Below are 114,280 nucleotides of genomic sequence, written 5' to 3' on the forward strand. Positions count from 1 at the left end.
TCTTCCAGAAACGCTTTGCGTTTGCGGTAGTTGTCGATCAGCTTCTTGCTCAGGTAAACGTTCACCGAGTAAGGCTTCTTCTTCGCCTCGTCCGGTTGCTTGAACCAGACCTTTGCTTCGAAGTCGATGCGAAAGCTCTGGGTGTAATCCTTGATCTGCTTGATCTTGCCCCAGTAAATCAGCCCCTTGTTGTCCAGCAGGTATTCGATCTTCTTGAAGAACGATCCATAGGGCGCCGTGTGCTCGCCAATCTTCAGCGGCATGCGCTTGAGCAGTTCCCTGTCCGCGAAGTTCGACACAAAACACTCCACCGGATGGGCGAAGACGCTGGTCTTGTCCGGCGCTGAATCACGGCTCGGGTGCTCGACATGACTGGCGGCTGAAGGCTCTCGCTCATCGCGCAGAACGTCCGCCACCACCGTCGGGCTGGATGGCTTGCGCACATACTCACGCCGAGTCAGCAATAATTCCGACGGAAAATGCTCCTCCGGACCGTCATCCGTTTCCCCGCCCTCCGTCTCCAGGCCTGATGCCGGAGTCTTCAGGCTGACATAAGGACAACCCTCGATATGCCGCGTGCTGGGGATGTTCTTGAAGTGCGGCGTGCGCACGTAATTCACGTTCTTGGCGTTGAACGTCCCCAACACATTCGCCGCATCAAACGCCGCCCGACAGGCATCGTTGGGGCATTGAAACTGTTCCTTCGCGGAATCGAATGCCACCGTCTCGTCAAAATTCAAATCGCGCACGTCATAGATCGACAGCTTGTCGTCGAGGCTGAGGCAGTAGGCGAGGTCGAATTTCATCGGGGCTCGGGTCCATGAGGGGGAAATGTATTAATAGCGAAGGGCAGGGCCGGTTGCACTCAAAGTTTCAGCACACCACCAAAAAACTGTGGGAGCGAGCCTGCTCGCGATTCCCAAAATTCCCCGGCCATCAAGCTTGCCGCTAACCTGTGGTTTGACACCCCGTGGCGAGGGAGCTTGCTCCCGCTGGCTGCGTAGCAGCCCCAATTCCATATCACCAACAAAAAACCGCCGCCTGAACAACGGACGACGGCTTCTGATGGAATCTCAAAACCCTCGCAAAATCCGAGAAGCTTTCCGCCACCAATGCGCAACGATTCTGAGTTTTTCGTAGGGCAAAGGTTGCTTGGCTGCCCTGAAGTTAAACGCGATATCGGCTCTTATAGAAAACAAAAAACCCCGTTTTCACGGGGTTTTTATTTAAGCGTGCAGCCTAAGATTTTTCTTTCGAATCAATCCCAGCTAAGCGCCCCACCCGTCTGATACTCAATCACCCGAGTCTCAAAGAAGTTCTTCTCTTTCTTCAAGTCCATGATCTCGCTCATCCAAGGGAACGGGTTCGTCGTCCCTGGATACTCTTCCTTCAGACCAATCTGCGACAGGCGACGGTTAGCGATGAACTTGAGGTAGTCCTCCATCATCGCCGCGTTCATGCCCAGCACGCCGCGAGGCATGGTGTCGCGCGCGTATTCGATCTCCAACTGAGTCCCTTGCAGGATCATCTGGGTCGCTTCTTCCTTCATCTCGGCATCCCACAAGTGCGGGTTTTCGATTTTGATCTGGTTGATCACGTCGATGCCGAAGTTCAGGTGCATGGATTCGTCGCGCAGGATGTATTGGAACTGCTCGGCGACGCCGGTCATTTTGTTGCGGCGGCCCATGGAGAGGATCTGGGTGAAGCCGCAGTAGAAGAAGATGCCTTCCAGAACGCAGTAGTAGGCGATCAGGTTGCGCAGCAATTCCTTGTCGGTGTCCGGGGTGCCGGTTTCGAACTTCGGATCGGAGATCGAACGGGTGTATTTCAGGCCCCAGGCGGCTTTTTTCGCGACCGATGGGATCTCGTGGTACATGTTGAAGATTTCGCCTTCATCCATGGCCAGCGATTCGATGCAGTACTGGTAGGCGTGGGTGTGGATCGCCTCTTCGAACGCCTGGCGCAGGATGTACTGGCGGCATTCGGGGTTGGTGATCAGGCGGTACACGGCCAAGACCAGGTTGTTGGCAACCAGGGAGTCGGCGGTGGAGAAGAAGCCCAGGTTGCGCATCACGATGCGGCGCTCGTCGTCGGTCAGGCCTTCCGGGGTTTTCCAGAGGGCGATGTCGGCGGTCATGTTGACTTCTTGCGGCATCCAGTGGTTTGCGCAGCCGTCCAGGTACTTCTGCCAGGCCCAGTCGTATTTGAATGGCACGAGCTGGTTGAGGTCGGCGCGGCAGTTGATCATGCGCTTTTCATCGACGGCGACACGGGCGGAGGCGCCTTCGAGTTCGGCGAGGCCTTCGGCGACGTCGAGTTTGTCGAGGGCGGCCTTGGCGCGAATGATCGCGGCCGAGTCGCTGGCCGTCACGGCCCGGGCTTCGAGGGCGGCGGCACCGCCGGCGCTGTCGAGGCGGTCCATGTTGGCTTCAGAAGCGTGGCCGGCGTTGGCGCCTTTTACAGCGACTTCGCCGTCTTCTTTGTCGAATTCGTCCCAGCTCAGCATGACGTGTTGTCTCCTGCGTGAGGGCCAGATGCCCGTTGAAGGCCTACTGGCCGCGGTGGATCTTGGAAAATCGTTTGTTGCAGCAGCTGACGCAGGCAATAAACAGAAAAATGTACGGGTCGTTCTGAAGCGGCTGTGAGCGCGAGGAGGCAATGGGCCTCTGCGTGGGCTTCAGGCTGGTTTGACTCCCTGTAAGGGAATATTGCAGGCCCGTTTAAGGCGGCATTATAAGGACTTTTTTGCCTACGTGCTGCGGCGAAATAGCCCACGGAGGAGGTCGCGGGCGGTATATCCGCGTGGGAGCAAGGGTTTACAAGGCTTTGGCCGCTGAAGATTTTTTTTGCATGGGTCGGGTGACGGTATTTTTTGATCAAAAAACGAGCATTTTTTGAGGTTTTGCACTACATGTTGTGTTTGCAAGGGCTTTTTGATGGTTACAGACACAACCAAGCCCGATCAAAATCGGGCTATGGAAAATGCCATTTATGATCAACCGATATGTGCCGAACCGGTGTGGTCATAGCCATCTTCAGCGACAGTAGCGGAGCCGGTGCGGTCGTAGCCATCCTCGGCAACGGTGGCCGAACCGGTTCGGTCGTAACCGTCTTCAGCGACAGCGGAGCCGGTGCGGTCATAACCGTCGGCGGCAAAGGTCTGGGCGGCCAGGACGGACAGGGTCAAGGCAAGGATCAGTTTGGTTTTCATGGAGGTTGCTCCTGGTTCGTTTAAGTTGATCAGCCGTTGGAGCAGCCGGTGCCCATGACGCTGTAGCGCAGGATGTGGCGCTGGCCTTTGGAGTCGTCGTATTCCATCTTGGCCGGGACCACTTCGCAGACGTTCGGGATGTCGCTCATGGAGATGACTTTGGCGATGTCCAGGTGGGTGGAGTAGGTGTACTCCTCAATGGCTGGTTTTTGCTGTGCAACGTCGGTCGGGGCCTCATCTGCCATCGCGGTGACGCTAAGGCCAGCGAGGACCAGAACCCATAAAGCTTTCATCTGTTTCACCTTTTTTGAGGTCGAGTGGGGTCACGCAACCTTTTTGGGGCTGCGTGTGGAACAGGTTTTGGGAGTTGGATTAACGGCCTTCGTGGGGGCTGTGTTGCGTTAATCGTGTTTGCCGGTTGGCGAGGTGGATTTTAGGGGGTGGGGTTAATCGCAAAAAGACCGGGTTTTGATAAACACTGTTGGTTGATCTGGTAATAATCGTTGCAGAGTCCGGTGGCTGTCTGTGCCATCGATGTTGGATGTGCCGCCGCTATCGCGAGCAGGCTCGCTCCCACAGGGGAGCGGCGTTGGACACAAAGCAAGCGTTCAGTGGAGATCAATTGTGGGAGCGAGCCTGCTCGCGATGGCGGTGTGTCAGTCAATATCAATGCAAACTGATCCACCACCCTCAGGAGCAAGCCCACTCCCACACAGGAAAAGGCCTGCTGGCAGGGGTTTGCACGTTAGTACCGACATTTTGTAGGGACTTGTTACTACCATCGTCGAATGGTTCTATAGGCTCGCCCCGGCTACAACGGGTACATACAAAAACAACTATGTCACCGAGGTAAGAAAGATGAGTGCGGCTTCTCTGTATCCCGTTCGTCCCGAGGTAGCGGCTAACACGCTGACTGACGAGGCGACCTACAAGGCCATGTACCAGCAGTCGGTGGTCAACCCGGATGGTTTCTGGCGCGAGCAGGCCAAGCGCCTCGACTGGATCAAGCCTTTCACCACGGTGAAGCAGACGTCCTTCGACGATCACCATGTCGACATCAAGTGGTTTGCCGATGGCACCTTGAACGTTTCCTACAACTGCCTCGACCGTCATCTGGCCGAGCGCGGCGATCAGATTGCGATCATCTGGGAGGGCGATGACCCTGCCGAGAGCCGCAATATCACCTATCGCGAGCTGCATGAAGAAGTCTGCAAGTTCGCCAACGCCCTGCGCGGCCAGGACGTGCATCGCGGCGACGTGGTGACGATCTATATGCCGATGATCCCCGAAGCCGTGGTCGCCATGCTGGCCTGCACCCGGATCGGCGCGATTCACTCGGTAGTGTTTGGCGGTTTCTCGCCGGAAGCACTGGCCGGTCGGATTATCGACTGCAAATCCAAAGTGGTGATCACTGCTGACGAAGGTATTCGTGCAGGCAAGAAGATCCCGCTCAAGGCCAACGTCGATGATGCGTTGACCAACCCGGAAACCAGCAGCATCCAGAAAGTCATCGTGTGCAAGCGCACGGCTGGCAACATCAAGTGGAACCAGCACCGTGACATCTGGTACGAAGACCTGATGAAAGTGGCCGGTACCGTTTGTGCGCCGAAGGAAATGGGCGCTGAAGAGGCGCTGTTCATCCTCTACACCTCCGGTTCCACCGGTAAGCCAAAGGGCGTGCAGCACACCACCGCCGGTTACCTGCTCTATGCGGCCCTGACCCATGAGCGCGTGTTCGACTACAAGCCGGGCGAAGTCTACTGGTGCACCGCCGACGTCGGCTGGGTCACCGGCCACAGCTACATCGTCTACGGCCCGTTGGCCAATGGCGCGACCACGCTGTTGTTCGAAGGCGTGCCGAACTACCCGGACATCACCCGGGTGGCCCAGGTCATCGACAAGCACAAGGTCAATATTCTCTACACCGCGCCGACCGCCATCCGCGCGATGATGGCCTCGGGCACCGCCGCTGTCGAAGGTGCCGATGGCAGCAGCCTGCGCCTGCTGGGTTCGGTGGGCGAGCCGATCAACCCGGAAGCCTGGGACTGGTACTACAAGAATGTCGGCAAGGAGCGTTGCCCGATCGTCGACACCTGGTGGCAGACCGAAACCGGTGGCGTGCTGATCAGCCCATTGCCGGGTGCCACGGCGTTGAAGCCGGGTTCGGCCACGCGTCCGTTCTTCGGCGTGGTGCCAGCGCTGGTGGATAACCTTGGCAACCTGGTGGAAGGCGCGGCCGAAGGCAATCTGGTGATCCTCGATTCGTGGCCAGGCCAGGCGCGCACGCTGTACGGCGACCACGACCGCTTTGTCGACACCTACTTCAAGACCTTCAGCGGCATGTACTTCACCGGCGACGGTGCGCGTCGTGACGAGGACGGCTACTACTGGATCACCGGTCGGGTGGATGACGTGCTCAACGTGTCCGGCCACCGCATGGGCACGGCCGAAATCGAAAGCGCCATGGTTGCCCACCCGAAAGTCGCCGAAGCGGCGGTGGTGGGTGTGCCGCACGACATCAAGGGGCAGGGCATTTATGTCTACGTGACCCTCAATGCCGGCGAAGAAACCAGCGAGGCCTTGCGTCTGGAACTGAAGAACTGGGTGCGCAAGGAGATCGGTCCGATTGCCTCGCCAGACGTGATCCAGTGGGCCCCGGGCCTGCCGAAGACCCGTTCCGGCAAGATCATGCGCCGCATCCTGCGCAAGATCGCCACGGCGGAATACGATGGGCTGGGTGATATCTCCACCTTGGCTGATCCGGGTGTGGTGGCGCATCTGATCGAGACGCACAAGACCATGAACGTCGCCTGACGGTAACCCGTAACACCGAAAAGCCCCGCCCGGTTTTGCCGAGCGGGGTTTTTTTATGGTCGCTAACGCCAGGAGAGTTTGACGTGTGGTGCCTTTGTGGCGAGGGAGCTTGCTCCCGCTCGGCTGCGCAGCAGTCGTAAACCGGCCAATGCGGTATGACTGAACGACCGCTGTGCCTGGCTTTGGGGCTGCTGCGCAGCCCAGCGGGAGCAAGCTCCCTCGCCACGGGTTCGATGGATGAATAAATATCGGCGTTTAAAGTAGGAGGGGGCTGAACGTTACCGGTGTTTCGGAATGTGTAACCAAAGGCGCCACAACGGGGCGATGTGAAACGCGAAGCCCCGTTATAGGGCGGATCCAGGCGTCTTGGAAAACAAGGCGACACGCTGTGCTTGCCGGATTAGAAGGGTTTGCGAATAATGGGCCCGCAATTTGCAGCATAGATCGGTTTCCTTTCTTTTGCTCTTGCATGAATTTGCGGGGCTGTCAATGCGCTCAGGTCGCGTTTTCTGTGCTTCTGTAATTTGTTGTCGCATTGAAGAAATATCGGCTTCGGGCCTGTCGTTAGAATGCCGATCACTCGCTCGTCGTGAGCTGCGTTGAATTGACGCACGCTTTCTTAGGACGCAGCACTAAAGTTCGTTCCACCCATTCGCATATTGGGCTGTTGCTCACTCTGCCGTTTTTGCCCTTTCCCGATGGAGTCCCAAGATGAAGAAACTTGTGCTGCTTGGCGCCCTGGCACTGTCCGTGCTGTCCCTGTCGACATTCGCCGCAGAAAAGCCCCTGAAAATCGGTATCGAAGCGGCTTACCCTCCGTTCGCCTCGAAGGCCCCGGACGGCAGTATCGTCGGTTTCGACTACGACATCGGCAATGCACTGTGCGAAGAGATGAAGGTCAAGTGCGTGTGGGTCGAGCAGGAATTCGACGGCCTGATCCCGGCGCTCAAGGTGCGCAAGATCGACGCGATCCTGTCTTCCATGTCCATCACTGAAGATCGCAAGAAGTCTGTTGATTTCACCAACAAGTATTACAACACCCCGGCTCGTCTGGTGATGAAGGCCGGCACTCAGATCAGCGAGGGCCTGACCGAGCTCAAGGGCAAGAACGTCGGCGTGCAGCGCGGTTCGATCCACGAGCGCTTCGCCCGTGAAGTCCTGGCCCCGCTGGGTGCCGAGATCAAGCCGTACGGTTCGCAGAATGAAATCTACCTGGACCTGTCCGCCGGCCGCCTCGACGGCACCGTGGCAGACGCTACCCTGTTGGATGACGGTTTCCTCAAGACCGACGCCGGCAAGGGCTTTGCGTTCGTGGGCCCGGCCTTCACCGACGTCAAATACTTCGGTGACGGCGTAGGCATCGCGGTTCGCAAGGGTGATGCCCTCAAGGACAAGATCAACGGCGCGATTGCCGCCATTCGCGAGAACGGCAAATACAAGCAAATCCAGGACAAGTACTTCGCCTTCGATATCTACGGCCAGTAACAACGTCCCGCCACTCGTGCGAAATGGCGCAAGCAACAGGATCTCTGCGGTTTGCGCCATTTTTTCATCCCACTCTCGAGGACCTGAATCATGTTGAAAGGCTACGGGGCTGTCATCCTCGATGGCGCATGGTTGACGCTTGAGCTCGCCTTGTCGTCCATGGCCCTGGCCATTGTCCTGGGGCTGATCGGCGTCGCGTTGCGCCTCTCGCCAGTGCGCTGGCTGGCGTGGCTGGGTGACCTGTATTCCACGGTCATTCGCGGCATTCCCGACCTTGTGCTGATCCTGCTGATTTTCTATGGCGGCCAGGACCTGCTCAATCGCGTGGCGCCGATGCTCGGTTATGACGATTACATCGACCTGAACCCGCTGGCGGCCGGCATCGGTACCCTGGGGTTTATTTTCGGTGCGTACCTGTCGGAAACCTTTCGCGGCGCGTTCATGGCCATCCCCAAGGGGCAGGCCGAGGCGGGCATGGCGTATGGCATGAGTGGGTTCCAGGTGTTTTTCCGGGTGATGGTGCCGCAGATGATTCGCCTGGCGATTCCGGGGTTCACCAACAACTGGCTGGTGTTGACCAAGGCCACGGCGCTGATTTCGGTGGTGGGCCTGCAAGACATGATGTTCAAGGCCAAGCAGGCGGCGGATGCCACCCGCGAGCCTTTCACCTTCTTCCTGGCAGTGGCGGCAATGTACCTGGTGATTACCAGTGTCTCGTTGCTGGCATTGCGTCAACTCGAGAAGCGCTACTCGGTAGGCATAAGGGCGGCTGATCTATGATCTTCGACTACAACGTCATCTACGAAGCCTTGCCGCTGTACTTCAGCGGCCTGCTGACCACCTTGAAGCTGCTGGCCCTGTCGCTGTTCTTCGGTCTGCTGGCGGCGTTGCCCCTGGGGCTGATGCGGGTGTCCAAGCAGCCGGTCATCAACATGACCGCCTGGCTCTATACCTATGTGATTCGCGGCACGCCAATGCTGGTGCAGCTGTTTTTGATCTACTACGGATTGGCGCAGTTCGAAGCCGTACGCGAGAGCTTCCTCTGGCCGTGGCTGTCCAGCGCGACCTTCTGTGCCTGCCTGGCCTTTGCCATCAATACCAGCGCCTACACCGCCGAAATCATCGCCGGCAGCCTGCGCGCCACGCCTAACGGTGAGATCGAGGCGGCCAAGGCCATGGGCATGTCACGCTACAAGTTGTATCGCCGGATCCTGCTGCCATCGGCCCTGCGCCGGGCACTGCCGCAGTACAGCAACGAAGTGATCATGATGTTGCAGACCACCAGCCTGGCCTCCATCGTGACCCTGATCGACATCACCGGTGCCGCGCGCACGGTGAATGCGCAGTACTACTTGCCGTTCGAGGCTTACATCACGGCCGGCGTTTTCTACCTGTGCCTGACTTTTATCCTGGTGCGCCTGTTCAAGCTGGCCGAGCGCCGCTGGCTGGGTTACCTGGCCCCGCGCAAGCACTGATAACGCATCGATCCGATCGACTGCTCAACGACTGACGTTTTGTGAGAACCGACCGCATGTACAAGCTCGAAGTCCAAGACCTGCATAAACGCTATGGCAGTCACGAGGTGCTCAAGGGTGTGTCCCTCAAGGCCGCCGCCGGCGATGTGATCAGCATCATCGGCTCCAGTGGCTCGGGCAAAAGTACCTTCCTGCGTTGCATCAACCTGCTTGAGCAACCCCATGCCGGCAAGATTCTGCTCAACAACGAAGAGCTGAAACTGGTGGCTGGCAAGGACGGCGCCTTGAAGGCCGCCGACCCCAAGCAACTGCAGCGCATGCGTTCGCGGCTGTCGATGGTGTTCCAGCATTTCAACCTGTGGTCCCACATGACCGCGCTGGAAAACATCATGGAAGCGCCGGTGCATGTGCTGGGCGTAGCCAAGGCCGAGGCGCGCGAAAAGGCCGAGCACTACCTGAACAAGGTCGGCGTGGCGCATCGCAAGGACGCCTACCCGGGCCATATGTCCGGCGGTGAACAGCAGCGCGTGGCGATTGCCCGGGCGCTGGCGATGGAGCCGGAAGTCATGCTGTTCGACGAGCCGACTTCGGCCCTTGATCCGGAACTGGTGGGCGATGTGCTCAAAGTGATGCAGGCCCTGGCGCTGGAAGGCCGGACCATGGTGGTGGTGACCCACGAAATGGGCTTTGCCCGGGAAGTGTCGAACCAACTGATCTTCCTGCACAAAGGCATCGTTGAAGAAAGCGGCAACCCGCGCGAAGTGCTGGTCAATCCGCAATCGGAGCGGCTGCAACAATTTCTTTCGGGCAGCCTCAAGTAATCGTTCCCGTTACGCACCTGATTCAGGTCATGCTGCGCATCGCGCGCCAGATGGTCTAATTTGGTTGCAGCCGCTTTTGGCTTTAACACTGTTTTCGCTTCGGATTGCCCACCATGACTGCCCATCGAATTGGTTTCCTGATTTGGCCCAGCACTAAAGCCTTGACGCTGGCGCTGGCCGAGGAGGCCTTGCGTGTTGCTCAGCGGGTGCATCCGGATGTCGTCTACGAATTGTCGTTTTTGCAGGCCGAGCCGCAGACCGAAGGCGCCTGGCAGCTACCGGGCGAACCCTGGGCCGGCAAGCTTGAAGGTTTCCAGAAGCTGTTTCTGCTGGCTGATGAACCCCCGACCGCTCTTGCGCCACCCCTGAGCAGCGCGCTCAAACAGCTGGTGCGTGCCGGTTGTGTGATTGGCGGTTTGTCCGCCGGTGTCTACCCGTTGGCCCAACTGGGTCTTCTCGATGGTTTCCGCGCCGCCGTGCATTGGCGCTGGCAGGACGACTTTTCCGAGCGTTTCCCCAAGGTCATTGCCACCAGCCATCTGTTTGACTGGGACCGCGATCGCCTGACCGCTTGCGGTGGCATGTCGGTGCTCGATCTGCTGCTGGCTGTGTTGGCGCGCGATCACGGCGCGGAACTGGCCGGCGCGGTCTCTGAAGAGCTGGTGGTCGAGCGCATCCGCGAGGGGGGTGAGCGCCAGCGCATCCCGTTGCAGAACCGTCTGGGCTCCAGCCATCCGAAGCTCACCCAGGCCGTGCTGTTGATGGAAGCCAACATCGAAGAACCGCTGACCACCGACGAAATTGCCCAGCATGTGTGCGTGTCCCGTCGCCAGTTGGAGCGGATTTTCAAGCAATACCTCAATCGCGTGCCGAGCCAGTACTACCTGGAACTGCGTCTGAACAAGGCGCGGCAGATGCTGATGCAGACCAGCAAGTCGATCATTCAGATCGGCCTGTCCTGCGGCTTCTCCTCGGGGCCGCATTTTTCCAGCGCCTATCGCAACTTCTTCGGCGCCACGCCCCGGGAAGACCGCAACCAGCGGCGCAGCAGCAGCCCATTCGAATTGTCATCGGTGCCGTCCGAACGCGGCTAGGGCCGGCGCCTCCTCTGTAAGGGCGGGGGTATGTAACCCTGTGGCGAGGGGATTTATCCCCGTTGGGTTGCGAAGCAACCCCAAGACAGTCAACCCAATCTATCTGGCACACCGAATTGCCTGCTTTAGGGTTGCTTCGCAACCCAGCGGGGATAAATCCCCTCGCCACAAGGTTTTGCATGGCCAGGGAAATGTAGAAGCCAACGCCTAAAATCCCGCGACAACGTTTAAACTGCGCCTTTGCGACGCTATTTGTCGCATTGCCATAAACCCGCTAAAAACGGGGGTTGGCGCTATAAGAAGTTGTCGCTTGGCGACAAGGCCGGGCTGAAAACTGTCCTTACAATCCCCTCATCGCTCGCCAGTTCCAGGCGGGTGTTCCTCTTCAGGAGACTCCGATGTCCGTTGAGCAAGCCGCCGTACAACGCGCCGATTTCGATCAGGTTATGGTCCCCAACTATGCGCCTGCTGCTTTCATACCTGTGCGTGGCGCCGGTTCCCACGTGTGGGACCAGTCCGGTCGCGAACTGATCGACTTCGCCGGCGGTATCGCGGTCAACGTATTGGGACACGCCCATCCGAAACTGGTCGCCGCCCTGACTGAGCAAGCGAACAAGCTGTGGCATGTGTCCAACGTCTTTACCAATGAGCCGGCCCTGCGCCTGGCCCATAAACTGGTCAATGCAACCTTTGCCGAGCGGGCTTTCTTCTGCAACTCCGGCGCCGAAGCCAACGAGGCCGCCTTCAAGCTGGCCCGTCGCGTCGCGTTCGATCGTTTCGGGAGCGAGAAGTACGAAATCATTGCCGCGCTCAACAGCTTCCACGGCCGTACGCTGTTCACCGTGAACGTGGGCGGGCAATCGAAGTATTCTGACGGTTTCGGTCCTAAAATCACCGGTATTACCCACGTCCCTTACAACGACCTGGCGGCTTTGAAAGCGGCCATTTCGGACAAGACGTGCGCCGTGGTGCTGGAGCCGATCCAGGGCGAGGGCGGCGTATTGCCGGCCGAGCTGGGTTACCTGCAAGGTGCCCGTGACTTGTGCGATGCCCACGACGCGCTGCTGGTATTCGACGAAGTGCAGACCGGCATGGGCCGTAGCGGCCACCTGTTCGCCTACATGCATTACGGAGTGGTCCCGGACATCCTCACCAGCGCCAAGAGCCTGGGCGGTGGTTTCCCGATCGCGGCAATGCTCACCACTGAAGCGTTGGCCAAGCATCTGGTAGTCGGCACCCACGGCACCACTTACGGCGGCAACCCGCTGGCGTGTGCGGTGGCCGAAGCGGTGATCGATACCGTCAATACGCCTGAAGTGCTCGAAGGCGTGAAAGCCAAGCACCGCAAGTTCAAGACTCGCTTGGAGCAGATCGGCGAGAAATACGGCCTGTTCACCCAGGTGCGTGGTTTGGGGCTGCTGATCGGCTGTGTGCTGAACGACGCCTGGAAAGGCAAGGCCAAGGACATTTTCAACGCCGCCGAACAGGAAGGCCTGATGATCCTGCAGGCAGGTCCGGACGTGATTCGTTTCGCGCCGAGCCTGGTGGTCGAAGATGCCGACATCGATGCCGGCCTGGACCGCTTCGAGCGGGCCGCGGCGAAGCTGACGCAAGCCTGATTTTTAAAGGCCGGACCTGATCCATTGTGGGAGCGAGCCTGCTCGCGATGCAGGCGACTCGATCTGCCTGATGGGCCGAGGCGATCCTGATCGCGAGCAGGCTCGCTCCCACAGCAAGACCGTTTTACACGTGCGTTGAAGCGCTTGCCGGTCCGGTATTTTTTCTTTGTGTCGACCAATGGGTCGAACCATTTATTTCAAGTAAAGGAGTGACACCATGCTGGTGATGCGCCCCGCACAAATGGCGGATCTGGGCGAGGTACAGCGTCTGGCTGCGGACAGTCCGATCGGTGTCACTTCCTTGCCGGATGACGTGGAACGCCTGAGCGACAAGATCGCCGCGAGTGAAGCCTCGTTTGCCGCCGAAGTCAGCTTCAACGGCGAAGAAAGCTATTTCTTCGTCCTTGAAGATACCGCGACCGGCAAGCTGGCGGGCTGTTCGGCCATCGTTGCCTCGGCCGGTTATTCCGAGCCGTTCTACAGCTTTCGCAACGAGACGTTTGTTCATGCCTCCCGTGAGCTGAAGATCCACAACAAGATCCACGTGCTTTCCCAGTGCCACGACCTGACCGGCAACAGCTTGCTGACCAGCTTCTATGTGGTGCCGGAATTGGTCGGTTCGCCTTGGTCGGAACTCAATTCGCGTGGGCGCCTGCTGTTCGTCGCCAGCCATCCGGAGCGCTTTGCCGATTCGGTGGTGACCGAGATCGTCGGCTACAGCGATGAAAATGGCGACTCGCCGTTCTGGGACGCCATCGGTCGCAACTTCTTCGACCTCAACTACGCTGCCGCCGAGCGCCTGTGCGGGCTGAAGAGCCGCACCTTCCTCGCCGAGCTGATGCCGCATTACCCGATCTACGTGCCGCTGTTGCCGGACGCCGCCCAGGAAGCCATGGGCCAGGTCCATCCGCGTGCGCAGATCACTTTCGACATCCTCATGCGCGAGGGTTTCGAGACCGATCATTACATCGACATCTTTGACGGTGGCCCGACTCTGCATGCCCGTGTCTCGGGGATCCGCTCGATTGCCCAGAGCCGTGTGGTGCCGGTCAAGCTCGGCGAGCCCGTCAAGGGCGCCGGCCGGCAATACCTGGTGGCCAACGCCCAGTTGCAGGATTACCGCGCCGTTCTGTTGGAGCTTGACTACGCGCCCGGCAAACCGGTGACCCTGGATATGGAAGCGGCCGAAGCCTTGGGCGTCGGTGAGGGTGCCAGCGTGCGCCTGGTGGCGGTTTAACGCCTTACAGCGAAGTTTCGCGGGTGGCGCAAGCGGCCCGTTTGAGGAGATAGCATGATCGTTCGTCCCGTACGCAGCAGCGATTTACCCGCTCTGATTGCCCTGGCCCGCAGCACCGGCACCGGCCTGACCACCTTGCCGGCCAACGAGGAGCGCCTGGCTCATCGGGTCGGCTGGGCCGAGAAGACTTTTCGCGGCGAAGCCGGACGTGGCGATGCTGACTACCTGTTCGTGCTCGAAGACGACGACGGCCGTGTGGTGGGCATCTCAGCCATCGCCGGGGCCGTTGGGCTGCGCGAGCCCTGGTACAACTTCCGGGTCGGCCTGACGGTCAGCGCCTCCCAGGAGCTGAACATCTATCGGGAAATCCCGACGCTGTTTTTGGCCAACGACCTGACCGGCAACTCCGAGCTGTGTTCGCTGTTCCTGCATGCCGACTACCGCACTGGCCTCAATGGCCGCATGTTGGCCAAGGCGCGGCTGCTGTTCATCGCCGAATTCCCGAACCTGTTTGGCAACAAGATCATCGCCGAGATGCGTGGCATGTCCGATGACCGAGGCCGCTCGCCGTTCTGGGAAAGCCTGGGGCGACACTTTTTCAAGATGGAGTTCAGCCAGGCCGACTACCTGACCGGCGTGGGCAACAAGGCCTTCATCGCTGAGCTGATGCCCAAGTTCCCGCTGTACACCTGTTTCCTGTCGGAGGATGCCCGGGCGGTGATCGGCCAGGTTCATCCCGACACGGAGCCGGCGCTGTCGATGCTCAAGAGCGAAGGTTTCAGTTACCAGGGTTACGTCGACATCTTCGACGCCGGCCCGGCCGTTGAATGTGAAACCGGCAAGATCCGCGCGATCCGCGACAGCCAGGCACTGGTATTGGCCATCGGCACGCCGGGCGACGACGCCACGCCGTTCATCATGCATAACCGCAAACGCGAAGACTGCCGCATCACTGCTGCACCGGCGCGCTTGGCCGCGGGCACCTTGGTGGTTGATCCGCTGACTGCCAAACGTCTTCAACTCAACGCCGGCGATCAGGTGCGCGCCGTTGCGTTGTCCGCTGCTCGGGAGTCGAAATAATGAAGTCGCTGTACATCGCTGGAAGCTGGCTGGAAGGTCAGGGTGATCTCTTTGAGTCGTTGAACCCGGTGACCCAGCAAGTGCTGTGGTCTGGCAATGGCGCCACGGCGGCGCAGGTGGAGTCGGCGGTGCAGGCCGCGCGTCAGGCCTTCCCGGACTGGGCCCGCCGTTCGCTGGATGAGCGTATCCAGGTGCTGGAAGCGTTTGCCGCTGCCTTGAAGAGCCACGCCGATGAACTGGCCCACTGCATCGGTGAAGAAACCGGCAAGCCGTTGTGGGAAGCGACCACCGAAGTCACCAGCATGGTCAACAAGGTCGCCATTTCGATTCAGAGCTACCGTGAGCGGACCGGCGAAAAAAGCGGCCCCCTGGGTGACGCCATCGCTGTGCTGCGGCACAAGCCCCACGGTGTGGTGGCAGTGTTCGGCCCTTACAACTTCCCCGGCCATTTGCCCAACGGTCACATCGTACCGGCCTTGTTGGCGGGCAACACCGTGTTGTTCAAACCCAGCGAACTGACCCCGAAGGTCGCTGAGCTGACGGTCAAGTGCTGGGTCGAGGCCGGCCTGCCGGCGGGCGTGCTGAACCTGCTGCAAGGTGCGCGGGAAACCGGTATCGCCCTGGCGGCCAATCCGGGCATCGACGGGTTGTTTTTCACCGGCTCCAGCCGCACCGGCAACCTTTTGCATCAACAGTTTTCCGGGCGCCCGGATAAGATCCTGGCGCTGGAAATGGGCGGTAATAATCCGCTGGTGGTGGATGAGGTGGCGGACGTCGACGCGGCGGTCTACACCATCATTCAGTCGGCCTTCATTTCTGCCGGGCAGCGCTGTACCTGCGCGCGCCGCCTGTTGGTGCCCGAAGGGGCGTGGGGCGATGCCTTGCTGGCGCGCCTGGTGGCGGTCAGCTCGACGCTGGAAGTCGGCGCCTTTGATCAGCAACCGGCGCCATTCATGGGCTCGGTGATTTCCCTGGCCGCAGCGAAGGCGCTGATGGATGCGCAGAACCATTTGCTGGGCCTGGGCGCCGTGCCGCTGTTGACCATGACCCAACCGCAAGCCCAGGCGGCGTTGCTGACACCGGGCATCCTGGATGTGACGACGGTAGCCGAGCGTCCTGATGAAGAACTGTTCGGGCCGTTGTTGCAGGTGATTCGCTACGCGGATTTCGCTGCGGCAATCACCGAGGCCAACAACACCCAATATGGCTTGGCTGCGGGTCTGCTGTCGGATTCCCAGGAGCGCTACCAGCAGTTTTGGCTGCAGAGCCGTGCCGGCATCGTCAACTGGAACAAACAACTGACGGGAGCGGCCAGCAGCGCGCCGTTCGGCGGTGTTGGGGCCTCGGGCAACCACCGCGCCAGTGCCTACTACGCGGCCGACTATTGTGCGTATCCGGTGGCGTCTCTGGAAACCCCAAGCCTTGTCATGCCGGCTGCCCTTACTCCCGGCGTGAGAATGGCGTAGCCCCAATCGCGAGCAGGCTCGCTCCCACAAGGACCATGCAAGACCCTGTGGGAGCGAGTCTGCTCGCGAAGGCCGCGCTGCGGTCTTTACTGATGCCTATAAAAAACAGATTCTCGTGGAGCCTCGCTGATGAAATCCTATGAAGTCAACTTTGACGGTCTAGTGGGGCCGACCCACAACTACGGCGGGCTCTCGTACGGCAACGTCGCGTCCCAGAGCAATAGCCAGCAGTCTTCCAACCCCAAGGAAGCGGCGTTGCAGGGCTTGGCGAAAATGAAAGCGCTGATGGACATGGGCTTCCAGCAAGGTGTGCTGGCGCCACAGGAACGTCCCGACGTGGCGGCCCTGCGTCGGTTGGGTTTTGCCGGCAGCGATGCCCAGGTCATCCAGCAGGCTGCCAAAGAAGCGATGCCGCTGCTGGTCGCCAGTTGCTCGGCCTCCAGCATGTGGGTGGCCAACGCCGCCACTGTCAGCCCAAGCGCCGACACGGCTGACGGCCGCGTGCATTTCACTGCCGCCAACCTGAACTGCAAATACCACCGCAGCATTGAACACCCGACCACCAGTCGCGTACTGGGGGCGATGTTTGCCGATCAGCAGCACTTCGCCCACCACGCCGCGCTGCCGGCGGTGGCGCAGTTCGGCGACGAAGGCGCGGCCAACCACACGCGTTTCTGCCGGACCTACGGCGAGGCCGGTGTTGAATTCTTCGTGTTCGGCCGCAGCGCCTTCGATACCCGTTTTCCCGCGCCGCAGAAGTACCCGGCGCGCCAGACCCTGGAAGCTTCTCAAGCGGTCGCTCGTCTGCATGGTCTGAGGGAGGAGGGCGTGGTCTACGCCCAACAGAACCCATCGGTGATCGACCAGGGCGTGTTCCACAATGATGTGATCGCGGTGGGCAACGGCGAAGTGTTGTTCTATCACGAGGATGCGTTTCTCGAGACCGACCGGATGCTGGCCGAGCTGAGCAGCAAACTCGCCAAGGTCGGTGGGAAATTTCAGTCGGTATGCGTGCCGCGTTCGGCGGTTACCGTCGATGACGCGGTACGTTCCTACCTGTTCAATAGCCAGTTGCTGTCGCGTCCCGACGGCTCGATGCTGTTGATCGTGCCGGAGGAGTGCCGCGGCAACGAACGCGTCTGGCAGTACCTGCAAGGCCTGACGGGCTCTGGCGGGGTGATCGGCGAAGTGAAGGTCTTCGACCTCAAGCAAAGCATGCAGAACGGCGGTGGCCCGGCTTGCCTGAGGCTGCGCGTGGCACTCAATGAAACCGAACTGGCCGCCGTCAACCCAGGGGTTATCATGACCGCGCCGTTGTACGATTCGCTGACCCAATGGGTCGAGCGTCACTACCGCGATCGCATGACCGAAAACGACCTGGCAGACCCGCAGTTGCTGCTCGAATGCCGGGCGGCACTGGATGAGCTGACACAAATCCTTAAACTTGGCGCGGTTTATCCTTTCCAGATCAATTGAAAGCGCGCGCGACCTGACTACAGTCAAAGCAGGGCGCGATGCCTTTTTCCCCCGACGAGAACGTAAAAACATGAGCGATACCTTGCAACTGATCCTTGAAGACACCGACGGCACCCAACTGGAAACCTCCTGCACCCGCGTTGCGGTCATGTGGCAGGGCAAAGAGCTGTGGATCCAGCAGGACGGCCGCGGTCAGTTGCTGATCGGCGTCGATGTCGAAGAAGGCGATGAGGAATACGCCAACCTGTTGTTGCGCCCATTGGCGACCAACCTGGTGAGCCTGCAACTGGAAATGGAACCGGCCGACATGGGCGACGATGATCATGTCCATGGCCCGGATTGCGGCCACGACCATTAAGGAGCCGCGCTATGCTCGCCCTCGGCAAATTGCTTGAACTGACCCTCGCCGGCCGTGAACCGGCGGAGAAGACTCAACTGACTGTCGAGGGCGTACGGATGCGCTGGCTGAGCGAGGGCGCGCTGGAGGTCAAGCCGCCCCAGGCCCGGGACAATGGCCAGGACCTGTTGCTGTCAGCCGGTATCCACGGCAACGAAACCGCACCGATCGAATTGCTTGATCGGTTGCTGCACGACATCGCCCGTGGGGATCTCAAGCCACGGGCACGCATTCTGTTTCTGTTCGGCAATCCCGAGGCCATTCGTCGCGGAGAGCGTTTTGTCGAGCAGGACGTCAATCGGTTGTTCAATGGTCGCCATGAGTTGAGCGGCGGCGCCGAGGCGTTGCGGGCGTGCGAATTGGAGCGGTTGGCCGCCAGTTTCTTCAGCGTGCCGGACCGCAGTCGCTTGCATTACGACCTGCACACCGCCATCCGGGGTTCGAAGATCGAGCAATTTGCCTTGTATCCGTGGAAGGAAGGTCGCCAGCATTCACGCCGTGAACTGGCGCGGCTGCGCGCCGCCGGCATGGAAGCGGTGCTGCTGCAGAACAAACCGTCCATTGTGTTCAGCGCCTACACCTATGACCAGTTGGGTGCCGAGTCTTTCACCCTGGAACTGGGCAAGGCCCGGCCGTTCGGGGAAAACGACGGTGTCAACGTCAGCCTGCTGGAAACCCGTCTGCAACAGATCATCGAAGGCACCGAACCCGAATCGGACGAAAGTCTGGACGGCCTGCAACTGTTCAGCGTCGCGCGGGAAATCATCAAGCACAGCGACAGTTTCCGCCTGAACCTACCGGCGGACATCGAGAACTTCTCGGAACTTGGAAAAGGTTATGTGCTGGCCGAAGACATTGCCCAGACCCGCTGGGTGATCGAAGAAGAGGGCGCCCGGATCATCTTCCCCAACCCCAAGGTGAAGAATGGTTTGCGGGCCGGGATCCTGATTGTGCCGGCGACGGACGAAAACCTGGCCTGACCTGAATCCCAAACTGATACAAGCCTTTTGTGGGAGCGAGCTTGCTCGCGATGACGGAGTGCCAGTCGCCATTGCTGTCGACTGCTACATTGCTATCGCGAGCAGGCTCGCTCCCACATTTGGATCTGTGTCTGGATTTAGACCGCTACCGCCCGCTGCTCACTGCGCCGCAACGCCCGGGTCTTGTGCAGGGTATCGGCACAGGTCTTCGCCGCTTCCTGGCCCTTGTGCACGAAATGCTCAAAGAAGAACTTCTGATGTTCTTCCCCAGCGTGGAAGTGATGGGGAGTGAGTACGACCGAGAACACCGGCACCTCGGTTTCCAGCTGAACCTGCATCAGGCCGCTGATCACCGATTGGGCGACGAATTCGTGACGGTAGATGCCGCCGTCCACCACCAGGCCAGCGGCGACGATGCCGGCGTAGCGGCCAGATTTGGCCAGCAGCTTGGCATGCAGCGGGATCTCGAAGGCGCCGCCGACTTCGAAGAAGTCGATATCGCTTTCCTGATAACCCTGATTGATCATTTCGGCGACGAAACCTTTACGACTCTGGTCGACGATTTCCTTGTGCCAGCAGGCCTGGATGAACGCGACGCGCTCGCCCGGATGATGTTTGCTTTTGCTGTCGATTGCGGTGGGTTGCATGTTCTGGTTCCTGTTTGTGTAAAAAACAGGGCGTCATGAATCGAAGGGGATTCGAGGGTGCGTCGCGCGCAGACAGTCGCAGACGGCCCCTGGGTGCCGATCCCGTTCTCTCTTCATCCGGACTATGACCGTCGGCCCCGGAATCACACCGGGTCTGCTGACCTTGACGCTACACCGCAAAAGCCGTGTATCGCCAAGCGCTCGCGGGCTATGCACCTTGCGTGCAATTACCGCCGGTGGGGAATTGCACCCCGCCCTGAGAACGTTTCGCCGCCATGGTTTTTGGCGGCGCAGGATTTTTAACACATAACCCCTGTGGGAGCGAGCTTGCTCGCGATAGCGGTGGTTCAGATTGCATTGATGTTGGATGCGCTGGCGCCATCGCGAGCAAGCTCGCTCCCACAGGTGTTCTGAGTGATCTTCAGGTGCAGGTGATCTTTTCCTTCGACTGGTCTTGATTAATCGTCGCCATGACCGCAGTAATTGACCTTCGAAAGGGAATTCCCCCCACCCGCACCCGAGGCCAGATTCATGAGCGTTATCGATCTTCGCAGCGACACCGTCACCCAACCTTCCGCCGCCATGCTGGATGCGATGGCCAGCGCGCCGACCGGCGACGATGTGTATGGCGAAGATCCGACCATCAATCGCCTCGAGGCCGAACTGGCCGGGCGCCTGGGCTTTGCCGCGGCGCTGTTCGTACCCACCGGCACCATGAGCAACTTGCTGGGGCTTATGGCCCATTGCGAGCGTGGTGATGAATACATCGTTGGCCAGCAGGCTCACACCTATAAATACGAAGGCGGCGGGGCGGCGGTACTGGGTTCAATCCAGCCGCAACCCCTTGACGTGCAAGCGGACGGCTCTCTGGACCTGGAGCAGGTTGCTGCCGCGATCAAAGCCGATGACTTCCACTTTGCCCGTACTCGCCTGCTGGCGCTGGAAAACACCATGCAAGGCAAGGTCCTGCCGCTGGAGTATCTGGCCCGGGCCCGGCGTTTCACGCGCGAGCACGGCCTGGCGTTGCACCTTGACGGCGCGCGGCTGTACAACGCCGCGGTCAAGTTGAACGTCGATGCCCGGGAGATCACCCAACATTTCGATTCGGTGTCGGTGTGCCTGTCCAAGGGCCTTGGCGCTCCCGTTGGCTCGGTCCTCTGCGGCAGCGTCGAACTGATCGGCAAGGCGCGCCGGCTGCGCAAGATGGTGGGCGGGGGTATGCGCCAGGCCGGGATCCTGGCTGCGGCGGGGTTGTATGCCCTGGATCATCAGGTCCAGCGCCTGGCCGATGACCACGCCAATGCCCAGCGGCTTGCCGAGGGCTTGCGTGGGGCAGGTTACGAGGTCGAGCCGGTGCAGACCAACATGGTCTACGTGCAGATGGGCGAGCGGGCCGAGGCCATCAGGGCGTTTGCCGCCGAGCGTGGTATCAAGCTCAGCGCCGCGCCGCGCCTGCGAATGGTGACCCACATGGATGTCAGCGGCGCGCAAATCGACGAAGTGATCCGCTCTTTCGTCGACTTTTCCCGTAACTGACCCGCCAAGCGGCCCAATTGACAGTTTCTATCGCATAAACACGCTGTACCCCACGCGAAGGGCCGATATAATGCGGCCCTTTGCCGTTGCTTCGTCTGTTGACGTTTTGCACAGGCCTTTGGCCGCAGCCTCCGTGGAAGAACCTAATGAAAAGCGCAGAAATCCGTGAAGCCTTCCTTCGCTTCTTCGAAGAGCAAGGCCACACCCGAGTAGCCTCCAGCTCTTTGATTCCGGGCAACGACCCGACCCTGCTGTTCACCAACGCGGGGATGAACCAGTTCAAGGACTGCTTCCTGGGCCAGGAAAAACGTGCCTACACCCGTGCCGTCAGCAGCCAGAAATGCGTGCGCGCCGGCGGCAAGCACAACGACCTGGAAAACGTCGGCTATACCGCTCGTCACCACACCTTCTTCGAAATGCTGGGTAACTTCAGCTTCGGTGATTATTTCAAGCGCGACGCCATCACCTTTGCCTGGACCTTCCTGACCTCCGACAAGTGGCTGAACCTGCCCAAGGAGAAGCTCTGGGTAACGGTCTACGCCAGCGATGACGAGGCTTATGACATCTGGACCAAAGAGGTCGGTGTCCCGGCTGAACGCATGGTGCGCATTGGCGACAACAAGGGCGCGCCATACGCTTCCGATAACTTCTGGACCATGGGCGACACCGGCCCGTGCGGCCCTTGCACCGAGATTTTCTACGATCACGGCGCCGACATCTGGGGCGGCCCACCCGGCTCGCCGGAAGAAGATGGCGACCGCTACATCGAGATCTGGAACAACGTCTTCATGCAGTTCAACCGCACCGCCGATGGCGTGTTGCATCCGTTGCCAGCGCCGTCGGTCGACACCGGCATGGGCCTGGAGCGGATCAGTGCGGTGTTGCAGCACGTTCACTCCAACTACGAAATCGACCTGTTCCAGAGCCTGTTGAGTGCTTCGGCCAAGGCCATCGGTTGCAGTAACGACAACCAGGCTTCGCTCAAAGTGGTGGCCGACCATATCCGTTCCTGCGGCTTCCTGATTGCCGATGGTGTGTTGCCGTCCAACGAAGGCCGCGGCTATGTGTTGCGTCGGATCATTCGTCGCGCCTGCCGTCACGGCAACAAGCTGGGCGCCAAGGGCAGCTTCTTCTATCAGATCGTCGCGGCCCTGGTGGCCGAAATGGGCGAGGCCTTCCCGGAACTCAAATCCCAGCAGGCCCACATCGAGCGCGTGCTCAAGGGTGAGGAAGAGCAGTTCGCCAAAACCCTGGAGCAGGGGTTGAAGATCCTCGAGCAGGATTTGGCCGAGCTCAAGGGCAACGTGGTACCGGGCGATGTCGTGTTCAAGTTGTACGACACATACGGTTTCCCGATGGACCTGACGGGCGACATCGCCCGCGAACGCAACCTGACCCTCGACGAGGAAGGTTTCGAGCGCGAGATGGAAGCCCAGCGAGTGCGCGCGCGTTCCGCCAGCTCCTTCGGCATGGACTACAACAGCCTGGTCAAGGTTGACGTGGCCACCGAATTCACCGGCTACGCCGCCACGACCGGTTCGGCCAAGATCGTGGCTATCTATAAGGACGGGCAGTCGGTCGACATCCTGAGCGAAGGCCAGGAAGGGGTGATCGTGCTGGACCAGACGCCGTTCTACGCCGAATCCGGCGGACAGATCGGTGACAGCGGTTACCTGCAGGCCGGTAACTCGCGTTTCGATGTGCGAGACACCACCAAGACCGGCGGCGCATTCCTGCACCACGGCGTATTGGCCTCGGGCAGCCTGATGATTGCCGCTCCGGTAGCCGCGCATGTCGACGCCGAGGTTCGTCACGCCACCTCGCTGAACCACTCGGCTACGCACTTGCTGCATGCCGCGTTGCGTCAGGTACTGGGCGAGCATGTTCAGCAGAAAGGCTCTTTGGTGGACAGTCAGCGCTTGCGCTTTGACTTCAGCCATTTCGAGGCTATCAAGCCTGAGCAACTCAAGGCGCTGGAAGACATCGTCAACGCCGAGATCCGCAAGAATTCGCCGGTCGAGACCGAAGAAACCGACATCGAGACCGCCAAGCGCAAGGGCGCCATGGCGCTGTTTGGCGAGAAGTACGGCGACAGCGTCCGTGTGCTGAGCATGGGCGGCGATTTCTCCGTGGAGCTGTGCGGTGGTATCCATGCCAACCGGACCGGTGACATCGGCCTACTGAAGATCATCAGCGAAGGCGGTGTGGCTTCTGGTGTGCGTCGCATCGAAGCGGTCACCGGCGCGGCGGCCCTGGCGTACCTCAACGCCGCCGAAGAACAACTCAAGGAAGCGGCGAGCCTGATCAAGGGCAGCCGTGACAACCTGATCGACAAGCTCTCGGCTGTGCTGGAGCGCAACCGTCTGCTGGAAAAGCAACTCGAGCAGTTGCAGGCCAAGGCTGCCAGCGCCGCGGGCGACGATCTGTCGGCCCAGGCCGTGGACGTCAAGGGCGTGAAAGTGTTGGCCGCGCGCCTGGATGGCCAGGACGGCAAGGCACTGTTGGCGCTGGTCGATCAACTGAAAAACAAACTCGGCCGCGCAGTGATCCTGCTCGGCAGTGTCCATGAGGAAAAGGTCGTTCTCGTCGCAGGCGTGACCAAAGACCTGACTGGCCAACTCAAAGCCGGTGATTTGATGAAGCAGGCCGCTGCGGCAGTGGGCGGCAAGGGTGGTGGTCGTCCGGACATGGCGCAAGGCGGCGGCACCGACGCCGGCGCGCTGGACGCAGCACTGGCCCAAACCGTTGCATTTGTAGAGCAGGGTATTTAAGGCAGTGCTCCGGGGTCGTCGTCTAGTGACGACTCCGGTCGCTGTTGAGTGATTATTGGGCGCCCTTCATGGGCAGAGGCGGCTTTGAAATGGCTTTGATCGTACAGAAATTTGGAGGCACCTCGGTCGGTACTGTCGAGAGAATCGAACAAGTCGCCGACAAGGTTAAGAAATTCCGTGAAGCGGGCGATGACCTGGTGGTTGTGCTGTCGGCAATGAGCGGCGAGACCAACCGTCTGATCGATCTGGCCAAGCAAATCAGCGGCGACCAACAGCCGGTTCCGCGCGAACTGGATGTGATCGTTTCCACTGGCGAGCAGGTGACCATCGCCTTGCTGGCCATGGCGCTGATCAAGCGGGGTGTGCCGGCGGTGTCCTACACCGGCAACCAGGTTCGTATCCTGACGGACAGCGCGCACAATAAAGCGCGTATTCTGCAGATCGACGATCAGAAAATTCGCGGCGACCTGAAGGCCGGTCGCGTCGTGGTGGTCGCCGGTTTCCAGGGTGTGGACGAGCACGGCAATATCACCACTCTCGGCCGTGGCGGTTCCGATACCACGGGCGTGGCGCTGGCGGCGGCACTCAAGGCTGACGAATGCCAGATCTACACCGATGTGGATGGTGTCTACACCACCGACCCACGGGTGGTGCCTGTGGCTCAGCGCCTGGACAAGATCACCTTCGAAGAGATGCTGGAAATGGCCAGCCTCGGTTCCAAGGTGCTGCAGATCCGGGCCGTCGAATTCGCTGGCAAGTACAACGTTCCGCTGCGCGTTCTGCACAGCTTCAAAGAGGGTCCGGGCACCCTCATTACTATTGATGAAGAGGAATCCATGGAACAGCCGATCATTTCCGGCATCGCTTTCAACCGCGATGAAGCCAAGCTGACCATCCGTGGCGTGCCAGACACCCCCGGCGTGGCGTTCAAGATTCTCGGCCCGATCAGTGCCGCGAACATCGAAGTCGACATGATCGTGCAGAACGTCGCGCACGATAACACCACCGACTTCACCTTCACCGTGCACCGCAACGACTACCAGGCCGCTGAAGCGGTGCTGAAAAAGACTGCTGACGAGATTGGTGCCCGGGAAGTGGTGGGTGATACCAAGATCGCCAAGGTCTCGATCGTCGGTGTCGGCATGCGCTCTCACGCAGGCGTGGCCAGCCGTATGTTCGAATCCCTGGCCAAGGAAAGCATCAACATCCAGATGATCTCTACTTCGGAAATCAAGGTTTCCGTGGTCATCGAAGAGAAGTACCTGGAGCTGGCCGTGCGCGCCCTGCACACGGCTTTCGAACTCGACGCTGCTGCCCGACAGGGCGAGTAAGGCGTTGTCTTGGGGCGCGGTTTACCGCGCCCTTTGTTTTTCTGAAAGGCGCGCTCCAAAACTGTTCTTTTGCTCGCGCTGGTCAATACTAGGCTTGTAGGCTGCGACCGTTTCGGTTCGTAGGGCCTACGCCTTTTTTTGCAGACTGTTGTCCCTGAACTGAATTGCGTGAGGAGAAAGGTATGCTGATTCTGACTCGTCGGTGCGCAGAGAGCCTGATTATTGGCGATGGCGAAATCACCGTGACCGTGCTCGGCGTCAAAGGAAATCAAGTGCGTATTGGCGTCAACGCCCCGAAAGAGGTCGCGGTGCACCGAGAGGAAATTTACCTGCGTATCAAGAAAGAGAAGGACGACGAACCAAGCCATTAATTTTTATCGTTTTTTATGTTTGCAAACGGGGATGAAGGTGGTTAATATACGCCCCGTGTTGCGGAGAGCTGGCCGAGTGGCCGAAGGCGCTCCCCTGCTAAGGGAGTACACCTCAAAAGGGTGTCGGGGGTTCGAATCCCCCGTTCTCCGCCATTATTTATTTAGTGCGACGTAATCTGGCTTTATCGGTAAGTTATTGAAATTACTGAAAAAAAGCGCTTTACAAAAAGATTCGGCGACCTATAATGCGCGGCAACAAATGCACTCGTAGCTCAGCTGGATAGAGTACTCGGCTACGAACCGAGCGGTCACAGGTTCGAATCCTGTCGAGTGCACCATTTAAGAGTTTTTTGCAGTGATGCAAATAACTTGGCTTCAACCAGTTGTGATCTGGTATAAAACCACAACTTGCACTCGTAGCTCAGCTGGATAGAGTACTCGGCTACGAACCGAGCGGTCACAGGTTCGAATCCTGTCGAGTGCACCAAACACCAAAAAGCCCGCGTTTAACGCGGGCTTTTTGCTGTCTACGATTTGCCTTTCACGCACCCTTTCTCATCGAACACGATCTCTGCGCTGCGACCTTTTTTCGCTTTGTAGGTATATCGCGTGCTCGAATTCCTGATTTTGACCGAGTCGGGTCTGCCCAGGGCGCTTTCCACGTCCTGCTGGCTCATGCCACTGACGACTCGCTGGTTCATGATCGCTTCGCGGCGTTGTCTGGCATTGAGCAGGTTGCCACAGCGGTCTTCGAGTTGGCCGACAACAGTCGGTTCCTTGCGGTTGGCTTTGTTGCCGAATGTTTGCCGAAACTCTGCTTCGGGCAGCATGGCCTCTGTCATTGGCTCGGCCCTGCCCGGGCTGGTCGGATGGATCTGCTGAAGTGACAGGGTTTCTTCCGGTCGGCAACTCAGAGTGGTAAAGGTCACGTGCCCGGCGGTATTTTCGCAGCGATGCACGCTTTGCCCGGCAGCCCCCAAAGGCAGGCAGGGCAGGGCAGCGAGTAAAAACAGGTAGCGACTGACGAGCATCCTGACGTCCTCCTTGACGGTGAAGAAAAGAAGGTTAGCCGCTACATTTTTACCGGGGCGTGTGTTTTCTTTTCAGGATAAGTCGTCGTAGGCATAGAGGTTCAATCTGCGTTCAGGTATGTCTCGCAAGCGCTTGTTCTTGCCATGATTTTTTAACGTTTTAAAGCGTCAAGCGGTGTATGATTGCGCCCGTCAGCCCCGCCGGGGCTTGTGGAATATCCCATGGACTTACCCAGTAGTTACTCAATATCTCGTTTTACCAATCATGAACTGACTGATTGATCCTTCCGGCGTGCTCCACTGCTGGGAGTGGAGTTCGCCTATGACCGAAATAGAAGTAAAGAAAACGCAGGAAAGCCTTCAGGATCGCCTTGCTCAAGTCGTTGAGCTGCTGCATCGCCAGCGGGTGGTCGAAGACCTGACGCATCGCCAAGAAGGCCCGCATCACGACCTGGTCGAGAACCTGGTCCACCGGCAGAATCTCGTCGAGCTGCAACGCAAGCTCGATGACCTGCACTCCGCCGACGTCGCCTACATCCTTGAAGCCTTGCCGCTGGAAGAGCGTCTGACGGTCTGGCAGTTGGTCCAGGCGGATCGTGACGGTGACATCCTGCTTGAAGTGTCCGACTCGGTTCGTGAAACCCTGATCGCTGACATGGATGATCACGAGCTGCTGGCGGCGGCCAAGGAAATGGACGCCGACGAACTTGCCGACCTTGCGCCCGAACTGCCACGGGACGTTATCCACGAACTGATGGAAACCCTCGACGGCCAACAGCGCGAGCGCGTGCGTTCGGCGTTGTCCTATGACGAGGAGCAGGTCGGTGCGCTGATGGACTTCGAGATGGTGACCATCCGTGAGGATGTCAGTCTTGAAGTGGTATTGCGTTATCTGCGCCGTCTCAAGGAGTTGCCGGGGCATACCGACAAGCTCTTTGTGGTGGACTACGACGGTGTGCTTAAGGGCGTGCTGCCTATCAAGCGATTGCTCGTCAATGATCCGGAAAAGCAGGTAGCCGAGGTCATGGCCAGTGATCCGGTGAGTTTTCATCCGGACGAAGATGCCTACGATGCGGCCCAGGCGTTCGAACGTTACGATTTGATTTCTGCGCCCGTTGTCGACAAGAACGGCAAGTTGATCGGCCGTCTGACCATCGACGAAATGGTCGACCTGATTCGTGAGGAGAGCGAAAGCGAAGTCCTCAACATGGCCGGTCTGCGCGAAGAGGAAGACATCTTCGCCTCGGTCTGGAAGTCCCTGCGTAACCGTTGGGCCTGGCTGGCGGTCAATTTGATCACGGCTTTCATCGCGTCCCGGGTGATCGGCTTGTTCGAAGGCTCCATCGAAAAACTGGTGGCCCTTGCGGCGCTGATGCCTATCGTTGCGGGGATTGGCGGCAACTCCGGCAACCAGACCATTACCATGATCGTCCGCGCCATGGCGCTGGACCAGGTCAGTACCGGCAATACATCGCGATTGATGCGCAAGGAACTGGCCGTGGGCTTGATCAACGGTCTGGTTTGGGGTGGTGTGATCGGCGTGGTGGCATACCTGCTGTATGGCAGTTGGTCGCTGGGAGTGGTGATGACCGCCGCGATGACGCTCAACTTGTTGTTGGCGGCCTTGATGGGGGTATTGATTCCCATGACCCTGGCTCGAATGGGGCGTGACCCCGCCATGGGGGCAAGCGTGATGATTACCGCCATGACCGACAGCGGCGGGTTCTTCATTTTCCTGGGATTGGCGACGATTTTCCTGCTCTGATTCGCGCTTCAAGAAAGCCCGCCAATTTGGCGGGCTTTTTCGTGGGCGCCGGAAATCTCTGTCACCAAATTCCAGGCAAAAAAAAGCCAGCACAAGGCTGGCTTCAATATCTTGGATGCTATCAGGACGCGTCTGCGGTCATTTCTACGTCATGGGCAATCAGCGAAACGAGAGCGTTTTGCTGGCGATGAGAGAGTTGTCGGAATCGTTGAAGCAGCTCGCGTTCATGCAGTGACAGCTCTGGGCTGTCCAGTCGCATGCTGAGCTCTTCACCCAACGCACCTTCCTGAATAAGGCTTTGCTCAAGGCGCGCGATGATTTCGGAGTTCATGCTGCGGTGATGATTGCGAGCCACCTCGGCAATGCGTTCCCGCATTCCGTCTGGCAGACGTACGACGAACTTGTCAGCCGTACGGCTGGAATAAATTGCCTGTTTCATTGGGCGCATATATTTAACCGGTTAGTTCAGGGGAGCGGTTCTCGGGATTGGCCGCAGGATGTCGATAGGACAAGCCCCTTAGCCAAATGTTCAACCTGAATTGTTAAGAGGCCCGCATCATGCCTCAAAATTGCCAGATCATTGGCGCCAATTCTGTGACAAATATTGATCCGCGTAAAGGCGTTATGCCAGTACCCTTCGTCAAAAATGCGGACTGGTTGGAAAAATTTCCAGGTCCGCATCTTGTGACCACTGCATCGTGTCGATGTGCCATACCGTCTGGCGGATAACCATGACGCAGGCGGCGGCGCGATGCTGTCCTTGTATTGTATAGGATAGTGGCGATTTGCCGATTTACTAGAATGAGCAGGGTGGGGCCAGATGAGCGGCGGTCCGGTCCAGGCTCTTCGATGGGAGACTTGGCGAACGGTACATTTGCCTACACTTAAAAAGCCATGGGCGACATGACAAACGCCAGGCTGACCGTTAACATGCACGCCGTCCAACGCACCGCGTTTCTCGTGGTCGACTTGTGTCTCAGTAGCTCAATTGGATAGAGCATCCCCCTCCTAAGGGGAAGGTTGGCAGTTCGAACCTGCCCTGGGACACCATCATTCTCCAGCCCTCCAGTGGTTTGCCTCTCTTGCGCCAAATCCCCTTGGTCGGTACGGGCGTCGATTCCTTCATCGCGAAAAAATCCACCCCGTACAGGTCCGACCAGACGATTTCTGTCGGTGCTTTCTAATGCGTCCTGTGAGACACGTCTCTTTTTTGAGCAGAAAGTTTCCCCTCCTTTGAACCGAAGGCGATATGCCGGGTCTGGTGTGCGCGTAGTTTTGCGCATTAGTAGCGTGAGTATTTTCGGAGTCAGCCTGGACTTTCCGGCGTTCCCCGAAATGAGAAGACCGATTTCCGGTGCTTTGTCTGCTCGCCAGTTTGCTGCCATTTCCGTATCGAGGGATCGAACATGTTCTCACCCGCCCATTGGGCGAGGTCGTGCCTGGCTTTGCTGTGCCTTTCTCCGCTAACACTTGCCTACGCTGCGCCGACACCCGGCGACACGGACCTGATCCGCGAACGCCAGGATCGCTTGCTCGAAGAGCAGCGTCGACGCCTGGAAGAACTCAAGGAATTGCCTGGCAAGGCGGCGAAGCCGACTCAGCCAACTGCGCCTGTGGACACCCGTTGCTTCCCCATCAAGACCATCGAAATCAAGGGCGCCGACAGTCTTTCGGCCAGTGAGCGCGAACAACTGCTCAAGCCCTATATCAACCAATGCCTGGGCGTGCCACAGCTTAACGAGCTGCTCAAGGTCATCACCGATTACTACCTGGAAAAAGGCCTGGTCACCAGTCGTGCCTATTTGCCGCAACAGGACCTGTCCAGCGGTCACCTGCAAGTGCTGGTCGTTGAGGGCCGGCTGGAAGGGCTGAAGGGTGCCGAGGGCAGTGGCCTGTCCGAGCGGGAACTGGCCATGAGCTTTCCCGGCAAGGCGGGCGATTTGCTCAATCTGCGGGACATCGAACAGATGGTCGACCAACTGAACCGTTTGCCATCCAATCGCGTGCAGATGGAGTTGGCGCCGGGACAGGATCTCGGTGGCAGTGATGTGCTGGTCAAAAACACCCCGCAAAAGCCTTGGCGCGTTGGCCTGGCGCGGCATAACGATGGCCAGAAGAGCACCGGCGAACAGCAATGGGGCACCTCCTTCGACTGGGACAGCCCGCTGGGCCTGGCCGATCAACTGGCCTTGCGCGGCGGCCACGATGCCGTCAGCGATCACCAGAAAACCTCGCGCAATGCCATGCTCTATTACAACCTGCCATTTGGCTGGTGGAACCTGAACTACAGCTACAGTCAGAGCGAGTACCGCGCCCTGGGCCAGGCCAACGGCTTCAATTTCAAGCAGAGCGGTGACAGTCAGAGCCATCAGGTGCGCCTGGAGCGGGTGGTCCATCGCGACGCGGTGAGCAAGACTTCGCTCAACACCGGCTTGGCGTACCTGCGCACTAACAACTTCGTCAACGACAGCAAGCTCGGTAACAGCAGCAATCGCATCAGCGAGGCGCAGTTCGGCATCAACCATGGACGACGGGTCGGCAATGCATTCGTCAACCTGGACCTGGGTGTACAGCAAGGCATCGGCGCTTTCGATGCCCAGGGCGACGACGATCCGGGCCCCGGGCAGGCCGACGCCCGCTATCGCAAATACACCGCCACCGTCAGTTACCTGCAGCCCTTCATGCTGGGCGGTGAATCCTTCAGTTTCAGCAGCTTGATGACCGGTCAGCGCAGTGAAGATGCGCTGTTCAGTCCGCAGCGCATGAGCCTGGGCGGACTGGCGTCGGTCCGAGGCTACAAGGACCAGACGCTGTCCGGCGACAGTGGTGGTTACTGGCGCAACGACCTGCGCTGGAGCCGCCCGGTGACGCTGGAGTGGCTGCGCCCGGTGTTCGCCGAGTACGGCACCAGCCTTGGTTATGACGTGGGGGTGATTCGCGGTAATCGCTACAACGGCGACCAGCACGGGCGCATGTCGAGCAATTCGGTGGAGTTGTTCGCCCGCGGTGAGCACCTGACGGCCAGCGTGACCTTTGCCCACTCCTTGGAACGCCCGGATGCCCTGACCGAGCGCGAAGCGCCGATCTATTTCCGCGTGGATTCCTTTTTCTAAATACAGCCTTTTTAAAAACTGCTGCAACGAGACTTGATCATGGACGACCGTCAATACGCCTTCCTGGCCCGCCAGCCTTCTGCTGCCGTGCAAACCCGCGAGCACTTCTGGGGCATGCCCAAGCGCGGCCTGGCGTTCCTGTTGGCCAACGTCATGTTCTGGCAGCCGATGTGGGCCCAGGCGGGCGGCATCGTGGTCAGCGCCCCGGGCACCAGCCTCGGCCAGGCCGGCAATGGCGTGCCGGTGGTCAACATCGCCAAGCCCAACGGCAGCGGCCTGTCCCACAACCAGTTCAAGGATTACAGCGTCGGCAGCAACGGCGTGATCCTCAACAACGCCACCAACGCCGCCCAGTCCACGCAACTGGGCGGGATCATCCTCGGCAACCCGAACCTCAAGGGCACGGCCGCCAAAGTCATCCTCAACGAAGTCAACGGCGGCAACCCGAGCCAGCTGCGTGGCTACACCGAAGTGGCGGGGCAGTCGGCCCATGTCATTGTCGCCAACCCTTATGGCATCACCTGTAATGGTTGCGGGTTTATCAATACCCCGAAGGCGACCCTGACCACCGGCAAACCGATTATCGAAAACGGTCAGTTGAGTCGCTATCAGGTCGACCAGGGCAGCGTTGCGATCGAAGGCGCAGGCCTCAACGCCAACAACGTCGACCGTTTCGAAATCATCACCCGCAGCGCGAAGATCAATGCCGAGATCCAGGCAAAGAATCTGACAATTATTGCCGGTCGTAACGACGTCAACGCCGATACCCTCAATGCCACCGTCCGTGCCGACGACGGCAGCGCCAAACCGCAACTGGCCATCGACTCCTCGGCCTTGGGTGGCATGTACGCTGGCACCATCAAACTGGTGGGCACCGAGGCCGGGGTCGGGGTCAAGCTCGACGGCAAGATGGTCGCCAGTGGCGGTGATATCCAGCTTGATGCCAATGGTCATTTGAGCTTGGCGCAAACCACGGCGGCAGGCGCCGTCGAGATCAAGGCTCAAAGCCTGGACGCCCAAGGGACGATGTATGCCGGCAGCCATGTTCAGGTGACAACCAAGGGCGCTCTCAGCAACCAGCGCGCTATCGCGGCGCGCGAGAAGGTCACGCTGACCACCGACGGCCAGCTCAACAACCTTGGCATCATCGAAGCAGGCGTCAACGTCGATAACACCCGCAACCAGATTGGCGATGTCGTGCTGACCGCGGCGAACATCGACAATCGCGGGCAGAACGTGATCGCCAGTCGCGACTTGAAAGCCACGACCACGCAGACCCTCGACAATCGCGGCGGCACTTTTTCCGCCGGCAAGAGCCTGACGCTCGACAGCAAAGACATCGACAACCGCGCCGGCACGCTGGTCAGCCAAGACAACATTCAAGCAGTGGCCACTGGAGCCTTGGATAACCGCGATAAAGGGATCATCGTCAGCGACGGCGAGCAGACTCTGATCGCCGGGACGCTAAAGAACAGCGCAGGCGTTATCAGCAGCCACAACTTCCTGAAGCTCGAAGCGAAAACCCTGGATAACAGCGGCGGCAAAATTGCGTCCGACGCCGCACTGACCCTTGGGGGTGGTAGCGCTGAAAATAGCGCAGGACAAATCACCAGCCAGGGTGATCTCGTTGCCACGCTGAAAAGCTTCAACCAGCAGGACGGCAAGGTGGTCAGCCAGGGGAAACTTACCCTGACCGCAGACCGCATCAACAACAGCGACGATGGCTATATCGCCTCGGTCAAGGCCATGAGCCTGACCGCTCACCAGCAACTGTTCAATAACAATGAGGCGATCATCAGCACCGAACAGGGGCTGACGATCAACGGCGGTGGTCTCGATAACACCAAAGGTAGCCTGCTCAGCCAGGGTGACCTGAAGGTCGATATCACCGGGGATTTCGTCAACCGGGATGGCAGCGCCATTACCCAGGCCGGGAACGTGGATGTCGAGGCGAACAGTCTCGATAACCGTGGCGGTGTTCTTGCCAGTGTTGGCGGTTGGCTGAAAGCTGAGTTGAACAAGGTGTTGGATAACGGCGAGTCGCTCACCTCCGCTGGCGAGGCCGGGTTGATCCAGGCGCAGTCCGTCAATCTCGATGCGAAACAAGCGGTGCTCAACAATGGTGGGCAAATCTCGGCCTTGTCCGGGAGCGCCGAGCTCACTACCGCTACGTTCGAGAACCGCAACGGTGCAGTGCTCGCCAAACAGGCCCTGACGGTGCGTGCCCAGGATCTGGACAACAGCGACGGACGCGCCGCGGCAAACACCGTTGATTTCGGGTTGACCGGGGCGCTGAACAACCAGCTCGGTCTGGTCGAAGGTTCCAACGGCCTGCTGATCACGGCCGTATCGATTGATAACCAGGGCGGTAAGTTGCGCTCAGTGGGCAAGCTGGGGACCGCGACGCTAACGGTTGATCAACTGCTGGACAACCAGGGCGGCGTCATTGAAGCGGCTACCCAGGACCTGTCCTTGCAGATGGCAGGCTTCAAGAATGCTGACGGCAATGTTCGTCATGTGGGCACCGGCATGTTAGGCGTGGACCTGGCCAGGTTCAGTAACATCGGCGGCAGCCTGATGACCTCAGGCACCCTGACCGTCGACGCGGCGCGTTGGGACAACAGCTCGGATATCCAGGCCAATGTCCTGAACCTGAAGGTGGACCAGCTCAATCAGACCAGCAGCGGCAAGTTGGTCGCGGTGCAAAGCCTGCTGGCCACGGGCGGCACCTGGAATAACGCGGGCACCATCAGCAGCGACGTTGATTTGGATCTGAAGCTGACCGGCGCTTATGTCGGTACCGAAAACAGCCGCCTCAGCAGTGTCGATCAATTCGATCTGAGCGCCGCCAGTATCGATCTCTCCAGCGGCTCGCGCCTGGCTGGCGGTGGCACCACCACCGTCACCAGTCTCGGTGCATTGAACAATGCCGGACGGATCACCGGCGGCGGCAAATTCTCCCTGGCCGCCACGAGCCTGGTCAATACAGGCACACTGGGCGGCGCCGACACCGTCGAACTGGTTGCCAACGAGGCGCTCAACGATCGCGGTCTGATCTTCAGTGGCGCGGACATGGCCCTGCGTTTCAACCGCTTCACCAACTATCGTGCGGACGTCTACAGCCTGGGGGCGTTGAATGTCGCGGCACGAGATGGCGTCGCTCGCAGCACGTTGCTGGAGAACATCTCCGGCACCCTTGAATCGGCCAAGGACATGTCGCTGCGCAGCGACACCTTGATCAATCGCAAGGACGTTTTCTCCACCACCGATGAGCTGGTGTCGGGCTCCATCAGTGTCCAATGTTATGACTGCGGTGGTGACCACCACAACGTCGACTATATAGCCCGGGAGACCTACCAAAGCGCAGTGCTTGAAGACTCGGCCAGTGCCACCCTGATGAGTGGGGCGAAACTGACCGTTGATGGCTCTGCGGTGACCAACCAATACAGCGTGATGGCCTCGGCCGCCGACCTGCTGATTACCGCAGACAACTTCGCCAACGTTGGCGCCGTTTCCGGGACCAGCGTCAGAACGCGGACCTGGAATACCGGCCGGGTCACCGATGGCACCGATGAGCGTTTCCGCGCCAGGATCATCGTCCCTTACAACGCCCAGGCCAATCCGAAACAAGTGCCGGTAGATGCGCTCAACTCCTTCCGTCAGATAGGCGACATCACCACCGTGACGCCTGGGGAGTCGCTGGCGCCCGCGGTTGTTCAATCGGGCGGCGACATCAGCATCCAGGCTACCCAGCGGCTGGAGAACAGCAGCATCGTGCAGTTCCAGGCGCCGCAGGCCGGAGCGACCAAGTCAGCGGCCACCGATGTGGCCGACGCCGCACAGCCAGCAGTCGTAGTGCTCAACCCGCAGCTACCGCCTGATCTGGCCCAACAACAAGTCAACCCGACCACCATGCCCGGGTTCACCTTGCCGACTGGCGAGAATGGCTTGTTTCGTGTCGTCGACAGCGCGGCCGCAGCGCAAAACAGTCATGACCAAAGCCAGGCCACTGTCCAGGGTTCGGCCGCCAGCCGGGTCATCATCGGCCCGAAATACCTGATTGAAACCAACCCCGCGCTGACCGACCTCAAGCAGTTCATGAGCTCGGACTACCTGTTGGGCAACCTGGGTTATGACCCCGACACCAGTTGGAAGCGCCTGGGCGATGGCTTGTACGAGCAACGCCTGATCCAGCAAGCCGTGATCGCCCGCACCGGCCAACGCTTTCTCGATGGCCAGACCTCCGACGAAGGCATGTTCAAGTACCTGATGAACAACGCCATCGCCAGCAAGGAACAACTGAACCTGGCCGTTGGCGTGACCCTGACTTCGCAACAAGTCGCCGCGCTGACCCACGACATCGTCTGGATGGAAGACCAGGTCGTCAATGGTCAACATGTCCTGGTGCCGGTGCTTTACCTGGCCCAGGCCAACAACCGGCTGATGGCCGATGGCGCGTTGATCCAAGGCAAGAACCTCACCCTGATTGCAGGCACCGACCTGAAGAACGCCGGGACGCTGCGTGCCAGCGAGAACCTCTCGGCGGCGGCCGGGAACAATCTGGTCAACACGCGCCTGGCCGAGGCTGGTGAGCGGCTCAAGTTGGTCGCGGGCAAAGACCTGGTCAACATGCAAGGCGGCATCCTCAAGGGCAAGGACGTCGAGCTGTCGACCTTGACCGGCGACATCCGCAACGACCGGACCATTAGCACCATCGAAAACAGCGGCAAGGGCTTCAGTTCGAAGACCTCCGTTGTCGACAATGCTGCGCGTATCGAGGCCGGTAACAATCTCACCATGCGTGCAGCGGGCGATTTGCTCAACGTGGGCGGCGCGATTACCGCGGGCAACAACGCGGACTTGAGCGCGGGCAACGACGTTGTCATCTCCGCGGCTCGCGAAGAAAGCGGCTCGATGCGCCAGGACAAACGCCACTTCTGGGAGCAAAGCCAGACCGTTCAGCACGCCAGTGAGGTCAAGGCGGGTGGCAACCTGAACGTCACCGCCGGCAACAACCTCACTGTTGTCGCCAGCCATCTCCAAGCCAAAGGCGATATCAACCTGAGCGGCAACGATGTCGCCCTGATCTCGGCGGCGAACGAGGAGTCCAGCGAATACCGCTACAAGCGCAGCGGCAAGAAGATCAACAAGGAAGAGGACCATGTCTCGCAGCAGGCGACCACCCTCGATGCTGGGGGGGATGTAAGGGTTGCTGCGCACAATGATCTGTTGATGGTCGCGAGCAAGATTGCGGCGGGTAACGCGGCCTATTTGGTGGCGGGGAAGCAGCTGAGTCTGTTGGCTGAGCAGAATCGTGATTACTCGCTGTATGACATGAAGAAAAAAGGCGGTTGGGGCAGCTTGAAGATGCGGCGCGATGAGGTGACACAAATCACCCATATCGGCAGCCAGATCCAGACGGGAGGCGACCTGACGCTCAAGAGTGGCGATGACCAGCGCTACCAAGTCGCCAAGCTGCAAAGCGGGAAGGACCTGATACTGGAAAGTGGCGGCGCCATCGTCTTCGAAGGCGTGAAGGATCTGCACGACGAAAGCCATACGAAGACCAATAACAATGCGTTCTGGAACTCCGCTAAGGGCAAGGGTAATACTGACGAAACCCTGCGCCAGACGCAGATGGCGGCGGCGGGCAATATCACCATCAAGGCAGTCGAAGGTCTGAAGATCGACATCAAGCATGTCGATCAGAAAACGGTCAGCCAGACCATTGATGCGATGATAAAAGCCGATCCGCAACTGGCCTGGATCAAGGAAGCCGAGCAGCGCGGTGACGTGGACTGGCGGCAAGTAAAGGAGATCCATGAGTCCTTCAAATACAACACGTCGGGCTTGGGGCCGGCTTCACAACTGATCATCGCCATTGCCCTCGCGGCCGTTATGGGGCCGATGATGGCTGGCATGAATACCATGGTTCAGGCCGGAGCAATCAGCGTCGCGACCAAGGCGACGGTCAGTACCATCGACAACCGAGGAAACCTCGGCGCGATTGCCAAGGACGTTACTTCCAAGGAGAGCCTGAAAGGGTATGCCGTCTCGATAGCTACGGCAGGGGTTGCCCAAGGGCTTGGCTATGACGCTAGCACGGTTGGCTTCAATGCCGAGAGCGTAAAGACAGTCGCTATGAAAGTGGCTGCGGATGCTGCGATTAAAACAGCGGTGTACGGAGGCAGTTACCAAGACAACTTAGCAACTTCGTTGGCTGGAACGGCGGCCAGCATTGGTGGAGCGTATGGCGCCGGAAAAATCGGCGACTTCGGTCTGGCCGAAGGCAGCTTGGAAGCGATTCTGCTTCATTCGGCCTTGGGCGGATTGATGGCGGAAGTCATGGGAGGAGACTTCCGTACAGGAGCAATAGCGGGCGGGGCAAACGAGGTTCTTATCGGTTTGCTGGGGGATACGCTCCTGCCCTCGCATCTGGAGCCCGGTACACCTGAATACACTCGGGCCCAAGAGAATCTGGTCGCACTTTCAAAAGTTGTCGGCGTACTAGGCGCTGCGGCATCCAATGGAGATCTGGACGTTGCCGCGCAAGTGGCGGAAAACGGCACGCGTTACAACTTCCTCGGAGACCACTCCCAAGCGGAGCGAGACAGAGCTCTCAAGGAGTATGAAGAAACCAAGAGCCTGGACGCCGCCAAAAAGATGATGGTGCTCCAAGGCTCGGACCAGCGTAGCGATGCGTTGTTGGAGCGTTTTCACACCGATCCCGCGTCGCTTTCTCCGGCAGAGAAAACAGAGCTGGGCGCTTATCTTCAGGTCTACGGCTACGAGCAAAGCCAGGAACACGGGGTGGAGGCTGCTCGCACGAGCATCAATAATCTGCTTAAAAACGGACCGGATCCATACCGAGACTACCCGTATGCGGGCGGTACTACCCAGGAGCGAATTGCCTACGCCGACGACCTGAGAGCTCGGGACGGCGTGTCGGTGGCCAACATCTTTTGGTCCAGGGACCAGAGCGCTAGCGAAATGCTGTACCGCGATGCTGAGGGTTACCTGCGCATCAATCGTGAAATGCAGGCGATGAGTGACGTGGGGTCACCTGCTCTGTATTTCCTGACCGGAAATCTCGGCACTACGATTCGGGTCGCAGCTGCGGCGAATGGTGCACTCCAAGCAGGACACGGTGCGGGCCAGGTCTACGATGGTGATACGTGGAATGGCATCGGCAACATTGTGGTCGGCGCTATGAATGCGGCGAGTCTTGGGGTGCCGAGGATTGGGGCATCTGGACGGGGTAGTGCGAGTCAAGGTGCTAAAGACTCTGGCAGTTCCAGTGTGCCTAAAGTTCCAGCCGACCCTGTAGTAGTGCGCAGCGACAATGATTTTTCTTTATCTGTGGGGGGAAATGGAAAGCCAAAGGCCTACATTAAAGAGAATGGCGATTTGGTACCCCCTAATCTTGAGGGGACAGGCAGCATTCAGACACATGTGCGCGGAGGCGGTTCTGAAAATTCTCCGTACATTTCTGTGACCGACCCGAGAGTGTCATCCAATCCTAAAGATTACGGCTCTCAAAAAATAGAAATCGACGTCAAGCGATTGCAGCAGGATATAGATTCTGGTGTATTACCAGACACAAAGTTTTTGAGCAATCGTGAGGTCGTTGCTGAGCTTCAGGCTAGGGTAAATGCCGCGCGGAATAAATACACAAGCAACCCCAGCCCAAAAAATGAGACTTCATTGAGCAGGGCGGAGTCAGACCTGGTGAACGTGATGCGTGATGGTGAGTGCTTGATCAAGGGTTGTGTACCGGCCGGCTATATTAAATTCATTCAGAAATAGGGTTCATTGTGGATCGGAAAACCTACGACCTACTCCACGGCATACCGGATCATGCTGATTATGCCGCCGAGGCAGGTGAGCTGGATGCCGAAGATATACCGCAGGAAAGAATGACTGCAGTGTTGGATTTGCTTCGCAATTCAGATGATGATGTTGTGCGCTTCGAAGCTGCAAAATTGTTGACTAGCTGGGGGATTTTCGAGGGGTTGGTTGCATTAAGCGAAAGCATGGAAAAGCCGGAACTTATCAAAAATACCTACCCCCACAGGTTGCATGGATACGATGATACTTATCGCCAGATCCTCATGGCTGTAACCATGTACTTCGCAAATATGGTCGACAGGGGACAAAGGGAAGTCGCTAGGGCTCAAGTTTTTTTACCACTGTCTACTATCATCGAGTTGGCAGGAACGGAACCCTTTGAAATATCTGACGCTTTCGCCTTCTTAAAGCGTGAGCGGTATCCGGAGTACATCCCGTTTGTTAAACAGCACCTCAGCTCGATAATAGATCGCCCCGAAATACATCAATGGAAAATCTACGACGCTATGGAGTTTCTGATGGGGGTCGAGCCAGAATTCGTTATGTCTCTGCTGCAACTGAGAAACAAGAGCATCGAAGATTTTATGCCGCGGCAACGTAGCTGATTTAAGCGAGGCGTTGATGGCAGTAGAGGGGGCAGCTTGTTTGATAAGCGAAGGGGGGCGTGACATACCTATAGCGGCGCGAGGACTGCTTGCGCAGCCCTGCGGGAGCAAGCTCCCTTGCCACGAGAGCCAGTTGATTAATCAATTGGTGGAGGTTATAGCGGGCACCACGGGTCTTCCCCGTTTGCGCTTTCCAGGATCTTCGGAAAGTTTCGCGCGAATCCCCAGCCTGAAGCCACGGCGGTCATGGTGGTTTTGCAGGCGGGGTTCTTTTCCGAGACGATCAGGTTCATATAGAACTGGCTTCCGTAAATTGTTGGCGCCCACAGCACCATGTCACTTCTTTCGGCGTTCCGGTCGACTTTCAATTGAATGGTGTTGACGAGTCTTGCGCCGGTGTTGAGCTCGGTTACTTGGGGGTGGAAGCAGTGGTTCAGGTAGCCTTGCACGCGTTCTTCCACCACCGCCCGCTCTTGCGTCAGGCAATACTCGGGGCTGGTTGTGCCGGTGTTCAACAGCTCATCCTTGGAATATGGATGCAGCGAGCAGCCGCCCAGTAACAGAAAAACGACTCCTGTAAATCCCTTGTACAAATTCAAGCTCCTTCTAGAAACGGCGGTTTACCAAAGCGGATTGCGGCAAGGCGGCGGGCGGGACTATACGCAATTTTTTCGGCCTGGAACGACTAAACCAGCTCGCCGTAGGAACCGACGGAAAGAATATTCCCCATTGACTTGTAGGACATTTCCTAGAAAATTCCAGTCCCTTGCGCCTGCTGATTCCGGTGCCTAGTCTTTGTCCACCGCTGCCAATTAGCGGTCGGGTTTAGCAGCTCGGAATCACGTTAGGCGCATGGCAACTGCCTTCAATGCGGGCATTTTTGTTGCCCGAATTCTTATGGCAGCTATGCGCAGGGCATCCTCGGGTGCGCCGGTTTCCTAACGTACCGGTCTGCTAACCTGCGCACGGCTGCCACCCACTCGTTTAGCAGCGGACGTGGCGGCTCCCACTTACGTTAGGGGTATTCCATGGACAAACTCATACCAGACCCTCCCGTTCCCCCGCTGCATCTGGACATCGCAGCCGACGCCAACGCCGAGCGTGTCATCGATTCCTATCTGAACCCCAAGCCCGCCCAGCCTGACAAGAAGCCATCCCCCGACCAGCTATTCACTGTCGTGGAGGGCATTGATGCTGAGAGCCTACAGTCCCTAACCCAAGAGCTGGCCTTTTGTTAAGGGCTGAACCGCCCAACCAAGCTGTTCAAGGTCACGGCCAGGCAGAGGTTAACCATGTCCCCGGTCCACCTGTTCCATGCCCGGCAGGTAGCCGATGGGTCCCGGAACCACCTCACACAATCTCTTAACGGAACGCCATTTCCTGCCGATACCCTGATGAGCCCTGTTTTCTATCGCGTTTCGGCGCGCGAAAACGGCTAGCAATGCGCGCCACACCGGGCGGTGACACGGCGTTTCGTTGTTTTGCCATTGGGTGCATCTTTTTACTTGCCTGGACATCCTCGATGCTGGCGTACCACCAAAAAAGTTTTCTGATCGTCGATGATTTCTCGGATTTCCGCAGTTCCGTCCGGTCCATGTTGCGTGAGCTGGGCGTCAAGGACGTGGACACCGCTGACACCGGTGAAGTGGCGCTGCGCATGTGCTCGCAGAAGCGCTATGACTTTATTTTGCAGGATTATCACCTGGGCGACGGCCGCAAGAACGGTCAGCAGGTGCTGGAAGACCTGATGGTCGAGAAGCTGATCAGCCATGAAAGTGTGTTTCTCATGGTGACGGCTGAAAGCAGTCAGGCGATGGTGCTCAGTGCGCTGGAGCATGAGCCGGATGCGTACCTGACCAAACCGTTCAATCGCTCGGGGCTGGCTCAGCGGCTGGAACGGCTGGAGCAGCGCAAGACCCTGCTCAAGCCGATCCTGCAAGCCTTGGATCGTGGCAAGCCGATGGAGGTGCTCAATGCCTGTATCGCCCTGTGCAAGCAGGATCCGCGCTACGGGCCGTTGTGTCTGCGTTATCGGGCTGATGCGCTGCGGGACCTGAACCAGAACGAAGCCCTTGAGCGGTTGTACAACACCATCCTGGCTGACCGTCCTTTGCCGTGGGCTTATGCGGGGCTGGGGAAGTTGTTGTTCAAGCGTGGCCAGGTGGGGCAGGCCAAGGATGTTTATGAGAAGGCCTTGAAAGTATTCCCGATGATGCCGGCGTTGTATGACGGGATGGCTGAAGTGTTGGTGGCCGAAGGCGATACGAAGCAGGCGCAACACGTGCTGGAAGAGGCGGTTCGTCTATCGCCACTGGCGGTGCGACGGCAGTCGCTGCTGGGCAAGCTGGCAATGACCAACGAAGATTTCGAGACCGCGTCCAAGGCCTATCGCCAAGCGGTGGGGCAGGGCGCGCAGTCGCGCTTCAAGGACCCGGAAAGCAACCTGGGCCTGGCCCATGCACTGATCAGCAAGGGCAGCGAAAAAGGCCTGGATACCCGCACTCGGCTGGAAATCAACACCACCCTCAGCGCCGTGGCCAAGGAAAATCTCAACGATCCTGGGTTGCAGGTGCGTGCGCGGTTGATGAAGGCCACGAGCCTGTTGCTCAACGATGCCGAAACCGCCGAAAAGCTCACCGAGCAGGCCTTGCAGCGCCTCGACGGCATGGAGCAGTTCATGAGCGCCGAGGCCGCGTTGCTGGTGGCCAAGCAGTTGCAGATGCTCGGCCAAACCAGCGCCGGCGAGTCGATGCTCAAGAACTGCGCGGAGATCTATGGCGATGATCCGACGGTGATGCAAGGCATCGCCAAGCTGACCGACGATCCGAATATCCTCAATCAAGGCAATGCCGCCGCCGAGCTGAACCGTGAAGGTGTGCGCGTCTACAAGACCGGCGCGTTGCCCGAGGCGCGAGAGCTGTTCCGTCGAGCCCTGAAGATGCAACCGAAGAACATCAGTATTGCTTTGAACATGGCGCAGTCACTGTTGCATGGCACCGATACCAGCGTGGAATCGGAGCTGCTGCAGGAGTGCCGCGCCTGCCTGAAACTGGTGGGCATGATGCCCGACACCGATGCGCGTTTTGCGCGTTATCAGAAACTGCGAAGCAAGGCATTTGGCGATGAATGACAGCGAACAGGCTCTCGATTTTTCCACGGTGATCGCGTCTACCGTGCACGACATGAAAAACTCCCTGACCTTGCTCATGCAGGCTCATACCCAGTGGCTTGAGCGTTTGCCCGAATCCGAGCGGCAGACCTCGGAGCAGGGCGTCATGGAGTTCGAGTTCGCCCACCTCAATGGCCTGCTGGTGCAGTTGCTGGGGTTGTACAAGCTGGGGGTCAACCAGTTGCCGCTGCATCCGGCCTATCACGAGCTGGATGACTTTATCGAGGCGCAACTGGCCGGTCATCAGGATGTGTTCCGCAGTCGCGGGATCATGGTCACCTACGAGGTCGACCCGCTGAGCCCCCTGGGTTTTTTCGATCGTGAGCTGATTGCGTCGGTGCTCGATAACAGCATCAACAATGCCATCCGCCACGCGCGCCAGGCGTTGCTGATCAGTGCGAGCGACGAGGCCGGGCAACTGGTGCTGACCATCAATGACGACGGCGAAGGCTACCCGGCCGAGATGATCGAGCGTCAGGCCGAGTATGTGCAGGGCATCAATCACAGCAGCGGCAGCACCGGACTGGGCTTGTACTTCGCCGCGCGGATCGCCGGGTTGCATCAGCGTGGCGGCCTGTGCGGGCGTACCGAGATTGCCAATGGCGGCGCGTTGGGCGGGGGCGTGTTCCGGATTTATCTGCCCTGAGCCTGCCCGGCACTCATAAATCAGTCGACACAACCCCCTGTGGGAGCGAGCCTGCTCGCGATAGTGGTGTATCAGTCAACTCAGCATTGGCTGACCCGACGCTATCGCGAGCAGGCTCGCTCCCACCCAGTATTCCAGGGCTTATTGTTTATTGTCTTGGGCCGCTTGATATTCCGAACACCCGAAGCCTATTTTGTACGGGTTGCCGTTAGCGGCTCGCACATAACAAGGATTGCGTCATGACGACCGATGGCCAGTGTTCACTCGCGCAGCGACTGACGGGCATTGATGAGATTGAGTGTGTCACCCCGGATTTGAATGGCGTGCCACGAGGCAAGGTGATGACTGCCGAGGGCTTCCTCGAGGGTCGACGGTTGCAGATGGCGCGGGGTGTGCTGTTGCAGTGCATCATGGGCGGTTATCCGCCGTCGCGTTTTTATGGCAGCGACGACGGCGACCTGGCGCTGGTGGCCGACCCGAAACACATTCACCGCTTGCCCTGGAGCGAACAGCCGCGAGCCTTGGCGATTTGCGACGCTGATGAGCTGACTGGTGAAAGCTCCCGGCTCTCCACGCGCGGTCAGCTCAAACAGGTTATTGCTCGTTATGCCGCCCTCGGCTTGGCGCCCGTGGTGGCGACCGAGCTGGAATTTTTCGTGTTCGCCCCCAACCCGGACCCGACCCAGCCGTTCCAGCCGCCTGTGGGCCTGGACGGACGGCGTGAAGACGGTCACTCGGCGTTCAGCATCAGTTCCAATAACGGCCTGCGACCGTTCTTTAAAGAGGTCTATGCATGCATGGCGGCGCTGGGCTTGCCCCGCGACACCTTCATGCATGAAATGGGCGTGAGCCAGTTCGAGATCAATCTGCTTCACGGCGATCCTCTGTTGCTGGCCGACCAGACGTTCCTGTTCAAGCACCTGCTCAAGGAAGTTGCCCTCAAACACGGCCTGACCGTGGTCTGCATGGCCAAGCCCCTGGCCCATACGCCGGGCAGTTCGATGCATATTCATCAGAGCGTCGTCGAGCTGGACAGCGACCGCAATGTGTTCAGCGACGAAGCGGGCGAGCCGACGGCGGCGTTCCGGCATTTCATCGGCGGGCAACAGGCTGGCATGGCGGATTTCACTGCGCTGTTCGCGCCGAACGTGAATTCCTACCAGCGCCTGTGTCACCCTTTTGCGTCACCGAACAATGCCTGTTGGTCCCATGACAATCGTTCGGCCGGGTTGCGGATTCCCGCCAGTTCGCCGGCGGCCCGTCGGGTCGAGAATCGCTTGCCGGGTGCCGATGCCAACCCCTATCTGGCGATTGCCGCCAGTCTGGCTGCGGGGCTTTATGGCATCGAAAATCGCCTGGAGCCGAGCGCCGCGATCCAGGGCGAATTCCAAGTGCCGGACAATCTTTCGCTGCCATGTACCTTGCATGCAGCCCTGGAACGTCTGAAGCGTAGTCATCTGGCGAAGGAACTGTTCGGTACGGAGTTCATCGAAGGCTACATCGCTTCGAAGACCATGGAGCTGACCAGCTTCTTTGATGAAATTACTCCCTGGGAGCGGCGTGTTCTAGCGGCCCAGGCATAACCAAACGTCGCATTCGGGCTATCTTCTAAATAGCCCGTACTCATCTCAAGGAGCCGCTCGGAACGCCGATGCGCCAAATCTGGAAACCTTTTCGAGCGCTGTATTTCGCCTCGCTGATGATGTTGATCGGCTCGGGCCTGCTGAGTACCTACCTGGCCTTGCGCCTGGCTGCCGACAATGTCGACAGCCTGTGGGTCGGTGCGCTTATGGCCGCCAACTATTTCGGCCTGGTGCTGGGGGGCAAGATCGGCCACCGGCTGATCGCCCGCGTCGGGCACATCCGGGCTTATTCGGCCTGCGCCGGGATTGTCGGTGCGGCGGTGCTGGGCCATGGCCTGGTGGATTGGCTGCCGGCCTGGATCGTGCTGCGGGTAATTGTCGGCCTGGGCATGATGTGCCAGTACATGGTGATCGAGAGCTGGCTCAACGAGCAGGCCGATGCCAAGCAGCGTGGCGTGGTATTCAGTGGTTACATGATCGCTTCCTACCTGGGCCTGGTGCTGGGTCAGTTGATTCTGGTCATGCACCCGGCCTTGGGGCTTGAGTTGCTGATGCTGGTGGCGCTGTGCTTCGCCTTGTGTCTGGTGCCGGTGACACTCACCCGGCGGATTCACCCGGCGGCGCTGCACCCGGCGCCCATGGAGCCGCGCTTTTTCATCAAGCGAGTGCCGCAGTCATTGAGTACGGTGCTGGGCTCGGGGCTGATCGTCGGTTCGTTCTATGGCCTGGCGCCGCTGTACGCTTCTCAGCAGGGGCTGTCGACCGAGCAGGTTGGTCTGTTCATGGGTAGCTGCATCTTTGCCGGATTGCTGGTTCAGTGGCCCCTGGGCTGGCTCTCCGATCGATATGACCGGGCGCTGCTGATCCGCTGCTTTGCACTGGTGCTGACGGTCTGTGCGCTGCCCTTGGCGATATTGCCGACGGTGCCGTTGGAGGTGCTGTTCGTCGCGGGGTTCTTCTGTTCGCTGGTGCAGTTCTGCCTGTATCCGTTGGCGGTGGCGTTTTCCAACGACCACGTCGAAGCTGATCGAAGGGTATCCCTGACGGCCATGCTGCTGGTGACCTATGGGGTTGGCGCCAGTATCGGGCCGCTGGTAGCGGGGGTGCTGATGAAGATGTTCGGCAGCCAGATGCTCTATGCCTTTTTTGCCTTCTTCGCCCTGGTGCTGGTGTGGCGAATCCGGCCGAAGGCGGTGACCAACCTGCATCAGGTCGACGACGCACCGCTGCATCACGTGGCGATGCCGGACAGCATGTCGAGTTCGCCTCTGGTGGCGTGCCTCGATCCCCGGGTGGACGAACAAGTGGTGCAGGAGCAGATGCACGTCGATCCTGTGCCGACGGAAGAACCGGCCGACGAAGAACCCGTCATGGAGGAAGTTGCCGCCGAAGAGGCGAACGACGAGCCGTCGAGCCCCGATTTCACTCAGGCCAGGCCTTGAGCCAGTCATAAAAAAACGGGCAGTCACCGCAAGGGACTGCCCGTTTTTTTACGTGTCGAAAATCAGAGGTCGTCTTTGTCGAAACGACGGGCTTCGCGCTGTAGCTGATACACGAAACGCTCAACCTGCCGTTGCACCAGGCCGCTGATGTTGTGGAAACGTACGCCGGCGAAGGTGGTGTTGATCCTTTCTTCGAAATGCAGATAGCGCAGTTCGACCGGTGCGGTCATGTTGCCGAAGGGCAATGCCGCGATAAAGCGCTCGTAGACCTGGCCCAATTGCAGGCGTGCGGTAATGTCACCTTCGAAGCGCAACTTGCAGCCTGTGGCGGAAATATCCAGCAGCTTGCCGTCAACCGGTGACTTGAGTTTGTCACCGCCCAGCTCGACGCTTACCAGTTGCGCCAGCTTGAGGGCGGCGCGGAAGGCGTTGCGGCGTTGGTGGTAAACCACTTCGTCAGGCAAGGCGCCGCGATAGCAGCGGCCGTCGCTGGACTCATCGATGGTCAAAGGGCCGTTGCTTTCCCACGCGATGCGCACGCCATCATGGAAACCCTCGACACGAAACGGCTCGCCCGCCAACAGGAAGCGTTCGCCGTCCCGGGGGATCATTTCATCCAGGGCTAGGGCGTTACGCTCCCGGTCGACATCGACCAGATAGCTCTGGAAGCGCTGGCTGCGTTCGTGGAAGGTGATGATCAGCGGGTCATGGCTATCTTGCAGCATCCGCAGGTTGCCGGAAATTTCCAGGGGCGTGGCGAGGACCTTGGGCGGCTGCGGAGCATCATCCGCGTTTGAGGCATTGAACACGGTGGGTCAATCTCCAGGCAAAATACGACGAGTAGCCAGCATTTTGCCAGCATGTGTCGCGCGTTGATAGAGCGCCGGCACTGTTCGTTTCATGCCTGGCTGAGCGGGCGGTGCTTGACCATCTTGGCGGTCGAACCGCGAGCGTCATAGAGCGTCGGGATTTCACCGCCGTTGAGAATGCGCAACTGGTTGGCGGTGGCGGCTTGCTGAACCTGGATCGACTGTCCGTTGCGAATGTTGGCGGCCTGGCATTGAGCGAGCAGGTCGTTGAGCACTTCACTTTGGGACAACAGTTGATCGCCCACCGACGACTGGCTGGCCAGCTGCTCAAGGCCATCGCGATTGGCGGGCAGGTTGAGGCTGGCGAGGATCTCGCTGCGCTTGCGGCCATGCTGATCGAGCAGAATGATCAATGCCTGTTTCTGCGCCAGGATATTCTCCAGCGACGGCATGTCGCGACCGTGCAATGCCAGGGACTCGGCCTGCAATAGCTCCAGCAATTGTTGCGCCGGGGCAAAGTCGTCGGTGATCAGTTGCAACAAATTAGTGTCGTGCATGGCTGGCCTTAGGTCTTAAGCGTCCAAAAGCCTGGCGCAGGCGTTGGCCTAGCGCTGGGCTTCGAAGTTGAGCAGTTTGCTGGCTACACGGTTGCTGTCGACTTTATAGCTGCCATCGGCGATTGCTGCTTTCAACTCGGCCACACGGGCGTTGTCGACGACAGGTTGATCGCGCAGCTTGTCAGTGACCTTCTGCAACTGCTGAGCCTCATTGCTGAGGTGTACCGACTCCCCGTTGCTGACAGTGGCGGCTTGTTCGGCCGGCACGGATTTGTCGGTTTCGACGGTTTCCTTGCTGGCGTTAGGGCGCGTAGTGCCTGTTAGCGGTGAAGAGCTGTTTAAACGATTGAAATCGATGACCATGGTAAAAAACCTCTGGGTATTTGGACGCTTGCCATGTTTTCGGCCATCCCCAAAAAAACTTTAGGCTCATTTATTCAATGAACGTGCGCACGTCTGCGCTTGCCTTTGCGTAAGGCACAGTCTAGGGAACACCGTGGGCAAGCGCCAGCTCTCTACCCATTTCCACCCGATCTCTACATAGCCACTTCCACATGGCCTGGGGCCATTACCTGCGCCTTGATAACACGTTGGGAATTAAGGTTTTTTACCCGAATCTGTTCTCGCATGCCGCCGTTGGACAAAGCCTCGCCCGGCATCCGCACGGCCAGGGTCCCGCTGCGGGCGGTGATGACCACCTGATCGCCCTTGCGCACCACTTCGGCTTGTTCCAGGTGGACCAGGGTAATGACCTGGTCGGCGACCATTGGTCGGACAAGTTTCTGACCGATGGCCTGATCGACGGAGGTGAGGAAACCCTGGTTGATCTGGCTGACATCCCGTTCACGCAGTGTCACGTCCTGAGGCTCGACGATCCCGGCCCGCTTGAGCGGACGGGTGGTGGTGACGATTTCGCGAAACAGGCGCACTTGAGCGGGCACGAACACCGTCCAGGGCGCGGCGCTGTCGCACCGCAGCTTTACCGTGACCCGGCCCAGTGGTCTGGCCGGGCTCTCCAGAGACGCAGTCAATTCCTTGTCACACATGGGCATGCGCAGGCGCGGGTCGAGCTGGTTGACTTCGATTTCGTAGCGACCTTCGGTTTGACTGGTTGCCAGGTAGTCTTCTACGGTGAATTCAAGAAAGCCCTGAGTGACGCCGATAAGGAGATCAGGCAAGGTAACCGGAACAGCACCAAAGGCAGGGCCGCCCAAAGCGAGCAGGCAGGCAGCCAACAGTGCACCGAGCCAGTGGCGGCAGTGAGTGGTCAGGCGTCGAAAAAATGTCGTTTGTGCGTTCATGCCGGTTCAATAGCAAGCCCCGTGCCGTTTAGTGATGAATGCGCGTCGGACACATTAGCGTTAGGTAGGAGTCAGGGCATGGCGGGAGTAATGGATTCGGTAAACCAGCGCACTCAGCTGGTCGGTCAGAATCGCCTGGAGCTGTTGTTGTTCCGTCTCGACGGCCAACAGATGTACGGGATCAACGTATTCAAGGTCCGCGAGGTGCTCCAGTGCCCGAAGCTGACCCTGATGCCCAAGTCCTGCCCCGTCGTGTGCGGTGTGGCCAATATCCGCGGAGCGACCATCCCGATTCTCGATCTGGCGATGGCGACCGGTTCGGGGCGGCTTCTGGATCAGAGCAATCCGTTCGTGATCATCACCGAGTACAACACCAAGACCCAGGGCTTCCTGGTGCGCTCGGTGGAGCGCATCGTCAACATGAACTGGGAAGAGATCCATCCGCCGCCCAAGGGCACCGGTCGCGATCACTACCTCACGGCGGTGACCCGGGTCGATAACCAGTTGGTGGAAATCATCGACGTGGAGAAAATCCTCGCCGAAGTGGCACCGACCCCGGAAACGATTTCCGTGGGGGTGGTCGACGCCGAAACCCAGCACAAGGCGATTTCGCTGCGGGTCCTGACGGTTGATGATTCTTCGGTGGCACGTAAGCAGGTGACCCGTTGTCTACAAACGGTCGGTGTCGAAGTGGTAGCGTTGAACGACGGACGCCAGGCCCTGGATTACCTGCGCAAGCTGGTGGAAGAGGGCAAGAAGCCGGAAGAGGAGTTTCTGATGATGATCTCCGACATTGAAATGCCGGAGATGGACGGGTACACCCTGACGTCGGAAATCCGCAACGACCCGCGCATGCAAAAGCTGCATATTGTCTTGCACACCTCGTTGTCCGGTGTTTTCAACCAGGCGATGGTCAAGAAGGTGGGGGCCGATGATTTCCTGGCCAAGTTCCGGCCCGATGACCTGGCTTCCCGGGTAGTCGAGCGCATCAAGGCTGCAGAATAAAGGTCGGGCGCGTTGTGCGCCCGGCAAGTCAATACGATGAAAGAGGCGGTATTTTGTCTACGGGTAATTTGGATTTCGAACAGTTCCGGGTCTTCCTGGAAAAAGCCTGTGGCATTTTGCTTGGTGAAAACAAGCAATACCTGGTGTCGAGCCGTCTCAATAAGTTGATGGAGCAACAGGGCCTGAAATCGTTGGGCGAACTGGTCCAGCGCATCCAGACCCAGCCGCGCAGTGGGTTGCGCGAGATGGTGGTGGATGCCATGACCACCAACGAAACCCTGTGGTTTCGCGACACCTATCCGTTCGAGGTGTTGAAGAACAGGGTGCTGCCGGCGGCCATCAAGGCCAGTCCGGGGCAACGCTTGCGGATCTGGTCGGCGGCCTGTTCGTCGGGACAGGAACCCTATTCGCTGTCGATGTCCATCGATGAGTTCGAGCGGACCAATATCGGCCAGCTGAAAATGGGCGTGCAAATCGTCGCCACCGATTTGTCCGGGACGATGCTCAATAACTGCAAGACCGGCGAATACGACAGCCTGGCCATCGGCCGCGGCCTGTCGCCTGATCGCCTGCAACGCTACTTCGACCCCAAAGGGCCGGGTAAATGGGTGGTCAAGGCGCCGATCAAGAGCCGCGTGGAGTTCCGTTCGTTCAACCTGCTGGACAGCTACGCCAGCCTGGGCAAGTTCGACATCGTGTTCTGCCGCAACGTGCTGATCTACTTCTCTGCCGAAGTGAAAAAAGACATCCTGCTGCGCATCCATAGCACGCTCAAACCGGGCGGCTACCTGTTCCTCGGCGCCTCCGAGGCATTGAACGGTTTGCCGGACCACTACCAGATGGTGCAGTGCAGTCCAGGGATCATCTATCAGGCGAAGTGATTTGCTTGGGTTGGCAAAAAAACGGGAGTCCGCAAAGGCTCCCGTTTTTTTTGCCTGCTGATTTTTCCCTGTCACCCCTATCCCCTTGTGGGAGCGAGCCTGCTCGCGATAGCGGTATCACAGGCGATATCCATGGTGACTGACCCACCGTTATCGCGAGCAGGCTCGCTCCCACAAGGTCGTCGGTGTCGCAGAAGCGGCAGAAAAGCGGCAGCCAGCGGAAACCGATTGCCGCTTTTCTGGCATTGCCGCTTTGCCGATGCCCGCAAAGCCCCGGTTTATGGGCTTTTTGAAAGTGGCACGACGCTTGCTATGTCCATCGTACGTAAATTCTGGTCACCCGAAGGTTTCCAACATGAGCATCAGTTTCGATAAAGCGCTCGGCATCCACGAAAAGGCCCTGAGCTTCCGCGCCCAGCGTGCCGAAGTCCTGGCCAACAACATCGCCAACGCCGACACCCCGAACTTCAAGGCTCGGGACCTGGACTTCTCCAAAGTGCTCGCCGAGCAGAACGAGAAGGCCAAGAACGGCCACTTCGCCCTGAACATGACCAACAGCCGTCACATCGAAGCCGAAGGCCTGGGCAATGCCGATGAGTCGCTGATGTACCGCACGCCGATGCAGCCTTCGATCGACCAGAACACCGTGGACGCTCAACTGGAACAGTCCAACTACACGGAAAACTCCGTGAACTTCCAGGCCAGCTTCACCCTGCTCAATAGCAAATTCAAAGGGCTGGTATCGGCCCTGCGCGGAGAGTAAGTCATGTCGATTGCGAGCGTATTCAACATTGCCGGCAGCGCCATGAGTGCCCAGACCACGCGTCTGAACACCGTCGCCAGTAACATCGCCAACGCCGAGACCGTGTCGTCGAGCATCGACCAGACCTACCGTGCCCGTCACCCGGTGTTCGCCACCATGTTCCAGGGCGGCCAATCCGGCGGCAGCGACTCGCTGTTCCAGGAGCAGGACGCCGCAGGGCAGGGTGTGCAGGTGCTCGGCGTGGTCGAAGACCAGAGCAACCTCGACGCACGCTACGAGCCGAACCACCCGGCCGCCGACGCCAAGGGCTACGTCTATTACCCGAACGTGAACGTCGTTGAAGAAATGGCCGACATGATTTCCGCCAGTCGTTCGTTCCAGACCAACGTCGAAATGATGAACACCGCCAAAACCATGATGCAGAAGGTCCTGACCCTCGGTCAGTGATAAGGGGCGAGTCACATGAGCGTCACCAACACCACCAGTGGTTTGAGCCTCAACGAGATTCTGGCCAACTCCTCGGTCAAGACCAACACCACCACCGATGGCCTGGCCTCGGCGACGAATGCGGCTACCGGTTCCAAGGAACTGGGCAAGGATGCGTTCCTGCAACTGCTGGTCACCCAGCTGAAAAACCAGAACCCGCTGGAGCCGCAGGATAACGGCGAGTTCGTTGCCCAGTTGGCGCAATTCAGCAGCCTGGAAGGCATCACCACACTCAACGAAACCGTGAGCGGTATTGCCGGCAACTACAACTCGTCCCAGGCCCTGCAAGCCTCGTCACTGGTGGGCCGTTCGGTCATAGCCCCGGGTAACAAGGCTGTGGTCGATACCTCCAAGAGCCTCAACGGCACGGTGGTGGTACCAGCCTCGGTGTCCTCGCTCGCGATCAAGATCGCGGACAAGGACGGCAAGACCGTTCGTACGATCGAGCTGGGTAGCCAGAATGCCGGTAATTCGGCCTTCATCTGGGATGGCAAGAACGATGCGGGCACCACCCTTGAGTCGGGTACTTACACCTTCACCGCTTCGACCACTATCGACGACAAGCCCGTGTCGCTGATCACCAACCTGCCGGCGACCGTCAGCAGCGTGACGATCAGCCAGACGGGCGGTGAGCTGATGCTCAACCTGGCCGGGCTGGGCAGCATCGCCCTGTCCAAAGTACAAACTATTGGTATGTAGAGCCGACTAAACCGGCAAAAGGAGTGCAACATGTCTTTCAACATCGGCCTTAGCGGTCTCTATGCAGCCAACAAGCACCTGGACGTGACCGGCAACAACATCGCCAACGTGGCGACCACCGGTTTCAAATCGTCCCGTGCGGAATTCGAAGACGTCTACTCGGCCACCAGGCTGGGCAGCGGCACCAAGACCGTCGGTAACGGCGTGCGCCTGGCCAACGTCTCCCAGCAGTTCAGCCAGGGTGACGTCAACAACACCGGCAACGTGCTGGACATGGGCATCCAGGGTTCGGGCTTCTTTGTCCTGAGCAACGACGGTTCCCTGAGCTACACCCGTGCCGGTACGTTCAAGACCGACAAGGAAGGTTTCATCACCAACAGCGATGGCACTGCGCGTTTGCAGGGCTATGGCGTGGATGCCAATGGCAACATCCTCAACGGTATTCTGACCGACCTGCGCATCGACACTTCCAACCTGCCGCCGCAAGCGACCAGCCTGGTTTCGTCGACGATTAACCTGAATTCGACGGCAACGCCGATTTCCCAGGCGGCTCCCTACGTATTCGATCCAACCGATACCGCCACGTTCACCAAGCAATTCACCACCCCTGTCTACGATACCCAGGGCAACCAGCACTCGATGGACCAGTACATGGTCAAGACTGGCGCCAACACGTGGGATGTCTACACCCTGATCGATGGCCGTAACCTCAATGGCAGTGCGCCGGTTGCGCCGAACGCCCCCGTTCCTTCGACGATGACCTTTGACTCGAATGGCAAGTTGGTCCAGGTCAGCACCCCGCCTGCGACCATCAACAACGATCTGGTACTCACTGGCTGGGTGCCTGGCACCGTGACCAACGGTGTGTGGACCGCCAACGGCGCCGGTTCGTCGACTATCACCGTCTCCATGGCCAACACCACCCAGTTCAACGCCGACACCGCGCGTTCGATTCCTGCCCAGAACGGCTACGCCACTGGCCAGATCACCAACCTGACCATCGACGGTAGCGGTGTACTGCTGGCCAACTTCAGCAACAACCAGACCAAGCCGATCGGTCAGCTCGCCCTTGCCAGCTTCACCAACGAGCAAGGCCTGCAACCGGTAGGCGGCAGCGGCTGGAAAGAAACCTTCGCCTCGGGTATCCCGGGCTACGATGCTCCGGAAACCGGCACCCTGGGTTCGATCGTCTCCAACTCCCTGGAAGAGTCCAACGTCAACCTGACCAATGAACTGGTCGAGCTGATCAAGGCCCAGAGCAACTACCAGGCGAACGCCAAGACCATCTCCACCCAGAGCACCATCATGCAGACCATCATTCAGATGGCCTGATATCGATGGTTGCCTGAACGCTGCACAAGAAGCCCCTCGCAAGAGGGGCTTTTTTGTGGGTGGGTGTTTTCGGGGTGGCTGTCCCGGCCTCATCGCGAGCAGGCTCGCTCCCACAGGTGGACGCATTCCAATGTGGTCACTGGCTGAACCAAAGCCGCTCCCACAGGGATTTTCAGTGAGCGCAAATCTTGCGAACGAACCGGAACATATGTGGGAGCGAGCCTGCTCGCGATGGGGTCAGCCCAGTCGCTACTTTTCTCAAGGCAAAAGAAAACCCCCAATAAACCAGCGGTCTATCGGGGGCTTCTTTAGCAAGCGCCTTGCAGCGCCCACCCACTCAGCTTATTGGCAAGCTTCGCAATCCGGCTCATCGATCGCGCAGGCCTTTGGCACGGGTGCCGGGCCGGCTGGAGCCGCCAGGACCGAATCGTCACCGTGGTTGCCGCCGCTGGAAACAGCGTTCAGCTTGCCGGTGTTGATGGTCGACTTCTCGGTGCTGGTGGCGGCCAGGGCACGGAGGTAGTAGGTGGTTTTCAGACCACGGTACCAGGCCATGCGGTAGGTCACGTCCAGCTTCTTGCCCGAGGCACCGGCGATGTACAGGTTCAGCGACTGAGCCTGGTCGATCCACTTCTGGCGACGGCTGGCCGCGTCGACGATCCACTTGGTGTCCACTTCGAACGCGGTGGCGTAGAGCTCCTTGAGCTCCTGCGGGATGCGCTCGATCTGCTGTACCGAACCATCGTAGTACTTCAGGTCGTTGATCATGACCGAGTCCCACAGGCCGCGGGCCTTGAGGTCGCGAACCAGGTACGGGTTGATCACGGTGAACTCGCCCGACAGGTTCGATTTCACATACAGGTTCTGGTAGGTCGGTTCGATCGACTGCGACACGCCAGTGATGTTGGCGATGGTGGCGGTCGGAGCGATGGCCATGATGTTGGAGTTACGGATGCCTTTCTGTACACGGGCGCGAACCGGTGCCCAGTCCAGGGATTCGTTCAGGTCAACGTCGATGTACTTCTGGCCACGCTGTTCGATCAGGATCTGTTGCGAGTCCAGCGGCAACACGCCCTTGGACCACAGCGAACCCTGGAACGTCTCGTACGAGCCGCGCTCGTCGGCCAGGTCGCAGGAAGCCTGGATCGCGTAGTAGCTGACCGCTTCCATGGACTTGTCGGCGAACTCGACCGCAGCGTCCGAACCGTACGGGATGTGCTGCAGGTACAAGGCGTCTTGGAAGCCCATGATGCCCAGGCCGACCGGACGGTGCTTGAAGTTGGAGTTCTTCGCCTGCGGCACCGAGTAGTAATTGATGTCGATCACGTTGTCGAGCATGCGCACGGCGGTGTTCACGGTGCGTTGCAGCTTGGCGGTGTCCAGCTTGCCATCGACGATGTGGTTCGGCAGGTTGATCGAGCCCAGGTTGCAGACGGCGATCTCGTCCTTGTTGGTGTTCAAGGTGATCTCGGTGCACAGGTTCGAGCTGTGGACCACGCCCACGTGCTGCTGCGGGCTGCGCAGGTTGCACGGGTCCTTGAAGGTCAGCCATGGGTGGCCGGTTTCGAACAGCATCGACAGCATCTTGCGCCACAGGTCTTTGGCCTGGACGACTTTGAACAGCTTGATCTTGTTGTACTCGGTGAGGGCTTCGTAGTACTCGTAGCGCTCTTCGAAAGCCTTGCCGGTCAGGTCATGCAGGTCTGGAACTTCGGATGGCGAGAACAGGGTCCACTTGCCGTCGTCGAAGACGCGCTTCATGAACAGGTCAGGGATCCAGTTGGCGGTGTTCATGTCGTGGGTACGACGACGGTCATCACCGGTGTTCTTGCGCAGCTCGATGAACTCTTCGATGTCCATGTGCCAGGTTTCCAGGTAGGCACACACCGCGCCCTTGCGCTTGCCACCCTGGTTGACCGCGACTGCGGTGTCGTTGACTACCTTGAGGAACGGTACGACGCCCTGGGATTTGCCGTTGGTGCCCTTGATGTACGAGCCCAATGCGCGAACCGGGGTCCAGTCGTTGCCCAGGCCGCCGGCAAATTTGGACAGCATGGCGTTGTCGTGGATGGCGCCGTAGATGCCCGACAGGTCGTCCGGTACGGTGGTCAGGTAGCAGCTCGACAGTTGTGGACGCAGGGTGCCGGCGTTGAACAGCGTCGGGGTCGAGGCCATGTAGTCGAAGGACGACAACAGGTTGTAGAACTCGATGGCACGGTCTTCACGCTGCTTCTCTTCGATCGCCAGGCCCATGGCCACGCGCATGAAGAAAATCTGCGGCAGTTCGAAGCGGATACCGTCCTTGTGGATGAAGTAACGGTCGTACAGGGTTTGCAGACCCAGGTAAGTGAACTGCTGGTCGCGCTCGTGGTTGATCGCCTTGCCGAGCTTTTCCAGGTCGAACTCGGCCAGTACCGGGTTCAGCAATTCGAATTCGATACCCTTGGCGACGTAGGCCGGCAAGGCCTTGGCGTACAGGTCGACCATTTCGTGGTGGGTCGCGCTCTCGGCGACTTCCAGGAAGCTCAGGCCTTCGGCACGCAGGGTGTCCATCAGCAGGCGGGCGGTCACGAAGGAGTAGTTCGGCTCGCGTTCCACCAGGGTCCGCGCGGTCATCACCAGTGCAGTGTTGACGTCCTTGAGTGCGACGCCGTCATAGAGGTTTTTCAGGGTTTCGCGCTGGATCAGGTCGCCGTCGACTTCTTCCAGGCCTTCGCAGGCTTCGGTGACGATGGTGTTCAAGCGACCCATGTCCAGCGGCGCGAGGCTGCCGTCGGCGCGTGCGATGCGGATCGAAGGGTGGGCCTGGACCGGTGCGTCGGCCGGGGAGCGGGTGGCACGTTCCTTGGCGCGCGAATCACGGTAGATCACATAGTCACGCGCCACTTTCTGCTCGCCGGCACGCATCAGGGCCAGTTCGACCTGGTCCTGGATTTCTTCGATGTGGATGGTGCCACCCGACGGCATGCGACGCTTGAAGGTTGCGGTGACTTGCTCGGTCAGGCGGGCCACGGTGTCGTGGATGCGCGACGAAGCGGCGGCGGTGCCGCCCTCAACTGCGAGAAACGCTTTGGTGATGGCGACGGTGATCTTGTCATCGGTGTAAGGAACGACAGTGCCGTTACGCTTGATCACACGCAGCTGGCCAGGCGCGGTAGCGGCCAGATCCGAGTTCGAATCAGCGGCCAGCGGCGCGGTGCCCTGCGGGTTCTCGCGAGTTGTGTCGGTGTGCATGGGTGTCTCCACATTCTCTATGTTTGTTTGGGCACCATCACGGTGCCCACCGTTCCGTCCTGAAGCACTACAACCGACTGGCGCCGGGTATAACAACTTCGGGACAGTAGGAAGCAGGCCTGAATACCGCTTCCTTCCGAAGTTCTGGGCTTCGAGCCTGGGCTCGAAACCGGATTGCAGAGGTGCCTGCAATGGACTGCAACACCCGTACCGTTCTGGTCGTTTTGACCTTGAAACGATGGCCATCCGCAAGGGGCGGTCTGGTCTTGGGGGAATGCGGTGTTTCAGTCGGACAAAGGCAAGAAAAGCGCTTGAATTATCTGTCCGACTTGTGTTTGGTTTTTGGTCGAAAACCCTACATGTAGGGTTTTTTACGCGACGGGCTACAAGATAATGCGTTTTGGGGGATGAATGCAACGTGCTACCTGTGGATAAGCCTGTGCGTAATTTGTGTGCGAAACGTGGAACAGCTCTGTAGGCCGCGACCTTGCTGGAGTGGACCTTTTTTCATCGTTTTAACGATCCGAAAACAGCCCGATGGTTTTTGCGGGCGCGGACGTTACCATACAAGTCCCGCGCGACCGAACGCATTTGTCCGCTTGTTTTATGCAGGGCCGGCGTTTATACAATCGGCCCGTGCATGGGCATGCTTATCCTCCTTTAACATGACAAAAAGACGGGGGATCTGGATTCTATATTTGGAGCGGACGTCTTGTGGCAAGGGAGCAAGCTCCCTCGCCACAAGTCAGGTGCCTATCCTTTCTTCTATATACACAACAAGACGAGGCCCCCCCGTGGAACAAGAAGCCTGGCAGGTATTGATCGTCGAGGATGACCAGCGGCTGGCCGAGCTGACTCGCGAGTACCTGGAAAGCAACGGCCTGCGCGTGGCTATTGAAGGCAACGGTGCGGTGGCGGCGGCGCGGATCATTGCCGAGCAACCGGACCTGGTGATCCTCGACCTGATGCTGCCCGGCGAGGACGGCCTGAGCATCTGCCGCAAGGTGCGCGAGCATTACGACGGGCCGATCCTGATGCTCACCGCCCGCACCGACGACACCGATCAGATCCAGGGCCTGGACCTGGGCGCCGACGATTACGTCTGCAAGCCGGTGCGGCCACGCTTGCTCTTGGCCCGCGTCCAGGCTCTGTTGCGACGCAGCGAACCGGAACCGGCCACGTCGCAAAAGCCACGGCGTCTGCAATTCGGCCCGCTGGTAGTGGACAACGCCTTGCGCGAAGCCTGGCTGCAAGACCACGGCATTGAGCTGACCAGTGCCGAGTTCGATCTGTTGTGGCTGCTGGTGTCCAACGCCGGGCGCATCCTGTCCCGGGAAGAGATCTTCACCGCCCTGCGTGGCATCGGTTATGACGGCCAGGACCGCTCCATCGACGTGCGCATCTCGCGCATCCGTCCCAAGATCGGCGACGACCCGGACCATCCACGGCTGATCAAGACCATCCGCAGCAAGGGTTATCTGTTCGTTCCTGAAGCTTGCGTAGACCCGACGTCGTGAACTCGATCTTCCTGCGCATTTACGGCGGCATGTGCGCGGCCCTGGTGCTGGTGGCGGTGCTCGGCGTGCTGGCCCTGCATTTGCTCAACCAGACTCGCAGTGAGCAGTACCGCGAGCGTCTGGCCCACGGCACGTTTTCCTTGATGGCCGATAATCTGCGGCCCATGAACGACACCGAGCGACGCCGGGCCCTGGCGGTGTGGGAACGCCTGCTGGGCATTCCCCTGGCGTTGCAGACTTACGCCCAGACCGATCTGGATCTCGGCCAGCGCACCCGTGTCATGCGCGGCCAGGCCCTGGTGGAGCAGACCGGGCCCCATGCGGCGAAAGTTTATCGGCTGGTCAGCGACGCTGAAAAACTGATGCTGGTCGGGGAGGTCCGTCAGATCAGCGAGCAACTGGCCCGGGCAACTATCTACCTGCTGGCCGATGAGTTGGTGCGTTACCCGGTGGCCGAGCAGCCTGAACGCCTGGCGCAACTCAAGCAGGAAAAAGGCTTCGGGTTTGACCTGCGGCTGATGCCCATTACGCAGGCGGACATGGACGAAGACCAGCGTCGGCGCGTGGCCGAGGGCGACACGGTCATGGCGCTGGGCAAGGGCGGTGACTCGATCCGGGTGTTCGCCGGCATGGTCGGTACGCCGTGGGTGCTGGAAATCGGCCCGTTGTACCAGATGAACCCTTATCCGCCTGAGTGGCTGGTGCTGATCGCGGCGCTGGGGTTGAGCCTGATCGGGCTGATCGTTTACCTGTTGGTGCGCCAGTTGGAGCGACGCCTGCGTGGTCTGGAATCGGCCGCCACCCAGATCGCCCAGGGCAGCCTGGAAACCCGGGTGCCGGCTCGCGGTGCTGACTCGGTAGGGCGATTGGCCGCCGCGTTCAACGGCATGGCCGAACACTTGCAGCAGTTGTTGGCGATTCAGCGGGAGCTGGTGCGTGCGGTGTCCCATGAGTTGCGCACCCCGGTGGCGCGCCTGCGTTTTGGCCTGGAGATGATCGGCAGCGCTACCACGCCCCAGGCCCGGGACAAATACCTGGCGGGCATGGATCACGACATCGAAGACCTGGATCGGCTGGTGGACGAGATGCTGACCTATGCGCGACTGGAGCAGGGATCGCCGGCCCTGAACTTCCAGCGCGTGGATCTGGATGCGCTGGTCAATCAGGTCATTGAAGAGTTGGGACCGCTTCGGGCCGGGATTACGGTCGAGCGCGGCCTGTGCCTGTCTGCCGCTGATTGCGATGGCGCCTGGGTCGAGGCCGAGCCGCGCTTCCTGCATCGGGCCCTGCAGAACCTGGTGAGCAATGCGATGCGTCACGCCAGCTCCCGGGTGACGGTCAGTTACCAGGTGGGTCAGTTGCGTTGTCGGGTGGACGTCGAGGACGACGGGCCCGGCGTGCCGGAGGCGGCGTGGGAGCGGATCTTCAAGCCCTTCCTGCGCCTGGACGACAGCCGTGCCCGTGCTTCAGGTGGTCATGGGTTGGGGTTGTCGATCGTGCGGCGGATCATCCACTGGCACGATGGCCGGGCGTTGATCGGCAAGAGCAAGAGTCTGGGTGGGGCCTGCTTCAGCTTGAGCTGGCCGCGGCATCAGGACAGGTCTTGAAGGTGTGGCGCCTGTGCGGGCCTTATCGCGAGCAGGCTCGCTCCCACATTGAAATGCAGTCTCCTGTGGGAGCGAGCCTGCTCGCGATAAGGGGCTGAAAAACGCGACAAATCTCAGGCCTTGATCCCCACCAGACTCAACAACTGCCCATCCTTCACACCAAACTGCGCCGACAGTTCACTGCCATGACGCCACTCGGCCGACAGGTCGGTGAGCAACTGCAGCCGAACCTGTCCGCTGTGGGTCCATTCCAGCACTTGGGCATGTTCGAAATAAAAGCGCTGCCTGACGATCGGGTACAGCGCCTTGAACAGGCTTTCCTTCACGGAAAAGGTCAGGGTCACCAGCAATGCTCGGTCATCTTGCGCGGTCGCGGCCATGCGCAGCAGTTCCGGCGGGGTGAGGATTTCACCGGCCAGGCGCTCGGCCCGCTCGGGATCGAGCAGGTTTTCCAGGTCCATGCCCAGCCCTTGCCAGTGCTGTTTTCTGGCGACGATGGCCGCGGCCCGGCCGGTGCTGTGGGTGATTGAGCCACTGACATGGGCCGGCCATACCGGGGCGCGGTCGTCACCGATGGCCGGCACGCACGTCTGGCCGTCCAACTGATGAAGGGCCGCTCGGGCGCAGATCCGCCCGGCAAGAAATTCCGCCTGACGCTTGGCCACCGAACGCTGGATGCTCGCGGGCGGCTCGATGGCACTGTTCGGAAAATCATCAGCGCTTAGCAACAACGGATCGAAGCGGGTGCTCAGCAGCAGGGTATCGGGCAGGACTTGAGGCAACAGCCATTGATCGTCCAGGGGCGTGCAGCAGGCGGGCAGGGCGGGGAGAGCATTCATGCCCGGCATTTTGCCGGGTTGGCTTGAGGCTGGGTAGTGGGGCATAAAGATTGTGAGCGGGTGAAGCTTTGTGGCGAGGGAGCTTGCTCCCTCGCCACAGGGGGGTGTTTCAGCTGAAGGATGGGGTTCAGCCAAAAATCTTCTTGAAGAACTTCTGCATGTCCGCCCAGGACTTTTCATCGGCTTGCTTGTTGTAGCCAATATCCGGCCCGCCATGTTCGCCGTGACCCAGGCGGTCGGCGTCGGGGTTGCTGAAGCCGTGCTTGGCGCCTTCAAGGTTGACGAAGGTGTAGTCGGCACCGGCCTTGTCCATTTCGCTCTTGAACGCGGTGACGTTGTCCGGGGTGACCATGCTGTCCAGCGCGCCATGTTCGACCAGGACCTTGGCCTTGACGCTGCCCGGTGTTGCCGGGGTATTGGTGACCAGCGCGCCGTGGAAACTCACCACGCCGGCCAGTGGAACACCCTGGCGCGCCGCATCCAGCACCACTTTGCCGCCGAAGCAGTAACCGATGGCGGCGATTTTGTCCGGGTCGGTATGGGGTTGTTTCTTCAACAGGTCGAGGCCGGCCTGGAACCGCGCACTGGCCGCCTTGCCGTCCTTGAGAGCCGCCTGCATGAACGCCATGGCGTCCTTGGGGTGCTCGGTGTTCTTGCCGTCGCCGTACATGTCGATGGCCAGCGCGCTGTAGCCCAGGCCCGCGAGGTCACGGGCGCGGCGCTTGGAATAATCGTTCAGCCCCCACCATTCATGTACCACCACCACGCCCGGGCGCGGGCCTTTGACCGCGTCGTCGTAAGCGTAGTAACCCATCAGTTTGGTGCCGTCGGCACTGGTGTAGGGAATCTCCTGGGTCTGGATGGCGGCGTGGCTCGCGGCGCTAAAGGCCAGAAGTACAACAGCAAGCAACCTGTGCATGACGGATCTCCTTGATAAGTGCAGGGGGTGAGACAGAACACTTTAGCCGATTCATTCAGCGCAGGTTCAGAGAACGTTCAAGGGCCATTCAGGGACGGTTGGTTAACGTGGCTGTGACTTCACAAACCACCCACGTTGCACAGGAGCTTGAACATGACTCACATGAAAACTCTGCTGTTGGCTTTCACGGTGCTGGGCGCCAGCGCCATGGCCCACGCCGATGACAACTTCGCCAGCCTGACCCTCGGCCAGACCAGCGACAAGGTCAAGAAGTCCGACGCGCTGAACGCTAACCTCAATCACCCGAACGCCGACGGTATCATCGGCAAAGACACCACCTATGGCGTCCGACTGGGCCGGCAAAACGACCAGGGTCGCTACTACGCCACGTACGACAACGTTTCGGGCACTCACAATGGCATTAAATTGCGCCAGGAAAACCTGCTGGGCAGTTACGATATGTTCTATCCGGTCACCGGCAGCACCAAGCTGTTCGGCGGCGGTACGGCGGGCCTGACCAAACTGACCCAGGACTCCCCCGGCTATAGCCGTGACAGCGATATCGGCTACGCCGTGGGCTTGCAGACCGGCATCCTGCAGAAGGTTTCACAAAACACCTCGCTGGAACTGGGTTACCGTTATCTGCGCAGCAACGCCAGCACCGAGATGAGCCCCCACGCAGGTGGCAAGGTTGGATCGCTGGACCTGACCAGCAGTGCCCAGACTTATCTCTCGGCCAACTACACGTTCTAAGGCTGGAAGGTGAGCGTGGTCAGCCGGATCGGCCCAAGACGATCCGGCGCCGCTTCTCGTAAACCGATGTGCATGACTGGACTGTTCGATTTGCCTGGGAGAGCCCCATGAAATTACTGGTCGTCGAAGACGAAGCCTTGCTGCGCCATCACCTGCAGACCCGTCTGACCGACAGCGGCCATGTGGTGCAGGCCGTGGCCAATGCCGAGGAGGCCTTGTATCAGGTCGCGCAATTCAATCACGACCTGGCGGTGATCGACCTGGGCTTGCCGGGCATCAGCGGGCTGGAGCTGATCCGCCGGTTGCGCTCCCAGGACAAGACCTTCCCGATCCTGATCCTTACTGCCCGCGGCAACTGGCAGGACAAGGTTGAAGGTCTGGCCGCCGGTGCCGACGACTACGTGGTCAAGCCGTTTCAGTTCGAAGAGCTGGAGGCCCGCCTGAACGCGTTGTTGCGCCGTTCCAGTGGTTTCACCCAGTCGACCATCGTGGCCGGTCCGTTGCTGTTGGACCTCAATCGCAAGCAAGCGTCCCTGGGTGAGGAAGCGTTGGCGCTGACGGCCTATGAATACCGCATCCTTGAATACCTGATGCGCCATCATCAGCAGGTGGTCGCCAAGGACCGCTTGATGGAGCAGCTTTACCCGGATGACGACGAGCGTGACCCCAATGTCATCGAAGTGCTGGTGGGGCGTCTGCGGCGCAAACTGGAAGCCCCGGCCGGCTTCAAACCGATCGAAACCGTGCGTGGCCTGGGTTACCTGTTCAACGAGCGTTGCCAGTGATTCGTTCGCTACGGCTGCGGTTGATGCTGGCCGCCATGACCCTGGCGGTGTTGTTCATGCTGGCACTGCTGCCGGCCATGCAAGGCGCGTTCAGCCTGGCCCTGCAGGAGTCCATCGAACAACGCCTGGCGTCGGACGTGACCACGCTCATTTCCGCTGCCCGCGTGGAAAACAACCGTTTGAAGATGCCGGCGCAATTGCCCGATGAGCGTTTTAACCTCGCCGACGCCCGTCTGCTGGGCTACATCTATGATCGCGACGGGCGCTTGGTGTGGCGGTCCAAGGCCACTCGGGAAGAGAACATCAATTACACGCCGCGCTACGACGGCCAGGGCAATCAGTTCGCGCGTATCCGCGAAGACAACGGCCAGGAGTTTTTCGTCTACGACGTCGAAGTCAAACTGCTCGGTGGCCAGAGCGCGGCGTTCAGTTTCGTCACCCTGCAACCGGTGCGCGATTACGAAGTGACGCTCGACGGCCTGCGGGAAAAACTCTACCTGGGCTTCGGTGCTGCGCTGGCAGTGTTGTTGGCCCTGTTGTGGATTGGCCTGAGCTGGGGACTTCGCGCGTTGAGGCGCCTGAGCCAGGAACTGGACGAAATCGAAAGCGGCAGCCGGGAAAGTCTCAGCACCGAGCACCCCCGGGAGCTGCTGCGCTTGACCGGTTCCCTCAACCGCCTGTTGCATGGCGAGCGGGAGCAGCGCAGCCGCTATCGTGACTCCCTCGATGACCTGGCCCATAGCCTGAAAACCCCGCTGGCGGTGCTGCAAGGCGTGAGTGAAGACATGGCCCGGCGCACCGAAGATCGTGGACAGGCCTGGGTGCTGCAAAGCCAGATCGAGCGCATGAGCCAGCAGATCGGCTATCAGTTGCAGCGCGCGAGCCTGCGCAAAAGTGGCCTGGTGCGCCATCAGGTGCGCTTGCGCCCGGTGCTGCAAAGCCTGTGCGATACGCTGGACAAGGTCTATCGCGACAAGCGCGTCCACGTCAGCTTCGATCTGCCGGAGCAGTGCCATGTGCCGATCGAGCAGGGCGCCTTGCTGGAAATGCTCGGCAATCTGTTGGAAAACGCCTATCGGCTGTGCCTGGGCGAGGTGCGCATCAGCGTGCATCAGACCCTCGGCGGTATTGAATTGTGTGTCGAGGATGACGGGCCAGGTGTGCCGCCGGATCAACGCGCGCGGATTCTGCAGCGTGGTGAGCGGCTGGATCGCCAGCATCCGGGGCAGGGCATTGGGCTGGCGGTGGTCAAAGACATCATCGAAAGCTACGGCGCCCGGTTGACCCTGGGGGATTCAGAGTTGGGCGGGGCGGCATTTCGGATTCATTTTCCGGTGCTTTGACTGCTAACGGATACCTGCTGGAATCAGACCTGTGGGAGCATGGCTTGCCCGCGATGGCAGTCTCAGGGGCGCCATCGCGGGCAAGCCAAGCTCCCACATTTTGATCTGAGGGGCGCGCGGGTTGTGTGTCCACTGAAAATCAGCAAACCCTCCATCAACTCTCCTGCTCCCGATAAGCCCCCGGCGTCACCCCCGTCCATTTCTTGAATGCCCGGTGAAACGCCGACGGTTCAGAGAATCCCAGCTGTTCGGCAATCTGCTGCAACGACAGGTCCGCGCGTCCCAGATGGTAGATGGCGATATCCCGCCGCAGCTGATCCTTGAGTTCCTGGAAGCTGGTGCCTTCCTCCCGCAGATGCCGGCGCAACGTCTGCGGACTGATGTGCAGATGGGCGGCGACGGTGTCCAGATCCGGCCAGCGTGCGGCGTCGCGGCTGAGCAGGCGGCGTAGCTGGCTGCTCAGGCTGTTGCCATCGTCAGGGCGTGACAGCAGGTCGGCGGGGGAATGTTCGAGAAAGTGTTTGAGGGTTCGTTCGTCCTGCAGCAACGGCATATTCAGGTAACGACTGTGGAACAACAGGCTGCAACGTTGCGCCTGGAACACCAGCGGGCAGGGGAACAACAGATCGTACTCGGCCCCATGGGCGGGCTTGGCATAGCTGAATGTCGCCTGTTCCAGACCGATCCGCTGGCCGATCAGCCAACTGCCGAGGCGATGCCAGATCACCAGCAGGCTTTCGGCCAGGAAATGGTCGGGGTCGCGCAGTGTCGTTTCATCCAGGTTCAAACGCACCCGTTCCCCTTCGGCCTCAAGCGTCAGGCTCGGGGCGTCCGGGAAGAGGCTGTAGAACAACAACCCGCGCTGAAGTGCCTTGCCCAGGGTCCGGCAGTGGATCAACGCGTGACACATCATGGCAAACGTCCCGGGTTTACTGGGGGCCAGACCAAATCCCAGATACTCGTCCCCCAGTGCCAGCCGCAGGGCCTGCAACAGGCTGGCGAACTGCACTGGTGCTATGCGTGCTCGCGGCTCGTCCAACAGCTCGGGGCTGATGCCCAGCTGTTGCAACAAGGGAACGTAATCGAAACCTTGCCGGCGCGCACCACCCAGGGCGGCGCGGGCGAAGTGGCTGGCGATGGTGCGTTGGCGCATGGCAGGAATCCGTTTATTGAGCTGCCGATGGTAGCAGGGGCCTTCCGCTCGACAAGGCGGATATCCGCCAAATCCCGGAGCGAGAACGGCCTTGTGGGCGGGAATCCGCCATCTGCGTCTGGCTGTTCAGGTCTGTTTACTCGCGTGTAGCCCTTGTAGCTCAAGGGTTGTAGGCATTTTCCGGAAAATGGCATGGGCCTTGCGATAGGCATCCGCAGGTCTGCCGCCGTGCAGCCGCCAAAACAAATCCCTCCAGTGCAGGAGGGTTCGCAATTGAGGTTTCGTGGACGACAGGTGGATGTTGTCACACGGGACGCTTGAGGAAGGTTTGCCATGACGACTCGTCAGCCACTGTACAAATCCCTGTATTTCCAGGTGATCGTAGCCATTGCCATCGGCATTTTGCTCGGCCACTTCTATCCGCAGACCGGCGTTGCCCTCAAACCGCTGGGTGACGGATTCATCAAACTGATCAAAATGGTCATCGCTCCCATCATCTTCTGTACCGTTGTCAGCGGTATTGCCGGCATGCAGAACATGAAGTCGGTGGGCAAGACCGGTGGCTACGCGCTGCTGTACTTCGAAATCGTCTCCACGATCGCCCTGTTGATCGGTCTGGTCGTGGTCAACGTCGTGCAACCGGGCGCCGGCATGCACATCGATGTGACGACCCTGGACACCAGCAAGATCGCCGGTTACATCTCGGCCGGTAAAGACCAGAGCATCGTGGCCTTCATCCTCAACGTGATCCCGAACACCATCGTCGGCGCGTTCGCCAATGGCGATATCCTGCAAGTGCTGATGTTCTCGGTGATCTTCGGTTTCGCCCTGCATCGCCTGGGTGCCTACGGCAAGCCGGTGCTGGACTTCATCGATCGCTTCGCCCACGTGATGTTCAACATCATCAACATGATCATGAAACTGGCGCCCGTCGGTGCGTTCGGTGCCATGGCGTTCACTATCGGCGCCTACGGTGTCGGTTCGCTGGTGCAATTGGGCCAGTTGATGATCTGCTTCTACATCACCTGTGTGGTGTTCGTCCTGGTGGTGCTGGGCGCCATCTGCCGGGCCCACGGCTTCAGTGTCGTCAAGCTGATCCGTTACATCCGTGAAGAACTGCTGATCGTGCTGGGTACTTCCTCGTCGGAATCGGCCCTGCCACGCATGCTGATCAAGATGGAGCGTCTGGGTGCGCAGAAATCCGTGGTGGGTCTGGTGATCCCGACCGGCTACTCGTTCAACCTCGACGGCACTTCGATCTACCTGACCATGGCTGCGGTGTTCATCGCCCAGGCCACCGACACGCCGATGGACCTGACTCACCAGATCACCCTGTTGCTGGTGCTGCTGCTGTCGTCCAAAGGTGCTGCCGGCGTGACCGGTAGCGGCTTCATCGTGCTGGCGGCCACCCTGTCGGCCGTGGGTCATCTGCCAGTAGCCGGCCTGGCGCTGATCCTGGGTATCGACCGCTTCATGTCCGAAGCCCGCGCCCTGACCAACCTGGTGGGCAATGCTGTGGCCACCATCGTGGTTGCCAAGTGGGTCAAGGAACTGGACGTAGACCAGTTGCAGAGCGAACTGGCTTCCGGCGGTCGCGGCATCTCCGACACCCGTGAAGAAGACGACCTGGGCGTGGCCGAAGGCCCAACCCCTGCTGCTGTGAAGTAACCTTTCGCTGCAATAAAAAACCCGCTTCGGCGGGTTTTTTTATTTGAGGGATTTTTCAGTCGAGGATGCTGTTGCTGAGCGCAATGGTCAGCCAGACTGACACCTGCGGTAATTGCTCCACCGCCAACCCCTGCCTAGTCTTGAGGGCATCACCACGCGGAGATCGCCCATGCACGGCCCACTGGCATCGCTCAAGGTTCTGGACTTCTCGACCCTGCTGCCCGGCCCGTTCGCCTCATTGTTGCTGGCGGACATGGGGGCCGAGGTGTTGCGCATCGAGTCGCCGACCCGCCCGGATCTGTTACGGATACTGCCGCCCCATGATCAGGGCGTCTCGGCCAGCCATGCCTACCTCAACCGCAACAAGCGCAGCCTGGCCCTGGACCTCAAGCAGCCGGCGGCGCTGGAGGTGATCAAGCAGTTGCTGGGCGACCACGACATCCTGCTGGAACAGTTCCGCCCCGGTGTGATGGAGCGGCTGGGCCTGGGGTACGAAGCCTTGAAGGCGATCAATCCCCGATTGATCTACGTGTCCATCACCGGCTACGGCCAGACCGGGCCCTACAAGGACCGCGCCGGCCACGACATCAACTACCTGGCCCTGGCGGGACTGGCCAGCCACACCGGGCGTGCCGACGCTGGGCCATTGCCGCTGGGCATTCAGGCGGCGGACATCGCCGGTGGTTCCCTGCACGGGGTGATCGGGCTGTTGGCGGCGGTGATCGCCCGTCAGCAGACCGGGCAGGGCCAGCATCTGGACGTGAGCATGACCGACTGTGTGTTCAGCCTCAACGCTTTGGCCGGTGCCGGTTATCTGGCCTGCGGCGTGGCACCTGAGTGGGAAAACCAGATGCTCAACGGTGGCAGCTTCTATGACTATTACCGCACCCGGGATGGCCGTTGGATGTCGGTGGGCAGCCTGGAGCCGGTCTTCATGCAGGCGTTGTGCGAGACCCTGGGACGGCCGGAGCTGGCGGCCCAGGGGCTGTCGCCCCATCCAGATCAGCAACGGCAGCTAAAGCAGCAATTGCAGGCTGAATTCGAGAAGCATGATTTCGCTGAGCTTTGCCGGTTGTTTGCGGGGGTTGATGCTTGCGTCGAACCGGTGCTGAGCCTGGAAGAAACACTCAGGCATCCCCAGTTAGCGGCCCGGGATGTCGTGACCCAGGTGCCTCGTGGCGATGGCTCGAGCCAGGCGCAGATGGCCTGTCCGTTGAAGTTCTCGCACGGCTTGCCCGAGCCTCGGCATATTGGCGCGGGGCTGGGAGCGCACACGGATCAGGTGTTGGGGGAGTTGGGGTTTAGTGTTGAGCGGATTGCGCAACTGCGCGATGCCAGGGTGGTTGTGTAGTGGTCTTTTTGGCCTCATCGCGAGCAGGCTCGCTCCCACACTGGATCTATAGCACTCACAGAATTCCTGTGGGAGCGAGCCTGCTCGCGATGGGGCCAGCCCAGACGCAACAAAAACCTGCTACTCCACCCGAGTCTCGCCACTGAACACCAAGGTATTGCGGCAACTGCGGCACAAATAGCGGCGCCCCTGACGCACCAGGCTGTGACGCTGGGCCGAGAAGGGGAAGTCGCTGCCGTCGCAGGGGCATTTGTAGATGTAGCGGGTCACGCTGCGGCGCTTGATCTCGTAGGTATGGCAGCGGTTGGGCGGCAGTTCGTATACGCCGCGCATGATCAGTTGCCACTCTTCACCATGGGGCTGAATACGTTCGCCAAACAGCTGATGGGCAATCAGGTGCGCGACCTCGTGGGCGACGGTCTGCTTGAGAAAGTCTTCGGCGTTTTCCCGGTACAACTGTGGATTGAAGCGCAGCAGATTCTCATGCAGGTGCGCGACACCGGCCTTCTGGCCACGCAATTTGAAGCTGACCACGGGACGTTTGAAAGGACGTTTGAAAAAGGTTTCGGCTTGTTGGTAACACTCTTCGACGCGGGTATTGAGTTGCTCAAGCATGCTGTACGGGTCTCCAGAGGCTTGAGTATGCCGCAAGCGCCGGCCATTGCGAATCGCCCAGACGCCCAGTGGTCGTTTCGCCAGCACCAAACACAGGAAGGCCGCCTTGCGGCGGCCTGTATTGGCAGATATTGCTTTGTTTTCAGAAGGGAACCCTGAGCGGGTTCGACCCCTTCAGTTGGTATACACCGGACCGACGCCCAGCCCCCAGACAATCACCGTAAACGCCATGATAGCCACCAGCACCACCAGACCCACGGCGAGTACCGAACTGGAAAACAGAAAACCCTCGTCCTGAGGAATATTCATGAAAGTGGGCAAGCCCACATACAGCAGGTAGACGGTGTAGCAGATCGCTGCCGTACCGACGATCATCCCCAGCCACATGTGCGGATAGAGCGCCGCCAGGCCGCCGATGAACAAGGGGGTCGCCGTGTAGGTGGCGAACGCGACGCAACGCGCCAGGCTCGGGTTGGCGTCATAGGTACGGGCCATCCAGTGCACGAAGGCGCCCATCACCGCCACGCCGCCCAACATGGCGAGGTACGACATGATGGTCATCCACAGCGCACTTTCCTGGGTCAGCATCACCGGAGGCCGGTTGCCGATGACCCATCCCACCTGCGTGGTGCCGATAAACGCCGATACCGCGGGAATGGCCGCCAGGATCAGCGTGTGGGTGAGGTACATGTGGCTGATGCTTTCCTCCTGATCGCCACGGATTTCTTTCCATTCTTGATCAGGGTGGGTAAAGAGCCCCACGACATGATGGATCATAGTCAGTCACTCCTTTGTTATTGCCATCGCCCCCCAACGGAGCGCCTACGGGCCAAACGGCCGAGTAAGTACAGGTCTGTAAGTGTGTGCGACCTTATGTCGCAGTATAGAAAGGAGTTCTCGCCAGGGGGATGGGGGGCTTAGAGCAAATCGCGCTGTAGGCGACGGTGTTAATCGCCGATGGGTCTGTCTACATCGTCTTTGACGAACACACTGGCGTTGTGGCGAGGGGATTTATCCCCGCTGGGCTGCGCAGCAGCCCTCTGAGTCGGTCTGATGCCCCGCAGTAGTCTTTGGATAATGGGGCTGCTTCGCAGCCCAGCGGGGATAAATCCCCTCGCCACAAAAGGGCATGTCATCAGCCTTCGCCGACGGCGGATTTTTTGCGTAAAATGCCGGCCTTTCGTCACACCTCACGGATTTCGCGTCATGGGCACTCTTACGGTCAACCAGAACAAACTGCAAAAGCGCCTGCGCCGCCAGGCCGGTGAGGCGGTCGCTGATTTCAATATGATTGAAGACGGCGACAAGGTCATGGTTTGCCTGTCCGGCGGCAAGGACAGCTACACCTTGCTCGATGTGCTGATGCATTTGCAGAAGGTTGCGCCGATCAAGTTCGACATTGTCGCGGTGAACATGGACCAGAAGCAGCCCGGTTTCCCCGAGCATGTGTTGCCGGCCTACCTTCAATCGCTGGGCGTGGAATATCACATCGTCGAGAAGGACACCTATTCGGTGGTCAAGGAGCTGATCCCGGAAGGCAAGACCACTTGCTCGCTGTGCTCACGCCTGCGACGCGGCACGCTCTACACCTTTGCCGACCAGATCGGCGCGACAAAGATGGCCCTGGGGCACCACCGCGACGACATCGTCGAGACCTTTTTCCTCAACATGTTCTACAACGGCTCGCTCAAAGCCATGCCGCCCAAGCTGCGCGCCGATGACGGGCGCAACGTGGTGATCCGCCCGCTGGCCTACTGCAGCGAGAAAGACATCCAGGCCTATTCAGACTTCAAGCAGTTCCCGATCATCCCTTGCAACCTGTGCGGCTCCCAGGAAAACCTGCAACGCCAGGTGGTCAAGGAGATGCTGCAGGAGTGGGAGCGCAAGACCCCGGGCCGTACCGAGAGCATTTTCCGCGGCTTGCAGAACGTCGTTCCGTCGCAACTGGCGGACCGTAACCTGTTCGACTTCACCAACCTGCGCATCGACGAAAGCGCCACGCCGCGATTCGTCAACGTGGTGAACCTCTGACGAACTCAGCGGCTCCTATTCACGGCGCTCGTGGCCAGGCCACTTAGAGCGCCGTTTTCATTTCCGACCCCAGGAGAGGGCATGCGCGATTACAAGTGGCTGCACGAGTATTGTCTGAACCGCTTCGGTTCGGCGGCTGAACTGGAAGCCCACCTGCCTGTTCCCAAGACCCCGGCCCAACTACGCAAGATCAGCGACGACCGCTACCTTTCGACCATGGCGCTGCGGGTGTTTCGCGCCGGGCTCAAGCACAGCCTGGTGGACGCCAAGTGGCCGGCGTTCGAGGAAGTGTTTTTCAAGTTCGACCCGGAAAAAGTCGTGCTGATGAGCGCCGAGCACCTGGAGCGGCTGATGCAGGACGCGCGGATCATCCGTCACTTGGGCAAGCTCAAGAGCGTGCCGCGCAACGCGCAATTGATACTGGACGTGGCCCATGAAAAAGGCAGCTTTGGCGCGCTGATCGCCGACTGGCCGGTGACCGACATCGTAGGCCTGTGGACCTACCTGAAAAAGCACGGCCATCAACTGGGCGGTCTGTCGGCTCCGCGTTTCCTGCGGATGATGGGCAAGGACACTTTTGTGCCCAGTTATGACGTGGTGGCGGCGCTCAATGCGCAGGACATCATCGACAAAGTTCCCACCAGCCTGCGGGATCTGGCGACGGTGCAGCAGGCCTTCAACCAGTGGCATGAAGAGAGTGGTGGAAGGCCCATGAGCCAGATTTCGATGATGCTGGCGTATACCGTCAATCATTGAGGCCGCATCGCGAGCAGGCTCGCTCCCACAGGGGATCTGTGAACGCCACAAATCTCATGTGGGAGCGAGCCTGCTCGCGATAGCCATCTATCAGGCGACGGAAATCTCGCCTTCTCCAGCCAACCGCCGGTTCAACTGAAACCGCCAGCGCACATACAGCAGCGCCGAGCAGAACACCGCCACGCTCGCCGCCATTTCCAGCAAACCGAACACCTGTCGGTTCGGGTCATAGGCCGCCAGCGCGCCTTTGATGAAGTACAGGTTTACCACAAAGCACATCCACGAATGCCCGCGGGGGCTGCCGCTGATCATGCCTGGCGCCAGTATCAGCAGCGGCACCAGCTCGATCAGCAGAATCACCCAGGGGCGCGCGCCGTGCAGGTCGGCGATCAGCAGGTAATACACACAGAGCAACCCCACCAGCCCGAAAAAGCACAGCAGGCTCAGGACCCGGGCGATGCGTACCCGCGGTTCCAGCCACTGAATGGGCGGCAGGATTTTCGGCTTCTTAGCCACGGCCGTTCTCCAGCAGTAGGGCGGTTTTTGCCAGGCGCAAGCCCAGTGCCCGGCACAGCGCCACTTCATGTTCGTTCAAGCCGCTTTTACCGTCGGCCCCGGCGTGATGGCTCGGGCCGTACGGCGTGCCTCCGCCCTCGGTTTCGATCAAGGCTGACTCGCTGTAGGGCAGGCCGGTGATCAGCATGCCGTGGTGCAACAGCGGCAGCATCATCGACAGCAAAGTGGTTTCCTGGCCGCCATGCAGGCTCGCGGTGGAAGTGAACACACCCGCCGGCTTGCCCACGAGGGCGCCGGTCAGCCACAGGTTGCTGGTGCCATCGAGAAAGTATTTCAGCGGCGCGGCCATGTTGCCGAAACGGGTCGGACTGCCCAGGGCCAGGCCGGCGCAGTTTTTCAGGTCATCGAGGCTGGCGTACAGCGGGCCTTGTTCGGGAATGTCCGGCGATACCGCTTCGCACTCGGCGGAAATCGCCGGCACCGTGCGCAACCGCGCTTCCAGCCCGGCCTGCTCGATGCCCCGGGCGATCTGCCGGGCCATTTCGTTGGTCGAGCCACTGCGGCTGTAATACAACACCAGAATGTACGGTGTGCTCACGGCAGGATCTCCAGGATCTTCTCTGGCGGGCGCCCGATCACGGCCTTGTCAGCGGTTTCCAGAATCGGTCGTTCCATGAGTTTGGGGTGAGCGGTGATGGCGGCGATCAGTTGGGACTGGCTCAGGTTTTCATCGGCCAGGTTCAGGGTCTTGTATTCGTCCTCACCGGTGCGCAGCAGTTGCCGGGCAGTGATGCCGAGCTTGGCCAACAGGCGTTCCAACTGCGCTTCGTCGAGCGGGGTTTCCAGGTAGCGGACCACGGTGGGCGTCAGGCCACGGGCCTCCAACAGTTCCAGCGCACCGCGGGATTTGGAGCAGCGCGGGTTGTGATATAGCGTCAGATCGGTCATGAGCGGGTCGCATCTTGCGTAAGGTGGCGGCTATTCTACTGTGTCGCGAGGTACCAGGCACCTGAGACGGGCGCGTTCGAAAACGGTGGGCCGCGCCGACGTTCACATTCAATACAAGGATTGGCACATGGCAAGGCGATTGACGACGGCACTGGCATTCATGGGGATTTTATTGCTCGCCGGCTGCGGGAATGACTACGGAGTTGACCAGAACGGCCAGGCTATCGCCTCAAAACGGCTGGACAAACAGTGGGTGGTGCTCAACTACTGGGCCGAGTGGTGCGCACCGTGCCGTACCGAAATCCCCGAGTTCAATGCCCTGGCCGAACAGCTCAAGGGCCGTAACGTGGGGGTGTTCGGGGTCAATTTTGATCAGGTGCAAGGTGAGGAGCTCAAGAGCGCGAGCGAGAAAATGGGCATCCGCTTCACCGTGATGGCCCGTGACCCGGCCGACTTTTTTGATATCCCGCGCAGCGAAGGGTTACCGGTGACTTACATCATCGACAACCAGGGCAAGGTGCGCGAGCAGATGTTGGGGGAACAGACGGCGGCGGGGGTGATGGCCAAGCTTGAGGCGTTGCAGGCGTTCAAGTAACCCCTCTTTGTGGCAATGAGCAAGGAGGCAAGGAGGCTTTTGTGGCGAGGGAGCTTGCTCCCGCTGGGCTGCGAAGCAGCCCCAAAAGTGACCTGCCACCCGCGCAATCTCAGATAGAACAGAGGGGGCCGCTGCGCAGCCCAGCGGGAGCAAGCTCCCTCGCCACGGGTGCAACCTATGTCTGTGTTTTAACGGGTCTCAACCTTCCTCCAGCCACCACCGCAGGGGCTTGCCTTGGGCCGGCCAGAAGCGCATTTGCTCGATGGGCGAGATGTCCCAGCGTTCGACCTTTTCCAGGGCCTGCAAAAAGCGCGTCTCCTGCTCCATCAGCGCCGGGGCGCAGAGTTTGCGGGTGCTGCCGATCTTGCCGAAGCTCAATCGGTGGCCTTCCAGGGTGTAGGGCGCGAACCAGTGGTTACAGCCGCCGTTGCCGTAGGCCCGACCGTCGTCCCCGAGGGTGATGGTCAGGTTGCTGTAGTCCATCAAGGGCCGTTCGCCAATCCATTCCAGGATGTAGCTGCGGTTTTGCTGCAATTGCACCGGCTCGGCGGCGCAACCCATCAGGCCGGCGCCGATCAGCGCGGTCAGGGCCAGGCGTTTCATCAGGCGGCTTCCTGGCAGGTCGGGCACAGGTGTTTTTCACCGACGGTGGTCCAGCCCAGCTCGGCAATGCGCGCGGTGGCGGCCGGCTTCTGCGCCTTGACGCCGAGCTTGGCGTCGACGGCAAATTCAAAGCTCAGTTGCTTGGCGCAGCGGTCGCAGTTGACCTGCCAGGTGTGGATCGCCAGCTCCCCGAACACCGGGCCGGTGGTCATGGCGGTCCATTGACCCATGGGCTTGAGCAAGTGCCGAACGGTGTCCACGGTCAGGCGCATGGACAAATCCTTGCTGCCTTTGAGGGTGACGAGCAGCACATCGTTGGCCTGAATCGAACCGCCGTTGCCGGTGACCTGATAACGGCCCGGCGCCAGGGCGCGGACCTCGGTCAGGGTGTGTTGCGGGTTCATCAGGGTGTAGCGGAAATCGTGTTCGGCCATGGGTCCTCCAGATAGGCGCGATATGCTAGCACGGGCCATGGGTTGGGATGATCCAGGCGACGAAATCCCCTGTGGGAGCGAGCCTGCTCGCGATAGCGGGGCGTCAGTCGACGCCATGCTGACAGGCCCATCGTAATCGCGAGCAGGCTCGCTCCCACAAGGGTAATGCTCAGCTGTCCACCAGGTTTTGTGGGGTGCCGGCGGCCCAGGCGCCGATGTTGTCCAGGGTTGTCGCGGCGATGGCGGCCAACGCTTCATGGGTCAGGAAGGCCTGATGCGCGGTGACCACCACGTTGGGGAAGGTCAGCAACCGGGCCAGCACATCATCCTGCAAGGGCAGGTCGGAGCGGTCCTCGAAGAACAGTTGCGCTTCTTCCTCATAGACATCCAGCCCCAAATAACCCAACTGACCGCTTTTCAATGCCTCGATCAAGGCGGGTGTGTCCACCAGGCCGCCGCGTCCGGTGTTGATCAGCATCGCGCCACGTTGCATGGCAGCCAATGAATCGGCGTTGATCAAATGTCGGCTCTGCTCGTTGAGCGGGCAATGCAGGCTGATGATCTGTGCTTGCGCCAGCAGATCGGCCAAGGGCAGGTAGCGAGCGCCCAGGGCTTGGACCTGCGGGTTGGGGGACGGATCGTAGGCCAATAACCGGCAGCCGAAGCCGGCCATGATCCGCGCGAACGTCGCGCCGATCTGCCCGGTGCCGATCACGCCGACCGTCTTGCCCACCAGATCGAAACCGGTCAGCCCATGGAGGCTGAAATTGCCGTCCCGAGTGCGGTTGTAAGCGCGATGCAAGCAGCGATTGAGGGCCATGATCAGCGCCACGGCATGTTCGGCCACGGCATGGGGCGAATACGCCGGCACCCGGACGATACTCAACCCCAGCCGTTTGGCAGCGGCCAGGTCGACATGGTTATAGCCGGCAGAGCGCAGGGCGATCAGCCGCGTGCCGCCCTGTGCCAGCCGCTCCAGCACCGGGGCACTCAGGTCGTCGTTGATGAAGGCGCACACCACTTCATGGTGTTCGGCCAGGGCCACGGTGTCGAGGTTCAGGCGTGCCGGCTGATACTGCAGTTCAAGGCCAGCGGGCGCCGGGGTTTTGCTGAAACTGTCGCGGTCGTAGGTCTGGCTGCTGAAAAGAATCGCGCGCATGGCGGCCTCCTGGCACAAAAGATAAGCCTCTAGGCGTTTAGATTTTCCTTGATCCCGGGTTTTGGGCTATTGCCCTGGATCAGGCGCTGATGCGTGCCTCGTTAGCCAGGCGGTCGATGGCACGTTCCAGTTCCTGCAAAGCGGCCTCGGCCTTGGGGTCCTGTTGCTTGAGCAGGGTCTCGCTGCGCTGGCAGGCGGCGCGCAATTGCGGCACGCCGCAGTAGCGAGTGGCGCCATGCAGGCGGTGGACCCGTTCGATCAGGGCGTTGTGATCATTGGCCTCGCTGGCCTGGCGAATCGCTTCGCGGTCGGCTTCCAGGGACGCCAGCAACATCGCCAGCATGTCCGCCGCCAGATCGGCCTTGCCGGCGGCCAGGCGCAGGCCTTCTTCATGATCGAGCACCAGCAGTTCGCTGCCGCCCTGAGCGTCGGTGCTCCGGTCCGGCGCCTGGTTACGCAGGGCCAGGCCGGTCCATTTAAGCACCACCTGGGCCAGTTGCCGTTCGCTGATGGGCTTGGTCAGGTAGTCATCCATGCCACTTTGCAGCAGGGCGCGTTTTTCGTTGGCCATGGCGTGGGCGGTGAGGGCGACGATTGGCAGCGGCGTGCAATGACGCTCGCTTTCCCATTGGCGGATCGCCTCGGTGCTCTGGCGACCGTCCATGCCGGGCATCTGGACATCCATCAGCACCAGGTCGAAGGTTTCCTTTTGCACGGCCTTGACCGCCGCATAACCGCTTTCCACCGCCAGCACCTTGGCGCCCATGTCTTCGAGCAGCGTTTGCACCAACAGCAGGTTGGCCGGGTTGTCGTCCACGCACAGCACTTTGGGTGCGCGGCTGCCCACCGGTTCGTTGGGTTCGTTGCGGGGCGGGCGCGGGTTGACCAGGTCGGAAAGCGAGCGGCGCAACTTGCGCGTGCAGGCCGGCTTGGCCTGCAATTGGCTGTGGGGGTTGGGCACGGAGAGGTGGTACAGCGTCTGTTCAGTGGTGGGGCACAGCACCAGTACCTTGCAGCCCAGATGCTCAAGATCCCAGATGTGTTGGCTGAGGCGTTCCGGCGGCATGTCGTTGCTGGTGATGCCCAGCACCGCCAGGTCGATCGCCTGATCGGTCTGGTGGGCGACGGTCACACCGTTGGTCAGGTTTTCCAGGGTGTTGAACGGTGTCACCACCAGACCGCAGTCCTCGAGCTGGTGTTGCAGGGCCTGACGGGCCAGTTCATGGTTTTCCAGCACCGCTACGCGCCGACCCAGTAGCGGCGGGCCAGGCAAATCTTCGGCGTCGTCACGGGTCTTGGGCAGGCGCAGGCTGATCCAGAACTCCGAGCCTTCGCCCGGCGTGCTGTCCACGCCGATTTCGCCACCCATCTGCTCCACCAGCCGCTTGGAAATCACCAGGCCCAAGCCGGTGCCACCCGGTTGCCGGGACAAGGAATTGTCGGCCTGGCTGAACGCCTGGAACAGGGCCCGTACGTCCTGGTTCGACAGGCCGATACCGGTGTCCTGAATGCTGATGCGCAGTTGCACGCTGTCTTCGTGTTCGTCTTCCATCATGGCGCGGGCGATGATGGTGCCTTCGCGGGTGAACTTGATGGCATTGCTCACCAGGTTGGTCAGGATCTGCTTGAGGCGCAGCGGATCGCCCACCAGCGACAGGGGCGTGTCCCTGTAGACCAGGCTCACTAGCTCCAGTTGTTTGGCGTGGGCGGCGGGGGCGAGGATGGTCAGGGTGTCCTGCAACAAGTCCCGCAGGTTGAACGGAATGTTGTCCAGCACCAGTTTGCCGGCCTCGATCTTCGAGAAGTCGAGGATCTCGTTGATGATGCCCAGCAGGCTGTCGGCGGATTTTTCAATGGTGCCCAGGTAATCGAGCTGACGCGGGGTCAATTCGCTTTTCTGCAGCAGATGGGTGAAGCCGAGGATGCCGTTGAGCGGCGTACGGATTTCATGGCTCATGTTCGCCAGGAATTCGGACTTGATCCGGCTCGCTTCCAGGGCTTCCTTACGGGCCAGGTCCAGCTCGATGTTCTGGATCTCGATGGTTTCCAGATTCTGGCGCACGTCTTCAGTGGCCTGGTCGATGCTGTGCTGCAACTCTTCCTGGGCATTCTGCAAGGTGCTGGCCATGCGATTGATGCCCGACGCCAGCTCATCCAGTTCCTGGCTGCCCAGAGGCGGCAGACGGGTTTCCAGGTGACCGTCCTTGAGTTGCGCCACGGCTTGCTTGATCTGGCTCAGGGGTCGGTTGATCGTGCGACCCATACGCAACGCCAGCAGTGCGGTCAGGCACAGGCCGGCGCTGATCAACAGCAGGCTGGCGAACAGGCTGCGATAGCCGCGCAGCAACATGCCACTGTGGGACAACTCCAGTTCGACCCAACCCAGCAGTCGATCGGCTTCTTCGGGAATCAGCTCGCCGGCCAGGTTGCGGTGCTTGCCGAATACTGGCAGCAGGTAACGCGTGGCATCGTTGCCGGTGCGTTGCAGCAATTGGGCACTGTTGCCCTCCGGGGCTCGGTTGAGCATCGTCGGGCCGGCGTGGGCCAGCGATGTGCGATCGGGAGCCAGGAAGGTCACGGCGCGCACATCCGCTTGCTCGAGGGACTGGGTGGCGATCCGCTCCAGCAGATCGGTGTCCTGGTGGCTCATGGCCGGGGCGACCAGCGGCGCCAGCTGTTCGGCGATCATCTCGCCACGCTGCAGCAACTGGGCATGCAAGTCCGATTGCTGCATCCAGGTGAAGTAGCCGCCCAGGACCAGCGCCATCAGGCTGGTCGGCAACAGGGTCAGCAACAGCACGCGGCCTTTGATTCCCAGTTTCTTGAGCACACTTTTCTCCTGCATCCAGCGGTCTGTTTGAGCTTTGCGCGCATCCGGCACGCAATACCTGCGCAGTGTAGCGACTTGCGGGCAGGCAATCTTCGTAAAATTGATGTCGCCGTGCATCGGTCTCGCCGGTTGCCGTGCCTCGGCGATCCCTTCAATCAGGATTTCTGAGTGGCAGCTTGCAGCCCACTTTCGTTGCTTATTCCCATAAGCCATAACCACCACACTTTGCGTGATATGGCCTGGCAAGGTTTGCCGGTATGATAGGCGCCCCCGCAGTCCGGATTGCGAATACGCCATGACCGTGCAGTACCCCACTATCGCCGATTGCGTCGGCAACACTCCGCTGGTTCGTTTGCAGCGCCTGCCTGGCGTGACCAGCAACACGCTTTTGCTCAAGCTCGAAGGGAATAACCCGGCGGGTTCGGTCAAGGACCGGCCGGCGCTGTCGATGCTCACCCGTGGCGAATTGCGCGGGCAGATCCGCCCCGGCGATACGCTGATCGAGGCGACTTCCGGTAACACCGGCATCGCCCTGGCCATGGCGGCGGCGATCAAGGGCTACAAGATGATCCTGATCATGCCCGACAACTCCAGTGCCGAGCGCAAGGCCGCAATGACCGCCTATGGCGCCGAATTGATCCTGGTGAGCAAAGACGAAGGCATGGAGGGCGCCCGGGACCTGGCCGAGCGGATGCAGGCCGAGGGTCGCGGCAAGGTGCTCGACCAGTTCGCCAATGGTGACAACCCCGAAGCCCACTACACCACCACTGGCCCTGAGATCTGGCGCCAGACCGATGGCACCATCACCCATTTCGTCAGCTCGATGGGCACCACCGGCACCATCATGGGCACCTCGCGCTATTTGAAAGAACAGAACCCGAACGTGCAGATCATCGGCCTGCAACCGATGGAAGGCTCGGCCATCCCCGGCATCCGTCGCTGGCCCGAGGAGTATCTGCCGAAAATCTACCAGGCCGACCGCGTGGACCGCATTATCGACATGGCCCAGAGCGAGGCGGAGGACATCACCCGTCGTCTGGCCCGTGAAGAAGGCATCTTTTGCGGCGTGTCTTCGGGCGGTGCCGTGGCGGGCATGCTGCGCTTGTCCCAGGAAGTCGAAAACGCGGTCATTGTCGCGATCATCTGCGACCGCGGCGACCGCTACTTGTCAACCGGCATTTTCGACGCGCCCAACTGATGGCCAAGCAAGAAAGAGGTCTGCGCTTCCAGCCCAGCGGCGGAAGCCGGGCCCCGCAGGTGCCCACAGGAAAGAAGCAGCGCTTGACCATCGAACGCTTGGCCAACGATGGCCGGGGCATTGCCTTTCTGGACGGGCGCACCTGGTTCGTGATCGGCGCCCTGGCCGGCGAAGAGGTCGAGGCGCGGGTGCTGGGGGCCCATGGCAAAGTGGTCGAGGCCCGCGCTGAGCGAGTGTTCCTGTCCAGTGAACTGCGCCGTGCGGCGCCGTGCGTGCATGCCGGTCGCTGCGGCGGTTGCAGCGTCCAGCATTTGCCCCACAACGAACAGCTCGCCCTGAAACAGCGCATGCTCGCCGAGCAGTTGTCGCGGGTCGCCGGCGTGCAGCCGGATGAATGGGCTGCGCCATTGAGCGGGCCGGAACTGGGTTACCGGCGTCGTGCCCGCGTGGCGGTGCGCTGGGATCAGAAGGCAAAAAAACTCGAAGTGGGTTTTCGTGCCGTCGGCAGCCAGGACATCGTGGCCATCGGCGATTGCCCGGTACTGGTACAACCCTTGCAGCCGATCATGAGTCGCTTGCCGGACATGCTCCGTCGCCTGAGCAAGCCCCAGGCGCTGGGGCATGTGGAATTGTTTGCTGGCTCGTCCCTTGCGGTGTTGCTGCGGCACGTGTCGCCACTGTCGGCGCCTGACCTGACGATTCTCAAGGATTTCTGCGCCGCCCACCAAGCCCAGTTGTGGCTGCAGGGTGAGGGCGAGCCGCAACCGGTCGAACCGGGACAGACGCTGGGTTATCGCCTTGAGACTTGGGACCTGGAGCTGGCTTACCGGCCGGGGGATTTCATCCAGGTCAATGCCGGGGTCAACGAGGCGATGGTGGCCCAAGCCCTGGAGTGGCTCGCGCCCCGAGCCGAGGAGCGGGTGCTGGACTTGTTCTGCGGCCTGGGCAACTTTGCCTTGCCCCTGGCCAAGGCGGTGCGCCAAGTGGTGGCGGTGGAAGGTGTACAGGCCATGGTTGACCGCGCGGCGGCCAATGCCGTCAGCAACAATTTGAATAACACTGCCTTTTTTCAGGCCGATTTATCCCAGCCGTTGTCGGGTGCCGAGTGGGTCGGCGAAGGCTTTTCTGCGGTACTCTTGGACCCACCCCGCGACGGTGCTTTCGAGGTGGTGCGCAAACTGGCATCCCTGGGCGCCAGACGGTTGGTATATGTATCGTGCAACCCGGCAACTTTGGCCCGGGACACGGTCGAATTGATCAAGCAGGGCTACCGGTTAAAACGTGCCGGGATTCTCGATATGTTTCCTCAGACGGCACATGTCGAGGCCATGGCGTTATTTGAAGCGAGCCAGGATGGCTTGTCCGACTGACCCGTTCGTGCCAACCGCCACAGCCCTGGGCGGGGACACGGGCAACGAAGGTCAGCGTTATTGACGCATTGAATCTGCGTCATAGGGAAGGTATGTAAAGATGGTACAGGTGAGAGCACACCAGCCGATCAACACCGACGGCAGTATCAATCTCGAGGCTTGGCTCGATCACGCGGTCAGTATCGACACGGCACTGGATCGCGAAGCCTTGAAAGAAGCCTGCGAGTTCGCGCGTGAAGCGGAACAGCAGCACAACGCGGCGAAGAACCTCTGGTCCGAAGGCACCTCGAGTTTTCAGACGGGCCTTGAGATCGCCGAAATCCTTGCCGACCTCAAGCTCGACCAGGACTCCCTGGTGGCTGCGGTGCTATACCGCGGTGTGCGCGAAGGGCAGATCCAATTGCCGGTGGTCAGCCAGCGTTTTGGCACGGTGGTCGCCAAGCTGATTGACGGCGTGCTGCGCATGGCGGCGATCAGTGCCAGTCTCAGTCCACGCCAGTCCATGGTCCTGGGCACCCAGGGCCAGGTGGAGAACCTGCGCAAGATGCTGGTGGCCATGGTCGACGACGTGCGCGTCGCACTGATCAAACTGGCCGAACGCACCTGCGCGATCCGCGCGGTGAAATCCGCCGACGACGAAAAGCGCAACCGCGTCGCCCGGGAAGTGTTCGACATCTACGCCCCCCTGGCCCATCGCCTTGGCATCGGCCATATCAAGTGGGAGCTGGAGGACCTGTCCTTCCGCTACCTGGAGCCCGACCAGTACAAGCAGATCGCCAAGTTGCTGCATGAGCGGCGCCTGGATCGCGAGCGCTTCATCACGGATGTGATGACCCAGCTGAGGGAAGAATTGCAGGCCACGGGCGTGGAGGCCGACATCAGCGGCCGAGCCAAGCACATCTATTCGATCTGGCGCAAAATGCAGCGCAAAGGCCTGGAATTCAGCCAGATCTACGACGTTCGCGCCGTTCGCGTACTGGTCCCGGAAATGCGCGACTGCTACACCGCGCTGGGTATCGTGCACACCTTGTGGCGGCACATTCCCAAGGAGTTCGACGACTACATCGCCAACCCGAAGGAAAACGGCTATCGCTCGCTGCACACGGCGGTGATCGGTCCGGAGGGCAAGGTGCTGGAAGTGCAGATTCGCACCCACGCCATGCACGAGGAAGCCGAGCTGGGGGTTTGCGCCCATTGGAAATACAAGGGCACCGACGTCAAGTCGGGCTCCAACCACTACGAAGAGAAAATCTCCTGGCTGCGTCAGGTGCTCGAGTGGCATGAAGAGCTCGGTGATATCGGCGGTCTCGCCGAACAATTGCGGGTCGATATCGAGCCGGATCGGGTCTACATCTTCACCCCCGACGGCCACGCCATCGACCTGCCCAAGGGCGCCACGCCGCTGGACTTTGCCTATCGCGTCCACACCGAGATCGGCCACAACTGCCGTGGCGCCAAGATCAACGGGCGGATCGTGCCGCTCAACTACAGCCTGCAAACCGGTGAGCAGGTCGAGATCATCACCAGTAAACACGGCACGCCGAGCCGCGACTGGCTGAACCCGAACCTGGGCTACATCACCACATCGCGAGCGCGGGCGAAAATCGTTCACTGGTTCAAATTGCAGGCCCGCGACCAGAACGTCGCCGCCGGCAAGACTTTGCTCGAGCGCGAACTCAGTCGCCTGGGCCTGCCGCAGGTGGATTTCGACAAGCTGGCCGAAAAGGCCAACATGAAGACCGCCGAAGACATGTTCGCCGCCCTCGGTGCCGGCGACTTGCGCCTGGCGCAACTGGTCAACCTGGCCCAGCAACTGGTGGAGCCGGAACGCGGCAACGAGCAGTTGGAGCTGATCCCGCGCAAAGCCACCGGCTACAAACCGGGCAAGCGCGGCGACATCCAGATCCAGGGCGTGGGCAACCTGATGACCCAGATGGCCGGCTGCTGCCAGCCGTTGCCTGGGGATGCGATCGTCGGCTACATCACCCAGGGCCGTGGGGTGAGCATCCACCGCCAGGACTGTGCTTCGGTGCTGCAACTGGCCGGCCGTGAGCCGGAGCGGATCATCCAGGTCAGTTGGGGCCCGGTGCCGGTGCTCACCTACCCGGTGGACATCATCATCCGCGCCTACGACCGTTCCGGCCTGCTGCGTGACGTGTCCCAGGTGTTGTTGAACGAGCGGATCAACGTGTTGGCGGTCAACACCCGTTCGAACAAGGAAGACAACACGGCGCTGATGTCCCTGACCATCGAGATTCCGGGATTGGATGCGCTGGGGCGGTTGCTGGGGCGGATTTCCCAACTGCCGAACATCATCGAGACCCGGCGTAATCGCACGCCGGGTTAAGCGCGGTCCAAATGTGGGAGCGAGCCTGTGGGAGCAAAGCTTGCTCGCGATAGCGGTGGATCAGTTCCGACATACGTTGGGGCCACCACCTCAATCGCGAGCAAGCTGCTCCCACAGGCATACTCCCAGTGGATTATTTCCCACAGGGTGATTTGTGATGAGTTGGATTGATGTACAGCCTTGAAGACCTGCTCCATCTGATGAACCGTCTGCGCGACCCGCAGTACGGGTGTCCGTGGGACATCAAGCAGACCTACGCGACCATCGTCCCCCATACCCTGGAAGAAGCCTACGAAGTGGCCGATGCCATTGAGCGTGGCGACTTCGATCACTTGCAGGGTGAGCTGGGCGATCTGTTGTTTCAGGTGGTGTATTACAGCCAGTTGGCGCGGGAGGAAAACCGCTTCGAATTCGCCGGCGTGGTCGATAGCATCACCCGCAAGCTGATCCGCCGCCATCCCCATGTATTTCCTACCGGTGACCTCTACGCGCCCGTGGACATCCCGCGCCTGAGCGAAGAACAGGTCAAGCAGCGCTGGGAAGAAATCAAGGCCGAGGAGCGGGCCGAGAAGGCCTCGGCACCGGAGCAGCTGTCGTTGCTTGACGATGTACCCGTTGCCTTGCCGGCGTTGTCCCGCTCGGCGAAGTTGCAAAAACGTGCGGCTCAGGTCGGTTTCGACTGGCCAGGCCCGTTGCCGGTGCTCGACAAGGTCCGGGAGGAGCTGGACGAAGTCCTCGAAGCGATGGCTGACAACGATTCGGTGGCCATCAGCGATGAGATCGGCGACCTGCTGTTCAGCGTAGTGAACCTGGCCCGGCACCTGAAAATCGACCCGGAAACGGCCCTGCGTGACGCCAATGGGAAATTCGAGCGACGTTTCCGATTTATCGAACAGGCATTGCGCGACACCCACCGTCCCATGGAAGATTGCACCCTCGAAGAGTTGGACGCCTTATGGGGCGAAGCCAAACGTCAGGAAAAGAATTTGCCCAGCTGTGGCTGAGGCTGTTGCCTAAGTGAGTAAGCACCATGAGCCTTTCCCTTCGCGACCAGTTGCTCAAAGCAGGGCTGGTCAACCAAAAGCAGGCCAAGCAGGTCGGCAAAGAGAAACAGAAACAGCAGCGCCTGGCCCACAAGGGCCAGATCGAACTGGATGACTCCCAGCAGCGCGCCGCCCAAGAGGCCATGGCCGAGAAGGTCAAGCGCGATCAGGAACTCAACCGTCAGCAGCAGGAAAAAGCCGAGCAGAAAGCCCGGGCCGCGCAGATCAAGCAATTGATCGAAGTCTCGCGTTTGCCGAAGCTGACCACTGAGGATTATTACAACTTTGTCGACGACAAGAAGGTCAAGCGCATCTCGGTCAACACGCTGATGCGCAACAAGTTGAGCAGCGGCTCGCTGGCGATCGTCCATCATGCCGGCGGCTACGAAGTGATCCCGCGCGAAGCGGCCCTGAAGATCCAAGAGCGCGATCCCAAGCGCATCGTGCAGCTCAATACCCAGACCGAAGAAGTGGATGCTGATGATCCGTATGCGGCGTATCAGATCCCTGATGATTTGATGTGGTAAGGATGAACTGAACACTAAACTGTGGGAGCGAGCCTGCTCGCGATGGCGGTCTGTCAGCCAACATTGATGTCGCTGATCCACCGCTATCGCGAGCAGGCTCGCTCCCACAGAGATTCTTATCGTTCAGGATTCTGTCATTTCAGCCGAGCGCTGCCTTTCCTGGCATTCCAGCTCGGCTTTGTAGTTATGGGCATCCGTCTCGGAGTGGAACATCCCCACCAGCAGGTCCTGTTGGTGTACATCCCAGATGCGGATACCGGCGGCAATACCTTCGTGGGACATGTGAGCGTCATCGCGTTCAGTTACTTTCACAGTCATCTTGCAAGCTCCAATCTCTGTTATCTGCAGCAAGGCGTGTGCAGGACTTTGTTATAGATTTGGGTAGCCGGCTAAGTAAATGCCTGGGCCTGTTAAGAAAATTTCATGAAAAACTCAGCGATCCCGCAGGTCAGGCAATGCGCGGCATTCGGTCGCAGGGTGTTTTTCATGAAGAAGTTTTCATGTTTCGGGGGGGGGAAATGTCGGGCAGTCACCTTGTGGGAGCGAGCCTGCTCGCGATAACGGTGTATCAGTCAATACCGATGCCGGCTGACCTAGCGCTATCGCGAGCAGGCTCGCTCCCACCGATTCATCTTCCACAGGCTGACTTTGCGCGGGTGCAGTTTTAGTGTTCAGGAAATCCGCGCATAAAAAAGCCCCGCACTGGGCGGGGCTTCTCTTGATATCGGTGTGGATCAGCTGCCTTTGACAGCCTTGCCGTTGACCGTACCGTCCTGGAGCATGATGTTGTACTCCTTGCCGTCGGTCTCGACCTGTTGCAGGCGTACCAGCAGGTAATCCCAATCCTTGGCGAACCAGAGCACCGTGATGCGTTTGCTTTTTGTCGGGTCGCGCACGCGCTCGACCTTGATCGCGTCGATCTGGCCGGCTTTGGTATCGACCTTCTCCGGGCCCAGTACGCGGAAGTCGTAGGTGTCGATCTCGCCATCATCGACAACCTGATAACTCATGCTTTTCTTGCCGGCCGCCACGTCGTGCTGCAGGGCCAACTGATAAGTGGATTTATCGACCATGCCACGGTTGAGTGGCAGTTTGACCGGATCGCCGCGATCGGTGCCGGTGACCATCTTCGTGTTCCAGTCGAAATCCAGGTCGGCTTTCTTGGCCTTGCCCAAGCCGCCACGTTCAAAGTGGTAGGACTGTGGCAGCAGTGTGTCCTTGTCCAGGGTCAGGGTGCTTTCTTCCGTCAGGCTGGCGATCATCATCGAAGCCTTGAAGCTCAGCTTCCAGGTGCCGTTGGCCTCTTTGGTCAGGCTGCGCTCGGCGGTGCCGCTCATGGGCAACTGTTTCCAGTCGGCGGTGTAGCTGGCGGAGAACGGTTGAAGGTCTGCGGCCTGTGCCAGGGGCAGGGCAAGCAGAGCGCAAGCGAAGAGCAGGGCGCGACGCATAAAATCTCCTAGTATCGAATCAAATGGCCGCTGGCGGCGAGCAACTGGCCGTCCAGTGAGGCACCGCGATCGTCGAGGGTCAGCCGGCCTTCGGCAAACCAACGCACGGCCATCGGGTAGATCTGGTGTTCCCGGGCGTGAACCCGTTGGGCCAGGCTTTGCGGCGTGTCGTGCAACTCTACCGGTATTACTGCCTGTACGACCAGTGGTCCGCCATCGAGTTCCTCGGTGACGAAGTGCACCGAGCAGCCATGCTCCGTGTCTCCGGCCTCCAGCGCGCGCTGGTGAGTGTGTAACCCTTTGTATTTGGGCAGCAGCGATGGATGGATATTGAACAGGCGGCCCTGGTAGTGACGCACGAAGCCGGCGCTGAGGATGCGCATGAAGCCGGCCAGGACCACCAGTTGCGGATTGAACGTGTCGATCTGTTCGATCAGCGCGGCATCGAAGGCTTCGCGGCCATCGAACGCTTTGTGATCCAGGACGCGGGTGTCGATACCCGCATCCCTGGCGCGTTGCAGGCCGTAGGCATCAGCGCGGTTGGAAATCACCGCGCGGATGCGGACCGGGCTATCGCCGGTCCGCGTGCTGTCGATCAGGGCCTGCAAGTTGCTGCCGGTGCCGGACAACAGCACCACGACATCACAGGTTGCAGACTTCTGTTCTTGCATCAGTGAGCCTTAAGGTTTTTCAGCTCGACCTGGGCAGCGCCTTCGGCGGCGGTACTGATCTGGCCGATGACCCAAGGTTGCTCGCCGGCTTTACGCAGTACATTCAGGGCCGTTTCAACGTGCTCCTGGGCCACGCAGATCACCATGCCCACGCCGCAGTTCAGCACGCGGTGCATTTCGGTTTCATCGACGTTGCCTTTCTCTTGCAGCCAGTCGAACACGGCCGGACGGGTCCAGCTCGCCACGTCAACCACCGCCTGGGCGCCTTTTGGCAGTACGCGCGGGATGTTGTCCAGCAGGCCGCCACCGGTGATGTGGGCCATGGCCTTGACGGCGCCGGTGTCCTTGATCAGCTTGAGCAGCGGCTTGACGTAGATGCGGGTCGGGGCCATCAGCAGGTCGGCCAGTGGCTTGCCGTCGAGCTGGGTGTTCTCGATGTCGGCACCCGAGACTTCGATGATCTTGCGGATCAGCGAGTAACCGTTGGAGTGCGGGCCGGACGATGGCAGGGCGAGCAGGGCATCGCCAGTGGCGACTTTCGAACCGTCGATGATTTCGGATTTTTCCACGACACCGACGCAGAAGCCGGCCAGGTCGTAGTCTTCGCCTTCGTACATGCCTGGCATTTCAGCGGTTTCGCCGCCGACCAGGGAGCAGCCGGACAGCTCGCAGCCGGCGCCAATGCCGGTTACCACCTGGGCGGCGGTGTCGACGTTCAGTTTGCCGGTGGCGTAGTAGTCGAGGAAGAACAGCGGCTCGGCGCCGCACACCACCAGGTCGTTCACGCACATGGCCACCAGGTCGATGCCGATGCTGTCGTGCTTGTTCAGGTTCAGGGCCAGACGCAGCTTGGTGCCGACGCCGTCAGTGCCCGAAACCAGCACCGGTTGCTTGTAGCCGGCCGGGATCTCGCAGAGGGCGCCGAAACCGCCCAGGCCGCCCATGACTTCCGGGCGCGCAGTGCGCTTGGCGACGCTCTTGATGCGTTCGACCAATGCTTCACCGGCGTCGATGTCTACACCGGCGTCCTTGTAGCTCAGGGAGGGTTGCTTGCTCATGATCCAGGCCTTTAGGGGGGATTTCTGGGTAACGACCGACCGCCGGGGCCATTGAATAACCGTTGTACGAATTATTCCGGGTGCCCAGCCATTGCCGGTCTGCGAAGGCGCGCGATTTTATCAGGCTTGAGGGGCAGCGGCCATCCTCGCGCCGACGGGCAGGGACATATCCTTGGAAAAAAACCGATATTTCTCCTATTGGTGCTGCGCGATGCGTCTGTATAAGGTGTAGCGGTAACCGGCTATGGTTATGACAGTGCGAAACTTCCAGCGGGTGTGTGAATGTTTTGCCAGGTGCTGTGGTCACAGCCATGCTCAATTTTCTTCACACGGCCTGTTCCAGCCGTTATGTCCGGGAATCTTCCATGCGTTTTTTCAAACTCTTGTCTGTGGGCTGCCTGTCGTTGATCAGCGTGGCGAGCCATGCCGAAAACCTCAATAGCCTCTATCAGGTGCTCGAGCCGGTCAGCAGCCAGGCCCCGCAAGAGCGTGACCAGGCGACTTTGCGCGCCCTCGACACGCTGGTGCTGCGCCTGACCGGCGATGCCAAGGCCGCGCAGAATCCCGGTCTGGCGGCGATCCGCAAGGATCCCCAGCAGATCATTCTTCAATATGGTTACGACGCCGGGCCGCCGGAAAGCCTCAAGGTGGATTTCGATCCAGCGAGCACTGACCGGGCCTTGCGCTCGGCGGGCTTGTCGCTGTGGGGCGCGAATCGGCCTGCGATCCTGGGCTGGTGGCTGAACGACTCGGCTGAAGGTTCCAACCTGGTAGGCGATGGCCAGGGCAGTGCCGAGCCACTGCGCCGCGCCGCCCAGCACCGCGGCCTGCCGCTGCACCTGCCCCTGGCGGATTTGAGCGAGCAGATCGTTGCTACCGCACCAAACCTGGAAGGCAGTGATCCGGCCCCGCTGCGCGAGGCATCGCAGCGTTATGGTGCAGACGCCTTGCTGGCGGTCCATGCCAAGGAAGAGGGCGGCCAATGGCAGGCGACCTGGCGCTTGTGGCAGGGTGACCAGCGCGAGCAGGGCAATGCCCAGGGCGCCGACCCTGCCGCCCTGGCTGATGCGGTGATGCTGGCGGTGAGTCAACGCCTGGCGCCGCGTTTCGTTACCAAGCCGGGCGTGGCCACCGAGCAGCTGCTGGAAGTGCAGGGCATGAACCTGGAGCGTTATGCGGCGCTTGGGCGTTTGCTCGAGCCGTTCGGTGGGCAGTTGCAGCGGGTTGAAGGGGACCGGATCATTTATCGGGTCAACGGCAGCGCCGAACAGTTGAAAGCGCAATTGGCCCTGGCGAAACTGCAGGAAATTCCTGCCGGCGAAGCCGTCGCGCCAGTGCCTATGGCCCAGCCAGCCGCTGATGGCTCCATTCCGGCCGCCGCGCCAGCGCCAGCGCCGACCGCCAACCTGCGGTTTCGCTGGTAGTTTTTCTTTCTTATATAGCTAGGAGTGGTTCATGGGCGATACGCGGCGTTGGTTCTGGTTGGGTGGGGTCGCCCTGCTGTTTGTGTTCATCTATTTGCTGCATCCGATCCTCACGCCGTTCCTGGTTGCGTTGCTCCTGGCCTATCTGTTCGACCCACTGGTAGATCGCCTGGAAAAACTCGGCCTGTCCAGGACCTGGGGCGTGGTGTCGGTGTTTGGGCTGATCATCTTGATTGTCATTGCTCTGATGCTGGTGCTGATACCGATGCTGGCCAAGCAACTGATGCGCCTGTACGAGCTGGCGCCGCAGATGCTCGACTGGTTACAGCACACTGCCGTGCCGTGGGTGCAGTCGAGGCTGGGGTTGGCTGAAGGCTTCTGGAAGTTCGACAAGGTCAAGGCGGCCATCAGCGAGCATATGGGCCAGACCTCTGACATCGTCGGTGTGGTGTTGAGCCAGGCCACAGCCTCGGGGCTGGCGTTGATCGGTTGGCTGGCGAACCTGGTGTTGATTCCGGTGGTGGCTTTTTATCTGCTGCGCGACTGGGACTTGATGATGGCCAAGATTCGCAGCCTGCTGCCACGCCATCGTGAAGAACGCATCATGACCCTGACCGGCGAATGCCATGAAGTGTTGGGGGCGTTTGTGCGAGGGCAATTGTTGGTGATGGTGGCGCTGGGCTTCATCTATGCGGCGGGATTGATGCTGGTGGGCCTGGAGCTGGGGCTATTGATCGGCTTGATCGCCGGGCTGGCGGCCATCGTGCCCTACATGGGCTTCGTCATCGGTATCGGCGCGGCGTTGATTGCCGGCTTGTTCCAGTTTGGCGGTGATCTGTACCCGATGGTCGGCATCGTGGCGGTGTTCATGGTCGGGCAAGCGCTGGAAGGCATGGTGCTGACACCGTTGCTGGTGGGTGATCGCATCGGCCTGCATCCAGTGGCGGTGATCTTTGCGATCCTGGCAGGGGGTGAGTTGTTCGGTTTTACCGGGGTCCTGCTGGCGCTGCCGGTGGCGGCGGTGATCATGGTGCTGGTGCGTCATATGCACGATCTGTACAAGGATTCAGACATCTACAGTGGCGTCGAAGACCCCGAGCTATAGCGCCAATGGCGGGCGCGGCGGTTGTCCCAGCGTCAGGGAAACCGTCGCTCCATCGTTCTGTCGCTGCAAACCTTTGATTTTGCTCGTGGTCCGGCGCATTGTGCGGTCCGCGTCACGGGTATAAACTTTGCGCACTTTACACAGAGGCCACTAACGGTTCTTTTGGAACTGTTCAGTCAGCATGAAACCGATTCAGCTGCCCCTAGGTGTGCGTCTGCGTGATGACGCCACCTTTATCAACTACTACCCAGGCGCCAATGCCGCTGCACTCGGCTATGTCGAGCGGCTTTGCGAAGCCGACGCCGGCTGGACCGAGAGCCTGATTTATCTGTGGGGCAAGGACGGGGTGGGGCGCACGCATCTGTTGCAGGCCGCTTGCCTGCGGTTCGAGCAATTAGGTGAGCCGGCGGTGTATCTGCCATTGGCCGAGTTGCTGGATCGCGGCGTGGAGATCCTCGACAACCTTGAACAGTACGAACTGGTCTGCCTGGATGATCTTCAGGCGGTGGCCGGCAAGGCTGATTGGGAAGAAGCGCTGTTTCACCTGTTCAACCGGTTACGCGACAGCGGCCGGCGTTTGCTGATTGCTGCATCGACATCGCCGCGGGAGCTGCCGGTGAAGCTGGCCGATCTCAAGTCCCGTCTCACCCTGGCGCTGATTTTCCAGATGCGCCCGCTCTCCGATGAAGACAAGCTCCGTGCATTGCAGTTGCGCGCTTCCCGGCGTGGCCTGCACCTGACCGATGAGGTCGGGCACTTCATCCTTACCCGCGGCACCCGCAGCATGAGCGCGTTGTTCGAACTGCTCGAACGTCTCGACCAGGCGTCGCTTCAGGCCCAGCGCAAGCTGACCATCCCTTTTTTGAAAGAAACCCTTGGCTGGTAGAAGTCGCAGCAATAGTGGCTTATAGCCTGTTTCTACCACGGCACAGCCCGCGTCCCTTCTGGGCTGCAGGCTGCAGAGGGTTGAAAACGGTTGGGGCGCTTAGATGTAAACCTAAAACCGAGAAGTCACATTTGCATCGATTGAATTTGCAAATGAGCTTGATAGTGGGCATAGTCTCGCCATCTTTACAACTTCAGCCACGGTCGTGCCCATGCTAAGTCGCTTCGCACCCCTGGTGCCTCTCGCACTCGTTACCCTGTTGTTCGGTTGTGCTGCCCACTCTCCAGTGTCCCAGCAAGCGCAACAACCACAGGTTCAAAATTCCGTTACTGCCCAGTCTTCCTCTGTTGCACTTGAGGAAGAAATGGCCACCGACAAAGAGCTGGCAGACTTCGCCGGCAGCAAGCCTTATCAGCTTCCGGTGCTGGCTGACAGCATCCTGGAGCGGGGCATGTCCTTGATCGGTACCCGCTATCGTTTTGGCGGTTCCTCCGAGGCCGGCTTCGATTGCAGCGGTTTCATCGGGTATCTGTTTCGCGAAGAGGCTGGCATGAGCCTGCCGCGCTCCACTCGCGAAATGATCAACGTGAAGGCCCCGCTGGTTGCTCGTAACGAGCTTGAGCCGGGCGACCTGCTGTTCTTCGCTACCAACGGTCGTCGTGGTCGCGTCAGTCACGCCGGTATCTACCTGGGTGACAACCAGTTCATCCATTCCAGCAGCCGTCGCAGCGGTGGCGTGCGAATCGACAGCCTGGGCGACAGCTACTGGAGCAAGACCTTCATCGAAGCCAAGCGCGCACTCGCGATGGCACCGACCGTGGTCACTGCTCGCAAGTAAGCTCACAGTTTGTAAGGCAAACTTAAAGTCTTACTTGAAGTTTGCCTCATAGCCGCTAGAATCCATGATCATTGATTGATGGCAATCCGCCTGCGTACTCCGCAGGCGGCTTTGTTTTCATGCCCACGGCAGAAAAGCCGCATCCAGATCAGGATTGTTCTGCATATGTCGACGTCGGCCCGCCTCGCTCTCATGCTCCTTGCCGCGCTGCTCAGCGCTTGCGCCAGCCGTACTCCGCCACCTGCGCCCGTGCGGGCTCCGGTGGTATTCGCACCCGCGCAAAGCTTTTCCCCGGTTGCCGAAGACGTGCTGTTCCGGGCGCTGGGGTTGGTGGGGACACCCTATCGTTGGGGCGGTAATACGCCGGATTCAGGCTTTGATTGCAGTGGCCTGATTGGCTATGTGTATCGCGATGCGGCCGGTATCTCCCTGCCGCGCTCCACCCGCGAGATGATTGGTATGCGCGCCCCGAGTGTCGGTAAGGAGGCGTTGCAGACCGGTGATTTGATTTTCTTCGCCACCAACGGTGGCTCTCAGGTCAGCCATGCCGGGATCTATGTCGGGGAGGGGCGTTTCGTCCACGCGCCAGCGACCGGGGGTACGGTCAAGCTCGATAGCCTGTCTAAGGCTTATTGGCAGAAAGCCTATCTCAGTGCCAAGCGTGTGCTGCAACCGGCGCATCTGGCGCGTAATCCCTGACGATTCAAGTTCGCTTTTTGCGCCGGCTCAGCAGAGCTCTTGTGGCGAGAGAACAATCCCTCGCCACAGGTTCCAGTGTTCAGGTCAGCTTCTTCAGCGGTTATTTAGCCCAAACCCGCCAAATCTTGTTCCCCACATCATCTGCCACCAACAGCCCGCCCTGTTTGTCGATCACCACACCCACTGGTCGGCCTTGGGCTTTTTCATCTGCATTCAGGAAACCGGTCAGCACATCCACCGGTTGCCCCACCGGCTTGCCGGCGTTGAAGGGTACGAAAATCACTTTATAGCCGCTGTGGGGTTTACGGTTCCATGAGCCGTGCTGCCCGATGAAAGCCCCTTCGGTAAACGGCGCTGGCAAGGTGCTGCCTTCGGCGAATGTCAGCCCCAGTGACGCGGTGTGTGGGCCGACGGCGTAATCCGGGGCGATGGCCTTGGCCACCAGTTCCGGTTTTTGTGGCTCGACCCGCTTATCGACGTGCTGCCCGTAATAGCTATAGGGCCAACCATAGAAGGCGCCGTCCTTGACTGAGGTGATGTAGTCCGGGACCAGGTCGCTGCCGATCTCATCGCGCTCATTCACCGCGGTCCATAGCGCGCCACTGCGCGGCTCCCAGGCCAGGCCGTTGGGGTTGCGCAGGCCCGAGGCGAAGATGCGGTGATTGCCGCTGGCACGGTCCACTTCCCAGATGGCCGCGCGGCCTTCCTCGGCCTCCATGCCGTTTTCCCCGACATTGCTGTTCGAACCGGTAGTGACGTACAGCTTGCTGCCGTCCTGGCTGGCGATCACGTTTTTGGTCCAGTGGTGATTGAGCGTGCCACCCGGCAGGTCGACGACCTTGGTCGGCTGCGCCTTGATTTGCGTATCGCCCTCTTTATAAGGGAAGCGAATCAGTCGGTCGGTGTCGGCCACGTACAGATCATTGCCCACCAGTGTCATGCCGAACGGTGAATTGAGGTTTTCCAGAAAGACCGTACGGGTTTCGGCGATGCCGTCATGATTGGCATCACGCAACAGGGTAATGCGATTGGGGCTGGGCACCCCCGCGCCGGCGCGGCCCATGACTTTCTCCATGACCCAGCCACGAATGCCTTTGGAGTCGTCCGGTTTGGGCGGCGCGTTGGTTTCTGCCACCAGCACGTCACCGTTGGGTAGCACGTAGAGCCAGCGTGGATGATCCAGCCCTTCGGCGAATGCGCCCACTTGCAGGCCCTGGGCCGGGGTAGGTTTGGCGCCATCCGGCCAGCCGATAGCCTCGGCAATGTTGACGGTGGGGATCAGGGTCTTGTTCGGTTCCGGCAGTTTTGGCGAGGGGCCAGTGCCGTCGGAAACCTGCAGTGTGGAGGACTCGCCGCAAGCAACAAGCCCTGCGGCCAATGCGACGATCAGAAGGTGTGGTGGCTTGAGCATGCGGGCTTCCCTATGAGTGCATGGTGGTTATTCATAGAGAAGCTTAGACCCGCGATGGTTCAACCGGTCAGCCGTGGGCCTGCTTGAACAGCACGGCGATGCCCGGATGATACTGCCCGGCCTCATTGCGCAACTTGCGATAGGCATAAGGGAAGTACCAGGCCACGGCGCAGGTATTTTCCTTCTGCAGTTCATCGATCATGTCCTGCAGTTCTTCCGGCGTGGCGCTCTGCTGGGCCTTTTGCGGTGCGACGAACAGGCAGCCCAATCGCAGGTCACTGGAATAGCTGATACGTTTGGCATCGCTGGTGATGTCGAGCAGCGGCTGGGTGAGATTGAGGTTCTTGACCTTCGGCCAGCGTTGAGTGGCCTGGATGAACGCGCGCTCCTCGGTGCCGGCGATGAACAGATCGGCGCTGACGTTGCGTTCGCCTTCTTCATTCTGTTTGCGAGTGGGGGTGTTCTGCAGCGTGACCATCTCGGCCATCCAGGCTGCGGCCGAGAGCAAGCCAAGATTGGCTTTTTCATCGAACCAGTAAGGTGTGTCGTTATCGCCGCGCACGGCGTTGTAACGGTCGATACAGTCAAACCAGCGTTCCAGCACCGGGCGCAGGAATTCCAGTTTTGGATTGCTGATGATCATGCCTTGCATGCTTTTGCCCTCTTGTTATTGTGATATCGGGTCGTGATGCCTATTTGATATCACTTGCCGCAGCATGGCACAAGATTGGCGTCATTTTATTGATCAGGGCCAATGTCCGCTGTTGAACCTGTGCCGGCTTTAATTGACGCTCCACCCCCAACCCTCTAACCTTCGCGGCTTGTTTCAGGTGCTCTGTGACCGGGCGATCGTTGGGTCGACAGAGTGAAACAGGGAAGCCGGTGAGTGCATACGAACCCGGCGCTGCCCCCGCAACGGTAAATGAGTCAACGCTGCGCCTGGCACTACACAGGCCACCAGCCACTGTGTCCGTAGACATGGGAAGGCGCGCAGCCCGGCATCACGCCGCTCATGAGCCCGGAGACCGGCCTGATTCATCCAACGGCATCACGGTGGGCGATGCCAGGCTTGTTGCCGTCTTTTTTGTGCCCGCCCGCCGTTATCCAATCCCAACGGAGAGCTCCCATGACCCACACCCCCGATCGCGACGAACGCCACCTGGCGCGCATGCTGCGCAAGAAAGCCGTGATCGACGAGCGCATCGCCAACTCGCCCAACGAATGTGGCCTGCTGCTGGTGCTGACCGGCAACGGCAAGGGTAAGAGCAGTTCTGCGTTCGGCATGCTGGCCCGGTCCATGGGCCATGGCATGCAATGCGGCGTGGTGCAATTCATCAAGGGGCGTAACAGCACCGGTGAAGAGCTGTTTTTCCGTCGCTTCCCGGAGCAGGTGCGCTTTCATGTCATGGGCGAAGGCTTCACTTGGGAAACCCAGGATCGCCAGCGCGACATCGCCGCGGCTGAAGCGGCCTGGGCAGTTTCGCGTCAATTGCTGAGCGACCCGTCCATAGGCCTGGTGGTGCTCGATGAACTCAACATTGCCCTCAAGCACGGTTACCTTGACCTGGACCAGGTGCTGAGCGACTTGCAGGCCCGTCCGCCGATGCAGCATGTGGTGGTGACCGGTCGCGGCGCCAAGCCGGAATTGATTGAACTGGCCGACACCGTCACCGAAATGGGCATGATCAAGCACGCGTTCCAGGCGGGTATCAAGGCGCAGAAGGGCGTCGAACTGTGAGCGATGTTCCCTTGGCGAGTCGTCACTGCCCGGCGGTGCTGATCGCCGCTCCTGCTTCCGGGCAGGGCAAAACCACGGTCACCGCCGCCCTGGCCCGCTTGCACCGCAAGCAGGGCCGTAGGGTGCGGGTCTTCAAGTGCGGACCTGATTTCCTCGACCCGATGATCCTGGAGCGGGCCAGCGGCGCGCCGGTCTACCAACTGGACATGTGGATGGTCGGCGAGCAGGAGAGTCGTCGATTGTTGTGGGAAGCTGCTGCCGAAGCCGACTTGATTCTGATCGAAGGGGTGATGGGGCTGTTCGATGGCACGCCATCGAGTGCCGATCTGGCCCGGCACTTCGGCGTGCCGGTGCTGGCGGTGATCGATGGCACGGCCATGGCCCAGACCTTCGGTGCCCTGGCCCTGGGCCTGGCGCGGTATCAGCCGGACTTGCCTTTCGCCGGGGTACTGGCCAATCGGGTCGGCACCTTGCGTCATGCGCAGTTGCTCGAAGGCAGCCTGACCGAAGGCCTGCGCTGGTACGGCGCCCTGTCACGGGAAACCGGTATCGAGCTGCCAAGTCGCCACCTTGGGTTGGTCCAGGCCAGTGAATTGAATGATCTGGACCTGCGCCTCGACGCCGCCGCCGATGCCTTGGCTGGCAGTTGTGAAGTGGCGTTGCCGCCGGCTGTGGAGTTCGTCGCGCCAGCGGTGATTGCCGCGCAGCCGTGGCTGGAAGGTGTGCACATCGCCGTGGCCCGGGACGAAGCGTTCGCCTTCACCTATGGCGCCAGCCTTGATTTGTTGCGAGCCATGGGCGCGCAACTGAGCTTCTTTTCACCTATTCATGACAGCGAACTGCCGGCGGCGGACAGCCTGTATCTGCCCGGTGGCTATCCGGAATTGCACCATGTTGCGCTGGCGCAAAACGCGCCGATGCTGGCGGCGATCCGCGCGCACCATCAAGCAGGCAAACCCTTGCTGGCTGAATGCGGCGGCATGCTTTATCTGTTGGACTCGTTGACGGATGTGGACGGCACCCGCGCCGAGCTGCTTGGGTTGCTGGCCGGTGACGCGCAGATGCAAAAGCGTCTGGCGGCCCTGGCGCTGCAATCGGTGGAGTTGCCGGAGGGCACTTTGCGCGGGCATACCTATCATCATTCCCTCACCAGCACCGGGCTGGAGCCGATTGCCCGAGGCCATAGCCCCAATGGCGGGCGTGGCGCGGAGGCGGTTTTCCGGCAGGGTCGGATGACGGCTTCCTATGTGCACTTCTATTTTCCGTCGAATCCAAGGGCGATTGCCGCGCTGTTTGCGCCTGATCCTGAGGCCGCTATCGCCAACAGGCTCGCCCCCACCTCTGATCACCTGACCCCTGTGGGAGCGAGCCTGCTCGCGAAGCGGTCATGACAGACAACTCCTTCTCCCAGGCCGAACGCGATGCCGTCTACCGGGCCATCGCCGAACGCCGCGACATGCGCCACTTCACCGGCGGCACCGTTGAGCCAGCGTTGCTGCGCCGCCTGCTGGAAGCCGCGCATCAAGCCCCCAGTGTGGGTCTGATGCAGCCGTGGCGGTTCATTCGCATCAGCGACCGCGCCTTGCGTGGGCAACTCCGTCAACTGGTGGAACAGGAACGCATCCGCACCGCCGAGGCCCTGGGCGAGCGCAGCGATGAATTCATGAAGCTCAAGGTCGAAGGCCTCAACGACTGCGCCGAAGTGCTGGTGGCGGCGTTGATGGATGATCGCGAGCGCTATGTCTTCGGTCGACGAACCCTGCCGGAAATGGACCTGGCCTCGCTGTCTTGCGCGATTCAGAATCTGTGGCTGGCTTCTCGCGCCGAAGGGCTGGGGATGGGCTGGGTTTCTCTGTTCGAGCCCCAGGCCCTGGCCGAGCTGTTGGGCCTGCCCGCCGGCGCCAAACCGCTGGCAATATTGTGCCTGGGGCCGGTCGAGGGGTTCTACCCGGCACCGATGCTCGCTCTGGAAGGCTGGGCGCAGCCGCGTGCGCTGGATGAATTGCTCTACGAAAACCATTGGGGAGTAAGCCCATGAGTGTGGCGTTGCTCAGTGCTGCCGCGGTGGCGCTGGATGCGCTGTTGGGCGAACCCCGACGCTGGCATCCGCTGGTGGCGTTCGGTCGCTTTGCCGATCGTATCGAACAACGTTTCAACTCCGGCGGGCGTGGCTGGCGCAGCCATGGCGTGACGGCGTGGATCATCGCCGTGGTGCCGTTGACCCTGCTCGCGACGGCGCTGTCCTGGGCGCCGTTGGTGGGCTGGCTGGTGGAAATCCTGGCGCTGTACCTCGCCCTTGGCCTGCGCAGTCTCGGGGAGCATGTCGAGCCAGTGGCCCGGGCTCTGCGCGGCGGGGATCTGGATGAAGCGCGCCGGCGGGTCGGCTATCTGGTCAGTCGCGAAACCGCTGAACTGGATGAGACTGCCGTTGCCCGTGCCGCCACTGAGTCGGTGCTGGAGAACGGCAGCGACGCGGTCTTCGCCGCGCTGTTCTGGTTCGCCGTCGCGGGCGCGCCTGGTGTGGTGTTATACCGCCTGAGCAATACCCTCGACGCCATGTGGGGCTATCGCAACGAGCGCTTTGAACGTTTCGGTTGGGCAGCGGCCAAGATCGATGATGGGCTCAACTACATTCCGGCGCGCCTGGTGGCGCTGACTTACGCCGTGCTTGGAAAAACCCGCCTGGCGCTCAAGTGCTGGCGCACTCAGGGCCCGACCTGGGACAGTCCCAATGCCGGGCCCGTGATGGCCGCCGGCGCGGGTGCGCTGGGGGTCGAACTGGGTGGCGCGGCGGTGTATCACGGCCAATTGCATCAACGTCCGCCCTTGGGCGAAGGCGCGCCGGCGAACGCCGACGCCATTGATCGCGGCTGGCAACTGGTCCAGCGTGGCGTATGGTTGTGGTTGCTGATTCTCTGCCTGGGAGCTGAGTTTTATGCTTGAGCACGGTGGGCGCCTGCGCAACGCGGCCCGGCAATACGCGATTGCCGAGGCGCACTGGCTGGATCTGTCCAGCGGCCTGGCGCCCTGGCCGTTCGACGTGCCGGCGATTGCACCGCGGGCCTGGGCACGCCTGCCTGAGACCGATGACGGGTTGGAACAGGCCGCCTGCGATTATTACGGCGCCAAGCATGTGCTGCCGGTGGCGGGCTCGCAGATGGCCATCCAACTCTTGCCGCGCCTGCGTCGGGCCGGCAAGGTCGGCGTCCTCTCACCCTGTTACGCCGAACACGCCGAAGCCTGGCGCCGCAGTGGTTACATCGTGCGTGAAGTGCTGGAGCCGGAGGTAGACTTCTTCCTCGACAGCCTTGACGTGCTGGTGGTGGTCAACCCCAACAACCCCACGGGCTTGCTGTTGAGCCCCGAGCGCTTGCTGGACTGGCATGCCCGACTGGCCCAGCGCGGTGGCTGGCTGGTGGTGGATGAAGCGTTCATGGATGTTACGCCACAACTGAGCCTGGCCGCCCATGCCCATCAGGTCGGATTGATCGTGCTGCGTTCGTTCGGCAAGTTTTTTGGCCTGGCCGGGGTTCGCCTGGGATTTGTATTGGCCGAGCGCCATTTGCTCAAGTTGCTCGCCGAACAAGTCGGGCCGTGGGCCGTCAGCGGGCCGACCCGGGTGGTGGGCCAGGCGTGCCTGCTGGACAGCGACGCCCAGGCCCGCCAGCGCCAACGCTGCGAAGACACTAGTCAGCGCCTGGCGCTGACGCTCGAACGCCACGGCTTCAAGCCTCAGGGCGGCTGCGGGTTGTTCCAATGGCTGGTCACTGAGCACGCCCAGGCACTTTACGATTTCATGGCCCAGCGCGGCATTCTTCTGCGCTTGTTTACCCATACCAGCAGCCTGCGCTTCGGGTTGCCGGCCGATGACGGTGAATTCCTGCGCCTCGAGCAAGCTTTCGAGGCCTACGCCAAGGACATCCAATGACCACTGTAATGGTGCAGGGCACCACGTCCGATGCCGGCAAAAGCACTCTCGTCACGGCGTTGTGCCGCTGGGTCAGGCGTCAGGGGGTGAGCGTGGTGCCGTTCAAACCACAGAACATGGCACTCAACAGCGCGGTAACGGCCGATGGCGGCGAAATCGGCCGTGCCCAGGCCGTGCAGGCCCAGGCGGCCGGTCTCCAACCGCATACCGACATGAACCCGGTGCTGCTCAAGCCCAACAGCGACACCGGTGCCCAGGTCATTATCCATGGCCGCGCCGTCACCACCATGAATGCGGTGGCCTATCACGATTACAAAGCCATCGCGATGCAAGCGGTGCTGGCCTCCCACGAACGTTTGAGCGCGGCGTATCCGGTGGTGATGGTGGAGGGCGCGGGTTCCCCGGCGGAGATCAATCTGCGCGCCGGTGACATTGCCAACATGGGCTTTGCCGAGGCGGTGGACTGTCCGGTGCTGCTGATTGCCGATATCAATCGCGGCGGCGTCTTCGCCCACCTTGTGGGTACCCTGGAGCTGCTTTCGCCCAGCGAACAGGCGCGGGTCAAGGGCTTCATCATCAACCGTTTTCGCGGCGACATCGCCCTGCTGCAACCGGGCCTGGACTGGCTTGAGGCGCGCACCGGCAAACCGGTGATTGGCGTGTTGCCGTACGTGATGGACCTGCATCTGGAAGCCGAGGACGGTCTCGATCAACGGCAGGCCGACAAGGCCGAGCAGGTGCTCAAGGTAGTGGTGCCGGTATTGCCGCGCATCAGCAACCACACCGATTTCGATCCGCTGCGCCTGCATCCGCAGGTCGATCTGCAATTCATCGGCCCAGGCCAGCCCATTCCCGCGGCTGACTTGATCATCCTGCCGGGTTCAAAGAGCGTGCGCAGTGACTTGGCCTACCTGCGCGCCAACGGTTGGGAGACGGCCATCCATCGTCACCTGCGTTATGGAGGCAAGTTGCTAGGCATCTGCGGTGGTCTGCAGATGCTCGGCCAGCAGGTCCACGATCCGCTGGGGCTGGAAGGGGCCGCGGGCTCCAGCACCGGGCTGGGCTTGCTGGCTTTCGAAACGACCCTGGAACACGAGAAGCAGTTGCGCAATGTGCGCGGTCGACTGGCCCTGGAAGAGGCCGAGGTCAGCGGGTATGAAATCCATGCCGGTGTAACCTCAGGCCCGGCATTGGAAAACCCGGCGGTGCAGTTGGATGACGGTCGCTGTGATGGCGCCCAGAGTCTGGATGGGCAGATTTTCGGCACCTATCTGCATGGGCTGTTCGAGTCACCGGCGGCCAGCAGCGCCTTGTTGCGTTGGGCCGGGTTGCAGAATGTGCAGGCGGTGGACTACCACGGGTTGCGCGAGCGGGACATCGAGCGGTTGGCGGATCTGGTGGAGCGGCATTTGGATACCGGGCTGTTGCGTGAGCTGTGTGGGATCTAGGGTGGCTGCACTGGCCTCATCGCGAGCAGGCAGCAACACGGCCAATTTGAAAGGTAAAAAACATGCTGCAACTGATCCTCGGCGGCGCCCGCTCCGGTAAGAGTCGCCTGGCCGAAAAGCTCGCCACAGACAGCCGATTGCCCGTTACCTACATCGCCACCAGCCAACCTCTGGATGGCGAGATGAACGAACGGGTCGCCCAACACCGCGCTCGCCGTCCGGCCGAATGGGCGCTGGTGGAGGAGCCGTTGGCCCTGGCGCGGGTGCTGCGCGATAACGCCGGTTCAGGGCAATGCCTGTTGGTGGATTGCCTGACCCTGTGGCTGACCAATCTGCTGATGCTCGACAACCTCGAGCAGTTGAACGCCGAGCGTGACGCTCTACTGGAGTGCGTTGGCGCGCTGCCGGGCGAAATCATTTTTGTCAGCAACGAGACCGGAATGGGTGTCGTGCCGCTGGGCGAGTTGACTCGCCGTTATGTCGATGAAGCCGGTTGGCTGCATCAAGCTTTGGCCGAACGTTGCCAGCGCGTCGTGCTGACCGTTGCCGGCTTGCCCCTGACTCTCAAAGGTACTGCGTTATGAATCATCGCTGGTGGCTGGACCCGTGCAAGCCCCTCGACACCCAGGCCCTGGAGCAGGCTGCGGTCCGTCAGCAACAACTGACCAAGCCGGCCGGCTCCCTGGGGCGACTCGAGGCAGTGGCGGTGCAACTGGCGGGTTTGCAAGGGCAGGTCAAGCCGAGCCTGGATCAACTCTGGATCGCAATTTTCGCAGGTGATCACGGTGTGGTGGCCGAAGGCGTATCGGCCTATCCCCAGGAAGTCACCGGGCAGATGCTCCTCAACTTCGTCAGCGGTGGCGCGGCGATCAGTGTATTGGCGCGGCAACTGGGCGCCTCGTTGGAAGTGGTTGACCTGGGCACTGTGACGCCTTCGCTGGCGCTACCCGGTGTGCGGCATCTGAACGTGGGGCCAGGTACCGCGAATTTCGTGCAGGGGCCGGCGATGACCGTGACCCAAGGCGAGCAGGCATTGTTGGCCGGACGTGACAGTGTGCTGCGCGCGGTCGCCGCCGGAACGCAGCTGTTCATCGGCGGCGAAATGGGCATCGGCAACACCACGGCGGCCAGTGCCCTGGCCTGTGCCTTGCTTGACTGCCCGGTGACTCACCTGGTCGGGCCGGGCACCGGGCTGGACGCCGCGGGTGTCAGCCGCAAGGCTCAAGTCATCGAGCGCGCCCTGGCGTTGCACGGTGCACAGCGTAACGATCCACTGCAAACACTGTTCAACCTGGGCGGGTTTGAAATCGCAGCGTTGGCTGGCGCGTATCTGGCCTGCGCCCAGCAGGGCGTTGCGGTGCTGGTGGATGGTTTCATCTGCAGCGTCGCAGCACTGGTGGCGGTGCGTCTCAATCCTCAATGCAGGCAATGGCTGTTGTTCGGCCATCGCGGTGCCGAGCCGGGGCATCGGCACGTTCTGGAAACCCTCGGCGCTGAGCCGCTCATTGACCTGGGCCTGCGCCTGGGTGAGGGCAGTGGTGCGGCGTTGGCGGTGCCGCTGTTGCGCCTGGCGTGTGATCTTCACGGGCAGATGGCGACGTTTGCCGAAGCGGCTGTGGCGGATCGCCCGGCATGACTTTGCACCTGGACCTGCTGCGCCACGGCGAGACCGAACTGGGCGGCGGGCTGCGTGGCAGCCTCGACGATGCCTTGACGGACAGGGGCTGGCAGCAGATGCGCGAGGCGGTCGCGGCGCGCGGGCCCTGGGATCGGCTGGTGAGTTCGCCGTTGCAGCGTTGCGCCCGTTTCACTGAGCAACTCGGCGTCCAGCTCGATGTGCCGGTGCACCTGGACAAGGGGCTGCAGGAGCTGCATTTCGGCGCCTGGGAAGGCTGCAGCGCGGCGGCGTTGATGGACACCGACGCCGAGGCGCTGGGCCGCTTTTGGGCCGATCCCTACGCATTCACTCCGCCAGACGGCGAGCCGGTGCTGGAGTTTTCGAAGCGAGTCCTGGCGGCGGTTGAACGCCTGAGGACCGCGTATGCAGGGCAGCGCGTATTGCTGGTCAGCCATGGCGGGGTGATGCGCTTGCTGCTGGCGCGAGCCCGCGGTCTGCCTCGGGAGCAGTTGCTCAATGTAGAAGTGGCTCATGGCGCGCTGTTTTCTCTTCGGGTGTCGCCTGGTTCGGTGTTGAAGGAAGAGGGCTGAAGATGCTGGCGTTCTGGATCGCCTTGCAGTTCCTGAGCAGCCTGCCGGTTCGCTTGCCGGGCATGCCTGAGCCTGCGCAGTTGGGGCGTTCGTTGCTGTTTTATCCGCTGGTAGGTCTGTTGTTCGGAGGCTTGTTGTGGGGGCTTGATGCCCTGTTGCTTGGCACGCCGCTGCTGCTCCATGGAGCCCTGTTGCTCACCGCTTGGGTGCTGCTTAGCGGCGGCCTGCACCTGGACGGGCTGGCCGACAGCGCGGATGCCTGGCTTGGCGGTTTTGGCGATCGCGAGCGTACGCTGCTGATCATGAAAGACCCTCGCAGCGGGCCGATTGCGGTGATTACGCTGGTGTTGGTGCTGTTGCTCAAATTCGCCGCATTGCTGGCGCTGATCGAGCAGCGACAAACCCTGGCATTGATCATCGTGCCGGTGTTGGGGCGTGGCGCGTTGCTGGGGTTATTCCTGACCACCCCATACGTGCGTGCCGGCGGGTTAGGGCAGGCGCTCGCCGACCATCTGCCGCGCCACAGCGGCTGGCAGGTATTGCTGGCCTGTGCGCTGGGGGGCGTGCTGGTGGCGGGCTGGGTCGGGGTAACGGCGCTAGTCATCGCCGTGGCGGTATTTATCGGGTTGCGCCAGATGATGTTGCGCAGGCTGGGAGGGTGTACCGGGGATACGGCAGGCGCCTTGCTGGAGCTGCTTGAAATGGTGGTGTTGGTGGGGCTGGTGCTGATCTGGAATTGAGCGCTACCTGTCTGGCTGGGGATTCAGTTTGAAATTTCCTGAATTAAAATTTGCATTCACTTAATCGCGGGTATATACACGCACTATGCTTGCCTCCCAATGTTTGTGCATCAACCTGCGTCGCGCCGCTCGGGGCGTCAGCAGGTATTACGACGGCGCCCTCGACGGCTTCGGGATCAACGTCGCCCAGTATTCCTTGCTGAGCAACCTGGCGCGCCTGGACCAACCGAGTATCTCTTCCCTGGCCGAGGCCATGGGCCTGGACCGCAGCACCCTGGGGCGCAACCTGCGGGTACTGGAAGGTGAGGGGCTGGTGGCGCTGGCCGAAGGTGAAGACTTGCGCAATCGCATTGTCGAACTCACTGAAGCCGGGCATGCCCGGCTGGCGGCGGCGTTGCCAGCCTGGGAAGCGGCGCAACAACGATTGATCGATAAGCTGGGCGCCGAAAAGCGCGCAACGTTGCTGGCCTTGCTGGATGAACTGGCGTGAAGCCGGTTCGTTCGAAGATAAGCGGGTATATACCCGTGACCGGAGAATAATAATGACATCGATGTGGCGTACCTGTGGTTGGGTTCTGGTGGGCGGCGCGCTGATCCTGGCGTTGTCCCTGGGTGTACGGCATGGCTTCGGGCTGTTTCTGGCGCCGATGAGTGCCGAGTTTGGCTGGGGTCGTGAGGTGTTTGCCTTCGCCATTGCCTTGCAGAACTTGATCTGGGGCTTGGCGCAACCTTTTACCGGGGCGCTGGCCGACCGCTTCGGTGCCGCGAAAGTCGTGCTCATCGGTGGCGTGCTGTATGCCCTCGGTCTGGTCTTCATGGGCATGGCCGACTCGCCATGGTCGCTTTCATTGAGCGCGGGTCTGTTGATTGGTATCGGTCTGTCCGGCACGTCGTTTTCGGTGATCCTCGGCGTGGTCGGGCGTGCTGTGCCGCCGGAAAAACGCAGCATGGGCATGGGGATCGCCAGCGCTGCCGGCTCCTTCGGCCAATTCGCCATGTTGCCGGGCACGCTGGGGCTGATTGGCTGGCTCGGCTGGTCTGCCGCGCTGTTGGCGCTGGGGCTGCTGGTGGCGCTGATCGTGCCGCTGGTGAGCATGCTCAAGGACACCCCTGCGCCGCTGACCGGTCATGAGCAAACCTTGTCCGAAGCGCTGCGCGAGGCCTGCAGCCACTCCGGCTTCTGGCTGCTGGCGGTTGGCTTTTTTGTCTGTGGGTTCCAAGTGGTATTCATTGGCGTGCATTTGCCGGCCTATCTGGTGGACCAGCACCTGGCGGCCAGCGTCGGCACGACCGTGCTGGCCCTGGTCGGCCTGTTCAATATCTTCGGCACCTACACCGCAGGCTGGTTGGGCGGTCGGATGTCCAAGCCGCGCTTGCTGACCGGGTTGTACCTGTTGCGGGCGGTGGTGATTGGCTTGTTCCTGTGGTTGCCGGTGACGACTACCACGGCTTACCTGTTCGGGATGGCGATGGGCTTTTTGTGGCTGTCGACGGTGCCTTTGACCAACGGCACGGTAGCGACGTTGTTTGGTGTACGAAATCTCTCAATGTTGGGTGGGATCGTGTTCCTGTTCCACCAGTTAGGTTCGTTCCTGGGGGGCTGGCTGGGTGGGGTGGTATACGACCGAACCGGCAGTTATGACTTGATCTGGCAGGTGTCGATCCTGCTCAGTCTGCTGGCGGCGGCGTTGAACTGGCCGGTGCGTGAGCGTCCGGTGGCGCGGCTGCAAGTTCAGGCAGGTGCGGCATGAGCCGCGTAGGCCCGTGGTTGATTGCTGCCGGTGCCGGCCTGCTGCTGGTGGTCGCCTGGTGGGGGTGGCATCAGGGCGGGCTGGCGTTGATGCAACTGGGTATGGGCACCTGCTGAGCGGTGGACGGCGCCGGGCAGGGGGGAGTAACGTCGGGGTCTGACGTGCTTTCAAGGAGATTGCGACATGCTGATGCGCAGGTTTGCTGTACCCGCTCTGCTGCTGGCTTTGACCGGGCACGTATGGGCCGCTGACTGCCCACCCATGCTGGAGGGCTCGCTGCCCAAGTTGCGGGCCAAGGAAAACATCGATCTGTGCCAGCGTTTCGCCGGCCAGCCGCTGGTGGTGGTCAACACTGCCAGCTTCTGCGGTTTCGCCCCGCAGTTCAAAGGTCTGGAGGCACTCAACCAGCGCTATAAAGGTGACGGTCTGCAAGTGCTGGGGGTACCGTCCAATGACTTCAAACAGGAATCCAAGGACGGCGAAGAGACGGCCAAGGTCTGCTACGTCAATTATGGCGTGACCTTCACCATGACCGAGCCCCAACCGGTACGCGGCGCGGACGCCATCCCGTTGTTCAGGCATCTGGCCGAACAGTCCGGGGCACCGAAATGGAATTTCTACAAGTATGTCGTGGACCGCCAGGGTAAAGTCGTCGCCAGTTTCTCCAGTCGGACCAAACCCGACGATCCTGAATTCATCCAGGCGGTAGAAGCGGCCATCGCCTCCCGCCCCTGATCGCCAGTCACGAAAAAGCCCCGCCTCTTTGCAGAGTGCGGGGCTTTTTTCGCTTCAGATGGCGAGGGGTTCAGGCTCGCCGTGAATCATCAGAAGCGGTAGGTTGCACCTACACCGAAGCCATTTGCGCTGTTTTCGTATTCAGCGTTGTAGGACTGGCCCAGAGCGTTGCTGTGATTGACGCTGACTTTCTCTTCCTTGAGATAGGAATACGCCACGTCGATGGTCAGGTCTTCGGTCGGGCTCCAACCTGCACCCAGGCTGAAGATGGTCCGGTCGCCGGTAGGGATGCGTGGCGAGCGGTCGATGTTGTTGGTAGGTGACTGGTCGAAAGTCAGGCCGGTACGCAGCACCCACTGTTTGTTCAACTGGTAGGACGTACCGATGGCGTAGGCCCAGGTGTCATGCCAGTTCTGTTCCTCGGTAATGGTGCCAAGGAACGCAGGGGCCAGTGCACCACCGTTTGCAGGCGTGACGCCTTCATTGTCCACGGTGATTTCTTTCAAGCGGCTCCAGCGAGTCCAGGTGCTGCCGGCATAAAGGGTCCAGGCATCGTTGAGCTGCTGGGTGACCGAAAAGTCCACCGATTCAGGTGTCGTGATGTCCAGCGAAGCGTCATAACGCGCCCCGCTCAGGAACCCGGCGGGAGTGCCGGCACCCGGGCTTACCTTGGTGTGGCCTTCAAGCTTGTACTTGACCTTGGAGTGGTAGGTCAGGCCAACACGAGTGGTGTCGGTCGCCTGGACCAGCACGCCGATATTGTAGCCATAGCCAATGTCGTCGCCCTTGATCTTCACTTCGCCATCGTTCGGTGAAAGCGGCGTGGTCAGGGTCGATTCCAGTGCGCCGGAAATGTGGTTGATGGTCGGGCCGAAACCGATCGACACCTTGTCGTTGAAGGCGTAGCTGACGGTGGGCTGGAAGGCGACGACTTTCACTTCGCTCTTGCTGCCGAAGTTGCGACCCTGGAAGCTGCTTTCGTAATCGGTGATCAGGCCGAACGGTGCGTATACACCCAGGCCGAAAGCCCATTGATCATCGATAGGCTTGACGTAATAGCCCATCGGAACGGCAGTGAACGGCACCATGTCGCCCTTGTTGGTGCCCGATTGGCTACCGCTGGCGTCGTTGATGTCGGTGGACGCGTCGATAGCGGCCATACCGCCCGTAACTTGCTGGCGCTTGAGGCGCGACATGCCGGCCGGGTTGCCAAACACAGTGCTTGCATCATCGGCAGAGGAAGAACGCCCAGCGAAACCGGTGCCCATGCCACTGATGCTTTGTTCGTTCAAGGCAAAGCCACTGGCGAAAATCTGCGTGGATGCCAAGGTAACGGCAAGGCCAAGGGTGGTTTTGAGCATCATTTTTTTCATTGTTAGAACTCCAGGTGATCACCGGGGCGAAAATTACCAACATTTTCGTTTAAGCGCTATAGGCTGTATGGCTTGATTTAGAGCGGTTTTGTAGGACAATCAGACCAAATTCGCGGCTGTTGTAGGAACTTTCCAGATCTGACCTTAGCAGGCGACCTGATTCAGCGGCGAAACACAACTTTGCCAGGCGCAGGTGAAATCCCGCAGGCGCCCTTGAGGGTGAAATGTCTGGCGCCAGATCCGGGCCATGCCTAACAGGTCATCGGCTTCAGGAAGCGCGAGGTTCTGTTCCTCCACCAAAAGCCAGGCAATGGCGGTGGCGTAACGCAGATTGACGGTCAATTCCAGGTGCGGGCCGCTGAGAAAGGCGTGCTGGCTGGCCAGGCCCCGAACCAGGCTGGCTCGTTCCGGATCCAGAGCCAGGTAATGGTCCCAGAGCGCCCGGTGGCGGGGTTCGGGAATGCGGTACAGGCCGTGCCCGCGACGGTCATGCAGGGCTGATCCCAGGGCGGACTGGCTGGCGGCAATCCCCAGCAACAAGGATTCCGCCGTTGCACTGTGGCGCTCCAGGTACAGGAGCGTCGGGCGGATCACATATCGACACAGTTCGCTGGCAGCGATACCCATAAAACCCTCGAAACGTGAAAGGGGCAGAGCCTGAAATGGGTGTGGGCTTGGCAGCGGTGGTTCGGTTCAGGCTCCGCCGGAAGCGGATCATGCCGCTTGACTTGAAGTGTAGTGTCATATTCCCGCTGTAAAGGACTGTTTTTAAAACATCTTCGCCGAACGGTTATAACCGTTATATCCCCCGGTGCTTAAGCCGTTGCGCTTTATCGAGAAATTCTGGGCAATAAAAAACCCCGCTTTTGGGGCGGGGCCTTAGGGTTTCAGCCTTTGCGGCGTATCAGGCAACCAGTGCCTGACGGGTACGCTCGATCACGGCCTGCAGCGGTTCTGCGCTGGAGTACTGATCGGGGTACAGGCGTTCGCTGTGACGGGCGATGCCATGTTCGTTGACCAGCGTGAAGCTGAAGCAGCCTTTGCGAGCGGCCATGATCAGGCAGTTCATTGGGGCAAAAGCGTTGGTTAGGGTGCGGATGGCATCCTGTGTATGGATTTGAGTCGACATGTTATGGGTGTTCCTACAAATGACACGGTTAAGAACCGTGCAACGTTAAAACGTTCCAGTAACGTCGACCACCATTGGTCGAACGAAGAACCCGACTGGAACAAAGCAGCCAGTTTGAGCGCTATATAAAGTGCGCGCTTGGGCTGGCAGGTAGGTACTTAGGAGGGCAGGCAACACATCAAGGGCAAAGGTTCTGGGCCCGGGGTGAAGATCCTGATCAATTTTGCAGGCTGGTTCGGTCAGAGTAACGAGTCTGGCAACATCCTTTGCAATCGATCAAAGGCAGTGTTGACGCAAGAATTACCTGGAAACCATCGAGGGGGTCGGTCTCTTTTTGTCGGTGAGGCTTCTCTTGAAGAAGGCTGACCGTGGAGATGTATTCGACCCGGAATTGACTTTCAGCTTGGTACTAACGCCGCGGATAGTAACGGATCGAGTGGTCGAAGGGAAGGACGATGGGAAAAAATATCCTGCCTGGTCGCCGACTGATCGCTTGTTTGCCCATCGGTGATCGGCCATAGCACAGGAACCGATCAATGGTTTTGCGCTTAGCCGACGGACAACGGCCAGCACGTCGTCAGGTTATCCCCAGGTTTTACCGCGCAAATGAGCCAAAACGGCGCAACCATATAACCATTTCACGTGTTACTTGTGCACACTCGATGCGGTGGTTGTCACCGTATTGTCATGTGGAAACAATCTGGGGTGGGTGCCTGTATCCAAAATTTAAGTCAATGAAAAACATCGCTTTTTTTTACTGGTGAAAAAATCGTCAGTTTGAGCGCAGGCCCCGTTCCACAGGGCTTACGGCGACTTCAGGGGGGGTTGTCCACTGAGTTATCCACAGCTTCTGTGGATTGTCCCAAGCGCTTGCTCTAGCACGGGCGTGCCGGATTTTTTCGACTTTACCCGTGCGAAAAAAGGAGTAGAGTGGCGCGCCTTCCTGATCTGTCCCACAGTGCTTTATGAAGTTTCGCTCAGTATCAAATCCTGTTACCTCCACACCCGCCGGTGTTACCCCACCCAAACGCATTTCGATGCGCGTGGCCGAATGGCTGCTCGACAGCCCGCGCCTTGGGGAAAACACCAGTGTCAAACACTTGGCCGGCCGTTTACTCAAGCAACCAGCCCGGGAAGGCGTGGTAGCTGCGCAAAGTCGCCTCGGTCAGCTGATGTGCCGTGAGTGCGGGAACGCGCGCGATCGCCGTATTGGCCAGGATCTGCTGCGTCAGGCTGCCAGGGCCGGGGATCATCGTGCGCGCCAGGCGCTGGGTGAAATCGAAGACTGAGCTGGGCATCCCCTGGCCGCTTGGTTAACCTGCGGGCTTTATTTCATCGGCGGGAATTGTCATGGCTATGGATTTGACCAGCCTGTTGTTTGGCCTGGCGGGTGCTGCGGTGCCGTTGCTCGCCCTGGCCTGGCACCTGCAACGCCAGGCCAGCGCCGCGCAAACCGAACTCGCGTTAATGGAGGAGCGTCTGGCCACCGCCCACATGGCCCACGACGGTTTGAACGCCCAGCTCGATGCGTGCCGCGATGAAATCAGCGACCTGGGCCAGGCCAACGCCGCCCGGCAAGCCGAGCTTGCCGCCGCTTGTCGCGAAGTCGAGTTGTTGCAGATCGAACGCGACAATGCCCGAGACGCAGCCCACGCCTGGAACTTGGAGCGCGCCGCAAAAGAAGCGGAATTGCGGCGTCTTGATGCCCAGGCGGCTTCGTTGCATGCCGAACTGCGTGAGCAACAGGAAAGTCATCAGCAACGTCTGGACGACCTGCAAGGTTCGCGAGACGAGTTGCGGGCACAGTTCGCCGAGCTGGCAGGAAAGATCTTCGATGAGCGTGAGCAACGCTTCGCGGAAACCAGTCAGCAGCGGTTGGGGCAGTTGCTCGACCCGCTGAAGGAGCGCATCCAATCCTTTGAAAAACGTGTCGAGGAAAGCTATCAAGCCGAGGCGCGGGAACGCTTCTCCCTGGGCAAGGAGTTGGAACGGCTGCAACAGCTGAACCTGCGCCTGGGCGATGAAGCGACCAATCTGACCCGTGCCCTCAAAGGTCAGAAGACCCAGGGTAACTGGGGTGAGCTGATTCTGGAGCGGGTGCTTGAACACGCCGGCCTGGAGAAGGGCCGCGAGTATCAGACCCAGGTCAGCCTCAAGGGCCCGGACGGCGAACGGTTCCAGCCGGACGTGCTGATTTACCTGCCCGGCGACAAGCAGGTGGTGGTGGATTCCAAGGTCAGTCTTACGGCCTATCAACAATATGTGGCCGCCGAGGACGACAGCATCGGCCAACTCGCTCTCAAGCAGCACGTGGTGTCTTTGCGGGCCCACGTCAAAGGTCTGGCCGGCAAGGATTACAAGCGCCTGGATGGTTTGCACAGCCTGGATTTCGTGTTGTTGTTCGTACCGATCGAGGCCGCGTTTTCTGCCGCGCTGCAAGCCGAACCGAACCTGTTCCAGGAAGCCTTCGACCGCAACATCGTGATCGTCAGCCCGACGACGCTATTGGCGACGTTGCGGGTGATCGACAGCTTGTGGAAACAGGAGCGCCAGAGTCAGAACGCCCGGGAAATCGCCGAGCGGGCAGGGTGGCTGTACGACAAGTTCGTACTGTTCATTCAGGACCTGGACGAAATAGGCAGCCGTTTGCAGCAACTGGACAAAGCCTACAGTGCGGCGCGCAACAAACTCACAGAAGGGCGT

101 protein-coding genes, 4 tRNA genes and 2 riboswitches (2 of these 107 cut by a window edge) are annotated in these 114,280 nt (G+C 60.3%); of the genes, 71 read left to right on the forward strand and 34 right to left on the reverse strand.

Features of this window, described 5'->3' with window-relative positions; all coding sequences use genetic code 11:
• The 4 genes from BW979_RS10060 to BW979_RS10075 all read right to left on the reverse strand — a co-directional run.
• Positions 1-806, reverse strand: the 5' portion of a protein-coding gene (locus BW979_RS10060) for a hypothetical protein (RefSeq protein WP_076383736.1). Its footprint begins 181 nt before the window's first position; the window shows 806 of its 987 coding nt (coding positions 1-806); the start codon lies at positions 804-806; its stop codon lies off the left edge, out of view.
• A 452-nt stretch (positions 807-1,258) separates the two neighbouring features.
• Positions 1,259-2,506, reverse strand: a complete 1,248-nt coding sequence (locus tag BW979_RS10065) for a ribonucleotide-diphosphate reductase subunit beta (RefSeq protein ID WP_025215114.1) — start codon at positions 2,504-2,506, stop codon at positions 1,259-1,261.
• 489 nt (positions 2,507-2,995) lie between these two features.
• Positions 2,996-3,211 carry a hypothetical protein gene (locus BW979_RS10070; protein ID WP_047228793.1) on the reverse strand — a complete coding sequence of 72 codons (216 nt, stop codon included), beginning with the start codon at positions 3,209-3,211 and terminating at the stop codon, positions 2,996-2,998.
• Positions 3,212-3,240: 29 nt separating this feature from the next.
• Entirely contained in the window at positions 3,241-3,504 is a 264-nt protein-coding gene (locus BW979_RS10075; RefSeq protein WP_047228792.1) for a DUF2790 domain-containing protein, read from the reverse strand.
• A gap of 565 nt (positions 3,505-4,069) precedes the next feature.
• Between BW979_RS10075 and acs the strand changes: the two genes are divergently transcribed.
• The 13 genes from acs (at position 4,070) to astE (ending at position 19,155) form a co-directional block, all read left to right on the forward strand.
• A complete protein-coding gene (gene acs / locus BW979_RS10080) occupies positions 4,070-6,025 on the forward strand; it encodes an acetate--CoA ligase (protein ID WP_047228791.1) in 1,956 nt (651 codons plus the stop codon).
• Positions 6,026-6,736: 711 nt separating this feature from the next.
• Positions 6,737-7,510 carry an ABC transporter substrate-binding protein gene (locus tag BW979_RS10085; RefSeq protein WP_047228790.1) on the forward strand — a complete coding sequence of 258 codons (774 nt, stop codon included), beginning with the start codon at positions 6,737-6,739 and terminating at the stop codon, positions 7,508-7,510.
• A gap of 90 nt (positions 7,511-7,600) precedes the next feature.
• Positions 7,601-8,290: an ABC transporter permease gene (locus BW979_RS10090; protein ID WP_047228789.1), complete on the forward strand. Its 690-nt coding sequence runs from the start codon at positions 7,601-7,603 to the stop codon at positions 8,288-8,290.
• Positions 8,287-8,985, forward strand: coding sequence for an ABC transporter permease (locus tag BW979_RS10095; protein ID WP_047228788.1), 699 nt, complete (start codon positions 8,287-8,289; stop codon positions 8,983-8,985). Before BW979_RS10090 ends, BW979_RS10095 begins: the two co-directional genes overlap by 4 nt.
• Before the next feature lie 56 nt (positions 8,986-9,041).
• The gene (locus tag BW979_RS10100; protein ID WP_047228787.1) at positions 9,042-9,806 is read left to right on the forward strand and encodes an ABC transporter ATP-binding protein; all 765 of its coding nucleotides are present in this window, start codon (positions 9,042-9,044) and stop codon (positions 9,804-9,806) included.
• Between the two features lie 113 nt (positions 9,807-9,919).
• A complete protein-coding gene (argR, locus tag BW979_RS10105) occupies positions 9,920-10,900 on the forward strand; it encodes a transcriptional regulator ArgR (RefSeq protein WP_047228786.1) in 981 nt (326 codons plus the stop codon).
• 398 nt (positions 10,901-11,298) lie between these two features.
• Positions 11,299-12,519, forward strand: a complete 1,221-nt coding sequence (locus BW979_RS10110) for an aspartate aminotransferase family protein (RefSeq protein ID WP_047228785.1) — start codon at positions 11,299-11,301, stop codon at positions 12,517-12,519.
• A 217-nt stretch (positions 12,520-12,736) separates the two neighbouring features.
• On the forward strand, positions 12,737-13,756 hold the full coding sequence (gene aruF, locus BW979_RS10115; RefSeq protein WP_047228784.1) for an arginine/ornithine succinyltransferase subunit alpha: 1,020 nt from the start codon (positions 12,737-12,739) through the stop codon (positions 13,754-13,756).
• A 54-nt stretch (positions 13,757-13,810) separates the two neighbouring features.
• Entirely contained in the window at positions 13,811-14,836 is a 1,026-nt protein-coding gene (astA, locus tag BW979_RS10120) for an arginine N-succinyltransferase (protein ID WP_076383737.1), read from the forward strand.
• Positions 14,833-16,302, forward strand: a complete 1,470-nt coding sequence (gene astD / locus BW979_RS10125; RefSeq protein ID WP_172833815.1) for a succinylglutamate-semialdehyde dehydrogenase — start codon at positions 14,833-14,835, stop codon at positions 16,300-16,302. The genes astA and astD overlap by 4 nt, the downstream gene beginning before the upstream one ends.
• 129 nt (positions 16,303-16,431) lie before the next feature.
• Positions 16,432-17,778, forward strand: coding sequence for an N-succinylarginine dihydrolase (astB, locus tag BW979_RS10130; RefSeq protein WP_076383739.1), 1,347 nt, complete (start codon positions 16,432-16,434; stop codon positions 17,776-17,778).
• Between the two features lie 70 nt (positions 17,779-17,848).
• Positions 17,849-18,136 carry a hypothetical protein gene (locus BW979_RS10135; protein ID WP_047228780.1) on the forward strand — a complete coding sequence of 96 codons (288 nt, stop codon included), beginning with the start codon at positions 17,849-17,851 and terminating at the stop codon, positions 18,134-18,136.
• A gap of 11 nt (positions 18,137-18,147) precedes the next feature.
• The gene (gene astE, locus BW979_RS10140; protein WP_076383740.1) at positions 18,148-19,155 is read left to right on the forward strand and encodes a succinylglutamate desuccinylase; all 1,008 of its coding nucleotides are present in this window, start codon (positions 18,148-18,150) and stop codon (positions 19,153-19,155) included.
• A 137-nt stretch (positions 19,156-19,292) separates the two neighbouring features.
• On the opposite strand, the gene BW979_RS10145 is transcribed toward astE, so the two are convergent.
• On the reverse strand, positions 19,293-19,802 hold the full coding sequence (locus BW979_RS10145; RefSeq protein WP_047228778.1) for a 6,7-dimethyl-8-ribityllumazine synthase: 510 nt from the start codon (positions 19,800-19,802) through the stop codon (positions 19,293-19,295).
• 100 nt (positions 19,803-19,902) lie between these two features.
• Positions 19,903-20,070: riboswitch (FMN riboswitch) on the reverse strand.
• 263 nt (positions 20,071-20,333) lie between these two features.
• Between BW979_RS10145 and ltaE the strand changes: the two genes are divergently transcribed.
• The 7 genes from ltaE (at position 20,334) to BW979_RS10180 (ending at position 26,298) form a co-directional block, all read left to right on the forward strand.
• On the forward strand, positions 20,334-21,338 hold the full coding sequence (ltaE, locus tag BW979_RS10150) for a low-specificity L-threonine aldolase (protein WP_047228777.1): 1,005 nt from the start codon (positions 20,334-20,336) through the stop codon (positions 21,336-21,338).
• Between the two features lie 146 nt (positions 21,339-21,484).
• The gene (alaS, locus tag BW979_RS10155; protein ID WP_047228776.1) at positions 21,485-24,109 is read left to right on the forward strand and encodes an alanine--tRNA ligase; all 2,625 of its coding nucleotides are present in this window, start codon (positions 21,485-21,487) and stop codon (positions 24,107-24,109) included.
• 89 nt (positions 24,110-24,198) lie between these two features.
• Complete coding sequence (locus BW979_RS10160; RefSeq protein WP_047228775.1) at positions 24,199-25,440, forward strand: aspartate kinase; 1,242 nt, start codon at positions 24,199-24,201, stop codon at positions 25,438-25,440.
• A gap of 182 nt (positions 25,441-25,622) precedes the next feature.
• Positions 25,623-25,811, forward strand: a complete 189-nt coding sequence (gene csrA, locus BW979_RS10165; RefSeq protein WP_003178872.1) for a carbon storage regulator CsrA — start codon at positions 25,623-25,625, stop codon at positions 25,809-25,811.
• 62 nt (positions 25,812-25,873) lie between these two features.
• Positions 25,874-25,964 (forward strand) — tRNA-Ser (locus BW979_RS10170).
• A 108-nt stretch (positions 25,965-26,072) separates the two neighbouring features.
• Positions 26,073-26,149, forward strand: a tRNA-Arg gene (locus BW979_RS10175).
• A gap of 72 nt (positions 26,150-26,221) precedes the next feature.
• Positions 26,222-26,298 (forward strand) — tRNA-Arg (locus tag BW979_RS10180).
• Between the two features lie 40 nt (positions 26,299-26,338).
• Here BW979_RS10180 and BW979_RS10185 read toward each other — a convergent pair.
• The gene (locus BW979_RS10185) at positions 26,339-26,842 is read right to left on the reverse strand and encodes a cell envelope protein SmpA (RefSeq protein ID WP_076383741.1); all 504 of its coding nucleotides are present in this window, start codon (positions 26,840-26,842) and stop codon (positions 26,339-26,341) included.
• A gap of 322 nt (positions 26,843-27,164) precedes the next feature.
• On the opposite strand from BW979_RS10185, the gene mgtE reads away from it, so the two are divergent.
• A complete protein-coding gene (mgtE, locus tag BW979_RS10190; RefSeq protein ID WP_047228773.1) occupies positions 27,165-28,607 on the forward strand; it encodes a magnesium transporter in 1,443 nt (480 codons plus the stop codon).
• Between the two features lie 121 nt (positions 28,608-28,728).
• Here the strand turns inward: mgtE and BW979_RS10195 are convergent, their stop codons facing one another.
• Positions 28,729-29,055, reverse strand: a complete 327-nt coding sequence (locus BW979_RS10195) for an Arc family DNA-binding protein (RefSeq protein WP_047228772.1) — start codon at positions 29,053-29,055, stop codon at positions 28,729-28,731.
• A 525-nt stretch (positions 29,056-29,580) separates the two neighbouring features.
• On the opposite strand from BW979_RS10195, the gene BW979_RS10200 reads away from it, so the two are divergent.
• The 4 genes from BW979_RS10200 (at position 29,581) to BW979_RS10215 (ending at position 40,173) form a co-directional block, all read left to right on the forward strand.
• Positions 29,581-29,657, forward strand: a tRNA-Arg gene (locus BW979_RS10200).
• A gap of 356 nt (positions 29,658-30,013) precedes the next feature.
• The gene (locus BW979_RS10205) at positions 30,014-31,720 is read left to right on the forward strand and encodes a ShlB/FhaC/HecB family hemolysin secretion/activation protein (protein WP_047228771.1); all 1,707 of its coding nucleotides are present in this window, start codon (positions 30,014-30,016) and stop codon (positions 31,718-31,720) included.
• A 39-nt stretch (positions 31,721-31,759) separates the two neighbouring features.
• On the forward strand, positions 31,760-39,526 hold the full coding sequence (locus BW979_RS10210; RefSeq protein ID WP_076383742.1) for a two-partner secretion domain-containing protein: 7,767 nt from the start codon (positions 31,760-31,762) through the stop codon (positions 39,524-39,526).
• 8 nt (positions 39,527-39,534) lie between these two features.
• Positions 39,535-40,173: a hypothetical protein gene (locus BW979_RS10215; RefSeq protein ID WP_047228770.1), complete on the forward strand. Its 639-nt coding sequence runs from the start codon at positions 39,535-39,537 to the stop codon at positions 40,171-40,173.
• Positions 40,174-40,328: 155 nt separating this feature from the next.
• Here BW979_RS10215 and BW979_RS10220 read toward each other — a convergent pair whose 3' ends face one another.
• On the reverse strand, positions 40,329-40,766 hold the full coding sequence (locus tag BW979_RS10220) for a hypothetical protein (protein WP_047228769.1): 438 nt from the start codon (positions 40,764-40,766) through the stop codon (positions 40,329-40,331).
• A 435-nt stretch (positions 40,767-41,201) separates the two neighbouring features.
• Between BW979_RS10220 and BW979_RS10225 the strand changes: the two genes are divergently transcribed.
• The 5 genes from BW979_RS10225 (at position 41,202) to BW979_RS10245 (ending at position 47,013) form a co-directional block, all read left to right on the forward strand.
• On the forward strand, positions 41,202-41,411 hold the full coding sequence (locus BW979_RS10225) for a hypothetical protein (protein ID WP_223194580.1): 210 nt from the start codon (positions 41,202-41,204) through the stop codon (positions 41,409-41,411).
• Positions 41,412-41,695: 284 nt separating this feature from the next.
• A complete protein-coding gene (locus BW979_RS10230; protein ID WP_047228768.1) occupies positions 41,696-43,303 on the forward strand; it encodes a tetratricopeptide repeat-containing response regulator in 1,608 nt (535 codons plus the stop codon).
• Positions 43,296-43,988: a sensor histidine kinase gene (locus BW979_RS10235; protein WP_047228767.1), complete on the forward strand. Its 693-nt coding sequence runs from the start codon at positions 43,296-43,298 to the stop codon at positions 43,986-43,988. Before BW979_RS10230 ends, BW979_RS10235 begins: the two co-directional genes overlap by 8 nt.
• Before the next feature lie 341 nt (positions 43,989-44,329).
• On the forward strand, positions 44,330-45,571 hold the full coding sequence (locus tag BW979_RS10240) for a glutamine synthetase family protein (RefSeq protein WP_172833816.1): 1,242 nt from the start codon (positions 44,330-44,332) through the stop codon (positions 45,569-45,571).
• A gap of 68 nt (positions 45,572-45,639) precedes the next feature.
• Complete coding sequence (locus tag BW979_RS10245) at positions 45,640-47,013, forward strand: MFS transporter (protein ID WP_076383744.1); 1,374 nt, start codon at positions 45,640-45,642, stop codon at positions 47,011-47,013.
• 62 nt (positions 47,014-47,075) lie between these two features.
• On the opposite strand, the gene BW979_RS10250 is transcribed toward BW979_RS10245, so the two are convergent.
• The 4 genes from BW979_RS10250 to flgA form a co-directional block, all read right to left on the reverse strand.
• The gene (locus BW979_RS10250; protein ID WP_047228764.1) at positions 47,076-47,822 is read right to left on the reverse strand and encodes a flagellar brake protein; all 747 of its coding nucleotides are present in this window, start codon (positions 47,820-47,822) and stop codon (positions 47,076-47,078) included.
• Between the two features lie 89 nt (positions 47,823-47,911).
• Positions 47,912-48,379: a flagella synthesis protein FlgN gene (locus BW979_RS10255; protein ID WP_047228763.1), complete on the reverse strand. Its 468-nt coding sequence runs from the start codon at positions 48,377-48,379 to the stop codon at positions 47,912-47,914.
• A 48-nt stretch (positions 48,380-48,427) separates the two neighbouring features.
• A complete protein-coding gene (flgM, locus tag BW979_RS10260) occupies positions 48,428-48,742 on the reverse strand; it encodes a flagellar biosynthesis anti-sigma factor FlgM (protein WP_076383745.1) in 315 nt (104 codons plus the stop codon).
• 173 nt (positions 48,743-48,915) lie between these two features.
• On the reverse strand, positions 48,916-49,680 hold the full coding sequence (gene flgA, locus BW979_RS10265; protein WP_047228761.1) for a flagellar basal body P-ring formation chaperone FlgA: 765 nt from the start codon (positions 49,678-49,680) through the stop codon (positions 48,916-48,918).
• 78 nt (positions 49,681-49,758) lie between these two features.
• Here flgA and BW979_RS10270 point away from each other — a divergent pair, with 78 nt between their 5' ends.
• The 6 genes from BW979_RS10270 to flgE all read left to right on the forward strand — a co-directional run bounded on the left by BW979_RS10270 (position 49,759) and on the right by flgE (position 54,846).
• Positions 49,759-50,685: a chemotaxis protein CheV gene (locus tag BW979_RS10270; RefSeq protein WP_076383746.1), complete on the forward strand. Its 927-nt coding sequence runs from the start codon at positions 49,759-49,761 to the stop codon at positions 50,683-50,685.
• A 53-nt stretch (positions 50,686-50,738) separates the two neighbouring features.
• A complete protein-coding gene (gene cheR / locus BW979_RS10275; protein WP_047228759.1) occupies positions 50,739-51,566 on the forward strand; it encodes a protein-glutamate O-methyltransferase CheR in 828 nt (275 codons plus the stop codon).
• 355 nt (positions 51,567-51,921) lie between these two features.
• Positions 51,922-52,329 (forward strand): flagellar basal body rod protein FlgB, encoded by a 408-nt coding sequence (gene flgB, locus BW979_RS10280; RefSeq protein ID WP_047228758.1) that lies wholly within the window; start codon positions 51,922-51,924, stop codon positions 52,327-52,329.
• A 3-nt stretch (positions 52,330-52,332) separates the two neighbouring features.
• Positions 52,333-52,776 (forward strand): flagellar basal body rod protein FlgC, encoded by a 444-nt coding sequence (gene flgC, locus BW979_RS10285; protein WP_014339780.1) that lies wholly within the window; start codon positions 52,333-52,335, stop codon positions 52,774-52,776.
• A 15-nt stretch (positions 52,777-52,791) separates the two neighbouring features.
• A complete protein-coding gene (flgD, locus tag BW979_RS10290; RefSeq protein ID WP_047228757.1) occupies positions 52,792-53,514 on the forward strand; it encodes a flagellar hook assembly protein FlgD in 723 nt (240 codons plus the stop codon).
• Positions 53,515-53,544: 30 nt separating this feature from the next.
• Positions 53,545-54,846, forward strand: coding sequence for a flagellar hook protein FlgE (gene flgE, locus BW979_RS10295; protein WP_047228756.1), 1,302 nt, complete (start codon positions 53,545-53,547; stop codon positions 54,844-54,846).
• Between the two features lie 342 nt (positions 54,847-55,188).
• On the opposite strand, the gene BW979_RS10300 is transcribed toward flgE, so the two are convergent.
• Positions 55,189-58,080 carry a ribonucleoside-diphosphate reductase subunit alpha gene (locus BW979_RS10300; protein ID WP_047228755.1) on the reverse strand — a complete coding sequence of 964 codons (2,892 nt, stop codon included), beginning with the start codon at positions 58,078-58,080 and terminating at the stop codon, positions 55,189-55,191.
• A 794-nt stretch (positions 58,081-58,874) separates the two neighbouring features.
• Between BW979_RS10300 and BW979_RS10305 the strand changes: the two genes are divergently transcribed.
• Both BW979_RS10305 and BW979_RS10310 read left to right on the forward strand, forming a co-directional pair.
• A complete protein-coding gene (locus BW979_RS10305) occupies positions 58,875-59,597 on the forward strand; it encodes a response regulator (RefSeq protein ID WP_047228754.1) in 723 nt (240 codons plus the stop codon).
• Positions 59,594-61,204: an ATP-binding protein gene (locus BW979_RS10310; protein WP_047228753.1), complete on the forward strand. Its 1,611-nt coding sequence runs from the start codon at positions 59,594-59,596 to the stop codon at positions 61,202-61,204. The genes BW979_RS10305 and BW979_RS10310 overlap by 4 nt, the downstream gene beginning before the upstream one ends.
• Positions 61,205-61,317: 113 nt before the next feature.
• Here BW979_RS10310 and BW979_RS10315 read toward each other — a convergent pair whose 3' ends face one another.
• The gene (locus tag BW979_RS10315) at positions 61,318-62,043 is read right to left on the reverse strand and encodes a 4'-phosphopantetheinyl transferase family protein (protein WP_197685215.1); all 726 of its coding nucleotides are present in this window, start codon (positions 62,041-62,043) and stop codon (positions 61,318-61,320) included.
• Positions 62,044-62,170: 127 nt separating this feature from the next.
• Complete coding sequence (locus tag BW979_RS10320) at positions 62,171-62,962, reverse strand: dienelactone hydrolase family protein (RefSeq protein ID WP_047228751.1); 792 nt, start codon at positions 62,960-62,962, stop codon at positions 62,171-62,173.
• 153 nt (positions 62,963-63,115) lie between these two features.
• Here BW979_RS10320 and BW979_RS10325 point away from each other — a divergent pair, with 153 nt between their 5' ends.
• The 3 genes from BW979_RS10325 (at position 63,116) to BW979_RS10335 (ending at position 65,843) form a co-directional block, all read left to right on the forward strand.
• Positions 63,116-63,715, forward strand: a complete 600-nt coding sequence (locus BW979_RS10325) for a hypothetical protein (protein ID WP_076383748.1) — start codon at positions 63,116-63,118, stop codon at positions 63,713-63,715.
• A gap of 107 nt (positions 63,716-63,822) precedes the next feature.
• Positions 63,823-64,500 (forward strand): response regulator, encoded by a 678-nt coding sequence (locus tag BW979_RS10330; protein ID WP_047228749.1) that lies wholly within the window; start codon positions 63,823-63,825, stop codon positions 64,498-64,500.
• Positions 64,497-65,843 carry an ATP-binding protein gene (locus BW979_RS10335; RefSeq protein WP_076383749.1) on the forward strand — a complete coding sequence of 449 codons (1,347 nt, stop codon included), beginning with the start codon at positions 64,497-64,499 and terminating at the stop codon, positions 65,841-65,843. The genes BW979_RS10330 and BW979_RS10335 overlap by 4 nt, the downstream gene beginning before the upstream one ends.
• Before the next feature lie 154 nt (positions 65,844-65,997).
• On the opposite strand, the gene BW979_RS10340 is transcribed toward BW979_RS10335, so the two are convergent.
• On the reverse strand, positions 65,998-66,996 hold the full coding sequence (locus tag BW979_RS10340) for an AraC family transcriptional regulator (RefSeq protein WP_076383750.1): 999 nt from the start codon (positions 66,994-66,996) through the stop codon (positions 65,998-66,000).
• Between the two features lie 333 nt (positions 66,997-67,329).
• On the opposite strand from BW979_RS10340, the gene BW979_RS10345 reads away from it, so the two are divergent.
• Both BW979_RS10345 and BW979_RS10350 read left to right on the forward strand, forming a co-directional pair.
• Complete coding sequence (locus BW979_RS10345) at positions 67,330-68,664, forward strand: dicarboxylate/amino acid:cation symporter (RefSeq protein ID WP_047228746.1); 1,335 nt, start codon at positions 67,330-67,332, stop codon at positions 68,662-68,664.
• 169 nt (positions 68,665-68,833) lie between these two features.
• A complete protein-coding gene (locus BW979_RS10350; RefSeq protein ID WP_076383751.1) occupies positions 68,834-70,015 on the forward strand; it encodes a CaiB/BaiF CoA transferase family protein in 1,182 nt (393 codons plus the stop codon).
• A gap of 120 nt (positions 70,016-70,135) precedes the next feature.
• Here the strand turns inward: BW979_RS10350 and BW979_RS10355 are convergent, their stop codons facing one another.
• Together BW979_RS10355 and BW979_RS10360 are read right to left on the reverse strand one after the other, a co-directional pair.
• The gene (locus tag BW979_RS10355; RefSeq protein ID WP_047228744.1) at positions 70,136-70,630 is read right to left on the reverse strand and encodes a SprT family zinc-dependent metalloprotease; all 495 of its coding nucleotides are present in this window, start codon (positions 70,628-70,630) and stop codon (positions 70,136-70,138) included.
• A gap of 174 nt (positions 70,631-70,804) precedes the next feature.
• Positions 70,805-71,407, reverse strand: coding sequence for a Yip1 family protein (locus tag BW979_RS10360; RefSeq protein ID WP_047228743.1), 603 nt, complete (start codon positions 71,405-71,407; stop codon positions 70,805-70,807).
• Between the two features lie 429 nt (positions 71,408-71,836).
• On the opposite strand from BW979_RS10360, the gene ttcA reads away from it, so the two are divergent.
• Complete coding sequence (gene ttcA / locus BW979_RS10365; RefSeq protein WP_076383752.1) at positions 71,837-72,661, forward strand: tRNA 2-thiocytidine(32) synthetase TtcA; 825 nt, start codon at positions 71,837-71,839, stop codon at positions 72,659-72,661.
• Between the two features lie 81 nt (positions 72,662-72,742).
• Complete coding sequence (locus BW979_RS10370) at positions 72,743-73,417, forward strand: DNA-3-methyladenine glycosylase I (RefSeq protein WP_076383753.1); 675 nt, start codon at positions 72,743-72,745, stop codon at positions 73,415-73,417.
• 90 nt (positions 73,418-73,507) lie between these two features.
• Here BW979_RS10370 and BW979_RS10375 read toward each other — a convergent pair whose 3' ends face one another.
• Genes BW979_RS10375 through arsC form a run of 3 tightly spaced genes read right to left on the reverse strand, consistent with a single transcriptional unit; the run spans position 73,508 to position 74,881 of the window.
• Entirely contained in the window at positions 73,508-73,933 is a 426-nt protein-coding gene (locus BW979_RS10375; protein WP_076383754.1) for a DUF2069 domain-containing protein, read from the reverse strand.
• Positions 73,926-74,531 (reverse strand): NAD(P)H:quinone oxidoreductase, encoded by a 606-nt coding sequence (gene wrbA / locus BW979_RS10380; protein WP_047228739.1) that lies wholly within the window; start codon positions 74,529-74,531, stop codon positions 73,926-73,928. The genes BW979_RS10375 and wrbA overlap by 8 nt, the downstream gene beginning before the upstream one ends.
• The gene (gene arsC, locus BW979_RS10385) at positions 74,528-74,881 is read right to left on the reverse strand and encodes an arsenate reductase (glutaredoxin) (RefSeq protein WP_076383755.1); all 354 of its coding nucleotides are present in this window, start codon (positions 74,879-74,881) and stop codon (positions 74,528-74,530) included. The genes wrbA and arsC overlap by 4 nt, the downstream gene beginning before the upstream one ends.
• A 127-nt stretch (positions 74,882-75,008) precedes the next feature.
• On the opposite strand from arsC, the gene BW979_RS10390 reads away from it, so the two are divergent.
• On the forward strand, positions 75,009-75,476 hold the full coding sequence (locus tag BW979_RS10390; protein WP_076383756.1) for a TlpA family protein disulfide reductase: 468 nt from the start codon (positions 75,009-75,011) through the stop codon (positions 75,474-75,476).
• Positions 75,477-75,674: 198 nt separating this feature from the next.
• Here the strand turns inward: BW979_RS10390 and BW979_RS10395 are convergent, their stop codons facing one another.
• The 4 genes from BW979_RS10395 to BW979_RS10410 all read right to left on the reverse strand — a co-directional run bounded on the left by BW979_RS10395 (position 75,675) and on the right by BW979_RS10410 (position 80,502).
• Positions 75,675-76,079, reverse strand: coding sequence for an META domain-containing protein (locus BW979_RS10395; RefSeq protein ID WP_047228736.1), 405 nt, complete (start codon positions 76,077-76,079; stop codon positions 75,675-75,677).
• On the reverse strand, positions 76,079-76,513 hold the full coding sequence (locus BW979_RS10400; protein WP_047228735.1) for a hypothetical protein: 435 nt from the start codon (positions 76,511-76,513) through the stop codon (positions 76,079-76,081). Before BW979_RS10400 ends, BW979_RS10395 begins: the two co-directional genes overlap by 1 nt.
• 169 nt (positions 76,514-76,682) lie before the next feature.
• On the reverse strand, positions 76,683-77,672 hold the full coding sequence (locus tag BW979_RS10405) for a 2-hydroxyacid dehydrogenase (protein WP_076383757.1): 990 nt from the start codon (positions 77,670-77,672) through the stop codon (positions 76,683-76,685).
• A 79-nt stretch (positions 77,673-77,751) separates the two neighbouring features.
• Positions 77,752-80,502 carry a response regulator gene (locus tag BW979_RS10410; protein ID WP_076386570.1) on the reverse strand — a complete coding sequence of 917 codons (2,751 nt, stop codon included), beginning with the start codon at positions 80,500-80,502 and terminating at the stop codon, positions 77,752-77,754.
• 295 nt (positions 80,503-80,797) lie between these two features.
• On the opposite strand from BW979_RS10410, the gene cysM reads away from it, so the two are divergent.
• The 5 genes from cysM (at position 80,798) to BW979_RS10435 (ending at position 86,987) form a co-directional block, all read left to right on the forward strand.
• Positions 80,798-81,700: a cysteine synthase CysM gene (gene cysM, locus BW979_RS10415; protein WP_047228733.1), complete on the forward strand. Its 903-nt coding sequence runs from the start codon at positions 80,798-80,800 to the stop codon at positions 81,698-81,700.
• Positions 81,700-83,070, forward strand: coding sequence for a 23S rRNA (uracil(1939)-C(5))-methyltransferase RlmD (gene rlmD / locus BW979_RS10420; RefSeq protein WP_076383758.1), 1,371 nt, complete (start codon positions 81,700-81,702; stop codon positions 83,068-83,070). The genes cysM and rlmD overlap by 1 nt, the downstream gene beginning before the upstream one ends.
• 100 nt (positions 83,071-83,170) lie before the next feature.
• Positions 83,171-85,417: a GTP diphosphokinase gene (gene relA, locus BW979_RS10425; protein WP_047228731.1), complete on the forward strand. Its 2,247-nt coding sequence runs from the start codon at positions 83,171-83,173 to the stop codon at positions 85,415-85,417.
• A 170-nt stretch (positions 85,418-85,587) separates the two neighbouring features.
• On the forward strand, positions 85,588-86,421 hold the full coding sequence (gene mazG, locus BW979_RS10430; protein ID WP_047228730.1) for a nucleoside triphosphate pyrophosphohydrolase: 834 nt from the start codon (positions 85,588-85,590) through the stop codon (positions 86,419-86,421).
• A gap of 26 nt (positions 86,422-86,447) precedes the next feature.
• Positions 86,448-86,987: a DUF2058 domain-containing protein gene (locus tag BW979_RS10435; protein WP_030142404.1), complete on the forward strand. Its 540-nt coding sequence runs from the start codon at positions 86,448-86,450 to the stop codon at positions 86,985-86,987.
• 123 nt (positions 86,988-87,110) lie between these two features.
• Here the strand turns inward: BW979_RS10435 and BW979_RS10440 are convergent, their stop codons facing one another.
• The 4 genes from BW979_RS10440 to purM all read right to left on the reverse strand — a co-directional run bounded on the left by BW979_RS10440 (position 87,111) and on the right by purM (position 90,164).
• Entirely contained in the window at positions 87,111-87,305 is a 195-nt protein-coding gene (locus tag BW979_RS10440; protein WP_047228729.1) for a hypothetical protein, read from the reverse strand.
• A gap of 416 nt (positions 87,306-87,721) precedes the next feature.
• On the reverse strand, positions 87,722-88,435 hold the full coding sequence (locus BW979_RS10445) for a DUF3108 domain-containing protein (RefSeq protein ID WP_047228728.1): 714 nt from the start codon (positions 88,433-88,435) through the stop codon (positions 87,722-87,724).
• An 8-nt stretch (positions 88,436-88,443) separates the two neighbouring features.
• Positions 88,444-89,106: a phosphoribosylglycinamide formyltransferase gene (gene purN, locus BW979_RS10450; RefSeq protein ID WP_047228727.1), complete on the reverse strand. Its 663-nt coding sequence runs from the start codon at positions 89,104-89,106 to the stop codon at positions 88,444-88,446.
• Positions 89,106-90,164, reverse strand: coding sequence for a phosphoribosylformylglycinamidine cyclo-ligase (purM, locus tag BW979_RS10455; RefSeq protein WP_047228726.1), 1,059 nt, complete (start codon positions 90,162-90,164; stop codon positions 89,106-89,108). Before purM ends, purN begins: the two co-directional genes overlap by 1 nt.
• 365 nt (positions 90,165-90,529) lie before the next feature.
• Here purM and BW979_RS10460 point away from each other — a divergent pair, with 365 nt between their 5' ends.
• The 5 genes from BW979_RS10460 (at position 90,530) to BW979_RS10480 (ending at position 95,116) form a co-directional block, all read left to right on the forward strand.
• Positions 90,530-91,588: a DUF2066 domain-containing protein gene (locus tag BW979_RS10460; protein ID WP_047228725.1), complete on the forward strand. Its 1,059-nt coding sequence runs from the start codon at positions 90,530-90,532 to the stop codon at positions 91,586-91,588.
• Positions 91,589-91,619: 31 nt separating this feature from the next.
• A complete protein-coding gene (locus BW979_RS10465) occupies positions 91,620-92,693 on the forward strand; it encodes an AI-2E family transporter (protein WP_047228724.1) in 1,074 nt (357 codons plus the stop codon).
• Between the two features lie 181 nt (positions 92,694-92,874).
• Positions 92,875-93,579: a DnaA regulatory inactivator Hda gene (gene hda, locus BW979_RS10470; RefSeq protein WP_003178999.1), complete on the forward strand. Its 705-nt coding sequence runs from the start codon at positions 92,875-92,877 to the stop codon at positions 93,577-93,579.
• A 211-nt stretch (positions 93,580-93,790) separates the two neighbouring features.
• Complete coding sequence (locus BW979_RS10475) at positions 93,791-94,417, forward strand: C40 family peptidase (RefSeq protein WP_047228723.1); 627 nt, start codon at positions 93,791-93,793, stop codon at positions 94,415-94,417.
• A 165-nt stretch (positions 94,418-94,582) separates the two neighbouring features.
• A complete protein-coding gene (locus BW979_RS10480) occupies positions 94,583-95,116 on the forward strand; it encodes a C40 family peptidase (protein WP_047228722.1) in 534 nt (177 codons plus the stop codon).
• Positions 95,117-95,216: 100 nt separating this feature from the next.
• On the opposite strand, the gene BW979_RS10485 is transcribed toward BW979_RS10480, so the two are convergent.
• Both BW979_RS10485 and BW979_RS10490 read right to left on the reverse strand, forming a co-directional pair.
• On the reverse strand, positions 95,217-96,527 hold the full coding sequence (locus BW979_RS10485; RefSeq protein WP_047228721.1) for a PQQ-dependent sugar dehydrogenase: 1,311 nt from the start codon (positions 96,525-96,527) through the stop codon (positions 95,217-95,219).
• Between the two features lie 67 nt (positions 96,528-96,594).
• On the reverse strand, positions 96,595-97,179 hold the full coding sequence (locus BW979_RS10490) for a hypothetical protein (RefSeq protein WP_047228720.1): 585 nt from the start codon (positions 97,177-97,179) through the stop codon (positions 96,595-96,597).
• A gap of 159 nt (positions 97,180-97,338) precedes the next feature.
• Positions 97,339-97,575, forward strand: a riboswitch (cobalamin riboswitch).
• A 78-nt stretch (positions 97,576-97,653) separates the two neighbouring features.
• Here BW979_RS10490 and cobO point away from each other — a divergent pair.
• The 13 genes from cobO (at position 97,654) to BW979_RS10555 (ending at position 109,075) form a co-directional block, all read left to right on the forward strand.
• Positions 97,654-98,265 (forward strand): cob(I)yrinic acid a,c-diamide adenosyltransferase, encoded by a 612-nt coding sequence (gene cobO, locus BW979_RS10495; RefSeq protein WP_047228719.1) that lies wholly within the window; start codon positions 97,654-97,656, stop codon positions 98,263-98,265.
• A complete protein-coding gene (locus BW979_RS10500; protein WP_047228718.1) occupies positions 98,262-99,656 on the forward strand; it encodes a cobyrinate a,c-diamide synthase in 1,395 nt (464 codons plus the stop codon). Before cobO ends, BW979_RS10500 begins: the two co-directional genes overlap by 4 nt.
• A complete protein-coding gene (bluB, locus tag BW979_RS10505; protein WP_047228717.1) occupies positions 99,653-100,303 on the forward strand; it encodes a 5,6-dimethylbenzimidazole synthase in 651 nt (216 codons plus the stop codon). Before BW979_RS10500 ends, bluB begins: the two co-directional genes overlap by 4 nt.
• Positions 100,300-101,208 (forward strand): adenosylcobinamide-phosphate synthase CbiB, encoded by a 909-nt coding sequence (cbiB, locus tag BW979_RS10510; protein ID WP_076383759.1) that lies wholly within the window; start codon positions 100,300-100,302, stop codon positions 101,206-101,208. The genes bluB and cbiB overlap by 4 nt, the downstream gene beginning before the upstream one ends.
• Positions 101,201-102,193: a threonine-phosphate decarboxylase CobD gene (gene cobD, locus BW979_RS10515; protein ID WP_076383760.1), complete on the forward strand. Its 993-nt coding sequence runs from the start codon at positions 101,201-101,203 to the stop codon at positions 102,191-102,193. Before cbiB ends, cobD begins: the two co-directional genes overlap by 8 nt.
• On the forward strand, positions 102,190-103,641 hold the full coding sequence (locus BW979_RS10520) for a cobyric acid synthase (protein WP_076383761.1): 1,452 nt from the start codon (positions 102,190-102,192) through the stop codon (positions 103,639-103,641). Before cobD ends, BW979_RS10520 begins: the two co-directional genes overlap by 4 nt.
• A gap of 62 nt (positions 103,642-103,703) precedes the next feature.
• Entirely contained in the window at positions 103,704-104,225 is a 522-nt protein-coding gene (gene cobU, locus BW979_RS10525) for a bifunctional adenosylcobinamide kinase/adenosylcobinamide-phosphate guanylyltransferase (protein ID WP_047228713.1), read from the forward strand.
• On the forward strand, positions 104,222-105,277 hold the full coding sequence (gene cobT, locus BW979_RS10530) for a nicotinate-nucleotide--dimethylbenzimidazole phosphoribosyltransferase (RefSeq protein ID WP_076383762.1): 1,056 nt from the start codon (positions 104,222-104,224) through the stop codon (positions 105,275-105,277). Before cobU ends, cobT begins: the two co-directional genes overlap by 4 nt.
• Positions 105,274-105,849 carry an alpha-ribazole phosphatase family protein gene (gene cobC / locus BW979_RS10535; RefSeq protein WP_076383763.1) on the forward strand — a complete coding sequence of 192 codons (576 nt, stop codon included), beginning with the start codon at positions 105,274-105,276 and terminating at the stop codon, positions 105,847-105,849. Before cobT ends, cobC begins: the two co-directional genes overlap by 4 nt.
• Before the next feature lie 2 nt (positions 105,850-105,851).
• Positions 105,852-106,589: an adenosylcobinamide-GDP ribazoletransferase gene (locus BW979_RS10540; RefSeq protein ID WP_076383764.1), complete on the forward strand. Its 738-nt coding sequence runs from the start codon at positions 105,852-105,854 to the stop codon at positions 106,587-106,589.
• Between the two features lie 85 nt (positions 106,590-106,674).
• On the forward strand, positions 106,675-107,079 hold the full coding sequence (locus BW979_RS10545; protein ID WP_047228709.1) for a MarR family winged helix-turn-helix transcriptional regulator: 405 nt from the start codon (positions 106,675-106,677) through the stop codon (positions 107,077-107,079).
• Positions 107,080-107,131: 52 nt separating this feature from the next.
• Entirely contained in the window at positions 107,132-108,340 is a 1,209-nt protein-coding gene (locus tag BW979_RS10550) for an MFS transporter (RefSeq protein WP_076383765.1), read from the forward strand.
• Between the two features lie 183 nt (positions 108,341-108,523).
• A complete protein-coding gene (locus tag BW979_RS10555) occupies positions 108,524-109,075 on the forward strand; it encodes a glutathione peroxidase (protein ID WP_076383766.1) in 552 nt (183 codons plus the stop codon).
• An 89-nt stretch (positions 109,076-109,164) separates the two neighbouring features.
• Here the strand turns inward: BW979_RS10555 and BW979_RS10560 are convergent, their stop codons facing one another.
• From BW979_RS10560 to BW979_RS10570, 3 genes are all read right to left on the reverse strand, one after another.
• Complete coding sequence (locus tag BW979_RS10560; protein WP_047228706.1) at positions 109,165-110,448, reverse strand: OmpP1/FadL family transporter; 1,284 nt, start codon at positions 110,446-110,448, stop codon at positions 109,165-109,167.
• Between the two features lie 144 nt (positions 110,449-110,592).
• A complete protein-coding gene (locus BW979_RS10565; protein WP_047228705.1) occupies positions 110,593-111,075 on the reverse strand; it encodes a hypothetical protein in 483 nt (160 codons plus the stop codon).
• A 277-nt stretch (positions 111,076-111,352) separates the two neighbouring features.
• Positions 111,353-111,577 (reverse strand): hypothetical protein, encoded by a 225-nt coding sequence (locus tag BW979_RS10570; protein ID WP_007898912.1) that lies wholly within the window; start codon positions 111,575-111,577, stop codon positions 111,353-111,355.
• A gap of 965 nt (positions 111,578-112,542) precedes the next feature.
• Between BW979_RS10570 and BW979_RS10580 the strand changes: the two genes are divergently transcribed.
• Both BW979_RS10580 and rmuC read left to right on the forward strand, forming a co-directional pair.
• Positions 112,543-112,866: a hypothetical protein gene (locus BW979_RS10580; protein WP_076383767.1), complete on the forward strand. Its 324-nt coding sequence runs from the start codon at positions 112,543-112,545 to the stop codon at positions 112,864-112,866.
• Between the two features lie 178 nt (positions 112,867-113,044).
• Positions 113,045-114,280: the 5' portion of a DNA recombination protein RmuC gene (gene rmuC, locus BW979_RS10585; RefSeq protein WP_172833817.1), read on the forward strand. It continues 147 nt past the right edge of the window; 1,236 of the gene's 1,383 nt are visible here — the first part of the coding sequence; it begins with the start codon at positions 113,045-113,047; its stop codon lies off the right edge, out of view.

The sequence above is a fragment of the Pseudomonas sp. A214 genome, assembly GCF_900156295.1.
In the GTDB taxonomy this organism is placed as follows: Bacteria; Pseudomonadota; Gammaproteobacteria; order Pseudomonadales; family Pseudomonadaceae; genus Aquipseudomonas; species Aquipseudomonas rhizophila.

What these genes read in the sequence shown, in the direction of transcription:
- BW979_RS10520 (WP_076383761.1), top strand. Translation starts at nt 102,190, where the DNA reads ATGACCACTGTAATGGTGCAGGGCACCACGTCCGATGCCGGCAAAAGC.
- BW979_RS10545 (WP_047228709.1), top strand. Translation starts at nt 106,675, where the DNA reads ATGCTTGCCTCCCAATGTTTGTGCATCAACCTGCGTCGCGCCGCTCGG.
- cobO (WP_047228719.1), top strand. Translation starts at nt 97,654, where the DNA reads ATGACCCACACCCCCGATCGCGACGAACGCCACCTGGCGCGCATGCTG.
- BW979_RS10395 (WP_047228736.1), bottom strand. Translation starts at nt 76,079, where the DNA reads ATGAAACGCCTGGCCCTGACCGCGCTGATCGGCGCCGGCCTGATGGGT.
- BW979_RS10225 (WP_223194580.1), top strand. Translation starts at nt 41,202, where the DNA reads ATGGACAAACTCATACCAGACCCTCCCGTTCCCCCGCTGCATCTGGAC.
- BW979_RS10210 (WP_076383742.1), top strand. Translation starts at nt 31,760, where the DNA reads ATGGACGACCGTCAATACGCCTTCCTGGCCCGCCAGCCTTCTGCTGCC.
- cobC (WP_076383763.1), top strand. Translation starts at nt 105,274, where the DNA reads ATGACTTTGCACCTGGACCTGCTGCGCCACGGCGAGACCGAACTGGGC.
- BW979_RS10405 (WP_076383757.1), bottom strand. Translation starts at nt 77,672, where the DNA reads ATGCGCGCGATTCTTTTCAGCAGCCAGACCTACGACCGCGACAGTTTC.
- argR (WP_047228786.1), top strand. Translation starts at nt 9,920, where the DNA reads ATGACTGCCCATCGAATTGGTTTCCTGATTTGGCCCAGCACTAAAGCC.
- BW979_RS10400 (WP_047228735.1), bottom strand. Translation starts at nt 76,513, where the DNA reads ATGGCCGAACACGATTTCCGCTACACCCTGATGAACCCGCAACACACC.
- BW979_RS10320 (WP_047228751.1), bottom strand. Translation starts at nt 62,962, where the DNA reads ATGCACAGGTTGCTTGCTGTTGTACTTCTGGCCTTTAGCGCCGCGAGC.
- alaS (WP_047228776.1), top strand. Translation starts at nt 21,485, where the DNA reads ATGAAAAGCGCAGAAATCCGTGAAGCCTTCCTTCGCTTCTTCGAAGAG.
- BW979_RS10160 (WP_047228775.1), top strand. Translation starts at nt 24,199, where the DNA reads ATGGCTTTGATCGTACAGAAATTTGGAGGCACCTCGGTCGGTACTGTC.
- BW979_RS10390 (WP_076383756.1), top strand. Translation starts at nt 75,009, where the DNA reads ATGGCAAGGCGATTGACGACGGCACTGGCATTCATGGGGATTTTATTG.
- BW979_RS10355 (WP_047228744.1), bottom strand. Translation starts at nt 70,630, where the DNA reads ATGCTTGAGCAACTCAATACCCGCGTCGAAGAGTGTTACCAACAAGCC.
- BW979_RS10145 (WP_047228778.1), bottom strand. Translation starts at nt 19,802, where the DNA reads ATGCAACCCACCGCAATCGACAGCAAAAGCAAACATCATCCGGGCGAG.
- BW979_RS10205 (WP_047228771.1), top strand. Translation starts at nt 30,014, where the DNA reads ATGTTCTCACCCGCCCATTGGGCGAGGTCGTGCCTGGCTTTGCTGTGC.
- arsC (WP_076383755.1), bottom strand. Translation starts at nt 74,881, where the DNA reads ATGACCGATCTGACGCTATATCACAACCCGCGCTGCTCCAAATCCCGC.
- bluB (WP_047228717.1), top strand. Translation starts at nt 99,653, where the DNA reads ATGACAGACAACTCCTTCTCCCAGGCCGAACGCGATGCCGTCTACCGG.
- mgtE (WP_047228773.1), top strand. Translation starts at nt 27,165, where the DNA reads ATGACCGAAATAGAAGTAAAGAAAACGCAGGAAAGCCTTCAGGATCGC.
- astE (WP_076383740.1), top strand. Translation starts at nt 18,148, where the DNA reads ATGCTCGCCCTCGGCAAATTGCTTGAACTGACCCTCGCCGGCCGTGAA.
- BW979_RS10475 (WP_047228723.1), top strand. Translation starts at nt 93,791, where the DNA reads ATGCTAAGTCGCTTCGCACCCCTGGTGCCTCTCGCACTCGTTACCCTG.
- BW979_RS10325 (WP_076383748.1), top strand. Translation starts at nt 63,116, where the DNA reads ATGACTCACATGAAAACTCTGCTGTTGGCTTTCACGGTGCTGGGCGCC.
- BW979_RS10490 (WP_047228720.1), bottom strand. Translation starts at nt 97,179, where the DNA reads ATGCAAGGCATGATCATCAGCAATCCAAAACTGGAATTCCTGCGCCCG.
- csrA (WP_003178872.1), top strand. Translation starts at nt 25,623, where the DNA reads ATGCTGATTCTGACTCGTCGGTGCGCAGAGAGCCTGATTATTGGCGAT.
- BW979_RS10240 (WP_172833816.1), top strand. Translation starts at nt 44,330, where the DNA reads ATGACTGCCGAGGGCTTCCTCGAGGGTCGACGGTTGCAGATGGCGCGG.
- BW979_RS10485 (WP_047228721.1), bottom strand. Translation starts at nt 96,527, where the DNA reads ATGCTCAAGCCACCACACCTTCTGATCGTCGCATTGGCCGCAGGGCTT.
- BW979_RS10075 (WP_047228792.1), bottom strand. Translation starts at nt 3,504, where the DNA reads ATGAAAGCTTTATGGGTTCTGGTCCTCGCTGGCCTTAGCGTCACCGCG.
- BW979_RS10440 (WP_047228729.1), bottom strand. Translation starts at nt 87,305, where the DNA reads ATGACTGTGAAAGTAACTGAACGCGATGACGCTCACATGTCCCACGAA.
- ttcA (WP_076383752.1), top strand. Translation starts at nt 71,837, where the DNA reads ATGGGCACTCTTACGGTCAACCAGAACAAACTGCAAAAGCGCCTGCGC.
- ltaE (WP_047228777.1), top strand. Translation starts at nt 20,334, where the DNA reads ATGAGCGTTATCGATCTTCGCAGCGACACCGTCACCCAACCTTCCGCC.
- BW979_RS10315 (WP_197685215.1), bottom strand. Translation starts at nt 62,043, where the DNA reads ATGAATGCTCTCCCCGCCCTGCCCGCCTGCTGCACGCCCCTGGACGAT.
- BW979_RS10550 (WP_076383765.1), top strand. Translation starts at nt 107,132, where the DNA reads ATGACATCGATGTGGCGTACCTGTGGTTGGGTTCTGGTGGGCGGCGCG.
- astB (WP_076383739.1), top strand. Translation starts at nt 16,432, where the DNA reads ATGAAATCCTATGAAGTCAACTTTGACGGTCTAGTGGGGCCGACCCAC.
- BW979_RS10195 (WP_047228772.1), bottom strand. Translation starts at nt 29,055, where the DNA reads ATGCGCCCAATGAAACAGGCAATTTATTCCAGCCGTACGGCTGACAAG.
- aruF (WP_047228784.1), top strand. Translation starts at nt 12,737, where the DNA reads ATGCTGGTGATGCGCCCCGCACAAATGGCGGATCTGGGCGAGGTACAG.
- BW979_RS10555 (WP_076383766.1), top strand. Translation starts at nt 108,524, where the DNA reads ATGCTGATGCGCAGGTTTGCTGTACCCGCTCTGCTGCTGGCTTTGACC.
- purN (WP_047228727.1), bottom strand. Translation starts at nt 89,106, where the DNA reads ATGCAAGAACAGAAGTCTGCAACCTGTGATGTCGTGGTGCTGTTGTCC.
- BW979_RS10340 (WP_076383750.1), bottom strand. Translation starts at nt 66,996, where the DNA reads ATGCGCCAACGCACCATCGCCAGCCACTTCGCCCGCGCCGCCCTGGGT.
- cbiB (WP_076383759.1), top strand. Translation starts at nt 100,300, where the DNA reads ATGAGTGTGGCGTTGCTCAGTGCTGCCGCGGTGGCGCTGGATGCGCTG.
- BW979_RS10245 (WP_076383744.1), top strand. Translation starts at nt 45,640, where the DNA reads ATGCGCCAAATCTGGAAACCTTTTCGAGCGCTGTATTTCGCCTCGCTG.
- BW979_RS10230 (WP_047228768.1), top strand. Translation starts at nt 41,696, where the DNA reads ATGCTGGCGTACCACCAAAAAAGTTTTCTGATCGTCGATGATTTCTCG.
- BW979_RS10300 (WP_047228755.1), bottom strand. Translation starts at nt 58,080, where the DNA reads ATGCACACCGACACAACTCGCGAGAACCCGCAGGGCACCGCGCCGCTG.
- BW979_RS10085 (WP_047228790.1), top strand. Translation starts at nt 6,737, where the DNA reads ATGAAGAAACTTGTGCTGCTTGGCGCCCTGGCACTGTCCGTGCTGTCC.
- cobT (WP_076383762.1), top strand. Translation starts at nt 104,222, where the DNA reads ATGAATCATCGCTGGTGGCTGGACCCGTGCAAGCCCCTCGACACCCAG.
- BW979_RS10235 (WP_047228767.1), top strand. Translation starts at nt 43,296, where the DNA reads ATGAATGACAGCGAACAGGCTCTCGATTTTTCCACGGTGATCGCGTCT.
- BW979_RS10185 (WP_076383741.1), bottom strand. Translation starts at nt 26,842, where the DNA reads ATGCTCGTCAGTCGCTACCTGTTTTTACTCGCTGCCCTGCCCTGCCTG.
- BW979_RS10580 (WP_076383767.1), top strand. Translation starts at nt 112,543, where the DNA reads ATGAAGTTTCGCTCAGTATCAAATCCTGTTACCTCCACACCCGCCGGT.
- BW979_RS10445 (WP_047228728.1), bottom strand. Translation starts at nt 88,435, where the DNA reads ATGCGTCGCGCCCTGCTCTTCGCTTGCGCTCTGCTTGCCCTGCCCCTG.
- BW979_RS10460 (WP_047228725.1), top strand. Translation starts at nt 90,530, where the DNA reads ATGCGTTTTTTCAAACTCTTGTCTGTGGGCTGCCTGTCGTTGATCAGC.
- BW979_RS10465 (WP_047228724.1), top strand. Translation starts at nt 91,620, where the DNA reads ATGGGCGATACGCGGCGTTGGTTCTGGTTGGGTGGGGTCGCCCTGCTG.
- BW979_RS10540 (WP_076383764.1), top strand. Translation starts at nt 105,852, where the DNA reads ATGCTGGCGTTCTGGATCGCCTTGCAGTTCCTGAGCAGCCTGCCGGTT.
- flgC (WP_014339780.1), top strand. Translation starts at nt 52,333, where the DNA reads ATGTCGATTGCGAGCGTATTCAACATTGCCGGCAGCGCCATGAGTGCC.
- BW979_RS10100 (WP_047228787.1), top strand. Translation starts at nt 9,042, where the DNA reads ATGTACAAGCTCGAAGTCCAAGACCTGCATAAACGCTATGGCAGTCAC.
- astA (WP_076383737.1), top strand. Translation starts at nt 13,811, where the DNA reads ATGATCGTTCGTCCCGTACGCAGCAGCGATTTACCCGCTCTGATTGCC.
- acs (WP_047228791.1), top strand. Translation starts at nt 4,070, where the DNA reads ATGAGTGCGGCTTCTCTGTATCCCGTTCGTCCCGAGGTAGCGGCTAAC.
- flgB (WP_047228758.1), top strand. Translation starts at nt 51,922, where the DNA reads ATGAGCATCAGTTTCGATAAAGCGCTCGGCATCCACGAAAAGGCCCTG.
- BW979_RS10330 (WP_047228749.1), top strand. Translation starts at nt 63,823, where the DNA reads ATGAAATTACTGGTCGTCGAAGACGAAGCCTTGCTGCGCCATCACCTG.
- BW979_RS10565 (WP_047228705.1), bottom strand. Translation starts at nt 111,075, where the DNA reads ATGGGTATCGCTGCCAGCGAACTGTGTCGATATGTGATCCGCCCGACG.
- hda (WP_003178999.1), top strand. Translation starts at nt 92,875, where the DNA reads ATGAAACCGATTCAGCTGCCCCTAGGTGTGCGTCTGCGTGATGACGCC.
- flgD (WP_047228757.1), top strand. Translation starts at nt 52,792, where the DNA reads ATGAGCGTCACCAACACCACCAGTGGTTTGAGCCTCAACGAGATTCTG.
- BW979_RS10370 (WP_076383753.1), top strand. Translation starts at nt 72,743, where the DNA reads ATGCGCGATTACAAGTGGCTGCACGAGTATTGTCTGAACCGCTTCGGT.
- flgA (WP_047228761.1), bottom strand. Translation starts at nt 49,680, where the DNA reads ATGAACGCACAAACGACATTTTTTCGACGCCTGACCACTCACTGCCGC.
- BW979_RS10135 (WP_047228780.1), top strand. Translation starts at nt 17,849, where the DNA reads ATGAGCGATACCTTGCAACTGATCCTTGAAGACACCGACGGCACCCAA.
- BW979_RS10570 (WP_007898912.1), bottom strand. Translation starts at nt 111,577, where the DNA reads ATGTCGACTCAAATCCATACACAGGATGCCATCCGCACCCTAACCAAC.
- cobU (WP_047228713.1), top strand. Translation starts at nt 103,704, where the DNA reads ATGCTGCAACTGATCCTCGGCGGCGCCCGCTCCGGTAAGAGTCGCCTG.
- rlmD (WP_076383758.1), top strand. Translation starts at nt 81,700, where the DNA reads ATGGCCAAGCAAGAAAGAGGTCTGCGCTTCCAGCCCAGCGGCGGAAGC.
- BW979_RS10095 (WP_047228788.1), top strand. Translation starts at nt 8,287, where the DNA reads ATGATCTTCGACTACAACGTCATCTACGAAGCCTTGCCGCTGTACTTC.
- BW979_RS10480 (WP_047228722.1), top strand. Translation starts at nt 94,583, where the DNA reads ATGTCGACGTCGGCCCGCCTCGCTCTCATGCTCCTTGCCGCGCTGCTC.
- flgM (WP_076383745.1), bottom strand. Translation starts at nt 48,742, where the DNA reads ATGGTCATCGATTTCAATCGTTTAAACAGCTCTTCACCGCTAACAGGC.
- relA (WP_047228731.1), top strand. Translation starts at nt 83,171, where the DNA reads ATGGTACAGGTGAGAGCACACCAGCCGATCAACACCGACGGCAGTATC.
- BW979_RS10070 (WP_047228793.1), bottom strand. Translation starts at nt 3,211, where the DNA reads ATGAAAACCAAACTGATCCTTGCCTTGACCCTGTCCGTCCTGGCCGCC.
- BW979_RS10435 (WP_030142404.1), top strand. Translation starts at nt 86,448, where the DNA reads ATGAGCCTTTCCCTTCGCGACCAGTTGCTCAAAGCAGGGCTGGTCAAC.
- BW979_RS10350 (WP_076383751.1), top strand. Translation starts at nt 68,834, where the DNA reads ATGCACGGCCCACTGGCATCGCTCAAGGTTCTGGACTTCTCGACCCTG.
- cobD (WP_076383760.1), top strand. Translation starts at nt 101,201, where the DNA reads ATGCTTGAGCACGGTGGGCGCCTGCGCAACGCGGCCCGGCAATACGCG.
- BW979_RS10255 (WP_047228763.1), bottom strand. Translation starts at nt 48,379, where the DNA reads ATGCACGACACTAATTTGTTGCAACTGATCACCGACGACTTTGCCCCG.
- purM (WP_047228726.1), bottom strand. Translation starts at nt 90,164, where the DNA reads ATGAGCAAGCAACCCTCCCTGAGCTACAAGGACGCCGGTGTAGACATC.
- BW979_RS10065 (WP_025215114.1), bottom strand. Translation starts at nt 2,506, where the DNA reads ATGCTGAGCTGGGACGAATTCGACAAAGAAGACGGCGAAGTCGCTGTA.
- cysM (WP_047228733.1), top strand. Translation starts at nt 80,798, where the DNA reads ATGACCGTGCAGTACCCCACTATCGCCGATTGCGTCGGCAACACTCCG.
- BW979_RS10090 (WP_047228789.1), top strand. Translation starts at nt 7,601, where the DNA reads ATGTTGAAAGGCTACGGGGCTGTCATCCTCGATGGCGCATGGTTGACG.
- BW979_RS10560 (WP_047228706.1), bottom strand. Translation starts at nt 110,448, where the DNA reads ATGAAAAAAATGATGCTCAAAACCACCCTTGGCCTTGCCGTTACCTTG.
- BW979_RS10345 (WP_047228746.1), top strand. Translation starts at nt 67,330, where the DNA reads ATGACGACTCGTCAGCCACTGTACAAATCCCTGTATTTCCAGGTGATC.
- BW979_RS10360 (WP_047228743.1), bottom strand. Translation starts at nt 71,407, where the DNA reads ATGATCCATCATGTCGTGGGGCTCTTTACCCACCCTGATCAAGAATGG.
- mazG (WP_047228730.1), top strand. Translation starts at nt 85,588, where the DNA reads ATGTACAGCCTTGAAGACCTGCTCCATCTGATGAACCGTCTGCGCGAC.
- BW979_RS10270 (WP_076383746.1), top strand. Translation starts at nt 49,759, where the DNA reads ATGGCGGGAGTAATGGATTCGGTAAACCAGCGCACTCAGCTGGTCGGT.
- flgE (WP_047228756.1), top strand. Translation starts at nt 53,545, where the DNA reads ATGTCTTTCAACATCGGCCTTAGCGGTCTCTATGCAGCCAACAAGCAC.
- BW979_RS10110 (WP_047228785.1), top strand. Translation starts at nt 11,299, where the DNA reads ATGTCCGTTGAGCAAGCCGCCGTACAACGCGCCGATTTCGATCAGGTT.